Source organism: Priestia sp. ABM2_011, assembly GCF_056158845.1.
Genome location: NZ_JBSWUB010000001.1, coordinates 3854923 through 3969442, shown reverse-complemented (window position 1 = coordinate 3969442; position 114520 = coordinate 3854923). Strand labels below are relative to the sequence as shown.

The window sequence follows — 114520 nt, the reverse complement described above, 5'->3', positions numbered from 1 at the left end:
ATATGGAAAAGCATTTTCAGGTTCTTGAAATGGATGTTCTTTATTAATGTAATCATAAAACATAATTCCGTCTAAATGATCAATCTCGTGCTGAAATACGACAGCAGGAAGGCCTTTCAAACGAATTTTCACTTCTTCGCCTTCAAGCGTTGTGCCTTTTACTGTGATGCGTGCATATCGGGGAACAAATCCTGGGATATCTTGATCGACAGACAAGCAGCCTTCACCGCCTGTAAGGTATGTCTTTTCAACGGAGTGGCTAATGATCTTAGGGTTAAATAATGCATAGCTGTATAGCTTACCTTTTTCATCCGTAACGTGTACCCCAATCATTCGTTTTGATACATTAATTTGAGGAGCGGCAAGTCCGATACCAGATCGCAGTCCATATTTAGCAGCAATTTCAGGGTCTTGGCTGTTTTTCACATATTCTAATAAGCTATGTAAAATCTTTTTGTCTTCTTCAGAAGCAGGTAACGGTACTTCTTTTGCTACTTCTCGCAGCGTTGGGTGTCCGTCTTGGATAATATCGTTCATTGTAATCAACTTTCACATCTCCCTAGGCTATTTTATAGGTATAAAGTGTACCAAATCCGTATAAAAAAGTCATTACCTCGACCTTGACCACATAAATGTTTCTACTAATTATATGTATCAAACATTTGGAAAAACATGCATAAGAAAAAATAAAAGCGGCAGTTAGCCGCTTTTATTGTATAATTACCAGCCGCCACAGCTGCAGCCGATAATAACTAATAAAATGAACAGTACGATTAATAACACGAAACCTTTATTAGAACCGCCGCAGCCATATCCACCATAACCCAACATAATGTAACCTCCCGTAGTTATCAATCCCAAGGTAAAAAGTAATAAACTCCCTTTTTTTCACGATTGGGTTAGTATAATATATTAAAAGGTGGAAAAAGGGTGTAGATAAATTGCTAATTTCCTACAAAAATTGTATAATGACCCATGAATAAGGGAGGATTTACCAAATATGAAATGCGTCGGAAGATATATAGTTATTGGCATTGCTGCTATGTCACTAGCAGGCTGTGCAGAGGGCTCATCGCCTGAACTTGAGGTATATAATGGATTAGAAAAAGTGGTAGCACAAGAAAAGCAATTTGCTGATCAGCAAAAACCGTTAGCTGATTTAGAACAGCAAGAAAATGCGATATACGACCAAATTATTGAGCTAGGGATTAAAGATAAAAAGAAAATAAAAAATAAAGCACAAAAAGCGCAGCAGTTATTAGATGAGCGTGAAAATAAATTACAAAAAGAAGAAAAAAGCATCAGCGCTTCGCAAAAACAGTTTGAAGCGACAGAGCCAAAGATCCAAAAGCTAGAGGACGGCAAAGCAAAAGAAGAGGCGCTTGAACTATCTTCGTTAATGAAGAAGCGTTATAAGGCCTACCAGTCCTTACATGATGCCTATCTTCATTCCATTGAATTAGATCGTCAGCTATATACGCTCTTTGAAAAAGACAATGTGAAATTAGAGAATCTTGAAACACAAATCGCTTCGATCAATGCTACTTATAAAGAAGTTGAAAAGAAAAAAGAAACGTTTAACACACTAACAGCTGACTATAACAAAGCCAAAGAAGATTTTTATAACAAAACGAAGTTAAAGGTGAAAAATAGCGAGGATAAATAAGAAGGCCTGTGAAGTTTACAGGTCTTTTTTTTTGGCTGAAAAGGAAGGTTTTCTGAAATAAAGAAAGAGTTTCGACACGATTCAAGTAAAAATTACAAAAGGTTATTGTTTTAAAAAATCGTTTATTTGTGGCAAGATAGGAGATGTGCAGACGTAAAAAAAGAGAAGGTTATTATAAAACATATAATACAGTTTGTATCTGTGTAATAGTACAGCATGTCTTTTTTATGTGTTTTATTTCACAAACTAAAAAAGCGTAATTTCTTGATGTAAATGCATTGACGAACTGTTTTAGTGTATTGTAAACTAGGTAGCGTAGTAAGTGTTGTATTAATCATTTTTGCAAAATAATTAATACAGTTTAACGAAACGCTCGTTTCGCTTAAACTTTCCTTTTACGTAAATGTTTGCACAGAATTCGCTGGGGAATACATAGAAATGTTAAGGATTAGCGAATTCAAAAAGCTACTCGACAAAATATGACTTTTACTTGTCCATTTGGGACATTCTAAAAGCGTGTATGTTTGTTTGATTAGTAAAATGAATTTATACGGCTTAAATGAAAGGAAGAGGTGACTTAGATGGCTGCTAAAACTAAAAAGGCTATTATTGATGTATCAAAGCAACTTGATAAAATCGCTGAGCAGTACCAAACGTTCCAAATTCTTAATGAAGAGGGCGAAGTAGTAAATAAATCAGCGTTGCCAGATTTATCTGACGAAAAATTAAAAGAGTTAATGACTCGCATGGTATACACTCGTATTCTTGATCAACGTTCAATTTCATTGAACCGTCAAGGTCGTTTAGGTTTCTATGCACCAACTGCTGGGCAAGAAGCTTCTCAAATCGCTTCACATTTCGCATTAGAAAAAGAAGACTTCATTTTACCTGGGTACCGTGATGTGCCTCAGTTAATTTGGCATGGTCTTCCACTATATCAAGCGTTCTTATTCTCTCGTGGTCATTTCCACGGTAACCAAGCGCCAGAAGGTGTAGATGTACTTTCTCCACAAATCATCATCGGTGCACAAATCGTGCAAACTGCTGGTGTGGCACTAGGTCTTAAAAAGCGTGGTAAAAAAGCAGTAGCGATCACTTATACAGGTGACGGCGGAGCTTCACAAGGTGACTTCTACGAAGGTATGAACTTCGCAGGTGCATTCAAAGCTCCAGCAATCTTTGTTGTACAAAACAACCGCTTTGCAATTTCAACACCAGTTGAAAAGCAATCTGCAGCACGTACAATCGCTCAAAAAGCAGCGGCTGTTGGTATCCCAGGCGTTCAAGTAGACGGTATGGATGCACTAGCAGTATACGTTGCAGTAAGCGAAGCTCGTGAGCGTGCAGTAAACGGTGAAGGTCCAACTTTAATTGAAACATTAACTTACCGTTATGGTCCACATACAATGGCTGGTGACGATCCAACTCGTTATCGTACAGCTGAGCTTGACACTGAGTGGGAAAAGAAAGATCCACTTGTTCGCTTCCGTAAATTCTTAGAAGCTAAAGGCATCTGGAATGAAGAAGAAGAAAACAAAGTAATCGAGCAAGCTAAAGAAGATATCAAACAAGCTATTAAGAAGGCTGACGATTATCCAAAACAAAAAGTTACAGATTTAATGGAAATCATGTACGAAACTATGCCTTCAAACTTACAAGAGCAATATGAAATCTACAAAGAGAAGGAGTCGAAGTAAGCCATGGCGCAAATGACAATGATTCAAGCGATTACTGATGCGTTACGCACAGAAATGAAAAACGACGAAAACGTATTAGTTTTTGGTGAAGACGTTGGCGTAAACGGTGGAGTATTCCGTGCGACTGAAGGTCTTCAACAAGAATTCGGCGAAGATCGCGTATTCGATACGCCATTAGCTGAATCTGGTATCGGTGGTCTTGCTGTGGGTCTATCGACTCAAGGTTTCCGTCCGGTTCCTGAAATTCAATTCTTTGGTTTCGTATACGAAGTACTTGATTCTGTATCAGGTCAAGCTGCACGTATGCGCTACCGTTCTGGCGGTCGCTGGAATGCACCAATCACATTCCGTTCACCATTTGGTGGAGGCGTTCATACACCAGAACTTCACGCTGATAGCTTAGAAGGTATCGTAGCATCTCAACCTGGTCTAAAAGTTGTAATTCCTTCAACTCCATACGATGCAAAAGGTCTTTTAATTTCATCAATCCGTGATAACGATCCGGTTGTATACTTAGAGCACATGAAGCTTTACCGTTCATTCCGTCAAGAAGTACCTGAAGAATCATACACTATTGACTTAGGTACAGCTGATGTGAAACGTGAAGGTACAGACGTAACGCTTATCGCTTACGGTGCAATGGTACACTCATCATTAAAAGCAGCTGAAGAACTAGAAAAAGAAGGTATCTCTGCTGAAGTAGTGGACTTACGTACAGTTCAACCTTTAGATATCGATACAATTCTTGCATCAGTTGAAAAAACTGGTCGCGTAGTAGTAGTTCAAGAAGCTCAAAAACAAGCTGGTATCGCAGCTAACGTTGTAGCTGAAATTAACGATCGTGCAATCTTAAGCTTAGAAGCACCAGTATTACGTGTAACAGCACCGGATACTGTGTTCCCATTCTCTCAAGCTGAGGGCGTATGGTTACCAGACCACAAAGACATCGTTGAAACAGCTAAGAAAGTACTTGAATTTTAATTAGCATTTTACTGTGATAGAAATCAGCTTTGTGCTGATTTCTGTCTTAGATAAAATAAACACTAACAAATTGAACGCAACTAACTAGGAGGGTGAAGACACGTGGCATTTGAATTTAAACTGCCGGATATCGGTGAAGGTATCCACGAAGGTGAAATTGTAAAATGGTTCGTAAAAGCTGGAGATGAAATTGATGAGGATGATGTACTAGCAGAAGTACAAAATGACAAAGCTGTTGTTGAAATCCCATCTCCTGTAAAAGGTAAAGTATTAGAAGTAAAAGTTGACGAAGGTACAGTAGCTACTGTAGGACAAGTTATCGTTACTTTTGATGCTCCTGGATACGAAGACTTAAAATTCAAAGGTGACGATCATGATGATGCACCAGCAGAAGAAGCTAAAGAAGAAGCTTCAACTGAAGAAGTGACTGAAGAAGCAACAGCTCCTGCAGCACAAGCTGATGTTGATCCTAACCGTAAAGTAATTGCTATGCCTTCAGTGCGCAAATATGCTCGTGAAAAAGGTATAGACATTAAAGCTGTTCCTGGTTCAGGTAAAAACGGACGTATTGTTAAAGATGACATCGATAGCTTCTTATCTGGTGGCTCTACAGCTACAGCAACTGCTGAAGCTCCAGCTAAAGAGGAAACTGCTTCAGCTGAACCAAAAGCAGCAGCAGCACAAGCTATTCCTGAAGGCGATCTACCAGAAACTCGCGAGAAAATGAGCGGTATCCGTCGTGCAATCGCAAAAGCTATGGTTAACTCTAAACACACTGCTCCACACGTAACATTAATGGATGAAATCGATGTAACAGCTCTTGTTGCTCATCGTAAAAAATTCAAAACAGTTGCAGCAGATCAAGGTATTAAATTAACATTCTTACCTTACGTGGTAAAAGCGTTAACTTCAGCACTTAAGAAGTTCCCAGCTCTTAACACTTCAATCGATGATTCTACAGATGAAGTAATTCAAAAACATTACTACAACATCGGTATCGCTGCTGACACTGAAAAAGGTCTTTTAGTACCAGTTGTGAAAAATGCTGATCGTAAATCTGTATTCGAAATTTCGGATCAAATTAACGACCTTGCTGGAAAAGCACGTGATGGTAAATTAGCTCCTGCTGAAATGAAAGGCGCTTCTTGTACAATCACAAATATCGGTTCTGCTGGTGGACAATGGTTTACTCCAGTTATCAACCACCCAGAAGTTGCAATTCTAGGTATCGGACGTATCGCTGAAAAACCAGTTGTACGCGACGGTGAAATTGTAATTGCTCCAGTATTAGCATTATCACTAAGCTTTGACCACCGTATTATCGATGGCGCAACAGCTCAAAACGCTCTTAACCAAATCAAGCGTTTATTAAATGATCCAGAATTATTATTAATGGAGGCGTAATAAATGGTAGTAGGAGATTTCCCAATCGAAACTGATACTCTTGTCATTGGTGCTGGCCCTGGTGGCTACGTTGCAGCAATTCGTGCAGCTCAATTAGGTCAAAAAGTTACAATCGTAGAAAAAGGTAATCTTGGAGGCGTATGCTTAAACGTTGGTTGTATTCCTTCAAAAGCATTAATCGCTGCAGGTCACCGTTTTGAACATGCTAAACATTCTGAAGACATGGGGATTATCGCTGAGAACGTAACAGTTGATTTCTCTAAAGTTCAAGAATTCAAAAACGGCGTTGTAAACAAACTTACTGGCGGTGTTGAAGGCCTTCTTAAAGGTAACAAAGTTGACATCGTAAAAGGTGAAGCTTACTTCGTTGACAGCGAAACTGTACGTGTAATGGATGAAAATTCAGCACAAACGTACAAATTCAAAAATGCAATCCTTGCAACTGGTTCTCGTCCAATCGAGATCCCTGGATTCAAATTCTCTGAGCGCGTAATCAACTCTACAGGTGCATTAGCGCTTAAAGAAGTTCCTAAAAAATTAGTTGTAATCGGCGGAGGTTACATCGGTACTGAGCTTGGTACTGCTTTTGCTAACTTCGGTACAGAAGTTACATTTGTAGAAGCTGCTGATGAAATTTTAGCTGGTTTTGAAAAACAAATGAGCTCTCTTGTTAAACGTAACCTTAAGAAAAAAGGAAACGTTGAAATCTATACAAAAGCAATGGCTAAAGGTGTTGAAGAAACTGCTGATGGCGTACAAGTTACGTTTGAAGTAGGCGGAGAGTCAAAAGTAATCGATGCTGACTACGTATTAGTTACTGTAGGTCGCCGTCCTAACACTGATGAGCTTGGTCTTGAGCAAGTTGGCGTTAAAATGACTGACCGTGGTCTTATCGAAATCGATAACCAAACTCGTACATCTGTAAGCAACATCTTTGCAATTGGTGATATCGTAACTGGACCACCACTTGCACACAAAGCTTCTTACGAAGGTAAAATCGCAGCTGAAGTAATCGCTGGCGAACCTGCTGAAATTGACTACTTAGGAATTCCAGCAGTTGTATTCTCTGAGCCTGAGCTTGCATCTGTAGGTTATACTGAAGCACAAGCAAAAGAAGAAGGATTAGCTGTTAAAGCTTCTAAATTCCCATTCGCTGCTAACGGACGTGCGCTTGCACTTAACGCTGCAGAAGGCTTCTTGAAGCTTATCACTCGTAAAGAAGACGGAGTAGTTGTTGGTGCTCAAATCGCTGGACCAAGCGCATCTGACATGATTGCTGAGCTTGGTCTTGCTATCGAAGCTGGCGTAACAGCTGAAGATATCGCATTAACAATTCACGCTCACCCAACATTAGGTGAAATCACAATGGAAGCTGCTGAAGTAGCTATTGGAAGCCCAATTCACATTGTAAAATAATGTTTTTAAAAAGCTGATGCGTATGCATCAGCTTTTTTTTTGAAGAAAACGGTTTTCATCAAGTATCAGATGCTTGTCAGACAGTTTTTATTGCTGATGAGTATCTCCTTTAGAAGAAACGTGTAAAAAGCGCTGAGGCAGTCTTAAATGAGCTCTAGATGCATACATATGAAGTGGGACGTGCTTTCCTTATAGGTAGATAAAAAATTGCTTCTTTGGATAACGAATGAAAAGGCGGCGAAGGAGCTATGAAGACATATTTCGTTTGGAGCTTACACATTGTTATTTGGATAGGTTATTCACTGGTTGAATTGCTATCAAAACGTGATCAATTGACATCTAAAATTATTTTGTTTTTAGTATTTGCTTATTTAGCTTACGGCATAGCAGAAATGAACGTTAAATCTAAAAGACTGGCGCTTATGATGACGGGCACAACGTCAGCTGTCTGCTTGACGTGTTATCAACTAATTTTATTTTGCACGGCGTAAGAGTGCATAAAAAAAGCGTTAGCTTATATAAGCTAACGCTTTTTTTATCTTACACAGATTTCTTTTCTTTTTTTAATGCGCCTTCTTCTTTAAATGCTTTCATTAATGAGAAGACCGTTAACACCAGCACAATTGAAAATGGAAGTGCTGCTATAATCGCAGCCGTTTGGAGTGCATCCAAGCCACCTGTCCAAAGCAGAATGATTGCTGTTAACGATTGAATTAAGCCCCACGTAAGCTTAATAGAGCCTGAAGGATTTAGATCACCATTTGTTGTCTGCATTCCTAAAACAAATGTAGCTGAGTCAGCTGATGTAATGAAGAATGTAGCAATTAAGCAAATAGCAACAATGGACATGAACGTACCAAATGGAAACTGTTCAAGTACGTAGAATAAAGCAACTTCTGTTCCTTTATTATTGATAACATCCATAACAGGAAGATCCTTGAAAAAGTCTAAGTAGACCCCAGAACCTCCGAATACGGCAAACCATAATCCGCCAAATACGGTCGGAACAGCTAGTACACCAATTAAAAATTCTCGAATGGTTCTACCTCGTGAAATACGAGCAATAAACGTACCAACGAACGGTGCCCAGGCGATCCACCATGCCCAGTAGAAAATTGTCCAATCTTGAACCCAGGTGCTGTTATCAAACGGGCTCAATCGAAAACTCATCGACGGCAAGTTTTGAATGTAGCTGCCAATTGTTGTAACGAATAAGTCCATAATAAAGTTGGTTGGACCTGCAAATAACAAGAATAGCATTAACAGAATAGCTAAAACAATATTAATGTTACTCAAATACTTAATACCTTTGTTCAGACCTGTCTGTGCTGACAGCATGAACAAGAACGTCACGATAATAATAACAATTAATTGAGTCGTGAAATTATTATCAATACTTGGCGACAAGTAAGAGGCTCCACCAGTAATTTGAATAGCGCCCAGTCCTAGAGATGTTGCCACTCCAAAAATAGTTGCAAATACGGCGATGACGTTTATGATCGTTCCAAGAGGTCCATCAACACGTTTTCCTAATAGTGGACGTAAAATATTACTGATTATGAACGGGTAACCTTTTCTAAATTGAAAATATGCAAGGGCCAGTGCAAGAACGGAATAAATAGCCCAAGGATGTAAACCCCAGTGGAAAAACGAATAACGTAGAGCTGCACGAGCTGATTCTGCTGTACCGCCTTCACCAGAAGGTGGAGTATGAAAATGATTGATTGGTTCTGAAACACCCCAGAATACAAGTCCAATCCCCATACCAGCACTAAATAACATAGCAAACCACGAGACATAACCATACTGAGGCTTTTCGTCAGGTTTACCTAGTTTAATGTTTCCGTACTTTGAAAAAATTAAGTACAGCGTAAAAACTAAGAATAATGTAGCTGCTAATAAATAATACCAGCCAAATTTCTCGATGATAAAACTATGTATTGCCGATGTGACAGGTGTAAGCGCTGCGCTTCCTAGCACAGATTCCGGAATAACACCCCATACGATAAATACTGCAGCAATAATAACCGAAATGATAAAAACAGGAGTCAGTTTTTTCATCGATTATCACTCCTTTCCTATTCTATTTTACATAACATAGTTTCTCATATAACCTTTTTAGCTATACATGAAACCACATGGTTATACATTCTAGTAAAGTTTGTATGAAATGTCTACCCTATTAGTAAGAAAAAAAGGCAAGATCTCAAATTCTTATTTTTCGTAATTATTTTAAAGTGCCGAAATAGATATGAAATTAGACATAGTTTTTTCATATAAATAGAGATGATGCTAAGGGGTCAGTTTTTTGAAAACAAATATAACATTTATGAGAAAAATATTTTTAATGTGACATACTAATTAGTTGTTGACATATTTAATGTGACATAATAATATAATATCAAGAGTTGTAAAACGCTTACAAAAAAAGACGGTTAAAGGGGAGTTTACAAAATGGGAACAATCGTATGTCAAACATGTAACTGCACAATTGATCATTTCGAAGATGAGAAAGTGACGCGATTATACTCAACATGTAAAAGCGGAGAATGTCAAAAAGCAGATGAAGATTTAGATTAATTCAATAAAAAAAAGGTGCGGAATTTCGCACCTTTTTTTATTGAATTGCTTTATGTTCTTTAATGACACGAAATGTCTTTAATTCAAAATCTTCCGGACCCTGCACTGGTAAACCTGCCTCTAAGTTTGTTTCAATGTAGGTTAAATTTTCCTCAGTGATGATTTCCCCAGGAATAAAAATAGGAATACCAGGAGGATAGACCATTACAAATTCTGCAATAATACGACCTGCTGACTCATGAAAAGGTACCACTTCGGTTTCAGCGTAAAAAGCATCACGAGGTGTTAAAGCCAATACAGGAATATCAGGTAATAAAATAGCCGGTTTTGCCGTTGTCTCAGAAAGGTTATGGAATTTTGCGGATAACTCACGCAGAGCTGTGACAAGACGTGAAAGATCTTCTTCTGTATCTCCGGGCGTGATAATACATAGAATATTATAAAGGTCAGACATTTCCACTTCGATATTATGAGCTTCACGCATCCATTTTTCTACGTCATAGCCCGTAATTCCTAAATCTGAAACAGAAATAATTAATTTAGTAGGGTCTAAATCATACGTAGCTTTTGTGCCTAAAATTTCTCTGCCTATACATCGGATATGCTCAATTGTATTAATTTCTTTTCGTGCTTTTTCAGCAAGAGAAATTGCACGTTCAGCCAGCTCTTTTCCTTCTGTAGCTAGACGTTTTCGTGCAACATCTAAAGAAGCCAGCAGCAGATAAGAGGTTGATGTTGTTGTCAGCATGCTTAAAATAGACTGTACGCGTTTTGGAGAAATTAAGCCTTCGCGTATGTTTAAAATGGAACTTTGCGTCATAGAACCGCCTAATTTATGCACGCTTGTTGCTGCCATATCTGCACCGGCCTGCATAGCAGACAGAGGCAAATCATCATGGAAGTGAATATGAACGCCGTGAGCTTCATCAACAAGTACAGGCACTTGATACGAGTGGGCAATTTCTACGATTTTACGAAGGTCTCCGGAAATTCCAAAGTAAGTTGGATTGATAACAAGCACTGCTTTTGCTTCAGGGTGCTGCTTTAAGGCTTTTTCTACAGAGTCCGATGTAATACCGTGAGAAATGCCAAGATTTTCGTCAATTTCAGGATGAATAAAAATAGGCGTAGCTCCTGAAAAAACAATCGCACTCATAACAGATTTATGCACGTTTCTAGGAACGATAATTTTATCTCCAGGTCCACATGTCGCCATAACCATTGCCATAATTGCTCCGCTCGTTCCTTGAACAGAGAAAAAAGTATGATCAGCACCAAATGCTTCTGCAGCTAAATCCTGCGCTTGTTTGATAATGCCTTTTGGCTGGTGAAGATCATCAAGGGGACCGATATTAATTAAATCAATGGATAAAGCATCATCGCCAATAAATGAGCGGAATTCAGGATCCATTCCATTTCCTTTTTTATGTCCAGGGATATGGAATTGTGTTGGGTTTTTCTTAGCGTGATTAACTAATCCAGTAAATAATGGAGTTGAAAATTGAGAAGACAACTTTGCTATACACCTCTTTTATCATAAATTGTCAGTCCCTCTAAGCAAAGCTTAGAGGGACTTTGATTGTTTTTTTATCAAATTACAGCATTCAATTTTATATACCAAAAACTAATGGCTGTTGAATTATACATATTAAAATATCAGATCTTTTTTCTACAAAAGAAATTCAACAGAAATTCTACTCCGCAGTTTTCTTGATTTTAACCATTATATAAATGAATGAAACGCGTATGTTTACTACTGTTTGATAATATAAATACAATTTTTAGTTAAAAAAATACAAGTAATTGTAAACTGCTTATTACTTATTATTTTATAGTTCTTTATGTTTTGAAAATCCCCATAAAACAAAAGAATTATAGCACTTATTAACCTATTTGCAAAGATATTTTAAAGAGAAAATAAAAAGAAAAAAAAGGAGAAATTCTTTTGGGTGAAAAGAGAATAAATTTTGTGTACATTATAGATTGTGATAGAGTTAAGAATATAGATATACATAGAATGAAGAAATAAATGGAGTGATGAGAAGTGGAATATCAATACCCTATCTCCCTTGATTGGAGTACAGAAGAAATTATTGATGTAGTGAAGTTTTTTGAAAGCATTGAACGAGCTTATGAAAAAGGTATTGAGCGTGATCACCTAATGGCAGTCTATCGCCGATTTAAAGAAATTGTGCCAAGTAAAGCAGAAGAAAAAACAATCTGTAACGATTTTGAAGACCAAAGCAAATACTCTTCTTATCGAACGATTCAAAAAGCAAAGGCTGCTTCTTCTGGAGATATCATAAAAATGTAAAAAATGAGACTGGGACAAAAGTAGTTTAGCCGAAGTAAAAAACGAATCATTAATCAAATTGTTTGATTAATGATTCGTTTTTTTTGTTACGGTGAACATAGAGTTTATCTGTTTCGTTTCTTCTAGCAGTTGATTGGAAGGCAAGGCGAAGACTCCTGCGGGGAAAGCGGAACAGGCGAGACCCCGCAGGAGCGCAAGCGACGAGGAGGCTCACCGGCCGCCGGCGGAAAGCGAAGCCTTGCAGGGAAATCAACTGCGGTGTCACAAGCGTTTCAGCTTATGTATCCCATTTATTGGTCTTTCGATGAGCTTCCTTTCGTTATGTGTCACCCTCATTTTTTTATATCAATTCGTTAAAATTATGCATATGCTTTTTTAGTTAGTTCATATAATGGAGTTACCGTATGAAATGTTTGTTCAATACGAGCCATCCATTCTTCGCCGCTCATTGCAATCGCTTCTTCTTTTGGAATTGTAATGCCGCATAGGATCTCAGCTTTTTTAACCGTCTCTAGACGTTCAAACAAACTCTCTAAGTCTTCAGAAGATAAGTCGCCCATTTTTTTACTATCAGGTTTTGTATGATCTTTCGACCAAACAAACGAGTCTGGGATATTTTGACGAATCTCCTCCATGTTTTGTTTTAGCAGCTTTCCAAATTGTTCTTTAATAGGTGATTCGTAAATGACGGCAAACCACACAAAGACGTGTGTTTCCCAAAGGCCAATTTGAAAATGAGGGAGCTTTTTATACCCGCGTTTACTGTTAGCAAAGGCTACCCACGTATCTGCTGGCGGGTTAACTGTTCTTCGTGCATGTTTGGCAATATGTACGAACATTTCATCTCCACAAAGTGAAGAAAGAGTAGGAGCAAAATGATTGCTCAATTGTTCGAATTTTGGGCGTATCGTTGTCTTGATGGCTTCCATACGTGCATCAAGCCCCTCGATACGGAATACGTTAAAGTCATCTTGTGAAAATCCTGAGAATGCCATGTGAAACCTCCGTTTTTTTAGTGAATATGTATAGCTGCTGTGCATCTATGCAAGTAAGTATGATTTACGCGAAGATTCTACCACATGAAAAGCATAAACACCAATTAATTCGCATATGCTTGTCAAAACGTGTCTATCATTTTTTTATAGGTAATCACACAATTTAGTTGCATGAGATTAGGTTTCGACATAGACTATATCAATCAAAATATCTGAAAATTTAGTTTTATATAAGTGGGTTCAATAATTTGAGAGGGGTGTTTGAAACATGAAACAAGTGGTGAATATGTATAAGAAGAATGATGGACAAAAAAGATTAGGTGTAATTCGGTTGGAGTTAGATTACGAGTTAGCGACGTTATATGAAGCCATGATGGAGAATAATGAGGAACAAAAACAAAAATGTAAGCGAAAGCTCGAGAAACTTCGTGAAGAAATGATATCTCTTCAGTAGCAGACACGGGAATAAAATAGAACAAATATGGGTAAACTGTAAAAAAGGATTAAACTGAATGAGCAGATTCATAAGTGGTAACAGAGCACGTGGGAGAAGAAGCGGCAGTTCTTCTCCCACGTGCTCTGTTAATTGACATCTTGCAGAGGTTTTTTTAAGCTTAAATAAGAGACGTATTTTTGAGGGGGAATTGAGATGACACAACGCTGGAAAGAAATTGATACATACGTTAAAGAGTGGCTAAAAGAAGCTGGACAAAAAATTCAACAGTCGTTTAGTAAAGAACTTCTCATTCAAACGAAATCGAATCCAAATGATTTAGTAACAAATATGGATAAAGAAATTGAACAGTTTTTTATCTCAAAAATCAATGAAACCTTTCCGGAACATCATATTCTCGGAGAAGAAGGATATGGGGAAGAGCTTGAATCAGAAGAAGGAACGATTTGGATTATCGATCCGATCGACGGTACGATGAACTTTGTTCATCAGCAGCGAAATTTTGCTATTTCCATCGGTATATTCGAAAATGGTGTAGGACAAGCAGGTTATATTTATGATGTTATTCATAATGAGCTGTATCATGCTTTAAAAGGACAGGGCGCGTTTATGAATGACATCCAATTGCCGAAACTTGAACCTGTACCAGTTGAAGAAGCTATTATTAGCTTAAATGCAACGTGGGTGACGGAGAACCGCCGTATTGATCCTTCCGTATTAAGTCCGCTTGTGCGTAAAGTAAGAGGGACCCGTTCATATGGATCCGCAGCTATTGAGCTTGCTTACGTAGCGGCTGGACGCTTGGATGGATACATTACTTTACGTTTGGCTCCATGGGACTTTGCTGCCGGTAAAGTGTTGATTGAAGAAGTTGGAGGAGTCATGACGGATTTAGAAGGGAAGCCGTTAGAGATTCTTGAAAAAAGCAGTGTATTTGTAAGCAAACCAACATTACATGACGAAATCTTTCGTACGTACCTTGAAGGAAAGTGGACTAAATAAAATAGAAGTGAAGACTTACGTGTAGTCAAAGAATTTAGTGATGAAAAAACGTCATGAACCATTTTGATGTTGCAAATGGCCATGACGCTTTCAATCATCGCAAAAAAATTACAGCTGCCCTTTTTCTCGCATTTTTTTCTTAGTCGTAAAGCCAAGACCCATTACAACAATTAAAGCTACGATAGCTAAAATGACCCCGAGAGCGCTTCCTTCTCCGATAAATATGCCAATTGACATAATAGCTGCAGTTGCGATGAATGCATATAAAACGAATACCCACTTAATGTTTCTCATGTTGATTCCTCCCATTTGTAACGGATATTTATAGTGTACAACAAAATCATTCTGCAATTCTAGAGTTAGTGTGATATAATAGCTTAGTTATTACAAGCATAGGAGTGAAATGCGTGAACATTCGTAAAGATTTACGTAATATTGCCATTATTGCCCATGTAGACCATGGGAAAACAACGTTAGTAGATAAATTATTACATCAGTCCGGAACATTCCGTACTAATGAGCATGTTGAAGAACGTGCGATGGATTCAAATGACCTTGAGCGTGAGCGTGGAATTACAATTTTAGCGAAAAACACAGCTATTAATTATAAAGATACGCGTATCAACATTATGGATACGCCAGGACATGCTGACTTCGGTGGAGAAGTTGAGCGTATTATGAAAATGGTAGACGGTGTTCTACTTGTAGTAGACGCATACGAAGGATGTATGCCTCAAACGCGCTTTGTATTGAAAAAAGCATTAGAGCAAAACTTAACGCCGATTGTTGTTGTTAACAAAATTGACCGTGACTTTGCTCGTCCAACTGAAGTAGTTGATGAAGTAATTGACTTATTTATTGAACTAGGTGCAAGTGAGGAACAAATTGAGTTCCCTGTTGTTTATGCTTCAGCAATCAACGGAACGGCTAGCACGAACCCTGAAAAGCAAGATGAGAACATGTCATCTCTATTTGACTCAATCATCGAGCACATTCCAGCACCAGTAGACAACAGCGACGAACCACTTCAATTCCAAGTGGCAATGCTTGACTACAATGACTATCTTGGTCGTATCGGTGTAGGGCGCGTATTCCGCGGAACAATGAAAGTAGGCCAGCAAGTTGCATTAATGAAGCTTGACGGTACGGTAAAACAATTCCGCGTAACAAAATTATTCGGTTTCCTAGGCTTAAAGCGTGTTGAAATCGAAGAAGCAAAGGCAGGAGACCTGATCGCTGTATCAGGAATGGAAGACATCAACGTAGGTGAAACAGTATGTCCGTTTGACCACCAAGATGCACTGCCAATTTTACGTATTGATGAACCTACTTTACAAATGACGTTCTTAGTAAACAATTCACCGTTTGCTGGTCGTGAAGGTAAATTTGTTACATCTCGTAAAATTGAAGAGCGCTTAATGTCTGAACTTGAGACAGATGTAAGTTTACGCGTGGAAAATACTGATTCACCGGATGTATGGGTCGTTTCAGGACGTGGAGAACTTCATTTATCTATTTTAATTGAAAATATGCGTCGTGAAGGATATGAGATTCAAGTATCAAAACCTGAAGTAATCGTTCGTGAAATTGATGGCGTTCGCTGTGAGCCAGTTGAACGTGTGCAAATCGACGTGCCTGAAGAACATACGGGTTCTATTATGGAATCAATGGGTGCTCGTAAAGGTGAAATGGTTGATATGATTAACAACGGCAGCGGTCAAGTTCGTCTGATCTTTATGGTTCCTGCACGTGGTTTAATCGGTTATACAACTGAGTTCTTATCGTTAACTCGTGGATTCGGTATCATTAACCATTCATTTGATAGCTACCAACCAATGCAGCAAGGTCAAGTTGGAGGTCGCCGTCAAGGTGTGCTTGTTTCTATGGAAAGCGGTAAATCATCTACTTATGGAATCCAAGGCGTAGAAGACCGCGGTACAATTTTCGTGGAGCCAGGTACAGAAGTATACGAAGGTATGATCGTAGGAGAACACACTCGTGAAAATGATATCGTTGTTAACATCTGTAAAATGAAGCAAATGACGAATATGCGTTCTGCTAACAAAGATCAAACAACAGGTATGAAAAAACCTCGTATTATGTCTTTAGAGCAATCACTTGAATATTTAAACGAAGATGAATATTGTGAAATCACACCAGAATCTATTCGTCTACGTAAAAAAATTCTTGATAAAAATGAACGTGAAAAAGCAGCGAAAAAGAAAAAATACGCTGACACGAAATAATAAAAAAAGGAAGTCGTTAGCTTTATTTGCTAGCGGCTTGTTTTTTATCAATTATATCAGAATTTTCTATTTTTTGAAAGCGTTTTATAAAGAGATAATTTGGAAAGGAAAAAGGTGGCTTATATCGAATAATGTAAAGTAAGGAATAGGGGGAAGGAAGATGGATGTAAAAGAACACCTTTCATTTTTTGCTGCTTTGTATCAAGTAGATGAACATGCAAAAATAGGAATGTGGCTGTTATACTTTACTATTTTAGGGCTATCTGTTCTTGTGTACAAACTCGGGTTTGCAAAGAAGCTGCCGCTTTTAAAATCTGTGGTTATTTATCTATTTTTAGCTTTTGGATGTACAATTTTAACGTTTTTAGGCATTTTTTTACCTGTAGCTGAAGGGCTTGTGGTTGCAGCGCTTGTATTAATTATTTATAAAATACGGCTGTATCAGGCTAAAAAGCAAAACTCCACGTTGGGTTCATAAAAGACTACATAAAAAGACGCTTGTAGCTACAAGCGTCTTTTTAGTATGATATAGCCGAAGACAAGAGCGGCTGCGAAAATTAAATGGCCAGCTGTCCAATAAAAAATTGCTACTGCATCATCCACCGCAGGCGTAGGCTTAAGCGCAAGCAGCGTCAACGGAAAATACAAAGGAATGGTTGGAAGTGTTAATAAAAAAGAACACAATACGATTTTTCGAATAGACATATTGTTTAATTTACCTACTATGTAAACAAAAACGATCCCAATTGCAACGGCAATGAATAAATGAAAAACAAACTCCACCCATTCAGGCCATTGAATAGGGCCAATGATAGGAATAAAATCAACATTTAATAAAAGGGTATAAACTTGTTTGCCGGTTAGCCATTCTATCCATTTCAAACATAACCCAAGGATAATCCCGCTGAACATGCCAATACTTATTCCTAAACGGAGCACCTTACCAATCCTCCTCTGTCTTTTTCGACTCATATAGTTTAAAGTTACCAGTAGCTATGCGTTCTTTTGTTCGTTTTTCAATCCGTTCAGAACATTCATTGCACATATATGTATGGATAGGACGGTTGCGCAGTCGTTTTGCCACGAGCGTTTCATCCTCAATTGTTTCAATTTTATCGCACATGACACATTGTACTCTCATTTCTATCACCTCAACTTCTCTATACATCATTCTAGCCGAAAATTCTTGTTTTATAAAGTTTTTTTGCGGTGCTATCTCTCAGGAGAAAAGGAACGATAGGAAAACATTCCTAAAGAAGCAGGTAATTTTGCTTGTTAGCTCGAAGATAGTAACTAGTAAGTACATAAACAGTAGGAGGGATGAAAATGGCCAACGAAGTCGAGACTCAATTAGTAGATGCATTATACGATGAGCTACAGACAGAGAGATTTGCAACCATTTCAACTATTGATTTTGAAACAAACGCTCCAAATGTTAGTGCCATTTCGTGGTTAGTAGCTCCGACTAAACAAAAAATTCGATTTGCCGTAGATGTCAAATCGAGGATTGTAGAAAACATTAAACATACGAATAAAGCAGTGGTAAATATTCTTGCTAATGAATCATGCTACTCAATCAGCGGAATAGCTGAGGTAGTGCAGGAAAAGTTAGAAGGAGTAGCTTTAAAGCTGACGCTAATTGAACTAGATATTAATGAAGTAAGAGATGTCATGTTCTATGGCTCTAAGATTTCAGTAAACCCTTCATATGAAAAGACCTATGATCCAGTAGCAGCCGCTAAACTCGATAAGCAAGTAATTGAAGCGATAAAAAAAGCTTAGCAGCGGCCTGCCGCTAAGCGACTTTCTTATTCATTTTTTTGAAGATGATTATTAGATTGTTTTTCCTGCTCATTCTTTAAATTTTGCTCTTGTTTATTATTTAATTTTTGATTGTTTGTATCTGTTGAACTAGGATTTCGGCGGATTTCTTCTGCAAATTCAGGCATCACTCGGTTTACAATGGCTGCTAATTCATCTAAAAATCCTGTAACCGGCCGACCTTTGCGAATTTCATTTCCAATTTGTTTTAGCCGAGCGACCGTATCAGGATCTGCAATAACAACAGAGTTAGCGCCGTACGGATCAGCTTTCAGACCTTCGGCAACTGTATATTTGATTGAACTTACTTCTGAACGATCAATATCTTTGCCGACGTCAATGCCTACGATTGCATACTTGCCGAGCACAATGGCAGTAGCATCATTTACATTCGGAACGCTTGAAGCCAGTTCAACTAAATGCGCTGATATTTCATTAGCAGTACGCTTGTGAGAGCGTTCAGGAGATGAATTTTTGACCTGTACAATTCGATCTGTCTTTTGCCCTTCTTCAACGTCTGCTTGATTATTGTTGCAGCCGGTTAGTGTAATAAAACATAAGCTAATGGATAGAAAAAATTTGTTCATGTGGGAGACTCCTCCTTATGAATGACTCATTTTTTGTAGTAATTTGTATTTAGTTTCTAATAGTTCTTCTATCTTTATACACGTGTTCATATATTTAAAGAAAATGGTCCGTCCATTTAAGGTCACTTCACACATGTGCGTTACATAGTATATAAATGGATGGGTGCCTTGTTTCACTCCTTACAGGAAAAACAATCGGAGTAGGAGGCTGAATTATTGGGAAAAATTTATGTATTAGATACGAATGTTTTATTACAAGATCCGCATTCAATTTTTTCATTTGATGATAACGAAGTAGTGATTCCAGCCGTTGTACTAGAAGAAGTTGATTCGAAAAAAAGAAATATGGATGAAGTCGGACGAAATGCAAGGCAGGTATCCAAACTCATTGATAACTTGAGACAACATGGAAAGTTATATGAGAAAATCCCGTTAGAAAATGGGGGCCATTTGCGAATTGAACTCAATCATCGCTCTTTTCAACAGCTTCAAGAAATCTTTGTGGAAAAAACAAATGATAATCGAATTTTAGCTGTTGCTAAAAATTTATCCCTTGAAGAGGAAACAAAAGAAGATGGACGTGAAGTGATACTAGTGAGTAAAGATGTGTTGGTACGTGTGAAGGCTGACGCAATCGGTTTAAGAGCAGAAGATTTTTTAAGTGATCGAGTAGTGGAATTCAATAGTATTTATACAGGCTTTTCAGAAGTCTATATTGCAAAAGAACTGCTGAGTCAATTTTACGAAAAAGGAGAGCTGCTAACGTCTCAAATTGCAAACCACTCCTTTTTTGCAAATCAATTCTTAGTGATGAAAGATGCATTTGGAGGATCCGGATCAGCCATCGGCATTGTCGATCAAACAACAACGAAAGTAAAAAAACTTTTATTTGAATATGATCATATATGGGGAATTAAACCTCGAAATGTTCAGCAAATTATGGCGTTAGAACTTCTTCTTAGAGACGACGTTCAACTGGTCACGTTAATTGGAAAGGCAGGTACGGGGAAAACGCTGCTTGCTTTAGCTTCAGGACTTATGCAGACGGAAGATCTAGGGTGTTTTAAAAAGCTGCTTGTAGCTCGTCCAATTGTTCCTTTAGGGAAAGATATTGGATTCTTGCCAGGAGAAAAGCAGGAGAAGCTTCGTCCATGGATGCAACCAATTTATGATAACCTAGAGTACTTATTCAACACTAAAAAACCTGGAGAACTGGATGCGATTCTAGCGGGTCTGAGTTCAATAGAAGTGGAAGCCTTGACGTATATAAGAGGCCGAAGCATTCCGGAACAGTTTATTATTATTGATGAAGCACAAAATTTAACGAAGCATGAAATTAAAACAATTTTAACAAGGGTAGGGGAAAAGAGTAAAATTGTGCTTATGGGAGATCCGGCTCAAATTGATCATCCTTATTTAGATGAGTATAACAACGGATTAACGTACGTAGTTGAAAAGTTTAAAGAGCAAAAAGTATCGGGCCACGTTCGGTTAATCAAAGGAGAGCGCTCCGGGCTAGCACAATTAGCAGCTGATATTCTTTAAAAAAAAGTGGGGTCCCTTTTGGAACCCCACTTTTTTTATTATGTAACGATGATTTCTTCCACATATTTAATAGGGTTATTTCGGTTAAATCCGTCCGGTAAATAGACATAGATAGGCCCGTCTTCTCTAAGAGGCTTTCCGTCTTGGCTGAAACCAAAGATTAGTTTTTGCGCTTCTTCTAATGAAAAAGAAATCAGCGCGTCTTTTGTTTTAAATGAAACGTTGGTAGCGTCTTCAGTAGGTGAAGCGTTTGCTAGAAAAGGTGCAAATAAAATCCCAAATGTTCCATTTACTAGCTCCTGTTTTTTGAATTTCTTTTCGGTTTTTAACGTAGGAGGAAAGACGGCTCCTTCTTGAATTTCACGGTCCCAATGCTTAGAAACAGCCTTTGTGTACGCTTCTGTCTCATCTTTTTGCTCTGGTGGATGTTCAAAGAAAACGTCCATATCGAGCTTGCGGTCATCGAAAATCCACACGCTTGGGTCGAGTGTCAGCGTATATTTTACTTTTCCTTTTAACATAATAATTGAATTCATCATAAATGCCCCCTTGCTAAAAGTATAAGCGCTTTCTCCTTATTTGTCACTTTGATGAAAAAATTTAGTTGAGAGTGATTCTCGTATGATATAATGTAAGAGTCAACGAAAGTGCGAAATTTCCTATATCTATGGTAATGGTTTTGAGAAAGTAACAGTATAAAAAAGACGGCCAGCCTCACGGACATGTTTATCCTTGCTTTTTTGGAGCATAGCCTTTAGAATTGAGAGATAGATTAGGTAATCGCTCGCGAACGGAGGGATTGAGTTTGACGCCTGAGACAATGATAGATCATCGTGAAAAAGCGTATGCGTTGTTAAAAGCTGATGCAGATAAGATTTTGCAATTAATTCAAGTTCAAATGGATAACTTAACAATGCCACAATGTCCTCTTTATGAAGAGGTTTTAGATACACAAATGTTTGGTTTATCAAGAGAAATTGATTTTGCAGTTCGTCTTGGTTTAATTGATGAACGTGTTGGAAAAACATTGCTAGACCGCCTCGAGCGTGAACTTTCTGCACTGCATGAAGCGTTTACAAAAAAATAAAAATCACGCGATCGAAACTCAAACTATATACAAACGTAGTTTGAGTTTTTTATTACAGGTGGTTTAAATTTCCTAATTTACTCAAATTTGTACATAAAAGATGAAACGAAACAGAAACACGTCATTTTTAAAGGAAGAGGGTTATGGTAAAAAAAATATTTAGGCATTTTGACTATTCAATTGTAATTCCAGTGCTGCTTCTTTGTGCGGTTGGACTAGTTATGGTTTACAGTTCAAGTATGATTGTAAGTATTACAAGATATCATACGTCAAGTGATTTCTTTTACAACAGACAAAAAATGTGGCTTGCGTTTACGCTTGTATTGTTCATTTTAACAATGCTAACACCTTACAAGCTGTATCCTAAAATACTGCCTTATGCGATTCTGGGCATTTTTGTACTGCTTTTGCTTGTGTTTGTAATGGGGCATACGAGTAACAATGCGCAAAGTTGGCTGCAGCTTGGCGGAGCAAACATGCAGCCGGCTGAGTATGCCAAGCTTGTTGTCATTTTATACTTATCGTATGTTTTGTCTAAAAGGCAAGAGTATATTGACAACATCAAAAAAGCTTTTTTTGGACCTATGGGTCTTGTATTTCTAATATTAGGTTTTGTAGCGATTCAGCCTGACCTTGGAACGGGATCAATTATTTTTGCGATTTCCGTTACCATTATGCTATGTTCGGGAATCTCTAAAAAAACCTTTTTCCGCATGTTAGCACTAGGTATTATTTTGCTTACGGTCATTATTACGATTGGTTTTTTTACAGGTCAGTTTACTGCCAATCGAATCGGCCGTTTTACCGGTGCGTCAGATCCGTTTGCTAATGCTCAAGGAACCGGTTATCAGCTGGTTAATTCATATTTAGCAATAGGTACAGGAGGCTTAAAAGGCCTTGGTTTAGGAGAAAGTGTACAAAAGTATGGTTATCTTCCCGAGCCCCATACCGATTTCATTATGGCCATTATTGCAGAAGAATTAGGATTCTTTGGAGTTATGCTCGTGCTGGGCCTTTTAGGCTTCTTAATTTTCAGGATTTTAATGCTGGCTAAAAAATCTCAGGATCCGTTTGCTAGCATGATTTGTATTGGAGTAGCCAGTATGATAGGTATTCAAACAGGCATTAACCTTGGAGGGCTTACGGGACTCATTCCGATTACCGGCGTCACGCTTCCGTTTATCAGTTACGGAGGGTCTTCGCTGCTAACGCTTATGGTGTCTATGGGAATTATTGTAAATATTTCGTTTTTCGTAAATTATCAAAATAAAAAACAGAAAAATACGGAAAATATTGTGCTACATCCGAACAATACATCAACAACAAGTGATTGATTTTCGTAAAAAAATTGTGTAAAAAAAGCAAAAATTTATTGGAATTTTATTATTTTCCATTGATTTTTGCTTTTCTTTTATCCAATTTTGCTATATATTGAAGTTTATACGAAATTGAGAGGAGATTAGCAACATGAGTTTTGTAACTAAAAAAATCAAAAAAGTATTAGTAGCAAACCGAGGAGAAATTGCGATTCGTGTATTTCGAGCATGTACTGAACTGAATATTCGGACTGTTGCAATTTATTCGAAGGAAGACGCAGGTTCTTATCACCGTTACAAAGCGGATGAAGCCTATTTAGTAGGAGCGGAGAAAAAGCCGATTGATGCTTATTTAGATATAGAAGGCATCATCGACATTGCTAAGTCTCATGATGTAGATGCTATTCACCCTGGCTATGGTTTTTTGTCAGAAAATATCCAATTTGCAAAACGTTGCGAAGAAGAAGGCATTATTTTCATTGGCCCAAAATCCAAGCATCTTGATATGTTTGGCGATAAAGTAAAAGCACGTCATCAGGCTATTCAAGCAGATATTCCCGTTATTCCTGGTACAGATGGTCCTATTGATTCAATTGACGAAGCAAAAGAATTTGCTAATCAGCATGGATATCCTCTAATGATCAAAGCAGCTTTGGGCGGAGGCGGTCGAGGCATGCGTATCGTTCGCGATGCAGACAGCCTGAATGAATCTTATGATCGTGCCAAATCAGAAGCAAAAGCGGCTTTTGGTAATGATGAAGTATACGTCGAGAAACTAGTTGAAAATCCAAAACATATTGAAGTGCAAATTTTAGGTGATGAACAAGGAAATGTTGTGCACCTTTACGAACGCGACTGTTCAGTGCAGCGTCGTCACCAAAAAGTAGTAGAAGTAGCACCAAGTGTTTCTATAGATGAAGACTTACGTCTCCGCATTTGTGAAGCAGCTGTGCAGCTGATGGAAAAAGTGCAGTACATAAATGCTGGTACAGTAGAATTTTTAGTATCAGGAAACGATTTTTATTTTATTGAAGTAAATCCACGTGTTCAAGTAGAGCACACAATTACTGAAATGATTACAGGTATTGATATCGTTCAATCGCAAATTTTAATTGCGGACGGCTACGCACTTCACAGCAAGGAAGTGTCTATTCCTGCACAAGACCAAATTCACGTACATGGATATGCAATTCAATCTCGTGTAACGACAGAAGACCCGTTAAATAACTTTATGCCGGATACGGGTAAGATTATGGCTTATCGTTCTGGCGGCGGTTTTGGCGTACGTTTAGATACGGGAAACAGCTTCCAAGGCGCTGTCATTACGCCGTATTATGATTCACTGTTAGTAAAAGTAACAACATGGGCCTTAACATTCGATCAAGCCGCATCAAAAATGGTACGGAACTTAAAAGAGTTTCGTATTCGTGGAATTAAAACCAATATTCCATTTCTTGAAAATGTAGTAAAGCATGATAAGTTCTTAACAGGCGCTTATGATACATCCTTTATTGATACAACGCCTGAACTTTTTGTCTTCCCTAAGCGAAAAGACCGCGGAACTAAAATGCTTACATACATTGGGAATGTTACGGTAAACGGATTCCCGGGTGTATCGGAAAAGAAAAAGCCAATCTTTACGAAACCGCGTGTTCCTAATGTCGATATAAAACAACCAATTCCAAACGGAACAAAGCAGATTTTAGATGAAAAAGGCGCTGAAGGGCTAGTAAATTGGGTGAAAGAACGCAAGGAAGTGCTATTAACGGATACAACTTTCCGTGATGGCCATCAGTCTCTTTTAGCAACGCGTATTCGTACAAACGACTTAAAACAAGTAGCTAACCCAACTGCACGCTTGCTTCCGGATTTATTTTCTATGGAAATGTGGGGAGGAGCAACGTTTGATGTCGCTTATCGATTCTTAAAAGAAGATCCGTGGGATCGCTTGCTTACTTTACGTCAACAAGCGCCAAACGTTCTTTTCCAAATGCTTCTTCGCGCGTCAAATGCGGTTGGATATAAAAACTATCCTGATAATGTAATCAAGGAATTTGTTGAAAAATCAGCTTATGCAGGTATTGATGTTTTCCGTATCTTTGACAGCTTAAACTGGGTGCAAGGAATGACTCTTGCAATTGACTCTGTTCGTCAAACAGGGAAGATTGCAGAAGCAGCGATGTGTTATACAGGTGATATTTTAGATCCGACGCGCCGTAAGTATGATTTGGATTACTACAAGAACTTAGCAAAAGAGCTTGAGCAGTCTGGAGCACATATCCTGGGCATTAAAGATATGGCGGGTCTTTTAAAACCACAGGCAGCTTATGATTTAGTATCGGCTCTAAAAGAAACGGTTGATATTCCAATTCACCTTCATACGCATGATACAAGCGGAAACGGTGTATACACGTACGCAAAAGCAATTGAAGCAGGTGTAGACATTGTAGACGTAGCCGTAAGCTCAATGGCAGGCTTAACGTCTCAGCCGAGCGCTAACTCTCTTTATTACGCATTAGAAGGTGCGGACCGCAGACCAAATCTGGATATTAAAAATCTAGAAGAGCTTTCTTACTATTGGGAAGACGTGCGAAAATATTACCAAGACTTCGAAAGCGGGATGAATGCTCCTCATACGGAAGTGTACGAGCATGAAATGCCAGGCGGTCAATATAGCAACTTACAGCAACAAGCAAAAGCAGTTGGTTTAGGAAACCGCTGGGATGAAGTAAAAGATATGTATTCACGCGTGAATTTGTTATTTGGTGATATTGTAAAAGTTACGCCATCATCAAAAGTAGTTGGAGACATGGCATTGTTTATGGTTCAAAACAATTTGACAGAAGAAACGCTGTTTGAGCGCGGTGAAACGCTTGACTTCCCGGATTCCGTTATCGAATTGTTTGAAGGGTATTTAGGACAGCCTCACGGGGGATTCCCTAAAGAGCTTCAGCGCATCATTCTAAAAGGCAGAAAACCTATTACAGTTCGTCCTGGAGAACTGTTAGAAGATGTGGACTTCGATGCAGTGAAAGAAAAGCTATTTAAAGACTTAAATCGTCAAGTGACGAGTTTTGACGCCATTGCTTATGCGCTGTATCCAAAAGTATTTATGGATTATCACAAAGCAGTCGAACAATACGGAGACATCTCTGTTCTTGATACACCGACTTTCCTATACGGCATGCGTTTAGGAGAAGAGGCTGAAATTGAGATTGAAAAAGGAAAAACCTTAATCGTTCGCCTTGTATCCATTGGAGAACCGCAGGCAGACGGTACGCGAACAGTATACTTTGAATTAAACGGTCAGCCTCGTGAAGTCGTGATTAAAGACGAAAGTGTCAAAACAACCGTTACGGCAAAACAAAAAGCCGACCAAGGAAATCCGTCCCACATTGGCGCTTCAATGCCTGGAACCGTTATTCGAGTAGTAGTAGAAAAAGGCGATAAAGTCTCGAAAGGTGATCACTTAATGATCACAGAAGCAATGAAAATGGAAACAACCGTGCAAGCACCATTTGACGGCGTGATTAAACAAGTACACGTATCGAATGGAGATGGCATCCAGCCGGGAGATTTATTAATTGAATTAGAAAGCTAATCAAAAAAGGTACGAGCTCAGAGCTCGTACCTTTTTTGATTAATTATGTGTATGACGCGTTGCAAGTAAGGTCAAGTAGCTTAATACACCGAATAGGAAAGAGATAATTAAAGAATGAGCAAGCGCGAGCTCTAGCTGCAGACGTGTGACAACAACAAGCATACCGGAAACCGCCTGAAAAATAACTAGAATGAGAGCAGCTAACCATCCGTAAAAAATATTTTTTTGATGACGATAATATTTAACTGCATGAATAAAGGCAGCTAAAATCCATACAAACGTTAAAACAGCAGCGGATCGATGTCCCATTTGAATCCACTGATTCAAATCAACGGGTAGCCAACCGTTTCCGTTTGAACAAAATGGAACGTCTGGACAGGCTAAGCTAGCTTCTTTATGGCGAACAAGCGCGCCCGTGTACACAACGGCATATGTGTATAAGATAACCCCGTAAATATGTTTTTTCATTTTAGAGCCTAGCTGCATATTAGCTGTGTCGAGCTTTTGATCCACTTCAAAGATGATAAGTGTTAACAGCAGTACAGAAGCAAACGAAATAAGGGAAATACCAAAATGAAGAGCAAGCACCGCATCTGATTGCCCCCACATAACGGCAGCGGCCCCAATTAATGCTTGCAGTACTAGGAAGAAAAAAGAGATAAACGCTAAAGGTCTAACTTCTTTTATATGTCCTAGTGAAATCCACGCCCATACGCATAAAGCGAGTACAAGAAAGCCCGACACGCCAGAAACTAAGCGGTGGCTTAATTCAACAACGGTTTCAAATGTTAAAGGGTCGGGAATGAGCTGTCCGTTACACAGAGGCCAAGAATCTCCGCACCCGTCTGCTGAACCAGTTTTCGTAACAAGAGCACCGCCAAGTAGAATAAGTAACATGGCTATGCTCGTCACAACGGATAAAAACTTTAATCCAAGTCGCACAATAATCACCATCCTAAAAGCAAAGTAAGTAATATAACGAGCTAAACATTTTATCCTAATCTTTTTGTATATTAAACATAAATTTCATTTATTCTCCATAAACTTGATTGAATTTGTTATAATGGTAGAAAGTGTAAGGGTTGTTCATGAGTTTGACTCTGCAGATATGTAAAAGGTACCGTACAGAAAACTATTTTACTTGCAGAAATATCTTTTAACAAGTGACAGGGACATGCATTTAGCTCATGACAAAAAAAATCCATATTTTTTTCATGAATTCTTCACAAAGTAACGGCAAAATATGGTTTAATAAACATGAGAAATAGATAATTCTCTACTATTTTATCGTTTACATGTGAAGCTTTTAAGTAGTTTCGGTGAGAGGAATATGACTTCTTTGTGAACAAAGAGGAGATTTTTGTAAAAATATGTTGAAAACGCCTTCATTTATAGACTCTTTATTTACTAGATAAAAGTCTGTGGATGAGTAAAGGAGGAAGCGCCATGGAAGATTCAAAAATGGTGGAAGATTCAACGCTTTCTGCATCGCCTAACACAGCTCATGTAAGCGAAAATAGTTCCATTTGGTCAGATTTTTTAGCTACGATTAAAATCGGAATAGTCAACTCAAATTTCATCACCACCTTTACTGGTTTTTGGCTAGCTCTTTTCTTCAACGAACAACACTTCTTAGAAAACCTGGATAAAGCATTTTTTACTTTAATAGGTTCTTCACTTATCATCGCCGGTTCATGCAGTTTGAACAATTACATAGATCGTGACATTGACCCTCTAATGGAACGAACAAAGGGACGACCTACAGTGACAGGAAGTTTTACACCTTTGACGGTCCTTGGGATTGGAATCGGTTTGACGTTAACCGGCTTGCTTATGCTACTAGTTGTTTCTTCCGTAGCCGCTCTCATCGGATTAGCAGGAATACTTACATATGTAGTTCTTTACACCATGTGGTCCAAAAGACTATACACAATTAATACAGTAATCGGAAGTATATCAGGCGCTGTCCCGCCATTAATTGGATGGGCCGCTATCGATCCCAATTTACACGTAGTGGCTTGGGTATTATTTTTAATCATGTTTATTTGGCAGCCGCCTCATTTTCTAGCTCTTGCTATGCGAAGATGTGAAGAATATCGAGCAGCGGGAATCCCTATGTTGCCTGTTGTACATGGTTTTGAGCTTACAAAACGACAGATTCTCATTTGGATTGCTTGTTTGTTGCCATTACCTCTTTATTTATACGAATTAGGCATTCCATTTCTAATTTTGGCCACTGTTTTAAACATAGGATGGCTATTTTTAGGATTTGCTCAATACAATAAACAAGAAGACACAAAGTGGGCTAGCATGATGTTTGTCTACTCACTAAACTATTTAACTATTTTATTTGTCTCAATGATTGTCGCAACGCTTTTTGCCTAGATAAAATCTTTCACTGAATGCGACGCTGCACAAGGGGGATTTCTTCTACATGTAGAATTCATTATAGAAGGAATAAGTTTTATGCTCAAGAGGGCATAGATGAAATCACGTCAATGAAAGAGAGGTTGGGGAATGGTATGAAAAAATGGCGATTGAACTTTCGTGTTTTGTCGTTATTTACGCTGCTTGCATTCGTGTTATCGGCCTGTGGAAAACCGTTTTTGTCAACACTTAAGCCTGCAGGTGAGGTAGCTGAAGAACAATATTCGCTTATGCTTCTTAGTACAGCCATCATGGTTTTAGTTATTATTGTGGTCACCATTATCTTTATATTTGTTATTCTGCGCTTTCGCCGTCGTAAAGGCGAAGAAAACGTGATTCCAAAGCAAGTGGAAGGAAGCAGAAAGTTAGAAATTATATGGACAGTGATTCCTATCTTGCTGCTCATTATTTTGACTGTTCCAACGGTCATCTCAACATTTAAGCTAGCGGACGTAAAAGGAATGAAGGACAAAGATGCTGTCGTAGTAAATGTGCGTGCTAACTTGTACTGGTGGGAATTTGAGTATCCTAATCAAAAAATTATTACATCCCAAGATTTAGTTGTTCCAACGGATAAAAAAGTCTACTTTAATATTAAAGCTTCTGACGTCAAGCACTCGTTCTGGATTCCTTCAGTTGGAGGAAAGCTCGATGCTAACACAGAAAATGATAATAAATTCTGGCTAGTGTTTGATTCTAAAAAATCGAAGGAAGCTAACGGGGTTTTCTACGGAAAATGTGCTGAGCTTTGCGGTCCATCTCATTCTCTTATGGACTTTAAAGTACGGGCTGTATCAAGCAATGAATTTGATACGTGGGCAAAAGATTTGAAAAAGGCAAAGCCTGATGTAGAAACAGCATCCGCAAAAGCGGGTCAAGAGGTCTTTAATGAAAGCTGTATCGGATGCCATGCTGTTGATGTCAAAGACAATCGTCCAGAGCAAGCTCGTCAAGCACCAAACTTAGCCGGTTTTTCTGAACGTGAGCGTGTAGCTGGAGTGCTTCCTCACAACAAGGAAAATATCAAAAAATGGTTAAAAAACCCTGAGAAAGTTAAGCCGGGTAATAAGATGAGTGGTACATATCCTGACTTAACTGATGAACAAGTAAATGAGCTAGCAGACTATTTAATGAGTTTAAAAGAAAAATAAACGTCCAGTCGTTTTTAAAAGGGGAGGTTTAGCGATGAGTACACTCAGTCAAAAGAAGGGTGTAGGTGGAACAATTTGGGACTTTATGACAACCGTTGATCATAAAAAAATCGCCATTCTTTATTTAATTGCCGGCGGTATCTTTTTTCTAGTCGGAGGAGTGGAAGCGCTATTTATACGTATTCAGCTGGCTATACCAAGCAATGACTTTGTTAGTGCAGGAACGTATAATGAAATTTTAACAATGCATGGAACAACGATGATTTTCTTAGCTGCCATGCCGCTTCTTTTTGCTATGATGAATGCAGTTGTTCCGCTGCAAATCGGAGCTCGAGATGTAGCATTTCCATTTTTAAATTTGTTAGGTTTTTGGTTGTTTGCCTTTGGGGGACTCTTTTTAAATCTAAGCTGGTTTTTAGGAGGAGCACCTGATGCAGGTTGGACATCATATGCTTCGCTGTCTATTGCATCGCCTGGTCACGGAATTGATTTTTATGCGATAGGTTTGCAGATTTCCGGAGCCGGGACATTGATTTCAGGTATCAACTTTCTCGTAACAATCATTAACATGAGGGCGCCAGGTATGACTTATATGCGTATGCCGCTGTTTACGTGGACGACGTTTGTTGCATCAGCTCTTATTTTGTTTGCGTTTCCAGCACTGACGGTTGGATTGTTTTTAATGATTTTTGACCGCTTGTTCGGTGGAAACTTTTTTGACGCCACAATGGGTGGAAATACGATTATCTGGGAACATCTTTTCTGGATATTCGGTCATCCGGAAGTATATATTTTAATTCTTCCAGCGTTTGGTGTTTTCTCGGAAATTTTACCTACTTTTTCAAGAAAGAGATTATTCGGATACTCGTCGATGGTTTTTGCTACCGTATTAATCGGATTTTTAGGGTTCATGGTGTGGGCTCACCACATGTTTACAACCGGACTTGGTCCGATTGCAAATGCCATTTTTGCTGTCGCTACGATGGCCATCGCCGTTCCAACTGGAATTAAAATTTTCAATTGGCTGTTTACGCTTTGGGGAGGAAGTATTGAGTTTACGTCTCCAATGCTTTACGCTGTCGCCTTTATTCCGTCATTTGTTATCGGGGGAGTAACAGGAGTTATGGCAGCTGTAGCACCTGCAGATTATCAATTTCAAGATTCTTATTTTATCGTTGCTCACTTCCATTACGTTATCGTAGGCGGTGTCGTATACGCTATATTAGCAGGTGTCACATACTGGTGGCCAAAAATGTTTGGCAAGATGTTAGATGAAAAGTTAAGCAAAGCAACGTTCTGGCTCTTTTTGATTGGTTTCCACTTAACGTTCTTTATTCAGCATTTCTTAGGTCTAATGGGGATGCCTCGCCGCGTATGGACGTTCTTGCCTAATCAAGGTCTCGACCTTGGGAATGCAATCAGTTCATCAGGAGCTGCTTTCATGGCGGTTGCTACGCTCATTTTACTTGTTAACATTATAAAAACCACTGCCAAAGGACAAAAGGTAGGAGGAGATCCTTGGGGAGACGGACGTACATTAGAATGGGCTATTTCATCTCCGCCACCAGAGTATAACTTTAAACAAACGCCGCTTGTACGCGGGTTAGATGCATATTGGATTGAAAAAATGGCAGGAAATAAAGAAATGACGCCAGCCGAACCTCTTGGTGATATTCATATGCCAAACTCATCGTTTATTCCATTTATGATATCGCTTGGGATGTTTATTGCAGGGATTGGCTTTTTGTATCGAAATGATCATGCGTGGGGAGATGTTGTAGGGATTATCGGAATGATCGTCATGTTTTTATCGATGTTCTTCCGTTCATGGATTGATGATCACGGCTTTCATATTCACAAAGAAGACTTAGTTGATGATGACAAGGAGGCGAAGATGTAATGGAGACTGAACAAAAGCTAACCGCTGAAACTTTCCCTGCTTCGCCTGAAAAAGCAACGCTTGAAGGGAAAAATAAATTTACCGGCTTTTGGCTCTTTTTAGGCGGGGAGACGGTTTTGTTTGCTTCACTTTTTGCTACTTATTTAGCTTTGCGCAATTCAACGATGTCAGGACCTAAGCCGGAAGAATTGTTTGATATTAAGCTTGTTTTTGCAGCAACCATGATTTTATTAACAAGTTCACTAACAAGCGTATATGCTATGTATCATATGAAAAATTTTGAGTTTAAAAAGATGCAGCTATGGTTAGGCGTTACGTGGCTTTTAGGTTTAGCGTTTTTAGGGCTAGAAATCTATGAGTTCAGGCATTATGTTCATGAAGGGCATACGTTTACAAGCAGCGCATTTGGTTCTTCTTTCTACGCGCTGGTTGGGACACACGGAGCTCACGTAACGTTCGGACTGCTTTGGATTGGTTCTTTGATGATTCGAAATGCGAAGCGGGGGCTAAACTTATATAACGCTCCTAAATATTATGTCGCAAGTTTATACTGGCACTTTATCGATGTTGTGTGGGTCTTTATTTTCACGGTTGTATATTTAATGGGAATGGTGGGATAAGCTGATGACGACAAATCAATCAAACTCAGATAACCCAAGGCTCAATTTAGAATATCGTAAAAAAAGAAACGCAGAAGATATGAAGATGCAAGTTATCTCTTTTGCAATGATGTTGTTTTTAACACTAATTGCTTTTTTTGCGGTTTATCAAGAGTTTAGCGGATGGTACATTATGCCGGTGATTGTGCTCTTGGCGGTTGTTCAAGTCATCTTTCAACTTTATTATTTCATGCATATGAACCACAAAGGACATACCATACCAGCATTTTTCTTGTATTCAGGCGTATTGGTAGCTCTTTTAACCATTTTAGCTTTTGTAACCATTATTTGGTGGTAAAGAAAAGGGCTGGCATGCGCCAGTCCTTTTCATCATCTGTAGAAGGAGGAATAGACGTTGATTAACAATTTGCAGATGTTTGGTTTTGAAGCACTTTGGAGTCCTTACTATTTTTTAACTATTTGTCTGGTGACCGTCTTATATTTTTTCATCGTTGGTAGATGGAGAGGGAATTTTATAGGAGCGGCGGCCGTAGACAGAAAAACAAAAGCGTATTTTGTTATCAGCATGGTTCTTTTGTATATATGTAAAGGAGGACCTGTAGATTTACTAGGGCACTTTATGTTTAGTGCTCATATGACGCAAATGGCAATTGTTTACTTGGTGATTCCCCCGCTTTTTATTTTAGGAATTCCACCGTGGTTAGCTCGTTCTGTTATTTATGTAAGAGGGGTTAAACCTGTTTTTAAATTTTTTACAAAGCCCTTAATTGCTTTACTATTATTCAATGGGTTATTTTCTTTGTATCATATTCCGCTGCTTTTTGATGTTATTAAAACGGATATGACGCTTCACGGAATCGTGAGTGTTGTATTATTTATCGCTGCATTTTGTATGTGGTGGCCACTCATTAATCAGCTAGAAGAAGAACAAACGCTAAGTTCTTTAAAAAAGCTTGGATACATTTTTGCAGATGGCGTACTTCTTACTCCAGCGTGCGCGCTGATTATTTTTGCAAACCATTCTTTGTATGCGACGTATACAGACTCAAGCGCTTGGGTACAAGCTCTTTCCCTTTGTGTACCGCCTTCTATGATTGCAAGTTTAGGGCAGCTTGCTCCTGAGATGTTTAATACGCTGCCACCCGTGGAAGACCAACAGCTAGGCGGCGTTATTATGAAGATCATTCAAGAAATTGTGTATGGAACGGTTTTAGGCTTTATTTTTTTTCAGTGGGCTCGAAAAGAACGAGAGAAAGATACGTACATGCCTGATTTTACTGAACCTCAAGATATAAAACCAAAGGAATTTCCGTCTACTCCTCCTTTGAATTAAAAAAAGCGCAGTCTGATTACTGCGCTTTTTCTAATTCTATAGCTGAACGGTTTCAAGCTGTGATTTGATTTGTGTTAATATCTTTTCACACTGTTCTACAAGGGATGGCGGGAAATATTCTCCGTCTCCATATTCTACACCGTGAGGATAATAATGTTTGCCTAATAGAGGTGTCATAAGGTGAATAACAGCATGCCTGCCCCCTACATCGCCTGAAATAGCATGTCCTTGGACTCGCAAATAGAAGGTATCTCGCTGAAACTCGAATTTTCGATCGTACGTGACGCGTTCATAATCCCATTGTCCGGCGCGGACCAGGCCAAATTGATGCATAATCTCATCTAATAAATCTAAATCTACCTTTAATGAATCAAACTTTGCATATTCAAATTTCATATGAACTCCCTCCCAAAACAGATATACCCCAACTAAATCATAAGCTGAATGGATAAAACTTGCAATATCTAATAAGGAAAAATGTAAACGTTATCTATTTTTATTTAAACGTTTTAAATGCGAAAGTTTACTAAAAAGTTGGTCACACTATAAAGCGAACACACTATGTAAAGGAGGATAAAACAATGAAAACTGTACAAGAGGTAATGACAGCTGATACGGAAACATGCACCACGCTCGATAACGTATATGAAGTGGCAGTGAAAATGAAGGAATGGAATGTAGGCGCAATTCCAATTGTCGATAGAGATCAGTTAGTAGGAATGATTACAGATCGAGACTTAGTTATAAAAGGCATCGCAGAAAAGAAGCCAAATTCAAGTAAAGTAACGGATGTTATGAGTGAAGAGCTTATAACTATTACAGCGGAAGCCTCTGTAGAAGAAGCTTCTAAGCTTATGGCTCAACATCAAATCCGTCGTCTTCCTGTTGTGGAAAATCAAAAGCTAGTCGGGATTGTTTCGCTAGGTGATTTATCAACGTTTCGCTATGCAAATGAACGTGCAGGAGAAGCGCTCTCAGACATTTCAGAACATACGCATTAAAAAGCGAAAGCCAACTGTTTGCAGGATATTCGTAAATAGTTGGCTTTTTCTTTTGTTTCCTTCATACCGATAGCTATTTTTTTTTGAATGCATGTATAATAGAGATAAAAATAAGTTAAACAGGTAAAGAAAACAGGTGTAAGGAGAGGAAGAAAAGCTGAAAAAAGTTATTTTTATTCTCGTATTAATAGTGGCATTTGTATACGCGGAGGATTATTTACCTCAGCTAGAAAAATATCTAACGGGTCAAAATATTGAGCAAAACCAAACGGATTCCAAAAGTCAGCCCACCCAAGAAGTGGCTTCTTATGAAAAACAAAGTGAAAATATGATGAGGCTCATTGGAGATCATTCAGAACAGTTAATTGGAATGCTTGGAGAGCCGGATCGTATTGATTCTTCTGCATATGGCTATGACTGGTGGATTTACAAAAAGAATCGTCAAACGTATGCGCAGGTAGGAGTAGAAAATAATCAAGTCGTATCCGTATACGTCATTGGTTCAAAAACAAATACAGATCCTTTTGAGATTGGTGAGAAGCGAGAAGAAGTGGAAAAAAGAGTTTCACTTTCATCCGAACTCACGCTTCAAAAAGACGGAAATGAATACCGATTTCGTCTGAGTGAAGAGGATATGAAAATGCGCCCAATTATTAAATATGGAGATGTATACGTCCAACTATATTTTGATCAGTTCCTTAATACAATCTCAAGTATTCGAATTATGGATATGGACACGCTATTAAAACAGCGTCCGTACGAAATTGTTTATCGCGGCGAGCTTCCAACAGCTCCGTCATTGACAGCAGAGGAGTGGAAAAGTGTCCAAGAAGGAGAAGAGCAGCAAATTATCGATATTACAAATGTAATTCGAGACCGTTTTCAGCTGTCACCTTTAGCTTGGGACGAAGCCACTGCGGGAGTAGCTTATTTACACAGCAAAGAAATGAGTGACTTAAACTATTTCTCTCACGTTTCACCAGCACAAGGTGATTTAGGCAACCGTCTGCAAAAAGGTGATGTAGTATACCGTATCGCGGGCGAAAATATTGCCTCGAATTATCAGGATGGAATCGCTGCGGTTGAAGGGTGGCTTAATAGTGAGGGACATCGTAAGGCTTTACTCAATAAAGAGTTTACGCGTCTTGGTGTAGGTGTATATGAGAAGTATTATACGCAAAACTTTATCACTCCGATGAATGAATAGTAAGATTAAAACTTCCTTTTGAAAATAGGTCTACTCTTGTCCACTTTCTCATAAGTTTTAGTAGAGGTTAGAGGAGGGACGAGAATGAAAGGAAGAATAGTAGGAATATTGCTCGTACTTTTCTTTGCATATACGACTACTGTACATGCAGCTGAAGGGCAGTGGGAAAAGCTTGATAACTTATCTGATCAAACGCTATCGCTTGTAGAGCAAAAGGAGTATAAAGCAGCCCAACATTTGTTCAGAAATTTTTCGAATGAATTTACCAGTCTCAATACAGCTTCTTTGGGCGTATCGGCCGAAGATATACGTATTTTAACTCTTTGTTATGAACAGGTAGAAAGGTCTCTTTTATCTTCTGATTCCAGTGATGAAGAACGTCTTCAAAAAGCTACTCAATTTCGATTATTAGTCGATGCGCTGCACAGCAAGCATCAGCCTATGTGGACTGAACTCGAAGGCAGTATGCTAGCAACATTTAAAGAGATGCGAAATGAAGCAGTAAAAGGAGAACAGGCGGCTTATGAAGCGCAGCTTAAGCAATTTTTAAAGGAATATGATATGATCTTACCGAGCGCGCAGGTAGACGTGTCGTCTTCCTACGTACAGCGTGTGAGCGCAGACGTTCACTTTTTACAAAGTGAAGGAACGCTAAGTGAGATTAACGATGACCAGTTCAACCAAATGGAACAAAATTTAAAAGATTTTTTTGAACAAGTAAAAGAAAATCGTACGGACCCGTCTTTTATTTGGGTTACAATCACCACCGGAAGTATTATTATTGCTACACTTTTTTATGTAGGAGCGCGAAAGTATTTCGCTGACCAGAAAAGAAAGTCAGCCAGAGGGCGTAATGATTGACGTAAAAGCGCAGAATTGTCTAAAATAAAAGAGTAGTCAAACACATAATGAAAGGTGTGGGTAAATGAGCTTTTTGATTTATTTTCTCATTATTATCCTTGTGCCAATTTGGGCACAGTTTAAGGTGAGAAGTGCTTACAAAAAATATTCACAAGTAAGCAACTCATCAGGAATGACAGGCGCAGAAGTAGCAAGAAAAATTTTGGATGAAAACGGATTGTACAACGTTCACGTAGAGCCTGTAGGCGGATTTTTATCCGATCACTACGATCCTCGCTCAAAAGTCATTCGTTTGTCAGAAGACAACTATTACGGAACGTCTGTCGCAGGCGCTGCCGTTGCGGCTCACGAAGTGGGACACGCGATTCAAGACAAAGAAAACTATTCGTTTTTACGCCTTCGCCACTCGCTTGTGCCGGTGGCAAGCCTTGGATCAAACGCTTCTTGGATTTTAATTATGATTGGAATTATCGCGTCGATTAAGCCGTTGCTATTGTTAGGTATTATCTTCATGGCAGCAGCGGTCGTATTCCAAGTTGTAACACTGCCTGTTGAATTTAACGCTTCAAGCCGAGCGATGACGCAAATCGTCTCAGTCGGAGCGATTCGAAATGATGAAGAGCGCGAGACGCGCAAAGTGCTTAACGCAGCGGCTTTAACATACGTAGCAGCCGCAGCAGTAGCAGTTCTTGAGTTGGTTCGTTTAATCATGATTTATACAGGAATGAATAACGACGACTAATAAAAAAATACCGCATTAGCGGTATTTTTTTATCTTTCAAGCGGTTTTTTATTTTCATCAAGGGTAAATCCTTCACCTAAGACATCATGAACATCCGTAACTGCAACGAAGGCGTGTGGATCTACAGAAGTAATAACTTGCTTTAAACGGAAAATTTCATTTTTACTAACAACGCAGTATAGCACGTTGGTATCTTGCTTAGAAAAAGAACCCTGTCCTTTTAAAATCGTCACGCCTCGATCCATTTCTTTCATAATTTTATCCGATATGGCTTCGTTATGATTCGAAATGATGGTTGCGCCTTTGGCCGCATACGCACCGTCTTGCATAAAGTCAATAACCCGTGCAGCGACAAAGACTGCAACAAGTGTGTACATAGCTTCTCGGTAGGATAAATAAATGAGAGACGCACTAATTACAATAAAGTCAAAAAGAAACATCGTTTTCCCCATATTCCACCCGATATATTTTTGAACAACACGGGCAATGATATCGACTCCTCCTGTTGTTCCTCCAAACCTGAAAATAATGCCAAGACCCACTCCAATAAAAACACCGGCAAAAAGAGCTGCTAGAGTCATATCATGGCGCAGGGGCATATTCACCGGAAAGCGCTGGAATATCCATAAAAATAGCGATAAGCTAACAACTCCGAGCATGGTATAAATAAATGCTGTTCTCCCTAATAGTTTCCACCCTACAAAAAACAAAGGAATATTTAACACTAAGTTAGAATAAGAGGGATCAATGTTAAATAAGAAAAATAAAAGCAGGGTAATGCCTGTGAATCCACCTTCAGCTAAATTGTTTTGCATGTTAAAATTAACAAGTCCAAACGCAAATATAGCAGAACCAAGCAGTATAAAAATAATATTTTTTAATCTGAGACCTTTCATACTTACAAACCTCCTATGACCGTTTTTGCACTACCTTATCATAAAGGAATATATTTCATTTCGTAAATAACTATCGAAAAGATTTTTGAAAATAGTAAAAAGTGATGATGTTTCTTCTAGTGCTATGTATTAGTAGTATCCTCAATTCGTAAAATATAGACAGATTTTTGAGAATTAAGGGAAACGTGAGGATTATTGTGAAAGAGCATCTGACAAAGGCGTGGTAAGAAGAAGTAATTACACTAAATAATTTGAAGTAAAGATGTTATAATAGTAAGCTGAGTGTACTTCTAAAAGAGGTGAAATAAAAAGATGTCAAAAAAAACGATGGAGCAAATGCAGCAAGAAGTTGATGCATATATTAGCCAATTTAAAGAAGGATATTTTAGTCCTCTTGCTATGCTTGCGAGAATGTCGGAAGAAGTGGGCGAATTATCGCGCGAAATTAACCACTATTATGGTGAAAAGCCGAAGAAAACGACTGAAGCAGAACGTACGGTCGAAGAAGAAATGGGCGACATTTTATTTGTATTAATTTGCTTTGCAAATTCATTAAATATTGATTTACAAGAAGCGCATGATCGCGTTATGAATAAATTTAATACGCGTGACAAAGATCGCTGGACGAAAAAAGAAGACTAAGGAGAGAAAAAGAATGGACAAAATTCGAATTGTACTTGCAGGACCAAGAGGTCGTATGGGAAAAGAAGCTGTATTATTAATAGAAGAAACAGAGCATTTTGAATTAGTAGCAGCGGTGGATCGTATCAATGAAGGAAAATACATAAGTGATATTGAAGGAATGCCAAATGTACAAGCGCCGATCTACACGGATATTGAAAAATGTTTTCAAGACGTTAAGGCAGATGTTTTAGTTGATTTGACAACACCTGAAATTGGACGCGTTCATACTAAAACAGCTTTAACATATGGAGTACGACCTGTTGTAGGAACAACTGGCTTTTCAGAAGAAGATTTAAAAGAATTAAAGCAGCTTGCTGAAGAGAAGGAGCTTGGCTGTATTATTGCACCTAATTTTGCGATTGGCGCTATTTTAATGATGAAGTTTTCACAAATGGCAGCTAAATACTTTGATGATGTAGAAATCATTGAAATGCATCATGATCAAAAGTTAGATGCACCATCAGGAACAGGCTTAAAAACAGCGGAGCTGATCAGTGAAGTTCGTGAAGCAAAAAAACAGGGCCACCCTGAGGAAAAAGAATTACTAGAGGGCGCACGCGGTGCAGATTATGAAGGAATCCGCCTACATAGCGTACGTTTGCCAGGACTGATTGCTCACCAAGAAGTGATGTTCGGAGGATTTGGACAAACGTTAAAAATTCGTCATGATTCATACAACCGCGCTTCTTTTATGTCAGGTGTGAAGCTAGCTGTTGACACAGTTATGAACGTAGACACACTTGTATATGGGTTAGAAAATATTATTGACTAAGGAGCGAGAAAAATGAAAATCGCCTTAATTGCACATGATAAAAAGAAAAATGATATGGTACAATTCACAACAGCCTATCAAGCGATTTTACAGGAACATTCGCTGTTCGCAACAGGAACAACAGGAACGCGTATTTCAGAAGCAACAGGTTTGCAGGTTCACCGCTTTCAATCAGGACCGCTTGGAGGAGATCAGGAGATAGGAGCTTTAATTGCTCAAAATGAAATGGATATGGTTATTTTTTTCCGCGATCCGTTAACAGCTCAGCCTCATGAACCTGATATTTCAGCTCTGATGCGTCTATGTGACGTCTATGCGGTTCCTCTTGCAACGAATATGGGAACAGCAGAGATTTTAATTCATGGACTTGAACGAGGCGATTTGCATTGGCGTTCAATTATAAAAAAATAGGGTGAAGATAATGAAAGAAACAATAGATATCCTTGCCTTTGGTGCTCATGCCGATGATGTAGAAATCGGCATGGGTGGAACCATTGCAAGAATGAGTGAACAAGGTTTGAAGGTAGTTATTTGCGATTTGACGCAAGCTGAACTTTCTTCAAACGGAACGGTTGAAATTCGAAAACAAGAAGCGTCTAAAGCAGCTGAAGTCTTAGGTGTTCATGAGCGAATTCATCTGCATTTGCCAGACAGAGGTTTGTTTTTAAAGCCAGAATATATAGCTGAAATTGCATCAGTCATTCGCACGTATCAACCAAGGATTATATTTGCTCCTTATTTTGAAGATCGTCATCCTGATCATGGAAATTGTGCAAAGCTTGTAGAAGAGGCCATGTTTTCCGCTGGCGTTAAAAATTATATAGATGATAAGAAGCAAAAAGCTCATCGTGCGGAGTCTCTATATTTCTATATGATAAATGGATTTCATAAGCCAGATTTTATCGTAGATGTATCAAGCACGTTTCAAAAGAAAGTAGCTAGTCTAGAGGCTTATGAAAGTCAATTTATAAAAACAGCAGATACGTTTGATACGCCGCTCGTAAACGGATATATTGAAACGGTAGAGAGCAGAGAGCGGTTATTTGGCAAAGAAGTCGGGATAGCTTACGGTGAAGGTTTTTTATCTAAAAAACCGATTTTGATGTACGACGATTTAGTAGGTGGAAAATAAATGAAGTTAAAAATTGGTATTACATGTTATGCTTCCGTTGGAGGTTCAGGAGTGGTAGCAACGGAGCTAGGGAAGCTGCTGGCTGAAAAGGGGCACGAAATTCATTTTATTTCCTCTAGCATGCCTTTTAGATTGACGAAAGTATATCCAAATATTTATTTTCACGAAGTAGATGTAAATCAATACTCCGTCTTTAAATACCCTCCGTATGATCTCGCTTTATCCAGTAAAATGGCTGAAGTGGCTAAAAGAGAAAAGCTTGATATTATTCATACGCACTATGCAATCCCCCATGCCGTTTGCGGGATTTTAGCTAAACAAATGGTAGAGCACGAAGTGAAAATTGTGACGACTCTTCATGGAACAGATATTACGGTTCTAGGAGAGGATCCATCGTTAAAAGACTTAATTAAATTTGGAATTGAGAAATCAGATGCAGTGACGGCTGTATCTCAGTCACTTGTTGATCAAACTCACCATTTAATTAGTCCAGATAAAGAAATTGAAACGATGTATAATTTTATTGATGAACGAGTTTATCATAAAAAAGAAGTTCAGTATTTAAAAGCGGAGTATGGCATATTAGAAAATGAAAAAGTCGTTATTCATATTTCAAACTTTCGTCAAGTCAAACGAGTTACAGATATAGTCAAAACATTTGCTATTATTAATGAAAAGCTTCAGTCTAAGCTGCTGCTTGTAGGAGACGGCCCTGAAATGACGGTTGTGTCTCAATTGGTAAAAGAGCTAAATCTTCAAGATTCTGTGTTATTTCTTGGGAAACAAGAAAATGTAGCAGAATTATATTCGATTAGCGATTTAAAACTGTTATTATCTGAAAAAGAAAGCTTTGGGCTTGTACTTTTAGAAGCTATGGCTTGTGGTGTTCCATGCATCGGAACAAATATAGGCGGAATTCCCGAAGTAATTGAACACGAAAAAACAGGATATATTTGCGAAGTTGGAGACGTCGAAGAGGCAGCGAGCAAAGCAATTCAGCTACTTGAAAATGAACAGCTGCATCACCAAATGAGGGAAGCGTCTCTAAGCGCAGTTAATCATAAATTTCATTCAACAGAGATTGTGAGTCAATATGAAAAACTTTATTATAAATTGGTACAGGGTTGAAGAATGGAGGACGTTATGAAAGAACCGTTCATTCATCCGCTTTATATTATTGAAAAACTGGAGACAGCCGGTTACGAAGCGTATTTTGTTGGAGGAGCGGTCCGGGATCTCATTTTAAATCGGACGATTGGAGATATTGATATCGCTACGTCAGCTAGGCCGGAACAAGTGATGGAACTCTTTCCTAAGACGATTCATGTAGGAATCGAGCATGGTACGGTTGTCGTTGTTCATGAGAACGAGACCTATGAGGTGACCACTTTTCGCTCTGAGGGAGAATATGATGATTTTCGTCGTCCCTCGTCCGTTACGTTTATTTCGTCTCTGATAGAAGATTTGCAGCGTCGCGATTTTACAATTAATGCAATGGCTATGAATGCAAAAGGAGAAATTATTGATCCATTTAATGGAAGGGAAGATTTACGAAACCAGTTAATTCGTACTGTCGGAAATGCTAAAGAACGCTTTCATGAAGATGCTCTTCGTATGATGAGAGCCGTTCGCTTTGTCAGTCAGCTGGCGTTTTCGCTGTCTGATCAAACTAAAAGAGCCATTCAGCAATACGGTGAACTACTGAGGCATGTTTCTATTGAACGCATTACAGTTGAATTCGAAAAAATGCTGAGCGGAAAGCGGCCGTCTTTAGCATTAGCACTTGTAGCAGATACGGAGCTGTATCGCTACTTGCCCGAATTGAATGTAGATCCGCAAAAATTCCGATCTGTTTGTGCACATGATTGGATGATGCTTCAGCGAGTATCGGAGTCATGGACACTTCTTGTACATCTGCTCGACATTCAAGACAAGCAGGCATTTTTTAAAAGCTGGAAATTATCTAATAAGCAAATTAAAGATATTCAGCTTCAGTCTATTGGTCTTCGGGACGTTTTGGAAAATGGATGGTCAAAACGCATCATGTATACAATTGGAGAGCAGGCCAGCGTGAGCGTGAATCGTATTTTACAACTTCTTCGAAGCAATGAGTATATGAATGAACATGAGCTTCTTTACATCTATAGCGAGCTGCCTATTCATTCTTTAAAAGATTTAGATATAAATGGTCAAGATCTTTTAGTGTGGACAGGTAAAAAGGGTGGTCCATGGGTGTCTCAACTATTAAAAGAAATTGAGGAGAAAGTTCTATACAATGAGTTAATGAACACGAAATCTTCAATAAGAAAGTGGGTGCAGTCTTGCAGTCAGATATAAGAAGAACGCTGCTTGAAATGTTTACGAACGCAGATGGGGACTATGTGTCCGGCCAAAAGATCAGCGATTTATTAGGATGTTCAAGAACAGCTGTATGGAAGCATATCGAAGAGCTGCGAAAAGACGGCTATGAACTTGAAGCTGTTCGTAAAAAAGGCTATCGCATTGTTGGGAAGCCGAACAAAGTAAGCAGCAACGAGCTTTTATTAGGGCTTCAGACAACAAAAATCGGCCAGTATATTCACTATAAGGAAAGCGTGCATTCTACTCAAAAAATTGCTCATCGAATTGCTCAAGAAGGAGCAAAAGAAGGAACGGTCGTAGTTGCTGAAGAGCAAACGGCAGGAAGAGGAAGACTTGATAGAGCGTGGTACTCCCCAAAATATACTGGTGCCTGGATGAGTATTATACTGCGTCCTTCTATCCCTCCGCAGCAGGCTCCTCAGCTGACTTTACTATCAGCAGTCGCTGTTGTACAGGCCATTCAAGAAGTGACGAACCTTTCTCCAGACATTAAATGGCCGAATGATGTTTTATTAAATGGGAAGAAGCTAGTTGGGATTTTAACGGAAATGCAGGCTGATTTTGACCGAATTCATTCGGTCATCATTGGAATCGGCATCAATGTGAATCAGCAGGAAACGGATTTTAATGAACAAATCAAACACATTGCCACATCTTTACGTATTGAAAAAGGTGAAGAAATTAATCGTGCCGCTTTGATGCAAGCGTTTTTCTTGAAGTTAGAAACCCTTTATGAAGAATACTTAAAAAATGGCTTTGGTTTAATTAAAGTTCTTTGGGAAACGTATGCAATCAGTATTGGAAAGCGAATTATAGCACGGACGATGACAGCCAACATTGAAGGCTTCGCAAAAGGTATAACAGATGAAGGCGTTTTATTGATTGAAGACGATGAAGGTGTTATACACCGAATTCATTCTGCAGATATTGAGCTCTCTACTAAAAAATAGTAGAAAAATAAAGAAATTTTTATTATAATACGAGTATCAAGGTAGTATCGAAAGAACTTCACTTGATACTCGTTTGTTTATTTTTAATATGACAATAAATCTGCCTTGATCCATTAAGGACTAGGACAGAGGGATGACGCGTAGGTAAGCACATTAGGTAAAGTGTGCTTTTTATAGATGAAGTCTGTCAAAGTCCTTCTTCCTTTTATAGGTAGAAGGGCTTTTTTGTGTGCAGACGTGCGCTCATCTCCTCTGAGAAGGAGGAGAAAGTTAGTGAAAACAAAATTAGATTTTTTACGTATGAAACAAAACAATGAACCAATTGTGATGCTGACTGCGTACGATTATCCGTCAGCTAAGTACGCTGAAGAAGCAGGCGTAGACATGATTTTAGTAGGCGACTCTCTAGGAATGGTCGTTTTAGGATATGACTCTACGATTCCTGTAACGGTAGATGATATGATTCATCATACAAAAGCGGTTAAAAGAGGGGCTAGTGATACATTTATCGTCACCGACATGCCGTTTATGTCCTATCACGTGTCGAAAGAAGACACGATGAAAAATGCTGCTCGCATTATGCAGGAAAGCGGAGCTCATGCTTTAAAAGTAGAAGGTGCAAACGATGTTCTCTATACAATTTCAGAATTGACGCAAGCTGGTATTCCGGCTGTTGCACATCTCGGGTTAACACCTCAGTCTGTCGGTGTTCTGGGCGGTTATAAAGTGCAAGGGAAAGAAGCGAAAGAAGCCAAACAGCTAATCCAAGACGCAATCAAGTGTGAGCAGGCGGGAGCTATTGCTGTTGTATTAGAGTGTGTTCCTAAACAAGTAGCAAAGCAAGTAGCTGAACGCTTAAGCATTCCAACAATCGGAATCGGAGCAGGAGCTGAGACGGATGGTCAAGTACTTGTATACCACGATGTATTAACGTACGGCGTAGAGCGTGTGCCCAAATTTGTTCAGTCATTTGCGAACATAAATGAGCCTATTTTACAAGGGCTTTCTCAGTATGTAAGTGAAGTGAAAAAAAGAGAGTTTCCGAAAGAAGCACATACTTTTTCAATGAAAGAAGAGCAGTTAACGGCACTGTACGGAGGGAAATAAGATGAAAGTCATTACAACAATTAAAGACATGCAGCAGGAGATGAAAAAAGAAAAGCAGCTTGGACGTTCAATTGGATTTGTCCCGACGATGGGCTATTTGCATGAAGGCCATGCTACTCTGCTTGGAGCAGCTCGCACAGAAAATGAAGTAGTGGCGCTAAGTATTTTTGTGAACCCGACTCAATTTGGACCAAATGAAGATTTTGATACGTATCCAAGAGATTTTGAGCGCGATGAGCGCGTGGCAAAAGAAGCTAACGTCGACTATTTATTTTATCCTTCAGTAGAGGAAATGTATAAGTCAAGCCGTTCAGTTGCTATAACCGTGAGAGATCGTGTAGACGTATTGTGTGGACAGAAGCGCCCTGGTCATTTTGACGGAGTAGCCACGGTACTAACAAAGCTTTTTCACATTGTAACCCCAGATCGTGCATACTTTGGTAAAAAAGATGCGCAGCAAGTTGCTGTAGTAGATGGTTTAATTGAAGATTTTAATTTCCCGGTGGAGCTTAGAGCAGTAGATACGGTGAGAGAAGCAGATGGATTAGCTAAAAGTTCTCGTAACGTATATTTAACAGATAAAGAAAGAGAAGAGGCACCTGTTTTGTTTAAGAGTTTACAAAGCGCTCTGCAGCTTCTTGAAGGCGGAGAGAAGCAAGTAGAAATCATTAAAGGGACCATTCGAAAAGAAATTGAGCAACATACGAGCGGTAAAGTGGATTATATCGAGGTTTATACGTATCCAGAGCTAAAACCAATTAAGAAAGCCGCTGGAAAAATCATTATCGCTTTAGCTGTTCAATTCTCTAAAGCTCGTTTAATTGATAATGTAATTGTAGACGTACAGGGGGATAACTAAATGTTTCGCACGATGATGAACGCTAAAATACACAGAGCTCATGTCACTGAAGCCAACTTAAATTATGTTGGCAGCATCACCATTGATGAAGATATTATCGACGCAGTAGGAATCGCAGCAAACGAAAAAGTCCAAATTGTAAACAATAATAACGGAGCTCGCTTGGAAACGTACGTGATTCCCGGCGAACGAGGGAGCGGCGTAGTTTGTTTAAATGGAGCTGCTGCAAGACTCGTGCAGCCTGGAGATATCGTCATCATTATCTCTTATGCGCTCGTAGCAAATGAAGAAGTAGCTCACCATCATCCAACCGTAGCGATTATGAATGAGCAGAATAAAATCCAACAATTGCTTAAACAAGAACCAGCTGGTACAATTCTATAAGAACAGTCCCCCTTTATGAGGGGGATTTTTATTTGAATACATACGCTAGTAAGTGAACGGTATAAACCTCTATACACACTAAAGTAAAACTTCTATGTATGAAAGCCTCTCTGTTTTTCACGAGAAGGAGTTGCGCTTTTAAAGCATATAGAGCAGGCTTTCACTTTATACTATAAAAAGACAGACTTGCGAGGTGTTGACCGTGAATAAACGCTTTGTTGTGGTAGATCTTGAAACGACGGGACATTCTCCAAAACAAGGAGATAAAATGATTCAATTTGCTGCTGTCATAGTAGAAGACGGCAAAATTGTTGAACGTTTTTCTAGTTTTTTAAATCCTGGTATGGATATTCCGCCTTTTATTACACAACTAACTAACATTCAAAATGATATGGTGAAAGATGCGCCTTTATTTGAAGAAATTTCACCTAAAATTATAGAATTGCTAGATGATGCTTATTTTGTTGCACATAATGTGGCATTTGATTTAACTTTTTTACAAGAAGAACTCTATCAGTGCGGGATGGAGACGCTTTATAATTCAACCGTAGATACCGTCGAACTGGCCCGGATTCTGCTGCCTACAGTTGATGGGTACAAACTTAGTCAATTAGCTGAGTATTTACATATTGAACATGAAAACCCTCATCAAGCAGATAGTGATGCAGAAGTAACGGCACGTATTTTACTTTTACTAATTGAAAAATTAAAGAAGCTCCCTTTAACAACCTTGAAGCAGCTATACGCGCTAAGCTTACACTTTAAAAGTGAAATTGGAGAACTGATTCAACAAGTTATAGATGATAAAAGTTATGCCGAGGATGATTCTTATGAATTTATACACGGCATTGCGCTAAACAAATATCAGCCGCATTCAGCTAATGAAAAGCAGCACTCTCATACTTACGAAATATTTGAAACTGAAAAGCAAAAGCTGTTCCATCAGGCTCTGCCATTGTTTGAAGAACGAAAAGGGCAGTGGGAGATGATGAACTTTGTACAAGAGTGCTTTGCAGGCAACGAGCATGCTTTAATTGAAGCGGGGACCGGTATTGGTAAAACCTACGCTTATTTAGTTCCTGCCGTGTTTTATGCTTCTGTTCATCACCACCCAGTCATCATCTCAACTAACACGGTAACGCTTCAGCAGCAAATCGTCGAAAAAGATGTGCCCATTTTAGAAAAGATTGTTCCGTTTCCTGTCACAGCAGCTGTTTTAAAAGGAAGAGAACATTACATTAGTATAAGAAAATTCATTCAGCTCTTAAAAGAACGAAATAATAATTACGATGCGATCCTCACAAAAGCGAAGCTGCTTATTTGGCTGACCGAAACGGAAACGGGCGACAGCGATGAAATAAACCTGCCTTCTGGGGGTAAACTTTTTTGGGAACAGCTAAATGAAAGCAATCCGTCTCCAAGTGACTTTAAGCATCCTTGGAAGCTTTATTCTTTTTATGAACGAGCGCAGAACAGAGCGCAAAATGCCCATATAGTAGTGACAAATCATCGCTTGCTGTTGATGGATGTGATGAGTAATCATGAGCTGCTACCTGATTATGAACAAATTATTATTGACGAGGCTCATCACTTAGAAGACATTGCCGGAGAAGAACTGGGAGAGCGCTTAGATTATTTTGCGGTTCATGCGCTATTAAACCGAATCGGAACCATTCAAGACAAAGGGCTGTTAAAAAAAGTTCACCATACGCTTGTAAAATATAGCATCGAGCTTAACACTGAATTTCTTCAAAATCTGTTTGTGCAGCTTCATTCGGAGTGCGATGACTTATTTCGTTTGATTCATTCTTTTGTTCAAAAAAGAACAGGCAATCAGCAGGGCGAGATTGGAAGGAGCAGCTATCGGTATAAAGTGGAAAAAGAGCATGGGCATTACTGGACGGCTATTCAAGAAGCAGCGTCGCGCATTCGTTTTTTAATTCACGATCTTTTTACATGGAATGATGGGGCAAGACATTCCTTTGACGATCTATATGACAAAGCCACAAAAAATGAACAGTCATCTCTTCATGAATTTCAAACGGCTGTTAAAGGATTTGAGCATATATCTCAGCAAATAGAAAAGCTTTTGTTCAAACAGCAGAGCAATTACGTAACGTGGTTTGAAATTGAACCAAAAGGAGCAGCAAATGCTACGTATATCTATAGTCAGCCTACTTCCATTGCCGATACGCTGGCTGATGAATTTTTCGCTAAGAAACAAAGCGTTATTTTAACATCGGCTACATTGACGGTGAATGGAACATTTGATTATTTAATTCAAGAGCTAGGGTTATATGACTTTCAGCCTGCTCAACTCATTCTTCCTTCCGAGTTTGATTACGAGAAGCAAGCTAGAGTCTATATTCCTCAGGATATGCCTGCTGTTAACGAAGTATCATTATATGAGTATAGCGCTATGATGGCAGAAAGTATTCTTGACGTAGCCAAAGTAACAAATGGCCGTATGCTGGTGCTTTTTACTTCATATGACATGTTGAAAGCTACATATGGTTATTTGAAAGAGTTAAACGATCTTGAAGAGTTTGTCCTGCTTGGTCAAGGAGTCACAACTAGAAATCGCAATAGACTGTTAAAAGACTTCAGTCAATTTGAGCATTCCATTCTTTTGGGTACAAACAGTCTGTGGGAAGGAATTGATTTGCCAGGAGATTTATTATCATGTCTCGTAATAGTCAGACTTCCTTTTTCATCTCCAAATCAACCTCTGTTGACAGCTAAATTTGAGCAGATGAAAAAAGAAGGGAAAAGTCCCTTTATGAATTATTCACTTCCTCAAGCCGTTATCCGTTTTAAACAAGGATTTGGACGGTTGATTCGTTCAAAAAGTGACCGGGGAGCTATATTTATTTTTGATAATCGTATTACGCGAACAGCATATGGATACCATTTCCTTCACTCGCTTCCAAAAGTCCAGGTTGTTCAAAAAACGTTTTCAAATATCTTACTGGACTACAAAGAATGGTGGAATGAAAAGACTTGAGCATAGCTTAAGTCTTTTTTTATGCATACTGTTTCTTCACTTGAGAGACGATAGTAATATACTATGATAAGCAAATGAGGACAGTGTATGATTAAAATATTGCTAAGTGCTGTACTGTTTTTTAGTTTTATGACCTGTTCGGTTTCAGCAGCCGTCATTAAAAACGTAGATTTTGGTTTGCAAGCTGATGAAGTAGTGATCACCTTTCTGCCTCTTTCAGATGGAGAAGCAAGTCTGATTCAAGACGGAAGCGGTGAGGCGATTTTAGTAAATACCGGGAGTGCATCTTCCTATCCCGAGCTAAACAAGTGGCTGCAGCGATATAAAGTAAAAAAAATCAACCAATTAATAATTACGAAACAGCAAAAGTACTATGATTCAAATGTTCAGCGAGCTGTGAAGGATTATCATATAAAGCGTATTATTGTGCCGGCTCAGTACCAGGCGGAATTTCAAACAGAGAAGTGGAAAGAAAATGATTTATTTCAGTTAACGGATAATATACACGTTGATGTCTTGCATGCATCGAAGCAAAAAACAGCGGCTATGGATCTATTATTCACGATTGGAGAGCACCGAGTTCTATATGCCATGAGCGGCTCAGATGAAGTAGAGGAAAAGTTTTTACGCATTCCCCTTACTCATGTAGATATATTGAAAATTCCTAATTTTGGAGAGGGAACGTTTTTTTCGAATACATTTTTGAAGCAATTAGATATACAGCTTGCCGTTTCGTTTACGAAACCAGGGCGTTCCTATTCCCCTCGACTGCTTTCAAATTTAACAGCTGAATGGATTGAATTATATGACGTAAGAGAGGGGAGCGCTTACTCTATTAAAATGTCGCTAAAATCCTATGATGTGATGAAATTTTCTGCAAAATAAACAAATTTCCTTTTGCAAAAAGAGGTAAATTCCTTATAATATTATATATGTTTACTTATTTATTCGGTTTTTACGCAAAACGTACGGGCTGGATTGATGAGTGAAAAAGATGACGATGGTTTTTGATACCTGTTATAATACGGATATCGTCATTTTTGCGTCGTGATAGACGAGCTAGGAGGTTTACAATGGAAAGCAGGATTGAAGTATTATCAACTGTCCGCGTGGAAAATTCCTCGGATTTATATAAAATTGTTGATAGTTTGAATCGCACGTTGAAAAAGCAAGATTTGATGTTCGGATTAGCGTTAGATGAAGAAGATCAAAGCAAAGCTGTATTTACAATTTATCGTACATAAGTAGGGATTTTATGAAAAAGTTAATTATTGTAGCGGTAGCTGCTGTGCTTTTAATTATCGGAGGCATTTCTTTTAGCATTTATCACTCGTCTGTGAAGGATGTTCAGTCTGCTGAGGAAAAAGCAGCATCCCAAGCAAAAAAAGAATTTAATTTGAAATCTGTCACAAGCACCCAGCCATATTTCGGCAATCATGCATTTTATGTAGTAGAAGGTACAAACCGAAGCAATCAAAAGGTAATTGCTTGGGTGCCTAAAAGCAAAAAACAAACAGCTGTTTTAAAGAAAGCAAGCAGCGGGATCACAAAAGAGAAAGCCATTTCCATTGTGAAAAATGATAAAAATCCGCAGGAAATTAAGTCGGTGCGCCTAGGCATTGAAAATAAAAAGCCGCTGTGGGAAGTAACATATGTGGATAAAGATAAGAAACATTTAACATACTATTATCTTGATTTCTCTAGCGGTGAATTTATAAAACGATACAGTTTATCTCAATCATAAATCGTTTATACCATATGAAATGTCATATGTGTCATAATATAAGATTTCAGCGCTTTATGAAAATGAAGCCAATTTTTTATCTATAATCAGCCTGAGGCTGATTATAGCTTTAGTTCATAGGGGGAGATTTTAGTGAAGTTAGCAAAACGTGTATCAGCATTAACGCCATCATCAACATTAGCGATTACAGCAAAAGCGAAAGAATTGAAAGCGGCTGGTCATGATGTGATTGGACTTGGAGCAGGGGAACCTGATTTTAATACGCCGCAGCACATTTTAGAAGCGGCTGTTACAGCAATGAATGATGGTCAGACAAAATATACGCCAGCAGGCGGTCTTGCACCATTAAAAGAAGCGGTAATTGAAAAATTCAAACGCGATCAAGGCCTGACGTATTCACCTTCTGAAATTATTGTTTGTACAGGTGCTAAGCACGCACTGTATACGTTATTTCAAGTTCTGTTAGACGAAGGTGACGAAGTAATTATCCCAACTCCTTACTGGGTAAGTTATCCTGAGCAAGTAAAGTTAGCAGAAGGTACACCAGTATTCGTTGAAGGTTCTGAAAATAACGAATTTAAAATCACGCCTGAACAATTAGAAGCGGCTATTACTGCTAAAACTAAAGCTGTTATTATCAATTCACCAAGCAACCCAACGGGTATGATTTACACAAGAGAAGAGCTTCAAGCTTTAGGAGAAGTTTGCTTGAAGCACGATATTTTTATCGTATCAGATGAAATTTATGAAAAGCTTGTGTATGGTCAAAATGAACATGTATCGATTGCACAGCTTTCACCAGCGTTAAAAGAAAAAACAATTATCATTAACGGTGTTTCTAAGTCACATTCCATGACGGGCTGGCGCATTGGATATGCAGCTGGTGATGCTACAGTTATTAAAGCGATGACAAACCTAGCGAGTCACAGCACGTCAAATCCAACATCTATTGCTCAATATGCAACAATCGCTGCTTATAACGGCACTCAGGAGCCGGTGGAAATGATGCGACAAGCTTTTGAAGAGCGTCTAAACGTGATTCATGAAAAGCTGATTAACATTCCAGGGTTCTCATGCTTAAAACCACAGGGTGCTTTCTACTTATTCCCTAATGCAATTGAAGCTGCAAAGTTAACTGGCTTTGATACAGTTGATGCATGGGTAGAAGCTATTTTAGAAGAAGAGAAGGTAGCGCTAGTGCCTGGATCAGGATTCGGTTCACCTGAAAACGTACGTCTTTCTTATGCTACATCACTAGATCTGCTAGAAAAGGCATTGGAACGAATTCAATCATTCATGACTCGTCATATGAAATAAAAAAGATTATATTTAAAAACAAAAGAGCCTTTTAGCACAAATCACACGTGTTAGAAGGCTCTTTTTGTTTGTTACTTGTTATTATGTTTGTCGAAATGTATAATAGGATGGCATACATAATTACGAAATGTAAGTTTTTTGGAGGGATATTAATCGTGAAAATTACGATTTCAGAAGCAAGCAAGCATGTAGGAAAAGAAGTAACAATTGGTGCTTGGTTAGCGAATAAACGTTCAAGTGGTAAAATTGCCTTTTTACAGCTGCGCGATGGATCAGGATTCATGCAAGGGGTAGTTGTAAAAGCTGAAGTAGAAGAAGAAACTTTTAAATTAGCTAAATCTATGACGCAAGAATCATCACTATATGTAACAGGTGTGGTACGCGAAGATGAGCGCTCACCGTTTGGCTATGAGTTAACAGTTACAAGCCTTGAAGTTATTCATGAAGCTGTTGATTACCCAATTACGCCAAAAGAACATGGAACAGAGTTCTTAATGGATAACCGTCATTTATGGCTGCGTTCTAAACGTCAACATGCTGTTATGAAGGTTCGTAACGAAATCATTCGTGCAACGTATGAATTCTTTAACGAAAACGGGTTTACAAAAGTAGATCCTCCAATCCTAACAGGAAGTGCTCCTGAAGGAACAACAGAATTATTCCACACGAAATATTTTGACGAAGATGCATATCTTTCTCAAAGTGGACAGCTTTATATGGAAGCAGCGGCAATGGCGCTTGGAAAAGTATTTTCATTCGGTCCAACGTTCCGCGCTGAAAAATCTAAAACACGCCGTCATTTAATTGAGTTTTGGATGATTGAACCAGAGATGGCTTTCTACCAATTCGAAGATAACTTGAAAGTACAGGAAGAGTATGTGTCTCATGTCGTACAGTCTGTTTTAACAAACTGTAAGTTAGAGTTAAATGTACTAGGCCGTGATACATCTAAGTTAGAACAAATTAAAGCGCCATTCCCTCGTATTTCGTACGATGAGGCTCTTAAATTCTTACATGAAAAAGGATTTACAGACATTCAGTGGGGAGATGACTTTGGAGCACCGCATGAAACGGCTATCGCAGAAAGCTATGACAAGCCGGTATTCATTACACACTATCCAACGTCATTAAAACCATTTTATATGCAGCCAGATCCAACAAATGAAGACGTAGTATTATGTGCAGACTTAATCGCACCAGAAGGCTACGGAGAAATCATTGGAGGCTCTGAACGTATTCATGATCAAGAGCTTTTAGCTCAGCGTGTAGAAGAGCACAAATTAGATACAGAAACATACAAGTGGTATTTAGAGCTTCGTAAGTATGGCTCAGTTCCACATTCAGGATTTGGTTTAGGCCTTGAGCGTACAGTAGCATGGATTAGCGGCGTAGAACACGTTCGTGAAACGATTCCATTCCCACGCTTATTAAACCGTTTATACCCGTAAGGAAGTGAAAAAGTATTCTGACTCCTGTAGTCAGGATACTTTTTTAGCTTTTTTTTATGAATCATAAAAAGAAAAGAAAAACGAGGTTTTTACTTATATCACAAGGAAACAACGGCAAACATAGAAGAGAGTCTAACTTAAAAGGGAGTTGCAATTCTCGAAAAAATAAGTTAGTGTAATATTCTTGGAAGGAAGTCATCGTTCGTATATATTTTATATGTGCAGAGCAATGGTACGGTTTCAGCGGAAAGTTTTACATAGAAGCTTTTTTAGCTTCGAATAATTATTACTTTGACTATAAACTTCATGATATACTAACTACTGAGGTGTTCGGATATGAAAAAAGAAACGTTAATTGAATGGTTTGAACAAGGCACAGTTTCAATTCCGAAGCTGCTGTTTAATCACTATAGCGATTTGGGAATGAACGAAACGGAATTCATGACGTTAATGCATATTTATGTTTCCATTGAAGGCGGTGAAGGTTTCCCGACACCTAACGAATTGGCGGCAAAAATGAGTATTTCAAGTGCTGTGTGTATGGATACGCTGCGAGCATTAATTCAGCGCGGCTTTTTATCTATTGAGCAAGATCAACAGCAAAACGCCCTTATTTGTGAACGTTATTCATTAAAACCGCTTTGGGAAAAGCTTATTCATCATATGATGCAAGAAACAAGAGAAGTAGAAAAAAGCGAAGAAGAACAAGAAGAGCTTAATTTATATACAATGTTTGAAAAAGAGTTTGGCAGAGCATTGTCTCCGTTTGAATGCGAAACGCTAGCGATGTGGATTGATCAAGATCATCATGATCCCATTATTATTAAAGCGGCACTAAGAGAGTCGGTGATGTCTGGAAAATTAAACTTCCGGTATATTGATCGTATTTTATTTGAATGGAAGAAAAATGGCATTCAGACCATTGATCAAGCCCGCAAGCATAGCCAAAAATTTCGTCAAAATCAACAGCCCAAAAAACTATCTTCTGTTAACCCTTCTCAGTCTACATCAGCCATTCCTTTTTTTAACTGGCTAGAGCAATGACAGGATAAAAAGCTGCTTCAAGATCTAAGTAATTGAATCTTGAAGCAGCTTTTTTAAAAGAGTATGGACAAAAGTAGCATTTGACAGGAACCCTATTGTAAAATAGGAGGGAACTATCTGTAAGAAGAAGGAGAACTAGTATGTTAACGTTAAAACAAATCAGACAGTGCCTAGATGCTATGGCAGAAATGTTTCCTGACGCCCACTGTGAGTTGAATCATCGGAATCCCTTTGATTTAGTCATTGCTGTGGCGCTATCTGCTCAGTGCACAGATGCTTTAGTCAACCGCGTAACAGCGGATTTATTCAAGAAATATCAAACGCCTGAAGACTATTTAGCCGTTTCGTTAGAAGAGCTGCAGCAAGATATTAGATCAATTGGCTTATATAGAAATAAAGCTAAAAACATTCAAAAGCTCTGCCGTATGCTCATTGATGAATACGGAGGAGAAGTTCCGAAAGATCGTGATGAGCTGACCAATCTTCCGGGAGTAGGGCGTAAGACGGCTAATGTTGTTGTATCCGTAGCTTTTGGAGTACCGTCAATAGCCGTAGACACGCATGTAGAACGTGTAAGTAAACGCCTTGGGATTTGCAGGTGGAAAGATTCAGTTTTAGAAGTAGAAAAAACGCTGATGAGAAAAATTCCGAAAGATGAATGGTCCGTTACGCATCATCGACTTATCTTTTTTGGACGCTATCACTGTAAAGCACAGTCTCCTCAATGTCATGTCTGCCCGCTTCTTGATCTTTGCCGAGAAGGAAAGAAACGAATGAAAGGAAAAGAGAAGAAGACAGATGTTACCGATTGAAGTGCCGTCACATTTCATATGCGAACCATTTTATTCAAAAGAAGATCGGGTTCTTGAATTAGATACAAAAAATGGAAGAAATTATTTTGCTTATGATATTTTATACGATGTACATAAAGAAACGAAAACACCTTGGAGGGATGTTCAAAAGAACATACGGCCATTTTTTGAAAAGTGGGAAACTCAAAGGGAAGAACTGCATACGCTTTTTTCTCAGCGGAAAGCAAAAGAAGCAGCGCCTTGTATGAAACAAGCTGCTGCTATGTATATTAGTTTACTGTTTTGGATTAATGGACAGCCCGTTCGGCGTTTAAATCAGCTGCAAGAAGACATAGCGGACCTAATCTATAAGCCTATTAACTGTGCTGAGAGGCTTCTATTTTTGCTGCAGCGAGTTTCTTCTTATCAAGCGTATATTCAGCTGACAGAATTATTTAATGAGTTGCGTAAGCAGTATGCAAAAATGCTTATTCTTCACAAGAAATAAAGCCCCTACACGTGTAGGGGCTTTTTACTGCTGCGTTAATTTTCAGTTGTTGGCTCTTGCTGCGGTGTAGCAGGTGTTGACGGCGTCGATGGTGTAGCAGGAGTTTGTGGTGTTTGACTTCCTGAGTCACTTCCACCGTTGTCTGCTGGAGGAGGAGTTGTGCCTCCGTTATTATTGTTGTTGTTGCTGCTATTACCATCGTTAGCATTGCCGCTATCGTTATTGTTATTATCGGTATTTCCGCTATTGTTACCGCCGCTATTGCTGCCATTATTGCTGTTTTGATTATCATCCGGCTGAGTAGATGAATCGTCACCTTGATCAGAGCCGTTGTTTTGATCAGTGTTGCTATTGTCTTCATTTTGATTATCGTCCGTTGTTCCGTCATCTTCAGGCTTAGTAGAATTATCTTCGGTAGCTTGATCTGATGAATCAGGAACTTTTACAGAAGAACTAGCGCTTTGGCCCGTATTTGTTGTTACGGTGAAACTATACGTTGAGCCTGGTGCTGGATTGGAAATTGTTTTTCCACCGGCTCCTGCGCCAGATGCGAGTTGTTCAGAACCGTTAGGAGAAGACATTGTGACTGTAAAGGTCGTATCACTGGCTGCGTTTGACGCTGACCAGTTAACTGAAATTGCTCCTCCGCTATACGAAGCAGTAATTTTTGGCTTCACATCTTTATTGTCTTTTTTCTCTTTTTTGTCCTCTTTTTTATCTTCTTTCTTTTCTTCTTTTTCTTTCTTCACAAACGTTTGAGATACTTTTGTCGGTGCAGTACCGCGCACAAAGTATTCTTTTGTAATTAAGCTAGAAGGAGTAGAGCCGCTTGGGCGTTTTAAGTCTTTGCCCGTTGGTTTTTCCACGGAACGTTCAACTACGCTGTCCGGCTGCTTGAAACTTCCTTTAGGTTTGCCTTCAGAAATATGAGTAATAACATGCTTAAAGATATTTTTTGCCATGCCTGTTTCATTAGGACTTAAAATATAGCCGTCTTTAGCAGTTTCATAGCCTGTCCATACGGAAATCGTATAGTTTGGCGTAAATCCATTAAACCAAACGTCTTTTTCACCAGCGTCTGGAATGTTGTATCGTTTTTTCTCGTCAGCACTAAAGTTCGAAGTTCCTGTTTTACCCGCAATTTCTAATCCTGGTGTACGAACAGCACGAGCTGTACCATAGGATTCGTTTACAACAGATTTCATCATGTCCGTCATCATAAACGCCGTGTAATCTTGCATTGCGCGTTTTGGTTTTGGCGTTAAATCAATTTCTGTTCCATCAGGGAATTTTACCTTTGTCACTGTATGCGGTGCATTGTACATACCTTCATTTGCAAAAGCACTATAGGCTCCAGCCATTTGCAGAGGTGTAACACCTGTACGGAAGCCTCCGATAGAATAAGATTCAGAATAAGCTTCGCCGTCTTCTTCATCTAATTTTAGCCCAAGGCCCGTAGCGAACTCTTTTGCTTTGTCAGCACCGGTTGCTTGAAACGCTTTTAAAGCAGGGATGTTCAGTGAGCGTCCTAAAGCTTCACGCGCTGAAACCCACCCTTTATAGTTGCGTCCAAAATTTCGGATTGGCGTGCCGTTTGAATAATGATATTCTTCATCTTTTATCGGTTGTCCAGTAGACCACTTTAAGTTCTCAATCGCTGGACCGTAATCTAAGATCGGCTTAATTGTTGAGCCGGGCTGGCGTCTCATATTTGTTGCAAAGTTCAAGCCGCCTGACACACGGTTACGTCCGCCTCCAATTGCTTGAATACCGCCTGTTTCATTATCTACAACGACAAGACCTGCTTGGAATTTATCGTTCGGGAAGTTGACTACTTTGTTATTCATCACATCATCCACATAGTCCTGAGCATTCGTGTCAAGCGTTGTATAAATTTCTAAGCCCGCAGAAAATGGATCCGCGTCTGTTTTCTTTTTTACTTCCTCGATTACTTGATCAATAAATACATCGTACTTAGATGTTGATTCAGTTTGTTTAGCTAAGTGAGCCTGTACATCTACTTGTTTTGCTTTGTCGGCCTCGGCTTGTGTAATGAAGCCGTTTTTAGCCATTAAGTTTAATACTGTGTTACGGCGTTTAGTAGCATTCTCTGGGTTTGTAACTGGGTTATAAGTAGTTGGCGCTTTTGGTAAGCCTGCCAACATAGCAGCTTCATCAAGAGTTAAATCTTTTACGCTTTTAACTCCGTAAAATTTCTCAGCTGCTCGTTCAATACCGTATACTTCACCTGATGCGAAATATATTTTGTTTAAATACATTTCAAGAATTTGTTGCTTCGAATATTTGCGCTCAAGCTGGTAAGCTAACCACATTTCTTGTACTTTACGTTTAACCGTCTTCTTTGGTGATAAGAACGAATTCTTAACCACTTGCTGAGTAATCGTACTACCGCCCTCAGCACCGAAGCCGTTTTTAAAGTTCGCCATTAATGCTCCGCCAATACGGTAAAAGTCGACGCCGTGATGTTTATAAAAACGAACGTCTTCCGTAGCGATAAATGCGTTTTTGACGACTTGAGGGATTTCATCGTATTGCACATATGTACGTTTTTGAGCTCCAATTTCTTTTACAACTGTTTTTCCATCGTTTGCATATACTTTAGATGAAAAAGAGTTTTTTAATACCGAGTCATCAACTTTTGGAGCATCGCTTATCATAGCAAAAAAAGTTCCCACTCCGGCAATGAGCCCGATGATTCCTATCAGTAAAACTGCGGCAACAATTTTACGAAATAGGCCTCCTTTTTTCTTCTTTTTCGGTTTTCCTTGAGATTTACCTTCTGGTTTGTTGTCATTCATAGCTCTTCGTCGTTCTTCACGAGAGCGATAATTATCTGACATAAAAACTCCTACCTTTCAACGCATTGTAAGAGAATGATTTCCGTAAACATATATATCATACTCTTAAAAGTATAATTTATCTATAGTTTTTATGTAATCGATTCTCGGATGGTAACCAAGTTCGATGAAATGTCCTTTTTTTTCAATATCTGCCTTAGGGATTGATTTTCGTCCATCTTTTTTCATGGCATCCCAATAAGGAAAAAGGAACTGTGCTTCGAACAAGTATATTTCTTGTAAAGTAGAGAACATTAATATAACGAAACAAACCCCGTTTTGTTTCACAATTTGCTTCATATGTTCAATTTGATGTTCATGAAAATTACGCAGAGGAAATGAGGTTTTATTTCTCGTTTCTTTTGCTTCAAAGTCAAGGTGTTTTCCTTTATAGATTCCATTATAGTCTGTAGTAGAAGCCTGCTTAAAATAAGCTTCTTTGATAACAGCGGCACTTCTCTTCGGATAGTCTACTTTTACAATTTGAACAGGGGTTGGTTTTTTGTGAACAATGGCTATTCCTTTTGAAACATAGTATTCGTTTGTTTCGTTTAAATCGTCCTCCAGCGTCATACCACGATTGCTATAGCTAGCTTCTAGCTTTTTAGGGGAAGGACTGCTGGTATTCAATGGCTTATAGGCCTTTCCGTTAGGATAGCGAATCATAACCATCACTCCTTTAGTGTAAATCTATTAAACAAACAAATTCTATTATACCAAATCCTACAAATAAAAATAGATGAAAGAAGATGAAGAGATGTCACTCAATAGTTCGGAACAAGCGCTGTTGACGGCGATTAATAAAACAACAGACAAGCTGAATATTGATAATATATCAAGAACCCAAGCTTATGCAACTTTTTATCATAGATATCCTGAAGTAAAGTGGGCATTTCTCGCAAGTATGGTATCGCGCAACGCAGGGTGGAATATGTGTGATTTGCAAGGAGAACCAATGAAAAAAGCGTTATCAAAGCAAACGCGCGATTTATTATTTTTGACGTATGAAAGAGCAAATTGGCTTATTTTTAAAGATGCCTTCCCGCAATTACTATTGTATGCTGTTTCGCGTAAAAAACATGTCTCTTACGTTCATTTACTTCCCTATTTAAATGTTTCATCTTTTATCGAAGAAAAGTGGAGGCAATTTATGCAGAAACCTTCTGAACTGCAGCTTATTCATGCGTTAATTGTAAATGAGCAGCACGTTATTCAAAAGCCCGTTATTGAACAGCCTTTTTATCAAGATAGAGTATTTAAAAGTATGCTGTTTTTTTTTCAAGATATATTCCACTTTAGTTCCGTCCTTTTTCCTACTACAAAAGGGGAGCTATACGGTTGTTCTGTTCATGATTTTACAAAAGTAAATAATCGGATTGATTTGGGGAAGAAATTAGCGGCTTTATTATTTCATGAAAAGTATTATCCCTTGTTTTATGAATTTTCTTTGAAAACAAAGCATACGGGTTCGAGATACGATTATGAGCAGTATTTTGTGGATGAAACCAGTTGCTATACACCTGCACTTCGAAAGGTGTATCCGGCTATTAGACATCATGAAAAAAAGAGAGAAGAGTGGTTTTTAACAAAAAAACAGGAACAAAAGCTCATGAAAAAGCCGCCTTTTCCAAAGAAAGTTCATTTTACAAAGTGGTATCTTCAAAAGCAAAAGCAGCTGCATATATTAATGAAAGTAGCGCAAGTAGTTAATGTAAATAAAAACGGTCACAAGTGACCGTTTTGTTCTTAAGTAGAAGGCTGGTTAGGACCGTTTAACTTTTTAGGATCACCGTAGGTTTTTGTTTCAGGCTTATTTTTAGGCTGTGATTTTTGCTGTTTGTTGGCCATATCTAGGCACCTCCTATCATGTTGTAATGAACGTTCAGCAGCAGAATGTATCCACTTAGCTGAAATGTCTATACTAGTGTTTTCAATATGTTCTCTTTCGATTCACCATAAATGAAAATGTCGAAAACATCTTTCTTTGACGAATAGAAACTAGTTTTGTCATGTGTGAAGGGACAATGAATAAAAAAGAGAATACGTTATGCAAAGGAAAATTTGGAGGGATGGCGATGAAACAAAGTATGGTTAAAACAAGCGAAATGATGACTTTATTAGATAGCTTACTAGAGCAAGTAGATCTAGTGGATAAAACGATGTCTACATCTATAAATGAAGCATTTACACATTGTGAAGAAACATATATGGAACAAGTTCATCGCATTGACCAATCGCTGCAAGAAATTGAAGTAACTGTGTATGAAAGCATGCCTTCCGAAACAGAATGGAGTAGAAGACGAAGAGAAATGGTTCTTCATACAGTATAAAGATTGTTTATGTTACAATAGTCATCGTAGAGGTGACGAATAACGATGAATGAAGATGTGAAAAAAAGTACGGAGATCATGTTTCAATATAATGAAGTAGCTGTAGAACGATTAGCGTCTATTCAACAGGAAGAAAATTATGAAGTGAAATTTTTTGAAGAAGTAAAGCCTTATGGAGACATTTTCTTCAAAGAACTTGATGAATGGGCTAGTCTCGTAACGGAATGGCTGAAGAAAGAGCGACCAAAATATATTCATGTTAATCAAGTAGAGACGTTAAAAGAAAATTTACAAAACGTTGTACTACAGTCATTTTATCCCGAGACGCGAGAAAAGCGATTTAAAAAGATGTATCACTCAAATAAGTATGTGCTCGAGTCGATATTGAATAATTAATCCCGGCCTTCCGTTGAGACTTATAAGGTGGGGATTTTCTATGTATGCCTAAAGAGAAAACTCTTTAGGCATTTTATCATGATCAATAAAAAGTTAATCAAAATCTTTTTGTGATTGGATAGAAACAGCTGGGTGATTTTGTGAAGCAACTGTATCGATATGATAATCAACTTTTTCGGTATGTTTAGAAGCAACGGCGTTATTTGTTTTATTTACTGCACTTTGTCCTTGTTTTTTATGATCAAAATGTTTTCCACGACTCATGAAATAAACCTCCTTTATTGAATACTACGTTAAAGCCTTTATAGTATAAACAAGTCAAAAAAGAAGTATGTGTCCACTTTATAGGAAACAAAGAAACCACCGATTTCTCAGTGGTAGTAAAAAAATTAATCATCTTGTGCACTAAAATCAGGCTTAGTAGCTCCAATTTGTTCGAGTTCACGTACAGCGGCTTTGTAATTCATAGGAGTTAAAAAACCTTTTAAATACTGCTGCTGAGCAAAATCGAGTAATTCATTACTTGACTGCGGCTCATATTGTTTCACCGCAATAAAAGCTTCTTGAAGTTCGTTCACATACATGTAAATTCCCTCCTAATCCCCATTTGTGCCACTACGTATAGGTAGTATCGCTTGTTCTTATCGTACCATATATTTAAATAATCTCGTTTTTTTGAAAAATTTAAACTTTCGACAGAAACCTACATATTTTTGAATGCGTTCTCCAAAAGTACAAGTAGACGAACGTCACCTCTTATTTCTGCATACATACTATATATTATGTAATATTAAAAAGGAGGTATTGATTTTGCATGTATACAAGTAAGCACTATCCGTATTATGAGCAACATCAACCAGAACGTTTTGATTTAAGTCAGGTACATCCATTTCCACAGTATCACCAGCAGCTATGGACGGAAGCTTATATGCCGCAACATCCGTACGCTCAGCAACAAATGCCTTTTGGCCCTCAGCAAATTCCCTATATGAACGGAATGTACCAGCAGCCCATGTACAACAATGCAGGTGCGCCTTTTAATCCATATCCTAAAGGTCAGCAGCAAAAGCCTCAGCCATCTCAATTTCAGTCATTAATGTCTCAGTTTAAATCGAGTGATGGCAATTACGATATGAACAAAATGATGAATACTGCCGGACAGATGATGGGAGCCATGAACCAATTAACATCCTTAGTAAAAGGGTTTTCCGGGATTTTCAAAGTATAAGGACTAGAAGTTGTTTTCTAGTCCCAGCTTATTATTTTTTCTGTTGATTTTTCAAATAGTTTTCTCCAAGAAGTGCAAATACTTCATTGTAAGTTAGTCCAGACTGCGCATTTAAACGTTTGATTTCTTCGACATCTGTAGTTGATGAAGTTAAAATTCGATGCTTGTTTTTTTTCATAAAAGCTCTCCTTTTCTATGTAAAATGAATAACGCTCCATCTTAGTATATTTCCAAATGTGCACCTTCTATAAGTGGAAAAAAACGCCGAAGACATTCGTAGTTCTTCGGCGTTTTTTTGCAATAAAGATGAGTGTTTAGAGAAATTAAGAGCGGCGAGTAGAACGGCGAGAGCGGCGAGTAGAACGGCGAGAGCGGCGAGTAGAACGACGAGAGCGGCGAGTAGAACGGCGAGAGCGGCGAGTAGAACGACGAGAACGGCGAGTAGAACGGCGAGAGCGGCGAGTAGAACGGCGAGAGCGGCGAGTAGAACGACGAGAGCGGCGAGTAGAACGGCGAGAGCGGCGAGTAGAACGGCGAGAGCGGCGAGTAGAACGACGAGAGCCGCGAGTAGAACGGTGAGAGCGGCGAGTAGAACGACGAGAGCCGCGAGAAGAGCGACGCGTACCGCGGGTAGAACGGCGAGAGCTGCGACGAGAGCTACGAGAAGAGCGACGCGGCTTTGTTAGTGGACCGGCAGTTGGCTCTTGAAACATAAAAGATTTCAGTTCTGTACATTCTAGGGCTTCAGCAGCCTCTTTAATTTTTTCAGCTGTAATATGCAATACAAAAACCTCCTTGTCAATTGGACTAGGTCTTGCATTAATAGAATACGCGATGATGCTTGTCCTTGATATGAGTCAAAAGTGGAGTTTGCGGAAATAGTTGATGCTGCGGGGTATCATGGAGAATTTACCCTTCATATACTTTAATAATTGAAGAAAGGTGGTCGAATCATGAAGCAAAAAGAAATCCCTCAATACGCTCTGTTTGTGAATGTAAAAGATTTAAAGGAAATGCAAAGAGATATTTGGTCAGAAGAAGCGGTTCAGGCAACGATGAAGTTTAACAAAAAACGCTACGATATTGATTTGCTCCTAAGAGGTTCCCATATTCGGAAGATGAAGAAAAAGTCATATTATATTGAATTTTATTCTCCGAAAATATTTCAGCGCGCCAAAGAAATACACCTAAACGCTGAATACAAAGATCCATCGCTTATGCGCAACAAATTGTCCCTCGATTTTTTCTCTTCTTTAGATGTTTTATCTCCCCACTCTCAGTTTGTCACTCTTAAGATTAATGGGAAAAATGAAGGAATATATCTTCAGCTCGAATCGGTAGATGAACTATTTTTGAAAAAAAGAAATTTAGCGGATGGATCCATATTTTATGCAGTGGACGGAGATGCTAATTTTTCTTTGATGAGCGATTTGGATAAAAAGCCAAAAACAACTTTGTTATCTGGATATGAAGATAAAGCAGTGAGAGAAGGAGACGAGGAAAAATTAGAAAAGTTTATATTTAATATTAATACATGGACAAATACGGAATTCGAACAGAATATTGAGAAGTACCTGAACGTCGACCGCTACTTATCTTGGTTAGTCGGTATTATTTGTATGCAGAATTACGACGGTTTTGTCCATAACTATGCGCTCTATCTAAATCATGAAAGCGGGCGCTTTGAACTGATTCCATGGGATTATGATGCAACTTGGGGAAGAGATGTAAATGGAAAAGTAATGGAAGGAGACTATGTCCGTGCACAAGGATTTAATACGCTTACAGCTCGCTTACTGGCGGTGAACAGCATTAAAAAGCGATATGTTCAAAAAATGAACAATGTTCTAAATAATCAATTTACAATAGAATACATGAAACCAATCATTTATCAACTGCATGAGTATATTGCTCCATATGTATTAAAAGATCCTTACGTAAAAGATAACTTGGAGCAATTTTATAAAGAACCCGAATTTATGCTGTCTTTTATAAAAGAACGAACAGCGTATATTCAAAATAACCTTTTGACTCTTTAAAAAGAGATAGATTTATAGGCAATTTATAGGCAACAGTGGATTTTGTTAATAATAGGCAAATGCAGGAAATCAATAGCTGTACATGATACGTATATATACAGTATGAATGACCAATAAGGATAATCAATAAGGAGGAAAAACAATGAGTAACTATTACTACGACCAAAATCAAGATCAAACTCAAAATGCAAATCGTAGTCGCGCTCGCAAAGTTCAACAAGCTGAAAGCACGGGCTACTCTGCCCATTTTAAACCACTAAAAGGGAGAGTAGTGACTGTATATCGCGGGGGGCCTGAATCTAAAACGGGATATTTAATTGACGTTCAATCAGATTATTTAACACTTGCTCTTGAAACAAATCAAAATAACAACCAGCAAAATAATCAGCCGGCTCAGCTTATTCCACAGCAGCAGTATACATTTATTTATTATCAGCTTGCCCATGTTAAAAGCATTACAGAGGATACGAAGTCTAATTCGGCACAAACATTTTCTGGATTTAATAGTGAAGTAGAACTTCACAGAGCTAACACATTTGCAGGTACTCTATTATTAATGAAAGATAAGCAGGTGCAAATAAATCAAGGTGGTCCAGAGAAGAAAGTGGGTAAAATCCTTGACGTATTAGGCTCATTTGAATCTGCGTATGTCGTATTATTAACAGAAGATGACGGCGTCGTTTATATCAATGTAGAGCATATAAAGAGTGTAAGTGAAGTTGTAAGCAAAAATACACCTGTTGTTCCGCAAAATCCATTATTAGTTGAAGAAACACCTGATTATATCAAAGCGAAAAGTTTTAATGAACTGTTTGAAGAGTTTTCACATAGATGGGTAGCTATTAACGGTGGAGGCCCAGAGGCTGTGGAAGGTGTATTAGTTCAAAGCCGCAGTGGAAACTTTACTCTTGTACAAAATAATCAAGTTTTACGTTTACAACCAAGACACGTAAAAACCATTGCCTTAGGATCAAAAGGATCTTTCAAGCAAAATGAAGAAAATTCTGAGCAAAATGGAGATACAAATGAAGAAGATTCTATGCAAGAGTCAACTACAGTAGATAGAACCGGAGGTCGCACGGATGGCCGTACTGGAGACCGTACCGGAAGACGTACAGGAGGTCGCACAGACGATCGCTCGGGAGGACGCCGTACGGGTTCACGCTCTTCAACACCAGGTGAAAAAGTTATTAAAACGAAAAATTATCGTTGGAAAGCATGACGAACTGGAACGTAAAAGGTGCTTATAAAGCACCTTTTCTATCATATAGGAAAAAGGAGGAGAATGAGAATGAGTATGAATCATTATATTGATAAAATTGTTGAAGTCGATATATCAGGGAAAACAACGTTTATAGGAAAACTTGTTGATCTCGGGTTAGATGTAATGGTTTTATATAATGGACATGATTATTTGTATATTCCTCTTTTACACATACATCGCTTGCGAGAGGTTTCAGAAGAAGATTATACACCTTTACGAACCATAGAAGAGAACTTAATAGAAGAAAGTCAGCGGATTTCTTATCGTAATATTTTACAGCAGGCAAAAGGAAAATTTATTGAAATTTATGTAACAGGAGGAAAATCATTGCATGGCTATATTACAAGCGTGCTGAATGATTATCTTGTGTTTTATTCTCCAGTATATAAAAATGTCTTTGTTTCTTTACATCATTTGAAATGGCTTACCCCTTATAGTAATGAGTTAACCCCTTATTCTTTAAGTGACAAAGAGCTCCCAGTAAGGCCTGCCTCTGCACCTTTTGTCAGAAACTTTGAAGAGCAGCTTAAAAAATATGAAAATCAACTGGTCGTATTAGATTTAGGGGATCAATCAGAAAAAATTGGCGTACTTAAAGAAGTTTCTAATAATATTGTTGAACTAATTACGGCAAATGGAGAAAGTATGTACTGGAAGTTAGCTCACGTAAAATCTGTGCACTTGCCTTAGAAAAAGAGACCTTGGTGTCGTCTCTTTTTTTATGTGCTTATCAGGACAAGTATATTGAATAAACAAATGAGATGATTTAAATTTTTTAGAAAATTATGTTGACAATAAAGAAAATCTTTATTAAAGTTAGTAACAACAAACGTTAACCACCAACAATTATATAGAACTCTTATCAAGAGTGGCGGAGGGACTGGCCCTGCGATGCCCGGCAACCATCAAATGAAACATTCATTTGAACGGTGCTAATTCCTGTGGAACATCAGTATTGTTCTAACAGATGAGAGAAATCGTGTATAAACGAACACTCTTCCATCTGTGAAGAGTGTTTTTTATTTTGAGTTAAGGAGAGAAATAGATGAAAATTGAAACTTTATTAGTTCGTTCAGGAGTAGGTCGTGACCCTTCAACAGGTTCTATTACAACACCCATTTACCAAGCATCAACATTTGCTCATCCTGCTTTAGGGCAAAGTACGGGATTTGACTATGCACGTACGGCAAACCCTACTCGTACAGCATTGGAAGAAGCAATTGCTGCTTTAGAAAAAGGCGAAGTAGGAGTAGCATTCGCTTCAGGAATGGCGGGTGTAATGGCAGTTTTAGCACTATTTAAAAACGGAGATCATTTAATTGTATCAGAGGATTTATACGGAGGAACGTACCGAGTACTAAATGAAATCTTTTCAGAGCAAGGAATTACTGTTTCGTACGTCAACACAGCCCATCTCGAGCAAGTAAAAGATGCGCTTCGTCCCAACACGAAAGCTCTATTTATTGAAACACCTACAAATCCAATGATGCACGTGACTGATTTGCCAGAAGCAATTGCGTTAGCTAAACAGCATGATTTGCTTACTATCGTTGACAATACATTCATGTCCCCTTACTATCAGCGTCCTTTAGAGCTCGGAGCAGATATTGTGATACATAGTGCAAGCAAATACATTGGGGGTCATAATGATGTAGTTGCTGGTCTTGTAGTCGCTCGATGTAGTAGCTTAGGAGAGAAAATTCGTTTTTATCAAAATGCAGCTGGGGCAATCTTAGGTCCACAGGATAGCTGGCTGTTATTGCGCGGTATTAAGACGCTAGCGCTTCGTATGGAAAAACATAACGAAAACGCACTGAAAATTGCAAATTGGCTTACTGCTCATGATTCCGTGGAAAAAGTGTATTACCCTGGTCTTGAAACACATCCGGGCTATGAAATCATGAAGAAACAAGCAACTGGATTTGGAGGCATGATTTCTTTTGCTGTCTCACACCCTAACATCGTGTCAGTACTTTTAGAAAATGTTAAAGTTATTACATTTGCAGAAAGCTTAGGAGGCGTGGAAAGTTTAATGACATTCCCAGCTCGTCAAACACACGCTGATATTCCGGAGGAAATTCGAAATCGTGTCGGAGTAACAAACTGTTTACTTCGATTATCAGTTGGAATTGAGCACGCAGATGATTTAATTAAAGATTTGAAGGAGGCATTTGATGCATACCAACAATAATAAACATAGATTTGGTACGAACTTAATTCATGCAAATACAGGAATTGACGGTCATTTTGGAGCGGTTAACGTACCTATTTATCAGGTATCTACATTTAATCAAGAAGATGAGACGAACAACGGCCGCTATGACTATTCTCGTTCAGGAAACCCAACGCGTGAGGCTTTAGAAAACACTATTGCTCAGCTAGAAAATGGATACGCTGGTTTTGCTTTTTCATCAGGTATGGCTGCTATTTCATCGGTGTTATCTATTTTTGAATCAGGAGATGAAATTTTAGTTTCACACGATACGTACGGCGGGACATATCGTGTATTAACACGACTATTTTCAAAGTTTGGTATCAAAACAACTTTTGTTGATACAACGAAGGTTGAGAAAGTAGAAGAAGCTATCACAAAAGATACGAAGGCTATTTATATCGAAAGCCCTTCAAATCCATTTTTACAGGTAACGGATATTAAAGCAGTAGCAAGTTTGGCGAAGGAGCACAATCTCCTTACAATTGTGGATAACACGTTTTTAACACCTTATCTACAGCAGCCGATTGACCTTGGTGTAAATATTGTCATTCATAGTGCTACAAAATATATCAGCGGCCACAGTGACGTCATTGGCGGTTTAGTTGTAGTAAGCGATGAAAAGCTAGCGGAAGAAGTAAAGTTTGTACAAAATGCTTTTGGTGCTATCTTGGGGCCACAGGATTGTTTTTTACTGCTTCGAGGCATTAAGACATTAAAAGTTCGTTTAGATCAGCAGTTAAAAACAGCGCTGCAGTTTGCAAAGTGGCTTGAAGAACAATCTCTAGTGAGCCGTGTATACTACCCAGGCTTAAAAAGTCATCCGGACCACAAACTCATTTCAGAACAAGCAAATGGATACGGAGCTATGATTTCTTTCCAAGTGCAGGATGAAGAAGTAGCACGACATATTTTACAAGGAGTCAAATTAGCTTCAATTGGAGTTAGTCTAGGTGCAGTTGAATCCATTCTCACGCATCCTGCAACAATGTCTCATGCAAGTATCCCAAAAGAAGTACGTGAAGAAAAAGGAATTACTGATTCACTTCTTCGCCTTTCAGTAGGGCTAGAGGAATTCGAGGATTTGAAGCAAGACTTTAACGCTGTTTTTCAAAGCTTAGAAGAAAAAGCGTTAATTAAATAAAAAAAGGACTTCCATTAAGGAAGTCCTTTTTTTGTTATATACAGCTATCTAAAAGGTTTGTGTATAGGGACGTAAGCGCAACTTTTTCATCAGAGGAAAGACTGCTGTTTAGAATTCTTTTTATGCCAAGATGATATTTTACATACGGTGTTTGCCGAACGCGTGGATGAGTCATTTCATCTTTTAAATCTTTCAGAATGGCTTCGTGAAGCTGATCTTCACTTGTCAGGGCTTGTTTAGAAGCGAAAGAACGGTTCAACCATAGGGTCTGATAAGCTGCTAGTAAATGTTCAGAAGTCATTGTGCAAAGAGCTCCTTTAGATTAGTTTCTTCATTATAATAATCTATAGTTTATCATAAGTATTAATACGTGTACGTAACTTTTACAGAAGCGGATACAGTCAAGGACTGAGCTTGGATAGGGGGAGAGGCTGCTAATAACTTAGGCGAGGAGCCAGATGACTGATAGACGGGGCCTTCTTCGATTAAAATGGGGATTTGGTTAATAGGGAGCTGCAGCGTGTTGGCAATGGTAAAGGCCTTTTCTTTAGCGTTAAGCAAAGCTTTACTTATCGCTTCTTGTTCATATTTATCATCATTTGTAACGTGAAATTGAAGATCTTGCGCTACGTTGGCTCCGCTTGAAAACGTAGCGTTATAAACATCGCCAGCTTGTTTTACATCTTGTACTCTTACTCTAAACAAATGCTGTACTTCGTATCCTGTAAGAGTCGATTTTCCATCGCTGTAATCATATTTAGGATTTATAGTGAATGAAGCTGTTTCAATTTGCTGGTCATTGATTCCAAGTTTTTGTATCTCTTGCAGCAGAGTATTTGAAACAGCTGAATTTTCTTTTAAGGCTTCTTGAACGTCTCGGTTTTCCGTGCGCGTTCCAATCGTCATGGAAATTTCATTTGGAATGGCTGAAGCACTTCCTTCACCAGTTACTTTAATTTCTCTATTTTGTGTATCTGCGCGCAGTGGCTGTGTAGGTTCATAAGGGAAATAAGAATGTTGCATGTAAAAACCCTCCTTAATCCGTCTTTAGTACATATATATGACTGCAGGGCTTGCATTAAAAGCAAAAAGTACACAAGTCGTAACTTGTGTACTTTTTTTACTATTTTGTATGCTGTTCTAATACGCTTTCCATGTTTCTAAATTGATCTTCTACAGCTTCTGAAGGCTTTTTTGTTAACAGACTTACTACAATAACAGCCAGCAAGCTTAAGAAAAATCCAGGAATCATTTCGTAAAGGGCATCTTTCAATGGAGTATTTACCCAAATTAATACTGTAGCTGCACCTACAATCATTCCTGCAAGGGCTCCCCATCTAGTCATACGCTTCCAGTAAAGACTTAGTAAAATGGCCGGGCCAAATGCAGAACCAAATCCAGCCCATGCGTATCCGACAAGTCCTAAAATCGTATCACTAGGCTTTAAAGAAAGCAAAATACCAATAATTGCAACACCTAAAACCGCAGCTCTTCCGACTGTTACAAGCTCTTTGTCAGAGGCTTTACGTCGGAAAAATGTTTTATAAAAATCTTCTGTAACAGAGCTTGCCGTTACAAGCAGCTGAGAAGAAATAGTACTCATAATCGCTGCCAATAAAGCTGCATATAAAAATCCAGTAATTAATGGATTAAATAAAACATCAGCAAATTTAATAAAGATTGTTTCAGGATCCCCAAGTTTCATCCCAGTTTGATCCACATAAGCAATTCCAACAAGACCCGTTAACATAGCGCCAATGATTGATAGGATCATCCAGCTCATACCGATACGACGGGCAGGCTTTAATTCTTTAATAGAAGAGATTGCCATAAAGCGAACGATAATATGAGGTTGACCAAAATAGCCAAGTCCCCAGGCTAAAAAAGAAATAATCCCTACTACGGTTGTACCTTTAAATAAATCAAGGTAAGTTGGATCGATATTTTTTACAATATCCATTGTTGTTCCAACGCCGCCTAAGTCAGTAAAGGCTACAATAGGCACTAAAACAAGGGCAATGAACATAATAACGCCTTGCACAAAATCTGTTAAACTAACGGCTAAGAAACCGCCGAACAGAGTATAGGCAATAACGACAGCAGCCGTTACAAATAGTCCTATTTGGTAATTTAAACCAAATGCCGATTCGAACAATCTTCCGCCTGATACCATACCAGCTGAAGTGTAAAGAGTGAAGAAAATAAAGATAACAATCGCTGATACTGTTCGAAGAACCTTGGCATGGTCCCCAAAGCGATTTTCAAAAAAGTCCGGAATTGTAATGGAGTCATTCGCTACTTCCGTATAAGTGCGAAGACGCGGAGCGAGGATTAAATAATTTAAATAAGCACCAATAGATAAACCTACTGCAAGCCATAAACTTGAAAGACCTGTCACGTACATGGATCCAGGAAGGCCCATTAACATCCATCCGCTCATATCTGAAGCACCTGCTGAAAGCGCAGTAACAGCCGGACCTAGTCCGCGTCCGCCTAGCATGTAACCCGATACGTCTTGAGTTGTTTTTGTGTAGGCATACCATCCTATTCCGAGCATTCCTACAAAATAAATGCCCAGTGAAATATAAACACCAATATCCACCAAATCTCCCCTTTATGCATTTTTTATGCATGAAACGAGCACTGCTCGCCATGCAAACATCTTATGGTTTCTAAAACTAACAAACTTTTCCCTTACTATCAACCCACAAAACCGTAAAATACATGAGGCGAAAATCCCCTATCCCTCTATAATAAAGAAATGAAAACGTTTTCAAAATAAAATAAAATAAAAATATTCAGAAACTTATAAGTGCATTTTTTATGCAATATTTTATGCAATGGGTAAAATAAAAAGAGCATTTTATAAAATGCTCTTTTGACATTCATGTATATTAGCGTGAATTTGGAAACACGCGGCGAACAACTTCTGAAAACTCGTCAAACAGTCCAGAGACTGGTTTACCCGTTTGAAGCTTGTCTACATATCCATTCATACGGTTTACAAAGTCGGGGTTTGTTGATACAAACACTCGATGAACACTGCCGTCGGCTTTTCGTACTTCGTGTGCGATCTTATGCTCCATATCTTTTGTGAGATTGCCTTCTTTGTTATCGTCTAATACAGCTGCTACATAAGCTGTATGGTCGGTTACGATTACGTTAGCATCTTTTACATTTTTTAACGCTACGATACGATCAGCTGCCACATCGGCTACTCTCATTCCGCCGGACTGATTGTACTGTTCTTTCTCATTACGCTGTACGTCTTGCGTATTATTTACGTCATTCATTTTCGTTTTATTGTTTCCATTTTCATATGTGACGTTGCGGACTGTATTATCGTCAATGACGCCATCTTTACCTTGATCTGCTGTGCTGCAGCCGAATAAAGAAAGGGTCGTCATGCAGCCTACAACAAACAAAAACGATTTCTTCATGATAGTATCACTCCTTATAAGTTTTAACCTTTCTTATAATTTGTTAAAAACGTGTGAAGCATACATGAAAAATATAAAAAAGCCTATACTATCGAAAAAGGAGGAATATGTATGAGTGAAATCCGACAAAGCATATTTGTGCTTCATACAAAAGAAGAAAACCATGAAGAAACAACAACGTTTGCGTTAACTTCAGAAGAAGCTAAGCTATTATTTGAAACTCTGCAAAATAAACGAAAAGAAATTATCGACGCCCATATTGATAACATGTTGACGTAAGGAAGGTAAATATCTTGTAAAACAGATGAGCCATATGTTAAAGGTGGCCAAATATTTGCATTCTACATATAGGTATAGTATAATGTAAACGCAACCAAATATAATTAATACTATGTTTTGACCATATACTCGAATTAGATTTAGTGAAAATTCACTTGTTATAAAGGAGATCTACTTCGCGTAGGTCTCTTTTATAATATGTGAATTTTTTATTTACGGTATAAATGTAAATATAGAGTAACATATTAAAATTTTTACATTTTTTGGAGGTTTTTTTACATGGCTACTACAGGTACAGTAAAATGGTTTAACAGTGAAAAAGGCTTCGGTTTTATCGAAGTACCAGGCGAAAATGATGTATTTGTTCATTTTTCAGCTATCCAATCTGAAGGCTTCAAAACATTAGAAGAAGGCCAAAAAGTTGAATTTGAAATCGTTGAAGGCCAACGTGGACCTCAAGCGGAGAATGTTGTAAAATTATAATTCAACGCTACATATGAAAGCTGCCGATCGGCAGCTTTTTTTGTGCGAATTTGTTTTATTTGTATGATTAAGAAAATAGATTAAAGTAGGGGAGAAGGGAAGGCGTGAGTTCATTTCATTGCTGTGCCACATGTCAACATTTTCAAAGCATTAAATTGGATAAGGGAATGAAGTATCAATGCAAGAGACTAGGCTATGAAACTCGTCCTGCTTATCAGTTTACATGCTGGGAACCAAAAGAAGTAGTTAAAAAGCTAATGGAAAAACGAAATCAAAAAGATATTGATACATAACGAAATCGATCCCATCTAAAGACGAACAAATGGAATGGATTCTCTAGTATGAATTGCTTGTTACATAGCTGTTGGTTTCCGTGCAAGACTGCGCTTTCCGCGGGCGGGCGCTGAGCCTTGCCCTCCAATCAACAGCTATAAGCACCTACATACATGAAACCTAAGTTCACCATCACTACGAAAAAATCCGAACGAGTTGGATTCTCCATCAGGAATCTCAATTCATCGTTCGGATTTTTACTAAACTACTTTTGTTCCAGCCGCTTTTAATTATTCCTCTTTATCTGTCCCTTCCTCTGAAGGTAAATGCTTCCCGCAAAACTCTTTGACAGCTGCTTCTTCCTCTTCTTCTAGGTCGAAGTCTAATACTTTATTTGTTGAAACTTCGTAGAAATGAGTCTGGGCAATAGAAGTGTTATCTTCGCCTTTAATATATACTACGCGTAGTGCTAGGTCGCTGCCGGTATATAATTCATCCTCTTCTTCTACCTCAATGTATAAATGAAATTCATAGCGTTCACCTAGAAGGAGACCAAATGGATCCTGCAATTGTTCAGCTGTATATTCTTTAATTGTAAACATATGTACGTCCTTTCCATATATCAGTAAAATACTTGCATCATCTATTATAGTTTTTCTTTGCAAAGAAAGAAAGTGCATGCGTAATTCATGCACGGATTTATTCCTTGGTCATTCTATTTAGCGAATCTACTTGATGCGATGGCGCAAGGACTTCGATGATTTACTTAAAGATGGAAGAAACGCGCGTATGTTTTTGCTTATACATGGCAGCATCTGCTTTTTGAATTAATGTATCTAGGTTGGTGTCGTCTGAAGGCGCACATATAATAAACCCGTAACTCGCAGACAGTGCATATGGCTTCTTACATTCTTTCTTTTTATCTTCTAGCTGATTATTAATATTTTGCCATAGCTCGTGTACGTATTCTTCCGTTTGTTCAGGAGCAATTAATAAAAACTCATCACCTCCGTAGCGAAAGAGCGTATCATCCTTGCTAATATAACCACTAATTGATTCTGCTATTGTTTTAATAAGCCAGTCGCCTTCTCTATGACCGTATTGATCATTTACTAGTTTTAAGGAATTAATATCGATAAAACATAATACAAAAGATGTATCATTGGTTTTAGCTCTCAGCAGTTCCAGCTGCAGTTTTTCCATTCCGCTTCTTCGATTTAAAATTCCGGTTAGCATATCAGTTGAAGCGTGCAAGCTCAATTCATGCTCAACCGCTTTCAAATCGGTTATATCGGTAATACCTGCGAGTATGCAGCTTTCGCTTCTATACTCTAGTAATTCATAATTGATCATAACCCACTTAGAGTCTCCATGTTCACGTGCTTCTAGGATGTAGTTTTTTACATGCTTTTTTTGTTGAAGACGTTTTAAAATCTCCTCTCGATCTTCATCAGTAGGGTAGATTATAAATCCGTCTAGTTGATCAAGATCTTGAGAAGCAAGATTGTAAAAATGAATAGCTTTATTGTTAATGAGCAGCACTTTGTGGTCGGATAATCTCGTTAATAGTAAAGGATAGGGATTAATTTTGAACAGCGTAAAAAAATTATGTTCGCTTTCTTTTAGCTTTAAATGATTCATATATTCTTTGTGACGGTATGTATAGAGAATATATGAGATAAGCAAAGCGATAGCAACTGCTGCAGTTGTATTGATCTGCTTTGAAATAAGAGAAAAAGAATCCGGTACATATCGTGATAAGCCATATAGTAAAAAAAGATGGTTAGGAATAAAAATAATGCACAGATGTTTTAATTTCATAGGACATAAAACAGCTGTGGAAATCAAAAGCATCATATAGACGTCTACGCGACCTGTGAAAAGCTGGCTGTTAATAGTAGAAAGTGCTGCAGCAAATACGTAATAAAATATATAGCCATATACCATGGTGCTTAAGTAGTTAGCAAATCGCTCTTTTCTTTTACTAAAATAATAGAAGAATAAATAAAGAGAAGAGAGAGCGAAACTAGTGAAATGAATACCAATTAGTGTATGTCTAAACTGAGATGTCCCCGCATGTTGAAGTAAAGAAAACCCTATATAAATATAAAGAGGGTAGGAAATGACAAGAGCAAGTGAAACTAGCTTGACTCTTTGTTGAAGCATTTCTGTATTCGTTTTATCGAACATTTTATCTTCATTAACTTCTCTTCCTGAAGGGAAACGAAATTTCTTCAGAAAGGAGAAAGGTAAAAGCGAAAGAAGAAATGACATGACCATCATCTCCATATCTTTTTTTAGGTATTTTAGCATGTTTGTATAAGAAAAGACATGAATTTTTTAGATGAAAATGTCTGCTTTTCCATCAAGAAAAAGCACTAAGAGTTATAGGAGTAAAGGTGAGACCAAAGGGCCCCACCTTTTTTTATTGAAGTTTATTTGATTCAGCATGCCGTACAAACATGGTTTCATCTTCTACTAAGCCGCAAGCTCCGCACTGAATGCGTTTTTGGGGTCCGTTATAAGCAGCGTGAAAGGCATCGAGCGTATCGTTTGTGTATTCTTCTACGACGTCTCCGCTTCTTGGGTCCATTTTTACAGGTTTTGCATTTTGTTCAATGATATTAAAGCGCGTTCGATTTGTTTTGCAGCTGGGGCAAAGATAAGGGCTTCCCATTTTTAACATCTCCTTGAAAAATTTACTGTATTAATACCATGTCCGAATCCACCAAAAACATACAAAAACTTATGGTTTTCTATCGAACGTTCATTCGTTAAAATAGAAGCAGGTGATGAAAATGAGAATACGAAAAAACTTACAAGAAGTAATAGATATCTTGCAAACGAATCCATCGTATCAGCAAAATATTGTTCATTGGCATACAATCGAAGAGAAAGAAGCTAAAACTGCGCCATTTCCAGCTTCTTTGCATACGAAACTGCGGGAAGCACTTGAAAAACGAGGAATTGGTTCGCTTTATACGCATCAAAAAACAGCGTTTGATTTGGCGACAGCTAAGAAGAATGTTGTGGCCGTTACGCCAACAGCCTCGGGGAAAACACTGTGCTACAACTTGCCGGTACTGCAAAGTATTATGGAGAACGATCAAGCTAGAGCTCTTTATTTGTTTCCAACAAAAGCGCTTGCCCAAGATCAAAAAAGTGAATTAAATGAAATCATTGAAGAAATGGAAGTGCCAATCAATAGCTATACGTATGATGGAGATACTCCGGCAAATATCCGCCAAAAGGTGAGAAAAGCAGGGCATATCGTTATTACGAATCCGGATATGCTTCATTCAGCTATTTTACCTCATCATACAAAATGGGTATCACTGTTTGAGAATCTGAAATACATTGTGATTGATGAACTTCATACGTACCGCGGTGTTTTTGGAAGCCACGTAGCCAACGTTATACGCCGGTTAAAACGAATTTGTCGCTACTATGGAAGCGATCCTATCTTTATTTGTACATCAGCGACCATCGCTAATCCAAAAGAACTCGCTGAACATTTAACGGGAGCTCATGTTACGTTAGTAGATAACAACGGAGCGCCTAGCGGCCGCAAACATTTTATTTTTTATAACCCGCCTATTGTGAATAAACCGTTAAACATTAGAAGAAGTGCTACGCTTGAAGTGCGAAATATTGCAGGAGAGTTTTTGAAAAATAAAATTCAAACGATTGTATTTGCACGAAGCCGAGTACGAGTGGAAATTATTTTAACGTATCTGCAGGAGCTCGTAAAAAACCAGCTTCAACATAAGTCTATTCAAGGGTATCGAGGAGGATATTTGCCGAAGCAGCGACGCGAAATAGAAAGAGGACTTCGAGAGGGAAGTATTTACGGGGTAGTCAGTACGAATGCTTTAGAGCTAGGAGTGGATATCGGGCAGCTGCAGGTGTGTGTAATGACAGGTTATCCAGGCACGGTTGCAAGCGCTTGGCAGCAAGCAGGACGAGCAGGAAGACGTCATGGAGAAGCCGTCATTGTGATGGTCGCAAGTTCAAGTCCGCTTGATCAGTATATGATTCAGCATCCGGATTACTTTTTTAGCAGAAATCCAGAAACAGCTCGAATTAATCCTGATAATCTTGTTATTTTAGTCGATCATTTAAAATGTGCGTCCTATGAGCTGCCGTTTAAGCAGGGAGAAACATTTGATGGGGTAGAAATTGAAGACGTGCTGGAGTTTTTGCAAGAAGAACGAGTGATTCATTTTAGCGGAGATAAATGGTACTGGATGAATGATTCCTTTCCAGCTCATAATATCAGTCTGCGCTCTGCATCCCAAGAAAATGTTGTCATCATTGATCAATCGGACGTTGCAAATGTGAAAGTAATTGGAGAAATGGATCGCTTTAGTGCTATGACGCTTCTTCATGATGAGGCGATTTACTTGCATCAAGGCATTCAGTATCAAGTAGAATACTTGGACTGGGATGAGAAAAAAGCGTATGTTCGTGAAGTCGATGTAGATTATTTTACCGATGCAAACTTGGCGGTTAACTTGAAGGTTCTAGAAGCTGATAAAGAACGACTGGAAGGGACATATTCAATCAGTTATGGCGATGTAATGGTCAGCGCCATGGCGACAATATTTAAAAAAATAAAGTTTGAGACGCATGAAAACATAGGGTCAGGTCCCATTTCACTTCCGGAAGAAGAGCTTCATACAAATGCCGTGTGGCTAAGCTTTGAAAAAGAACAGTTTCACGAATCTGAAGAACGATTGGAACAAGCACTTATTTCCGTGGCAAATGCCATTCAGTCAATTGCACCGCTTATGGTGATGTGCGATCCTTCTGATTTACATGTAGTGCCTCAGATAAAAGCGGTGCACAATGAACAGCCCACTATCTTCTTATATGACCGATACCCGGGAGGCATTGGCCTAAGCGATAAAGTATACGAACAAATGAATGATGTGCTAAGTCAAACTAATCAATTAATTGTAAATTGTTCTTGCGAAAGCGGCTGTCCGTCCTGTATTGGTATGGAAGCACAGGGAGAACACGCAAAAAGCGATGCGCTCGTACTGCTACAACAACTGCAAAGTAGGTGAACTCGTGTCTTTTAAAAATAAATTAAACCGTATGAAAAAGCATCTTCATGTTACAGAAGCGAAGCCTCCGGTTGAAAGTAACCCCCAGCGATCTAAGGGCGCGTCTATTTCCTATGAGCAGGAATGGAAGGGAAATCATGCTGCGCCTTACTTTGCCGAAGACAGCTACTGTATGATCAGAGAAGTGGTTTACCCGCTCGACTACAAGCATGGACATTATGAATTTAATGAGCTGAAAAAAGTAGTGGAAGTATGGAATCAGTCTACAGTTGCTCATCCGCTTTCATCAAAAGGCCACACATATTCAGATTTGTTTTTCTTTGATACGGAAACGACGGGGCTTAGTACAGGTACGGGAACGACTATCTTTTTGCTAGGATACGCAAGGGTGTTAAAAGATTCCGTCGTTTTTCGTCAGCATATATTAACCGAGCCAAGTGGAGAAGTAGCATTTTATGAAAGTTTTTTAAAAGAAGTAGACTACACGACGCTTGTGACTTATAATGGTAAATCTTTCGATTGGCCTCACGTCAAGACTCGCCATACGCTATTGAGAGATCATTTGCCCAAGCTGCCTAAGTTCGGTCACTTTGATTTACTGCATGCGTCAAGAAGGCTGTGGAAACATAAAATGGGTTCGGTTAAGCTTGCGAATGTCGAAAAAGAAATACTTGGAATTGAACGAGTTGATGATATTCCCGGTTTCTTAGCTCCCATGATTTATTTTGATTTTATTGAAACGAAAAATCCAAGAGGCTTATTCGACATTATGAAACATAATGAACATGATATTTTATCGCTTATTACCTTATACATTCATTTATCAAAACATCTCCTTACTAGTGAGGAGTTTACAGAAAAAGAAACATATGAAGTGGCAAGGTGGTATGAGCAGTTGGGGGAGAACAAGCACGCTTTCTCCCTTTATCAAGGCGTAGCGGAAAAAGAAAAAGAAGAGCATGAAAAAGCTCAGCTAGCGATGGCTTATCATTATAAAAAAGAGAAGAGTTGGAAAGAGGCAGTGGACATGTTTGAACCCTTGGTTCAAACATGTGAAGGTGACGTCGCTATAGAAGCACTGGTTGAGTTAGCTAAAATTTATGAGCATCGTCTCAAAGATGTTCATCAAGCACTTCTATATACTGAGCTAGCCTCGGAGAAGTGGAATCAACTCAGGGGAATGACGAAAAAAACGTCGAAGGAAGCGCTTGAAAAAAGACTTCTTAGATTAAAAAATAAATCAGCTAAAGGATAGGCTTCAGCTGATTTATTTTAAAATATTCAGAATTATTATTCTTTTGTTTTTGTAGACGTTTTATATTGTTCTATTTTTCAGTCATTGATAAAATTAGTCAATGTAAGACTGATTCTTACAGCTTAAAAACAGAACTTTGGTGAGATGGAGAGAGGCCTCATGAAAAATGTGATTTTAGTATCATTTTTCGCATTAATTTGTTTAACAGTAATTGTCTTAAGCAGTTTGAAAAATTCGTATAACTCCTTTATGTAGGTCAAAAATAGGTGTTTGTCTTAGTACATGTACATTACCCTTCACATATTGTAATAGTGTAATAACTAAACAGTGAAAGGGGAAAAAGGATATGTATCCAAGACCAACAAAATGTATGCCACCAATTGTGCATCCAACAAAATGCTGCACACAGTTTACTTCTCAGGAGGTAGTTGTACCTCACATTCATCCAAGTCATAATACATTGGTGAATCATACAAATGTGAAGCACGTGCATTACTTCCCGCAAACACAATCTGTTGTAAATGAAACTTCAAATCAACAGTTTTTTGGCGGTGCGCAGCAATATCCAACTCAAGTAGGTGGAGCAGGCTATCCAGGTCAAATGGGAGGCTACCCAGGTCAAGTAGCAGGTGCTGGTTATCCAGGCCAAGGAGGCTACCCAGGTCAAGTAGGTGGAGCTGGTTTTCCAGGCCAAGGAGGTTACCCAGGTCAAGTAGCAGGCGCTAGTTATCCTGGACACAAAGGTTGCGGCCAAGGAAGCTGTCATACAAAAGGCGCGCATCAAGGACCTAATTCAGGGTATTTTAGATAATGTACGTTAATAGGAGCTGATTACATCAGTTCCTATTCTATTTTGTTACAAAGGAGTTATATAATGAAGGTGCTAACGGTTACTGGTTATAAGCCATTCGAACTTGGAATTTTTAATGAAAAACATCAAGGCATTACATACATAAAAAAAGCGCTCTATAAAAAATTACAGGAATTAGTAGAAGATGGATTAGAATGGGTATTGATTAGTGGCCAGCTAGGAGTAGAGATTTGGGCAGCAGAAGTGGTATTTGATCTGCAGCTCGATTATCCCGAGCTTCAGTTAGCTGTTTTAACACCATTTTTGGAGCAGGAAGAAAAATGGAATGACGTCAATAAAGAATTGTATGAATTCGTCTTAAGTCAAGCAGATTATGTAGATAGCATCACAAAAAAGAAATATGAAAGTCCAGCACAGTTTCGGTTGAAAAATCAATTTTTAGTAGAAAAAAGTGAAGGTATTTGTTTAGTTTACGACGAAGAGCACGAAGGAAGTCCTAAATATATGTTAGAAACGGCTAAAAAGCGTGCTGAACGAGAAGAATACCCTATTATAATGGTGACGTCTCACGACTTACAAGATATCGTGGATGAAGAAAAATTTTCGTCTTTTTAACGCCACTTGACGAAACATTTTAAAAGATAAATTGACATTTGAAGCTATTTTTGAAAAAATGAATTATAATAAAGATAAGGTTTATCGTATTCGAGGTGATAGAGATGTTAGCTGATAAAATTCGTTTAACGGCCAAAGAAATTTTAGAAAAAGAATTTAAAACAGGCATGAGAGGCTATAATCAAGAGGAAGTAGATAAGTATCTAGATTCTGTTATTAAAGATTATGAAGCATTTCATGAAGAAATTGAAGCATTACAAACTGAAAATTTACGCTTAAAAAAGCAAGTAGAAGAGTTATCTAAAAAGCCGCAACAACCTTCGTTTACCCCGCCGCCGGCTCAACAGCAGCAGCAAGCGGGTACGACAAACTTTGATATTTTAAAACGTTTGTCAAACTTAGAAAAACATGTGTTTGGAAGTAAATTATACGAATAACCTAAAAATAGGAGTTGCATTCAACTCCTATTTTTATTATACTAAGGAAAGTCGTTATCAATAACGTTCGGGTAATTGCTGCATCACATATGAGGATGTAGAGGAAAGTCCATGCTCGCACAGACTGCGATGTCTGTAGTGTTCGTGCCTAGCGAAGTCATAAGCTAGGGTAGCTGTTAAAAGCTAACGGCGGGGAAAAAGCCTAAGTCTTTTTAAGATATGGCTTGACTACTCTGAAAGTGCCACAGTGACGAAGTCTTATCAGAAATGATAAGAGTGGAACGAGGTAAACCCCTCGAGCGAGAAACCCAAATAATGGTAGGGGAACTTTCTGGAAGGAACTGAACGGAAGGAAGGACAAAATGGTTACATTTTGTAGATAGATAATTGCCACCGGAGTACGAGGTAGCTAGCCGCTTGCAGTACAATGGTACAAAACATGGCTTACAGAACGTTATTGAAAAGCAATCGACAATAGTTGTTATACACTATATTTTAATCCAACCCAGCTCTTCATATAACGGAAGAGCTTTTTTTATGTCAAAATGACAGCTTATCATAAGCTGTCATTTTTTTTGTACAATCAGGCTGAGCTTGTTGTCAGCCTCAGGTCTTAGGAGAAAATAAAGCTCTAGCTCGTTTTGAAAAAACGTTATCATCCTTAAACTAAGTATATAGAGAAGCGAAAGGAGGAAACAAAATGAAAAAAGTTGGTTTGTTTTTGATTGGAGCGGTAGCTGCTATCGTTCTTCTTGCAAATGCTGGCCCCATGGTAGGACTTGCGCTTGGCTTGGTTATTTTGTACGTAGCATTTAAAGGGTTTGTTAAAGCAGAGACCCCCTTTAAAAAATGGTTCTGGGGGTTTATTGGTGTCGTCGTACTCTTAACAACCGTTTCAAACCTTCCGGCTCTTGCTGGTATCATCGCAGCAGTAGTACTTTACATTGTATATAAAAAGTGGAACAGCAGCAGGCCTATAAAAATGGAAAAAGAAGATCCGTTTAAGCACTTTGAACGTCAGTGGGCTGACTTAAATCAAAAATAATAAAATTTCACTTTATTATCTAAGGAGATGAACAAAATGAGAAACTTATTTACTCGAATGAAAGAAACGATTTCTGCAGACCTTCATCAATTACTTGATCACAAAGAACAAAAAAATCCAATTGCTGCGTTAAATCACTATTTGCGCCAATGCGAGCAGGAGACTGAAAAGGTAAGGCAGCTTGTTGAGCGGCAGCACACGTTAAAAGAGCAGTTTAATCGCGAATACCATCTGGCACTTGACATGATGAAAAAACGTCATGAGCAAGCACAAGTGGCGCAAGCAGCTGAAGAAGTAGAATTACATGAATTTATTGTAAAAGAGCATACTCACTACGAAGAGAGAGCAAAGCGTGTAAAAGAATCTTATGAAGATGCATCCAAGCAGTTAGAAGAGCTTGAACAAAAGTATGAAGAAATGAAGCATAAGGTAAAAGATATGCATATTCGCCGTATGGAACTAATGGGGCGCGAAAATATTGCCCGTGCGCACCATCGTATGAATTCAGTAATGAAAACGGAAGCATCTTATGCGTCCTACAGTCAGTTTGACGAAATGGAAACCTATATTGACCAGCTTGAAAATCAAATTAATACAAATTACTACAGACAAACGGTAGACAGCAAGATTGCTGAATTAGAAAAAAGAGTAAAATCATCGTAAAAAATCAGTGTTTCTGCATAAAACATGGTATTCTAAAAAAGGCGTAGGTTTCTGCGTCTTTTTAAGGTGAGAGAATAGATATCTGCAGCATCCAAAGAACGCTATGTCATCTACGAGGAGAAAGGAGAGGGAGCTGTGCAAAGCGTAAACAAAACAGAATCTCTTATGTTCATTTTTATTTGCAGCTTATTTGTCCTGTTTATTGAAATTATGTTTTTTCACAGCGGCTTGATCTTTTCTGTATTAATTGCCGGTGCGTTCATGTATATTGGGCGAAAAAAAATGAGAAGAAAATTAGGGCGTATGTTATTTTGGATTGGCGTTATTGGGCTTGTGTTGAATATATTTAATACGGTTGCCTTTAAGTTTTTAGTTATTGCTCTTTTCCTGTACTTTTTACTTAGATTTATTCAATTACGAAAGCATCCGGTTGAATTTAGACCAACTGACGAGTTGACACAGCAGCCAAACCAAAGTTTGGTGCAGGTCCGGCCGGTTTTGACAAATAAACTTCTTGGTAGTCAAAGAACCGAAGACTCCGTATACGAATGGGATGATATTAATATTCAAAGCGTATGGGGAGACATTGTGATTGATTTAAGCAATACTGTTCTGCCAAAAGGCGATGCGGTTATCTTTATTCGTCAAGTGTTTGGAAATATTAAAGTGCTCATTCCTTACGAAACAGAAGTATCTGTGAATCATTCTAAACTAGCAGGAAACGTAACGGTTTTTGGCCATCAGCGCGGCTTTTCGTTCAATGAAAATTTGTCTATCAAAACAGAGGAATTTGATCAATCTGCTCATAGGGTGAAGATTGTTACAACTGTTGTGATTGGAGATTTAGAGGTGCAAAGGATATGAGTATTCTTCAACGGCAGTTATTGTGGGGGATTTTCTTAAGTTTTTTTGTATTTGTATCCGTGCTCCTTACCGTGTTTTTTGCATATCCTGTTTTTCAACTTAGCGACTTATGGAAAACGAGCGTATTTGGCATGCCTTTTGTGCTGTTTTCCTTCAGTTTAAGCCTTACGATTGGAAGTGTGATTGGAGGAATCATGGGGTTTATGTGGAGACAGCAGTGGGCATATGTTGAAAACCGATTATATGAAATAGAAAATGGCCACCGGCATATGCCGGCAAATGAACCGCTTATTCAAGAAACGTCTCGAATTATAAGCCGTTTAAACAAAGTAGATCATAAAATGATTCTTCAAGCGCAGCAATCTCAAAAGATGGCAACGGAAAAAGTGGAAAATCAGCAAAAGCAAGTGCAAGAAATTGTTTCTCAAGAACGAAATCGGCTTGCTAGAGAACTGCATGACTCCGTTAGTCAGCAGCTATTTGCCGCTTCGATGCTTATGTCTGCTATTACGGAATCCAATCTTACGCTACAAGACTCTGAAGCTAAGCAATTAAAGATGGTTGAAAAAATGATTAATCAATCACAGCTTGAAATGAGGGCTTTGCTTCTTCATCTTCGTCCTGCAGCATTAAAAGGAAAATCGCTACAGGCTGGAATGAAAGAACTGATGAATGAGCTTGCTCAAAAAGTACCGCTTGAATTAAATTGGAAAATAGAAGGGTTTGAACTTGATAAAGGCATTGAAGACCACTTGTTTAGAATTTTGCAAGAATCCGTATCAAATACGCTGCGTCATGCAAATGCAACAGCTTTAGACGTGCTGCTGATCAAACGTGACTTTTCCATTATTTTACGTATTTTGGATAACGGAGTTGGTTTTGATGTAGAAAAGGAGAAAGTCGGATCGTACGGTCTGCAAAATATGTATGAACGCGCAGTTGAAATTGGAGGCCTATTAAAAATTATTAGTTTGCCCGACAAAGGAACAAAGCTAGAAGTAAAAGTACCGTTAGTAGAAAGAGAGGAGAAGCAAAATGATTAATGTACTGTTAGTAGATGACCATGAAATGGTTCGTATTGGCGTAGGAGCGTATTTGTCGGCTCAAACAGACATTCATGTAATAGCTGAAGCAGCCAATGGCCAACAGGCCGTTGAATTAGGGCTTCAGCTGCGCCCGGATATTATTTTAATGGATTTAGTCATGGAAGAAATGGACGGGATTGAAGCAACAAAACAGCTCATTAAGCAGTGGCCGGAAGCAAAAGTAATTATTGTCACTAGCTTTCTAGATGACGAAAAAGTATATCCCGCTCTAGAGGCAGGGGCAACAAGCTACTTATTAAAAACGTCTAAAGCAGGAGAAATTGCAGCTGCTATTCGCCGTACATATGAGGGGGAATCTGTATTAGAGCCTGAAGTAACCGGTAAAATGATGTCTAAAATGAGAAAGCCGTCTTTACCTCATGAAGAACTCACAGCTCGTGAAATGGAAATTTTACTTTTAATGACACAGGGTAAAACAAATCAAGAGATTGCAGACGAATTATTTATTGCGCTAAAGACGGTAAAAACACATGTGAGCAATTTATTAAGTAAGCTGGATGTGCAGGACCGAACTCAAGCCGTCATTTATGCCTTTAAACACAAATTAGCGCAGTGAGAATCGTTATTCAAAAGAGAATAACGATTTTTTTTGTGAAAAACCTATTTTTTTGCATGTATTCATTATAAAATAGCGATATGCGTAAAGGCGAACGCTTACGTAAAAGCACTATTTTGAGGGGTTGAGCACATGGAAAAGAAATGGTGGAAAGAAGCTGTTGCGTATCAAATCTATCCGCGAAGCTTCATGGATTCAAACGGCGACGGAATTGGTGACATTCAAGGGGTTATTTCAAAATTAGACTATTTATCTGATCTTGGAATTGATGTCATTTGGATTTGCCCGATTTATCAGTCTCCTAACGACGATAATGGCTACGATATCAGTGATTATAAAGATATTATGAAAGATTTTGGAACAATGGAAGACTTTGATGAGCTGTTAGATGAAGTTCACCATCGCGGAATGAAGCTGATTATGGATTTAGTTATTAACCATACTTCAGATGAACATCCTTGGTTTTTAGAATCTAGGTCTGCTAAAGAGAATCCATATCGTGATTATTATATCTGGCACGAAGGTAAAGATGGAAAAGAGCCAAACAACTGGGAATCTATTTTTAGCGGATCAGCTTGGGAGTTCGACGAAAAGACAAAAGAATATTACATGCACGTATTTTCTAAAAAACAGCCCGATTTAAACTGGGAAAACGAAAAAGTACGTCATGAGCTTTATGAAATGGTTAACTGGTGGTTAGATAAAGGAATTGACGGCTTTCGTGTAGATGCTATTTCGCATATTAAGAAAGTGGCCGGCTTCCCAGATCTGCCGAACCCTGAAAAGCTAGATTATGTGCCATCGTTTGAAGGGCATATGAATCGACCGGGAATTCAAGAACATTTAAAAGAGCTAAAAGAAAAAACGTTTGCCAAATACGATATTATGACGGTTGGAGAGGCAAATGGTGTAACATCGGACAGCGCAGATGAGTGGGTAGCTGAAGATGGCGGAAACTTCAATATGATTTTTCAGTTCGAGCATATGGGACTGTGGGATAAAGGAGAAGAAAAACCGCTTGATTTAATCGAGTTAAAAACAATTTTAACTAATTGGCAAAATGGTTTAGAAAAAATTAACGGCTGGAACGCTTTATATTTAGAAAATCATGACCAAATTCGTTCTGTAAATAAATTCGGCAGCACAGCTTACCGAGTGGAAAGTGCAAAGTGCTTAGCTGCACTATACTTTTTAATGAAAGGAACACCGTTTATTTATCAAGGACAAGAACTTGGAATGACCAATGTTAAATTTGATTCTATTGATGATTATGATGATGTTGGGATGATTAACTACTACCGTATTCAGCGTGAAAAAGGCGATTCACATGACGAGATTATGAAAGTTATTTGGGAAACAGGCCGCGATAACTCAAGGACGCCAATGCAGTGGAATACAGAAAAAAATGCAGGATTTTCTACCGGAAACCCTTGGATGAAAGTGAACCCAAATTACGTAGACATTAACGTAGAAGAGCAGAAAAGTGATAAGAATTCGGTACTGAATTTTTACAAACAGCTCATTAAAATTAGAAAACAGCATGATGTGCTGGTGTATGGAACTTATAAGCTGTTGGCAGAAGAAGATTCCGCTATTTACGCGTATACGCGAACATTAGAAGGTAAAACCGCTGTTGTTATTTGTAATATGTCACCGAATAATCAAACGTTCGAGTTTCCTTCAGAGAGCTCATTTACAAACATAGAAGTGCTGATTCATAATTATCCGTTGGATAAAAACGAAACGCTTGAACAATGTACGCTGCACCCATATGAAACACGTGTATACTTACTTTCATAAACAAGTTGAGCAACCGATTGCGCAATTTTAAAATGGAAAGCTTTTAAAAACAAATCTATATGCGACATATGTAAAGAAACTGCTGGCTCTACCAAGAGCGAGCAGTTTCTGCATTTTGATAAAAAGACGGAGAAAGCTTTGACTACGGCGCATGTATATGGTACTTTTACACTTAGTGTAGATAATTAGAAACAAAATGAGGTTGAAAAATGGCGAAATATAAAATTATTGCAACAGCAGCAATGGGAATTGAAGCACTAGTCGCTAAAGAAGTGCGTGCTTTAGGATATGAATGTGAAGTAGATAATGGCAAGGTTATCTTTGAAGGAGACGAGCTTGCAATTGCTCGATGCAATTTATGGCTTCGTACAGCAGATCGAATTAAAGTACAGGTTGGACAGTTCAAAGCTCGTACGTTTGATGAGCTTTTTGAACAAACAAAAGCATTAAATTGGGGAGATTATTTGCCCGTAGATGCACAGTTTCCTGTATCGGGAAAATCAGTTAAATCTAAATTGTTCAGCGTATCAGATTGTCAAAGCATTGTAAAAAAAGCAATTGTTGACAGCATGAAAAAACATTATAACAAAACAACAGGCTGGCTCGAAGAAACGGGGTCAACGTTTAAAATTGAAGTAGCGTTATTAAAAGATGTTGCTACATTAACAATTGACGCAAGCGGTGCAGGACTTCATAAGCGCGGTTACCGCGTAGGACAAGGGGAAGCTCCTTTAAAAGAAACGCTGGCAGCTGCTTTAATTATGCTAACGCCGTGGAATGCGAATCGTCCGTTTGTCGATGTTTTCTGCGGTTCTGGTACAATTGCTATCGAAGCAGCGCTTATCGGTCAAAATATTGCACCAGGATTTAATCGTGACTTCTTATCAGAAGAGTGGCCGTGGATGTCAGCAAGCATTTGGGACAAAGCGCGCGAAGAAGCAGAAGACTTAGCGAACTACGACCAAGTGCTAGATATTGCTGGTCATGATATTGACCATCGTATGGTAAAAGTAGCGGAGCAAAATGCATTTGAAGCTGGACTTGGAGATTTAATTCAATTTAAGCAAATGCAAGTGCGCGATTTTACGACGCCGAAAGAATATGGAATCATTATTGGTAACCCTCCGTACGGCGAACGTTTAAGCGATCGTCCTTCTGTTGAAAAAATGTACGCTGAAATGGGCGAAGCGTTTTCTAAGCTTGATACGTGGTCGATTTATATGCTTACATCTCATGAACAGTTTGAACAGTACTACGGTAAAAAAGCGACGAAAAAACGCAAATTATTTAACGGATTTATTAAAACAGACTACTATCAGTACTGGGGACCTCGTCCTCCACGCAACGACTGATTTAATGCGTTTTTGAGAGAAAAAAATAATCGGTACAGCATTGTACTACTACCTGTGCCACATAACCATGTTACTTTCCTAAGGGAAGGGAGCATGGTTTTTTTGTTATGCAGTTAAAGTACAGTATTAGAGAATTTATTGAGGATCGTAAATTTAAAAATTTATCAAATTACACAATTAAGATGTATGAAACTAATTTAAAAATTTTTTATGAGCATTGCCTTCAACATGAAATTATTAACATTAACGATATAACCCAATCTACAATAAAGAAATTCTTTCTCGTGATGAAAGAGGAACATCATAATAACGTTGGCACTCTAAATAATAAAATTCGTAATCTTAAAGCATTTTTCAATTATTTAATTGAAGAAGAGATGTTAGATGAGAAGAGAAATCCTATGAAAAAGATTAAGCAGTTAAAGCAAGAGGTTAAGATAGAAGTTCCAACTGATGCCCAAGTTAAACAAATCATTAAGTATTTTGAACGTCAAGCATATCGTAATGGCTCTTTCTTAGGTAATCGAAACAGAATGATGATTATCTTTCTTATTTCTACTGGCGTACGTAGAGGGGAAATAGTCAACATGAAATGGTCAGATATTGATTTTCAAAACAATACGATAAAAGTGTTTGGGAAGAAACGTCAAATAGCATCCATTCCTATGACAATTAAATTAAGAAAGGAACTGGCTGAATGGAGAATACTATGTGAACACCAATTTAAAGAAGTTGGTGAGTATGTATTTTGTAGTCGAAGTAATAAACAGATTACAGATGAAGCCGTAAGTACACTATTTAAGCGTGTAAGGCGTGATATGGGGAGTTCAATAGGAAAGATACATTGTCATTCATTTCGTCATTATTTCGCTTCTAAAGCCATTCAGAACGGTTTGGACATGAGTTCTCTACAGAAAATTCTAAGGCACGAGTCACCTAAAGTTACACAGCAATATGTGAATTTATGGGGAACTGCTATTCATGAGCAAAATGAAAAGTTTAATCCATTAAATAACCTAGATATCTAAGGAGGAATTTATTATGAAATTATCATCAATTAACCAAAAGAAACTAAAAGAGATTACGGATCACCACAATAAAAAACTTCACATGCCAGAAGAGGGATTTACAGAAGAACAAATGTTGAATTTTTGTGTTAACTTAGCACATCAAATTTTTGTTACTGAAGAATTTAATCTACAATCCAAAAAATAAATTTAAACACAAAAATGGGGAGTAGGATGCTCGCAACATCTTACTCCCCGATATGGCATAGCAAATACACCATACAACTAGATAAATTAAGTATAGGATACCTATAGAAAAAATTCAAGGGTTCTATACTTGTATTTGTTATGCCCTCAAATATACTTGCTGGGGGTATAAAGATGAAAACGGGGAAAATTGAACAATTTAAGAAGTTGAGCCAGTTTCAGAGTTTAAAGGACTTTAATAACCACGTAGAACAGCACCTTCTTGAATTAAAAGCCGAATTAACTAAATCAGAACGTATTGCTATCAAAGTAATTATTCGTCATGCTGCTAAAGTTTATGGAGTTGCTAATGCTTCACTTAAGAAATTCGTTATTGCTTCACAGAAATATGACGGTGTAGGTGTAAGTAGAAGTACGTTTAAAAGAGCCATTAAGAAAGCAATTTCTCATGGTTTATTTGTCGTTTATGAAACTGAAAGAGATAATGGTTCACAGTCAACCAACGTGTATGTATTTAATCGTATTGAAATTGTTTCTTTTTCTTCTTCAAATGAACCACGCCCTGAAAATAGAAAAGTGGAACAAAGCCCAGTAGAACAACAAAAAGAAGTTGAGCAATTGAACCTCCTTAAAACTGATAAACAAACTAAAACTAACAAGATTATAGATATACGTAAAGACAACGCTATTAAGGATATTCCACTTGATTATCAAGATTGGTTAAAAACATATGGATACACTGGCAAACAGATTGTTGAATTTTACAAGTGTTTAAGATATACAACTAAATATTTGACCTTCTACAATGAGCAGGAAAAAGTACAACTAGGCATACGTGCGTTTAAGCAAATGGTCATTAACAAAAAGTTGGGGTATAAGGTGAGAAATATGTTTGGCTATTACACGCAGGTTCTTAATAATTTTCTTGATATGGACTACTTAGAACTTGTTAGAGAAGGTTAGGTTCAATGTGAACCAGACCTTGTATTACGTCTATATTGGAATAACGATAGGTGTTCGCCTGTAATGTCCTAATTTTCGCCCGACCATCGCCCACATCTCCGAAAATCATCGCCCAAACGCTCTGGCGACAATCTGGCGACAATAATCATCGCCCACAATATCAGGCGAAGTTTTTGGGAGACCATTAAAAGTGGGAGATTATCTTGTAAGATTTATTTTTCTCTAAAAACTTCTCATAAAAGAATGAGTTTTATTTTGAAGAGAAATTTATAAAAAAATTGATTGGAATTTAAATAAAAAAAGAGCCGAGAAATTAATCTCGACTTCTTGTTGATTTGTACTGATCTACATATTCTTTTAAAACTGTTTCCATAAGGTTGTTAAAACTTCTGTTTTGTTCCTCTGCAATCTCCATTAGTTTTTCTTTAAGTTCCTTGTTCAATCTGAAATTAGTTGCTACTTTGTCCTTACTAATACCCATATTTACTACCTCCATAGATACCTAATAAATTTATGATAACACGCTATCAATGTGTTGACAAGGTGGTAGCATAGTGGTAGTATAAAAATATAGCCAATCAGGACAGGTGGTGAGAAGATGAATCCGTGGGCAGTTAATTATCTAGAAGAAACAGTAGAAGAAAATGTTGTTGAAATGTTAGATCAATATGAAAATTTTCTAGTTGGTAACCAAAATAACGAGTAGGAGGTTTAAAATGGATAACAAGGGATTATTTTATTGCTACGATAAAGATAAGTGTTTTTATCTATTACAAAAGGGATTCAGATATCTTACAAAGGCAAAGCATTATAAGACAAATAGATTATTTACTTTGTGGGAAATCACCGAAGAATTAAATGCAGCAATCAAGAAGTATGATAGTCACTAATTTTTAAATAAAATATACATTTTACGGAGAAATTTAATCATTAATAAATCTATTTAAAAGTGCAATTTTATCTAGATTTATAACTTAATCAATCAGGGGGAAATAAAATGACATACGAAGAATTGGAGAAATACCTTCAATACTCAAGTAAGGAAGATCAAACATATCTACCCAATGAAATATTTAATGAATTAAAAGTAATTAAAAACCCACAGCACAGAGCGTTTGCTTATTCCTATATTTATTTAAACAATTATATTTGGAGATATGCTAAATATGGTCAGATACCTTACAGTAAATTAACACAATCTAGTTTATACGAAATTTTAGGTAAGAAAGGTAATAAGGCATTAAATTATTTAACTAAAAAAGATGGACTGCTTGAAGAAATAAAGTGGTTAGAAACAGTTAAAGATTTTCCAATCATTCATGAGTACAAAAAAGAAGATGATGAATTACAATTTACTTTTGTTTCTGAATGGAAAGAAGATGTTGAACTATGGAATCAAGTTAAGCCACCTAATAAATTTACAGTTAAACGTCCAATACGAAGTTATCACAGGAACATACTTGACCCTGAATGGTCAGAAGATTATGAAGAGAATGGATATGAAGATGGTACGTACTTTGAAATTGAAAATACTCATCAAGTTCCGTTTGAAGTTTTCCTATATTGCATGACGAATCAAAATGTCGGTATTAAAGGATTTTATTTGTACTCATACCTACATAGTAAGACACAGTTATATGGAAATTATGATGTAACAATGATTGGATTATCAGAGCAATTAGAAATACCTGAATCAACAATTGAAGCATGGTTAGATACCATTAGAAAATTTAACATGTTGGAAGTAATACATAATCAGGAACATTTTATCTTGGGATTAAAAAAAGGTGAGAGATTTGCAAATACCTATAAAACAAATACTTACAAACTATTTAGCAACAAACCAATTGAATATAAAAAAATGGGGGTCTTACCACGATCAATTTACTTAGATAAGTTAAAGAAAGAGCAAGAGAAAAAAGAGAAGGAAGAGTTAGAAAAGTACGGTATAACTATTAGTCCTGATCAATTACCATTCTAATTATTCTATAGGTGACAATTTGACGGTACATTAATATAAACAGTTTATAATTTATTATAATGATTATATGATATTAAAATTAATTAGATTATAACTATATTTATATACCGTCATTTTATAACCTATGAAAAATATTTAATCAAATGGAGGAATAGAATGACAAACTTAACAAATCAAATTCACTTATATCAATTAGGAACGGAAGCATTTTACAATAATGAAGAATGGGCTATACATACTAATAAAATGGAAGCACATAAGAAAGTAAAGGAATTAAAAAAGCAACTAGCACAGTCAAAAAGTAAAATTAATAAATTACGAGAAGATGGTATGCATCTTGAAGCAAAAGTATTATTAGAATCATGTAAAAAAATTAGAAAAGAAAAGAAAGTTATCACTAAGGATATTGAATCGTATGGTGAGCAAATTAAAAAACTCCTTATCAATAACAAAGGGAGTTACCGTAAATTACGTAAAGATGATGTGCTTAAAGATTCAAATGTAGTGAGTATGTTTGAAAGTGTTCTATCTCGTGCAATTGGAGCAGAAACAAATAAATTAACTACTGACATCATCATCGTAGAATGTTTTTATGAAGAAGTATTAGAGGATATTCTTGTACAAGGTTTTGAATGGTCATCTGAACACTGGATTCTTTTTTCTGCAAGCGCAGGACAGACACGCCAAAAACGATGTGTAATGATTAAGGAAAGCAAATGGAAGGATATTGAGAAGGAGTTAATGTGTGGGCTTACTGTTGATGATATCAATGCTAAAGGTTCTATGAATATCTCAAAACTACTTGCCTACAAAGCATTAGCCAATTCTGCAACATCTGTATGGGAAGATTTCAAGATTGAAGAATGTATTGTTGTAGATGATATGGAAGTTAAGATTCATGGTGATGTGGACTATATTAATACAGATACATATACAATTGAACGCAAAGAAAACTATCCAGTACCAATTGAAGTAACAGATGGTTGTGGCATGATTCTTCCACAGTTAAGTGATAAGAATTTTATGTTTAGAGCGCCATTTTTCAAAGGGTTATTAGCAAGTTTCGACTTTCTTAATGAAGAGTTTATGATAGATGGAAAGTTAATTGTGAAAGATATCTATGGTAAAGAGCATGATCTTGTTGCAGAAGGCATAAAAATCGTGTTCACCAAGTCACAATTCAAACTTCATTCATTCTTCGATAGTTGGGAAGATTATGTACAGAAGTTCAATGCGAACCACTGTACAGCAGGTAAATTGAATGAAGAAGAAGACATAGAAGAACAAGATAATAAACGACTTAATTATCAAATGCTACAATCCTTGCACTCTTTGACTAACAGTGAATTAGAAACAATTGCAAATGAAACAATTAAGGAAATCTCTCGCATCGGTAAAGATACAGATGTAATGTTAAATATTCTAGGTGCGAATGACCCTAAAACCCCCTTACAACGTGCATTAGCAATCTATCCAGAATTACTCCAAGACGCTTATACATATCAGCAAATCAAAGAAAAGAAGAAGTACCTTGTGAAAGACGCTAGAGCAGGAAAACTTAAAGTTGAAAGTTCATATACATTTGTTATTCCAGATTTGTATGCATTCTGTAATTGGTTGTTTAAGAATGAAGTAAAAGGACTACTTAATAACGGAGAAGTATTCTGCAAGCAGTATGATAATCAAGAACTGGACTTATTAAGGAGCCCCCATTTATACATTGAACATTCAATAAAACGGAATGTAATTGATGATGAAAAGAAGAAATGGTTCACTACGAATGGAATTTATACAAGTGCAAAAGATTTATATTCTCTATTGATAATGTGTGATTGGGATGGAGATAAGTTACTTGTGGTAGCAGATGATACAGTTATCAACGCAGCAAAAAGACAAATTGAGCAAGATAATGTTGTACCGTTGTACTATGAAATGGCTAAGGCAAGACCTGCTAAAATTACTAATCAATCAATCTGTGATACGTTAATGATTGCATACCAAGCCAACATAGGATTGATCTCAAACCTCATTTCTAAGATATGGAATAGTGAAAAGCCAGACATTGAATTAATTAAACTGCTAGTAATGGAATCAAACCATGAAATTGATTTCGCTAAGACGCTCCACAAGCCAACTAGACCGCCACATATTGATGAAAAAATTAAGAAATATGAAAATGAGCGTCTACCATACTTCTTCAAATATGCAAAGAATAAGAAACGTGTAATGGCTAAAAATAACAGTGTAGTCAATCGTTTAAGCGATATTATTCAAAATAAAAGAATCCATTTTGAAGAGTTGGATATGAAGAAATTTGACGCAAAGTTTCTTATTGCTGATACAAGTAATCGTATTGACAGCAAACTTGCTCAACAGGTTATTGAAAAGTACAATCAACTCAACAAAGATAAATTTAAAAGTATCAAGAAATCAAAAGATATTATTGAAAACAGACAAATTCCAGCGTATGTAAATAAACAAATTAGAGAAGAATTAATTAAAGTTGGTAAGGGTGCTACATATGTAACTGATATTCTTGTTAAATACTTGTATTGGAATGAGAATGCTTATAAATCAACTTTATGGAATTGTTTTGGCTATGAGATTGTTAACAACCTAAAAAAAACTAAGCAATGTTTAGATTGCGAAGGACGATATAAACCAACTAAACAACGTCAGGTTAGATGTGATAAATGTCAAACAAAACATGCCAAAGAGTTAGCCAAAGAACGTAAACGTAAGCAAAGAGAGAAAGAAAGAATGTCACGTTGAGATAATCCTCTACAGACCTTGATGTTAAAGGGTTTGTAGGGGTTATTTGTTGTTTGTTTTAAAGGTGCTTAGAAAGTCAATGTTTGTCTATGTTTTATAGTGGTAGCACCAGAGAGTTAATGGTGTATATGGAAGTAGAGAACTATTTACACGAGAAATCTATTTCCACCTTCAATTTTTTTGTTGTCATTTTTATATTCCTCACATACCTCCTGATTTGTGACGATAAATGTATTCATTTTTGAATACACCCTTCTGATTGGAGTAGGTTGCACCCCTACTCTACCTTCCTTTTTTATAAGTCATATTTATGACCTTAAATAAATTTATTGGAGTTGATAGCATGGAATTTTTGTCAACTATACCTCCAGATTTAGCAGCCATTCCATTTTTGTTAGTAATGTTTGGTTGGTTATTGAAGTATACGATAACTAGAGCAGATAAACGTGAAGATAAATTAATGGAGCAGATTGAGAAACAAAGTGCTCAAATGGATAGAATTGTTGATTCATTAGAGAGTTTAGAAGAACAAGTAAGACAATTGAAAGGGGTTAAGTAATGGACATTAGTACACAGGGTTATGATAATTTACGCTCATACATCCAAACAAACTGGAAATACCTCGAATTACAATCCTCTACAGGCACTCCAATTTTACGTATTACAACTACAGACAGCAGAGTAACTATTACCAATGCAAACGGAAAAATCACTTATACATTAGTTCTAAAAGGTTCTGACAGTGGTGTTACAGTTGGAATTACAGAAGTAGGTAAAAGTGCTATTTTCAATGTTGCAAGTGGTGGAACTGCCTTCTCTACAGAATCATTTACATCATTTACATTTGCAGGTACACAAGATGAACTAACTGTAACACATGAATTACAAGTTCCAAAGGTGAACTAATATGTTAGGGCTAGGTACAGTTGAAAGTCCTTATATCATTGAGAATATACAGGATTTGCAGAATGTACAGAATGATTTAGCAGCCAACTATGAATTAAAAGGCGATATTGACGCAACAGGATTTAATTTCACTCCCATTGGTGGAACGTCTTTAGTTGCAGATCAATCCTTTACAGGAACTTTTAATGGTAAAGGTTACAAAATTATAAATCTTAAAATCAACAAGACGATTAACTATATAGCGTTATTTTCTTATTTGAATGGTGCTATTGTTAAGAATGTAGGGCTAGAGAACGTAGATATAACAGGTGGAATGTACACTGGTGCATTGGCTAGTTATGTTGGCTCAGGTTCAACAATTCAACAATGTTATGCAACAGGGAAAGTAACTTCAACGGTATATATTGTTGGTGGTTTAATCGGTGGTACTCAATCCTCATTAGTGGAAGATTGTTGGACTAATGTAACTGTAAAAGGAACTACAACTAACTCTACATATATGAAGTACACAGGTGGATTTGCAGGGCGTGATTCTACTGGGAGTTCATATAGACAATGTTACTCTTTGGGAACTTCTAAGAATAACACAACGCCAGCCAAAGGGTTCATAGGATATGTTAACTCAAATACAGGTTCAGCAAGAACATATGTCTATGCATGTTTTTACGATAAAACAACAAGTGGATGTACGATAGACGGTGAAAGTGGTATTGGAGCAACAGGATATACGACAAGTCAAATGCAAACTTCTTCATACTTCTATGCTTATGACAAGGAAACTATATGGTTTGCAGAAGATGGCTCTTATCCTGCATTAAGAGTATTTGACCACAATGTTATACAGAAGGTAGCCGTAAAATTACTAAGCACAGTCGAAACCATTCTTGCACAGTCGAGCACAGTTAGAACTAGCCGAAGACAGCCGAGAACATCCTTAAATATCTATGCTTCAAATTACATTGTAAGGAACGTTAAAAGGTTTGGTAATGGTTTTATATCTGAATTGCATTCAATATCTACACAGGAAAATAGAAGTGTTAGAAGCATATATGTAAATATTTCGTCTGATATTAGCCCTATTTATTCTACAATTAAGCGTAAAGCAAAGGTTAAGAGGGTTAATGTATCTAGTGTAGATAAAATCCAAGGAATTATTAATTTTATTAGTAATCAGAAGCCCGTGCAAATTGTAGGAGTTTCTTTCTATAAAAACCATTATTCTAATTATGACTTATGGACAAATAATTCCGTATGTTCATTCAAAGTAAACAGCACAGAAAGTGCTAATAATCTAAACGATACAATATCATATGTAATTGAAAATAGGTCAAGTGTGGAGGTGGTTTAATGGCTTACGGTGGCGATACAGTACGCTTACAAGTTAAATTTAGAGATTTTAATGATTTTGCAGTCAATCCAACAGATATTAAATTAACTACTTATGATATAAACAAAAATCAAATTGATCAGATTAGTATTAATGACACCAACAAAGTAGATGTAGGTGTCTATTTTTATGACTATGTACTTCCAGAAGATGAAACAGAAATCGTTTTTGAGTTCAAAGGTACTCATAATGAAAAACCTATCCTCACAAGGGGAAATATACCGATTAAAATTTAGGAGTGATTTAGATGGAAGAAAATAAACAACAACAGCAACAAGAAAATGTTGAAACAATAGCAAAGGCAGAATATGACGCTATTTTGGCAGAGCGTGATGAACTTCTTCAATATAAACCTAAAGAATTAACAGAAGAAGAAGTAAAGGCACAACAAGATAGAGAAGCATTTGAAAAGGAAAAGTTAGAATTTGCTATTGAAAAAGCAGGTCTAAGTGATTTTGCTGAATTTATTAACGATCAAGAAGAAATTGAAGCATTTCAAGGTCTGGTTAAAAAGATTCAAGATAATGTGAAGAAAGAATTATCGTATAAGCCAGAGAACCATAAGCAAACTGACGAATATTCACAGTATGCACAAAAAGGCGATACAAAAGGCATGATTGGTACAAAACTAGCAAACTTATTTAAGTAACACCTGTCTTTATGGCAGTTAAAATAAAAAAATTATAAAAAAGAATGGAGAAATGAAAACATGTTTAAATCTAGTAACTTCACGAAATTAGAGCAAGTATCATTAGCAAATGAAATCGCAAAGATTGGTGTAATGGAAACTCCTTTAACTTCTATGTTAATGGCAAAGGGTAATGTCGAAAAAGCACTTAGCACGGTCTATACATGGCGTGAGAAAACAATTGACTCTACTAGTGATTTATCAGCAGTTGAGGGTTCAGACGATATCCAATTCTTTGAAACTGCAAGAGCAGAATTAAGCAACATCTTAGAAATCTTTAAGAAAGGCGCACAAATCTCTGGTACAGCAGTGGCAATGAAATCTGGTCAATTCGCTGAAGAAGTTGCAGACCGTTTACTTGAACTTAAAATCAACATGGAAAAGAAATTTATCATTGGTGTAAAAGCAGATGGTTCTACAGCACCTTATAAGCGTCAATTATCAGGTTTACTTGAATTTGCTGACCCTACAAATGCTGTAGAAGCAACAAGCGCAGTCACAGAAGCAGATGTTAAGAAAGTAATGCGTAACCTATGGGAACAAAACTTGGGCGCAGGAAACCATTATGCATTTGTTAATGCTGATATTAAAGAACAAATTGATGAAATCTACAAAGATCGCTACGGTTATAACCACGTAACAACTTCTTTCGGGCTGTTGGTAAACGAAATAAATACTAACTACGGTAAAGTTCAATTCGTCCTCTCTAAACACACTCCTGCTGATAAAATGATTGTATTCAATGACGCTTATCTTGATATTGTCCATCTACGTGAACCACATTTTGAACCACTTGCTAAAACTGGTGATAATGTTAAAGGTCAAGTTATCGCTGAATCTACATTGAAATTTGGCTCTAAGAAAGCATTTGCTGTAGTAACAGTGAAATAACTACATAATTCCAATGAGAAGACATTTGCCTAGTGCGGTGTCTTCTTATTTTTTAACTTTAATCAAAAGGAGCGTGAGGGAGGATGATAACAGAGAGAGAAATATATTTCCTTAAACGTAAAAAAGCAAAGATAACAATGAGTGAGATTGCTAGTGCTATAGGATGTAGCCAAAGTTTGATTTCACGATATGAAAGTGGTCAAAGAGAAATGAACGACAACTTAATCAATCAGTATAAGAAATATATTGATAATAAAACTTAATCAGAAGGATGTGTGCAAAAGTGAATAATGTGTAGTGTCTCCTTGTATGCCTATTATGGGCTTCAAGGAGATTTTTTTATTAATCGACTGTACTTGAATGGAGCAGGGAGCGTACCAATTCGCTTCTATTATGAAAAATAAACTTAAAACCCTGTTTCCAGATTGGTGTGCGGATTATGAAAAGAGCAAATATAGTACCATATTAACAGATGATTTAGATTCATTAATGACTTGTGCGATAGAGAAGCATGTAAAATCAAATGATATTAATTACTTTTATAATTTCAATGAACTGTACGTAGCAGATAGGAGCGATAAGAGGAAGCCAATTGGATGTGACTTGGCCCTTGTTAAAGGGAGATCATGGTGCAATCATGTTGTGCGAATTAAGAAAGATGATACAGTCAACCCCAAAACAGCCAATATAAATGCCCTCTTAAAAGTTTCCAGAGAAAACTACACGAAAAAGTACGCAGGTTCAGCAGCCCTCACAGCATGGTCTTTTTATGACCTTCCTCTTCCCAAAACTAGAGAAGGTCAATTACTGTTAATGTCCATTGATTCAGCATACCTCGGACACTATAGCCCTTATTTTAAATCTACTCACAACGCCTATCTGGATATGATGGGCTTTCCTCAATTAATTGATTTACTCAACAATACAACAGTAAAAGAATTTAAAGATCTAAAACAGAAGTACAATACATACTCCAAAATAAAGTTAGATCCTCATGGGAATTTAACCACACAACTTAACCTCCAAGAAATACAAAAATTGTTCGACTTTGAAATAGCCCTTCCAGAACGACAATTCCAATTAAGAAACAAGTTTGAATATGTAAAAGATGAAAACATCACAAATACGGACTCAAAAGACGGTATTCCTAATTTAATCAGTTTTGCGTTGGTTTACAAGAATACTGCAAGTTACACCAAAATTTAATCAGAATGGGAGATATTTAATCATGAAAGACACTATTAATCAAGTTCAAAAAGGTATGACTAAATTACAAGAGATCATTGAAGATATGACTGAAAGCCGTAAACAATGGAGAGCACAAGAGCAAGCGCAAAATGAGCGTGAAAAAGTATTGCTTAATATGATGAAGGAAGGTAAATTGGTATGAATATTTATGACGCATTGAAACAGGTAGAGGATAAGAAAGCCCAGTATTTTAAATGGAAGCATGATATAGGATTTGACCGTAATGCACCTAAGAAGACAGAAGAAGAGTTTTTGAAAGTTGTTGAACGTAAGACAATGAATGGTTTCATCAAGTGGGAGAAGTCGAATGAATATAAGGCGTTGTTATTGCTTATGTTAGGTACTCAAACAACTAATGACTTACATGAGGTATATCAAGCAGTATTAGAGAAAGCCAAGCAAGGTGAGGATGTGAATAATTTCCTTAAATTACATAAAGAAATTAATGAAAGTGCCAAGGATGCAAATGAGGTATTCAAACCTACGATAAAAGAAGAAGAGACAAAACCTAGTAGAAAATTAATTCTTGATTAAGACATCCTTTGGGGTGTCTTTTTCTTTTTTAGAAAGGGGTAATAGCATGTTTCGCGGACTTAAAAAGATTCTCGGTGACTTTCGGTTATTTTCGAAGAATTTCATTGAGATAATTGATAACGAAAATAATTCAATACCATTCATATTAAATGCAGAACAAGAACAGTTTTTGAATGATAAACAGAAATTTAATATTATCCTAAAGGGGCGTCAAATTGGATTCACAACCTTCTCATTGGCGTACATGCTTTATCTAGCGTGTACTAAGCCCAACACATCATACATAATCGTTACTCACCATAATAACGTTACAAAATCATTGTTCACTAAGTTAAAGAAAATGTATAGATCGTTACCGCATAAAGATTTCGTAGATGAAGGCATTTTTCCAGGCATTGAAATAAACAACAGGGATGAATTGTCATTAGATAATGGGAGTCGTATTGTAGTGGCTACAGCACAAGGGGAAGACAGTTTTCGTGGTAATACATTTCAATTAATTCACTTCTCGGAAATGGCTTTCTATCCAGAGAGTAAGCAAGCAGAAATTATTGGTGCTGCTATACCTGCACTAGCAAAAAATCCAGATTCAGCAATTATTATTGAATCCACAGCCAATGGTTTAAATGAGTATCAAAAAATGTTTACCAAAGCATTTAGAAGTAAGGAATCAGTATGGAAAGCACATTTCTATAGTTGGCTAGCAGAAGCATATCATAAACAATTTAAGCATCAATTTGATGAAGCAGAAGCATGGTATAAATCACATAATGGTGGAAGGCGTTTAAGTAAGAATGAATTAGAGTTAGATGAACTATATCTACATGAACAGCAAGGAGCGTCATTTAAACAGTTAATGTTTAGAAGACATTATATAGAATTAAACTCATTGGATAAGTTCAAACAAGAGTTTCCGAGTAATCCAGAGGAAGCATTCTTGACTACACATCAAAGCATATTTGATATGGGTAAGATTTTAGAGCGTATACAACATGCATTACCTCCTATGTCTACGAAAGAAGCAAAGCAACAAATACCTCTTAAACTTCAAAAACATCTCAATAAAAACCTATTCATTTTTAAGTTACCGAAAGAAAAAATAAGAAATTATGCAGGAATTGACGTTGCAGCAGGAGTTAAGGGTGATAACTCAACATGTGTAATCTTTGATAGTGATGGGCAACAGATGTGCTCATGGTATTCAAATGATATTCCTACATATGAGTTTGCAGAGTTAATGAATGAGTTATGTAGATTCTACAACTATGCGTTCACTTGTGTTGAGCGTAATAGTTATGGATTACCTGTATTGGAGAAAATGCGTAAAGATCATGGCTATATGAATCTATATAGACAACGTTTATTTAATGAGCAAGGTAAACAAAGGTCACAGTTTGGATTCCAAACAACTAATGTATCTAAACCTGTTGCTATCGAAGATTTTAAAGAACAATTTGAATTAGGATTTATCAACCTTGAATGTATTACGTTGTTGGAAGAAATGAAGATATATGAAGACAACGGTGGCAAGATGGGTAATAAGAAAGGTGATGGTCTACATGATGATTTAGTAATTGCTACAGCAATGGCTATTCAAGCAATGAAACGTAATATCTATTATGTAGAAATCTGATAAGGAGTTGAAACAATGAATTTACAGGAATACGCAAACACCTATTATGAAGGCGAACCCAATTGGTTTGTTGAAGAAGTTGAAAAGTATCAGCATCAAGAAAGAATACATAAAGTAAATAATTTAAAAGAGTATCTAAATGGCGACCATAAGATTAACTATCTACCGTCATATAAGTACAATGGTAAAGATATTGAACCAAAGAAGATTATTCTCCAATATGCTAAAACAATCCTCAACTTTCAATCCTCATTTTTATTGAAAAATCCAGTTAGTTTGACAGGTGATAAGAAAGTAGTAGAAGCATTCCAGAAGGTCAATAAGCAAGCAAAGTACAATCGATTAAACAAGAAGATACTTGAAAAGGTTGCTAAGTTTGGTGAGGTGTATGAGTATCTTTATTTAGATGGAGACACAGTTAAATCATATATCATTGATCCAAGTGAAGGATATCCAATCTATAATCATGAGAATACGCTTATTGGCTTCATTGAAGCATATGTACATGACAATATCTCATACTATACGGTTTATTCTAATGAGTATGTGGAGCAATACAATAATGAAGGTGGCGAACATCATTTAGTTAGTCGTAAGGTTAATTTAAGTGGGCTACCTGTTGTATATCGTAATGATAATAATGAATTGAGCGATATTGAAGGACGTTCAGATTTAGAAGATTACATTACTATTTTGGACAATATGGAAGATTTAATTAGTAAGTTTACAGACAGTGTACATAAGTTCCATAATCCTATTCCTGTAGTAATTGGTCAAGATTTGAAAGGTGAAGGCATAGACAAGAATATAGTAGGTGGCGGTGTTCGTCTAGATTTGGACGGTGATTTTAAATTTGTCACAGGGGAAGTTGATACAGAAGCATTTGAATCAGTGTATAAGACCTTACTGCAATCCTTATTAGATGTAAGTAGTACACCTGCTGTATCAATGAATAAGACAGATATATCTAATCTTAGTGAAGTATCTATTAAGTTACTGTATTCATTGGCTGAGTTGAAGGCAGGATTGAATGAATCATTTATGCGTGATGGTATCGAAGAACGTCATGAGAAGATTCGTACTTTGTTGTCTTATGTTGGTGATGTGTTTAGTGATGATGTGTATGAGTCGCTTGATATGGTGTTCCATTATGCTATGCCACAAAATGAAGGGGAAATCATAAATAACCTTAAAACCCTAAGAGAGATAAAAGGTATTAGTCAGGAATCCATGTTGGAACAATCTCCTTATACTGCTAATGCTAAACAGGAACTAAAGCGCCTAAATAGTGAAAAGGATAAAGAAGTAAATACGGTAAATGGTGATGGCAGTAAAGCGGATAATAGCCAGAGTAATAAGGGAGATAATGTGACCAATAAAGATACTGCATAAGTGGTATTGTGATAATTAGGTAAATAAAGGTAGTGGTTAGCGTGTAGGATTTAATAAGAATGCTGATATGATGGGGATTATGTTAGATAGTATTATGTTGTCTTGCACGTTCATGTTACCTAGTAGGATATATTAATAATAAGAAAGAGAGTCACAAGATGAAACTCACTTTTTGAAATTTTTTTTAATAAGTTATCTCTGGCTATTGTTTATGCATTGTTTTATTCATCGTATTCAATCAAATGTATGTAATGTGTAGCAAAGGGTAAAAGTTTGGTGTTAGAGGTAATATACAGTTAGAAATGCTGTTATATCAATACTCGTGAGGTATATTGCATAAATCTTGAGAAGGGTTAGAAATGATGTGTATTAGTGTCAAGGTAATATACTGTACATTGAAACGTTGTAATATCAAGGGTTCAAATAGTATTTTATTAACTATTAGTTTACATAATGCATCTTATCGGAACCAATTGTGGAATGGAATGCATATTCCATTTGGATTATAGAGAGTGTATATGCATCATTATTCATAATGCGATACCCCTTTTTAAAGATAAGTCGCCATAGCATATCCTTTTACACACCCACTGAAAAAATTACCATTTTAGGTATTTTGAAGTAGGGATTTACCTCTTTCTGTCGAATCTTAGTGATTAAGAAAGGGGGGAGAGAAAATGAAACTACAAGTTATTTGTGAAAATTGCGATAAGATAACTGAATTAACGCCTAAAACAGTAGGTAATCATGCTAGTGTAAGGGATTTAGAAAGTAATTTCCGAATCAGTGAAGTCAGATTGGATTATGATAGAAATGTTGACGATATTGATGAAGTAGAAGCAACGGTTGATGAATTAAGAGTTGAATGTGCTAGTTGTGGTAACTACATAGTGCTCAATGACTTTTCAGGAAATGTATACCACTATCACGGATAATATAGAATTAAGGAGTTCTCTTTGTAGTGGGGAACTCCTTAATATTTAACTAAGAAAGGCGTTTGCTATGAAGAAATGTGGGTTTCTTTTTTTTATATGCATTAGTATATTAGTACTCGCATCATGTAGTTCTACAGATGTTACACAATTAAAACAATACACTGTTACGAATACTGTTTCTGCGGAAGATTTCTTAAAGGAAACTCCTGTTGATTTGGATGTATCTGATGTAGAAAATAATGAATCTGCAAATATAGATAAATTATTTAAGATTGAGGGAAATGCTCAAGTAGACGATTATTATAACTACGGATTCTATGATGAAGATAAATATTTTTCAGTCAGCGTTATCCCCTTTGATACAAAAGTAAGTGGCTGGAATGTTTATTTTCAGCGTGATAAGTATCAAGATTTCTACAAAGATTTAAAGGATAATCCAGATATGGAAGTAAAGATAGTCGGGATTATTCCGCATAACATATACGAAGATGGTCAGAAAAATGTTGCTGGCGGTGCTTACGTAGAATATAAAAACTAATTCAAGACATCCTTCATCGGGTGTCTTTTTTATAAGAAAAGGAGTGTTTATATGATTACTAATTTACAACGCTTAGAAATGGAAACGAAAGGCATTAAAATTGAGCAGAATGAATTAATTATCTACCTATTAGAAAATGGAATGCAGCCACATGATGAATACAACGCTACATCATCTACATCTAAACGTAATATCTACAGATCAGCATTATCTATACTAGAAGGTATTGCTAATAACCCTCAAACTATGAAGAACTACACTATTGATGATACCTCTGTATCATATTTCCACAATAATCTAATCACACGTATCCATGACTTAGAACGTAAAATCAGAGTTATGCAAGATGATGATACCAAAGACAGTGGTAACTTCTTCATGCTGTTTAGTAATTAAGGGGTGAGGATATGTTTAATTTATTTGATTTCCAAGATGAAGATTTATCATTTCTTATTAACGAAACAGGTCAATCAGTAATAGTTAATGGTATTGCAGATAAAGTATTAATTACTAATAAGTCGATTGGGGAATTTGAAGAGCGTTATATACATTCACCTGAATTAATTAGCCGAGGTTCACTAATAGAGTGGAATGCTAATAAATATCTGGTAACCAGTGAAGCATTAGAAAAGCGTGGTGGAAAGTATAAAGTTGTTATGAGGAATTGTAATGGTGATATTGAGTTTCCTAAAGTTGAACAAGTATTAATTGGAACTGATCCATACACAGGAAAACCAGTATACAAAGAACAAATAACTGGAATTGAACATGTGTATGCAATTGTAGATAAACGTTCATTAACAGTAACTACAGATCAAGCAGTTAATATAGTGGACAATAGGTTCGTGATAAAGATTCAAGACAACAAATTTAATCGTGAAAAATTTGATATAGATACAGAATTCACTATGTACAGTGATACATGGAAGGTTTCTAATGTTAATTACAATAAGAGTGGACTATTAGAAGTTCATATCATGTCTACAGTAAGTTAAAAATAAACCTCTTTACTTCCTGAAATGTCCATATTATAATGGAAGAAAATATTCGGAAAGTAATATGGATTGTAGGTAATTTTTTTCTCATAAATCCTTTAAAAGCGACGAAAAAACGCAAATTATTTAACGGATTTATTAAAACAGACTACTATCAGTACTGGGGACCTCGTCCTCCACGCAACGATCAATAAATACAAAAAGCCAAGCGGTGTAAAAACAGCTTGGCTTTTTTACGTTATTTCTTTTTTAAACCGCGATAAGCTAGCATTCCAAACATGCCTATCCCGAGCACGACAATTAATAAAATAAACCAGAACGTAGCATTAAGCAGGTATTTATATAGTCCGTCATAATAATCATGCATGTACTCACCCCATTATGTTTTTTTATAGTATGGGCGAGTAGCAGGGCAATATATGTATTCATTTCTTTTCAATAGCAGGCTTAAAACGAGAAATGATTAGCTTATTTCTAACATATTTACGAAAGGGAAATCTCATACTAAAACCTAAGAGGTGATAAAATGAGAAAAAATCGATCAGCACGGGTTTTTGGCGGGATGATGCTTCTTTCATGGTTAACCATCCCTTTTATAGGACGACAGCATATTAAGCGCTATTTATCATCTACTATGTTTATTTCCTTTTTAATTATGGTTGAAAGCTATATTGCTGAAAAAAAGAAGTGGTGGATATTCCCTAATCCTCCTCATCCATATTTAACAGGTGAAGCTGCTTTACTTTTAGGTCCATTTTTAGCAGATTCTTTATGGATTAAAAAGTTCACATATGGCCATTTTGGAAGGTATATGTTATTAAATGCAATCGTAGATACATTTTTTGTTTATCCTTTTCAACGAGCTATGAGCCGTGCAAAGCTTTTTAGGGTAGGCACATTTAAAGAGTACCATTTGCTAGGTATCTTTCTGTTAAAAGCTGCTTTAATGTACGTTTACCAACACCTAATAGTAGAGAAACCGAAACCTCAGCGTGCTTTGAAAAATAATCCTATAGAATAAAGGGGCAGGCAGGGAAGCGTGATTTTCTTGCCTGCTATTTTAATGCCCCAGAGGTCATTCCTGAAATGAAATGCTTTTGCAAAAACACGTACGCAATCAATAATGGAATAGAAGAAAGAACGACTGCTGAAAACAGCATAGGGTAATTGGTTAGAAATTCCCCTTGAAAGTCCAATAATGCAATAGGCAGCGTTTTTACTTCTTTAGATTTTAATAATAGCAAAGGGAATAACAGATCATTCCACACGATCACAAACGAAAAAATTCCTACTGTAGCCATTGAAGGTATGGAGAGTCGAAGAGCGATTTTTGAATATATTTTCCACTCTGACGCCCCGTCCATGCGAGCGGCTTCGAATAGTTCCTTTGGCAAAGTTTTCATAAACCCCGTTATAATAAACACACCGATAGGAAGCAAAAAACTTATGGAGACGATAATGACCCCTGTTAGCGTATTGACCAGTCCAAGCTTATTCATCAGCAAAAAGACAGGAATCATATTGACTTGAGTAGGGACAATCATTCCGCAAACAAAAAAGCCGTATACAATCCATCCAAGCTTTTGAGGTAGCTGAATAATAGCGTAAGCAATCATGCTTGAAAACCATAGAATAAAAAACGTGCTAAAGACGGTAACAATCACGCTGTTTTTAATATAGCCAAAGATGGGTTCATTGACGAGCAGCTGTTTATAATTTTCAATATTCCAGCCTGCTGGTAATCCAATTGGGTTGCTGTAAAGTTCAGGCGTTGTTTTAAAGGTTGTTAATAAAACCAAGCTTAAGGGCAACAGAATGATTAAACCGTATATCCCTAAAATCAGATGTCTGAATGGATTTTGTTTCATAAAAGAATCTCCTTTTACATTTTGGTCAGGCGAAGTACGCGAAATTGAAGAAACGTTAAAAGAGCAATCACAATCATAAATACAACGGAAATGGCAGAGGCATAGCCAAAACGAAAATTAATAAAAGCTTCGTGATAAAGAAGTGTCGAAAGAATTTCAGTTGAGTTGGAGGGACCTCCATTTGTCATTGCAATGATTAAATCAAATGCTTTAAAGCTTTGTATGGTCGTATAAGCCACAACCATTGTCGTAGCTGGAGCTAAAAGAGGCCACGTAATGCGCTTGAATTTTTGCCATCGTGTTGCTCCATCAATACTAGCAGCTTCATATAACTCACTGGGAATAGCTTGAATTCCAGCTACAAAAATAATAAGCATTTGACCAGTATGTGCCCAAAATTGTACAAAAGCCAAGCTATAAATGGCGATATGTCCATTTCCAATCCAAGACTGTGTCCAATGCTCAAGGCCTATTTTACTTAAAAATAGGTTAACTCCTCCAATGTTGGGGTCATACATAAAGTTCCACGTGAACGCAATCGACACGGACGAAATAATCGTCGGTACAAAAAAGAGTGAGCGATAAAATGTATTCCATGCAGAATTTCTATAAAGTAAGAGTGCAAAGCCTAAGCTCAATAACGTTTGAAAGATCAGCACGCCAATTGTGAACTTTAAGTTGTTTGTAAGCGACTGTGTAAAAATAGCATCGTTTGTTAAAATTTCTTTGAAGTTTTGAAACCCTACAAATGAGAACTGAGAAGACAATCCATTCCAATCAGTTGTACTTAAAAATAAAGCAGAAAGCGTTGGCAATGCAAAGAAAACCGTATATATGACAAAACCAGGAAGCAAAAACAACCATAGATGCCTGCTTTTAGAGATATTTTTAAATGAAAAGAGAGGAAAAGAGAACGAAGGGGTTCTCTTTTCTTCCTCTTGAATAGACGTATTAGTTTTTAGCGACACGTTCTACCTCTCCTTGTGCTTTTTCAGCAGCTTTTTTCGCTGACATACCGGATAGTACGTCCTGTACAGATGTTTCAACAGCTTTTGATACGCGCTCATTTAAAATGGTAAATCGAGGTTGGAAGACCGTTTTTTTGTCTTTCCACTTTGCGCTTTCTTTGAGTTCAGGTGAATCATATTTCACGTCTTTGACCGTTAATAACTGGCCAGTAGCATTTGCATACTCAGAAGAAATCTTTGAATCTGCAAGGAAAGTTAAAAATTTCTTAGCAGCTTCTTTGTGTTTTGATTTTTCAGCAACACCTAATAAGAATGTTGTGGTATGAACACCTTCGTATTTGGCTTTATCTTGATCCACTGTAATCGGTGCAAGCAAACCTTGATCAATCTTTGGATTTTGCTGTTTGACTGTAGCCATCATATAAGAACCTTGAGCAAGCATTGCGCCTTTTTCCTGAGCAAAAAGTGCTGCAGCACTTTCTTTTTTCGTACCAAGAGCATCTTTTTGGAAGTAACCTTTATCATTTAATTCTTTAATTTGAGATAGGGTTTTGATAAACCATTCATCAGTTAGCTTGCGCTTGCCCGTTTCTACTTCGTGAAGGGCGTTATTTGTAGGTTCGTTATTCATAATCATTGGGTTAATAAATTGAGAAGGACTTACGTCTCCTGAAAATAAAATCGGCGTGTAACCATTTTTCTTTAATGTTTCAGCTGTTTTTAAAAAGCTATTCCAGTCTTTAGGAACATCTAAATTTAGTTTTTCAAAAATGCCTTTGTTATAGACAGGGATGTTATAGACTAGCTGATAAGGAAGAGCATATTGCGTATTATCCGCTTTACCCGCTTGGATTAGCTTTTCGTCAAATTTGCTGAGTAAGTTTTGGTCGTCCAGCTTTGCAAAACCGTTTGCTTTGCGAATCGTTTCAAATTGACTTCCTGGAAAACTAGCAAATACATCGATGCCTTCTCCAGATAGTAGAGATCCTTGAATTTGTGATTGATATGAATCCGAAGGAAAGACGGTCATCTCTACATGAATATTTGGGTTTTTCTTTTCAAATTGCTCAATGATAGAATCAAAGGCTTTCGTATCTTCTCCTCGCCAATGCGTAAAGTTAATGGTTACTTTTTTTGAAGAATCGCTGCTGTCGCCGCTTGTTGAACTGTTTTTGCCGCAGCCGGCGATGATCACGGTGAGCATTGCTAACAGAATTAATAATTTTTTCATTTTAGTTCCCCCATTTATAGAATTCTTTTTAGATAGTTATTGGTCAATTTTGATACGATTGGTAGATGCTTGGTCAAAGAAATGAGCATGATTCATTTGAAAATGAAACGGAAAGTGCTGATGAACTTGAATATGTTCATCCCCAGGGATTTTAGCCACAAAGAGCTGCTCTCCTAAACTGCTGTATAGTATGTACTCTGCTCCTAATAACTCAGACACATCTACCGGTAATGAAATATGAGGAGCATCAGAAAAGGCACGCGTAATATGCTCGGGTCGAATTCCTACAGTAATGAATTGATTATTGTAGCCTTTTTCATGTAACGAATGCATTTGATTTTCTGTCAGTTGAAACTCATGTTCACTGATGTACAGTTTGCTGTTCACTACTTTTCCTGTGAAAAAGTTCATTCCCGGTGAGCCTATAAAACTGGCTACAAACGTATTCTCTGGAGCATTATACACTTGCATAGGTGAACCTATTTGCTGAATTTTTCCGTCTTTCATAACTACGATTCTGCTTGCCATCGTCATGGCTTCTGTTTGATCGTGGGTTACATAAATAATGGTCGTCTGCAGCCTCTGATGAAGCTTACTGATTTCAGCACGCATTTGTACGCGAAGCTTCGCATCAAGGTTAGACAAAGGCTCATCCATTAAAAAAATTTGGGCATTCCGTACAATCGCTCTTCCTAAAGCCACTCGCTGACGCTGACCTCCTGATAATGCTTTTGGCTTGCGTTTTAAATAGGGTTCTAAGTCCAAAATACGAGCCGCTTCACGAACGCGCTCATCAATTTCTTGTTTTGGGACTTTGCGGAGCTGCAAGCCAAATGCCATGTTGTCGTAAACCGTTAAATGAGGGTAAAGCGCGTAGTTTTGAAACACCATTGCAATATCCCGGTCCTTAGAAGGTAAAGCGTTTGCACGATCTCCATTAATAAGCAATTCTCCTTCTGTTATCGATTCAAGGCCGGCGATCATGCGAAGGGTAGTGGATTTGCCGCACCCTGAAGGTCCTACAAATACAATAAATTCTTTGTCTTGAATATGAAGATTAAAATTATCAACTGCAAGACTATCTTTTCCGTATTTTTTATACACATGCTGCAACTGCAGTTCTGCCATTTTTTTCTCCTCTCAGCAGGCTTTTAAAAAATAAAAGCCTCTAATTGCACAGACGGATTGTACGTGTATCTGGCAATTAGAGGCTATCGGTTGACCGGTAAGCCTGTAGTATGTAGTTTTGAGTGATTGAATCTGTAAGTAATTTTAAAATATATTATTCCTATATGTCAAGTGAGGATTAAAATATTTTAATAAGTTCGATTATTTTCTTAAATGAAAGAATCCATTTATTAAGCCAGAGATGCTGGTTTTGAGAATAAAATAAACAGCTGGTGTATAGAATGATAGTATTCACTTTTATAGTAAGCACTACAGAGAGAGGATGTTTATAAATGGATAGAAACACGCAGTTCACTATGATTCGGCAAGCGTTGGAAAACAGCTATCATTTAATGCAGCAGGGAATAGAAGTTAGCGGAGAGACGCTTACTCAGCTGGAACAAGCAAAAGCCGAGTATGAAGCGGCCTTTTTATTGTCTCAGTCCACGGATTCCAAATTCCGCTGTAATTAATTTTTTAATAGCACTTATTCCGTTTGCGTTCTATACACCCAGCTTTTATACAAAAAGGTTCTGTCCTTACAGACAGAACCTTTTTTATGTTCAGCTCTTTTTATTGACATTTTAGATAAAGTAGTCAATAATTAAGTTTTGCTTACATGAGAAATTTACTAGATAAAAAGAAGTGAAGCTAATTTTTATTGATAGATATTTACATAAATAAAGGAGTCAGTATCGATGATGAGAGAGCGGTTGCCTTTTACAATTGAGCGGG

Annotated in this window: 128 protein-coding genes, 1 other RNA gene and 1 riboswitch (2 of these 130 running past the window's edge); of the genes, 96 read left to right on the top strand and 33 right to left on the bottom strand. The window is 37.5% G+C overall.

Annotated elements, in window-relative coordinates:
• Positions 1 to 546: the 5' portion of a peptide deformylase gene (gene def, locus ACXAE4_RS21130; protein WP_028414111.1), read on the bottom strand. Its footprint begins 9 nt before the window's first position; the window shows 546 of its 555 coding nt (coding positions 1-546); it begins with the start codon at positions 544 to 546; its stop codon lies beyond the left edge, outside the window.
• A 174-nt stretch (positions 547 to 720) separates the two neighbouring features.
• Positions 721 to 831: a YjcZ family sporulation protein gene (locus ACXAE4_RS21125; protein WP_016763434.1), complete on the bottom strand. Its 111-nt coding sequence runs from the start codon at positions 829 to 831 to the stop codon at positions 721 to 723.
• A 169-nt stretch (positions 832 to 1000) separates the two neighbouring features.
• Between ACXAE4_RS21125 and ACXAE4_RS21120 the strand changes: the two genes are divergently transcribed.
• The 6 genes from ACXAE4_RS21120 to ACXAE4_RS21095 all read left to right on the top strand — a co-directional run bounded on the left by ACXAE4_RS21120 (position 1001) and on the right by ACXAE4_RS21095 (position 7655).
• Positions 1001 to 1666: a YkyA family protein gene (locus tag ACXAE4_RS21120; RefSeq protein ID WP_028407940.1), complete on the top strand. Its 666-nt coding sequence runs from the start codon at positions 1001 to 1003 to the stop codon at positions 1664 to 1666.
• Positions 1667 to 2247: 581 nt separating this feature from the next.
• Positions 2248 to 3363, top strand: coding sequence for a pyruvate dehydrogenase (acetyl-transferring) E1 component subunit alpha (gene pdhA / locus ACXAE4_RS21115; RefSeq protein ID WP_013056054.1), 1116 nt, complete (start codon positions 2248 to 2250; stop codon positions 3361 to 3363).
• Positions 3364 to 3366: 3 nt separating this feature from the next.
• On the top strand, positions 3367 to 4344 hold the full coding sequence (locus ACXAE4_RS21110) for an alpha-ketoacid dehydrogenase subunit beta (protein WP_013056055.1): 978 nt from the start codon (positions 3367 to 3369) through the stop codon (positions 4342 to 4344).
• A gap of 102 nt (positions 4345 to 4446) precedes the next feature.
• Positions 4447 to 5748 carry a dihydrolipoamide acetyltransferase family protein gene (locus ACXAE4_RS21105; protein ID WP_028414110.1) on the top strand — a complete coding sequence of 434 codons (1302 nt, stop codon included), beginning with the start codon at positions 4447 to 4449 and terminating at the stop codon, positions 5746 to 5748.
• A gap of 3 nt (positions 5749 to 5751) precedes the next feature.
• Positions 5752 to 7164, top strand: coding sequence for a dihydrolipoyl dehydrogenase (gene lpdA / locus ACXAE4_RS21100; protein ID WP_013082295.1), 1413 nt, complete (start codon positions 5752 to 5754; stop codon positions 7162 to 7164).
• Positions 7165 to 7412: 248 nt separating this feature from the next.
• Positions 7413 to 7655: a hypothetical protein gene (locus tag ACXAE4_RS21095; protein WP_028414109.1), complete on the top strand. Its 243-nt coding sequence runs from the start codon at positions 7413 to 7415 to the stop codon at positions 7653 to 7655.
• 49 nt (positions 7656 to 7704) lie between these two features.
• Here ACXAE4_RS21095 and ACXAE4_RS21090 read toward each other — a convergent pair whose 3' ends face one another.
• Positions 7705 to 9225, bottom strand: a complete 1521-nt coding sequence (locus tag ACXAE4_RS21090) for a glycine betaine uptake BCCT transporter (RefSeq protein WP_028414108.1) — start codon at positions 9223 to 9225, stop codon at positions 7705 to 7707.
• A gap of 393 nt (positions 9226 to 9618) precedes the next feature.
• On the opposite strand from ACXAE4_RS21090, the gene ACXAE4_RS21085 reads away from it, so the two are divergent.
• Positions 9619 to 9744 (top strand): GapA-binding peptide SR1P, encoded by a 126-nt coding sequence (locus ACXAE4_RS21085; RefSeq protein ID WP_013056059.1) that lies wholly within the window; start codon positions 9619 to 9621, stop codon positions 9742 to 9744.
• 37 nt (positions 9745 to 9781) lie between these two features.
• Here ACXAE4_RS21085 and ACXAE4_RS21080 read toward each other — a convergent pair whose 3' ends face one another.
• Positions 9782 to 11257 carry an aminotransferase class I/II-fold pyridoxal phosphate-dependent enzyme gene (locus tag ACXAE4_RS21080; RefSeq protein WP_028414107.1) on the bottom strand — a complete coding sequence of 492 codons (1476 nt, stop codon included), beginning with the start codon at positions 11255 to 11257 and terminating at the stop codon, positions 9782 to 9784.
• A 531-nt stretch (positions 11258 to 11788) separates the two neighbouring features.
• Here ACXAE4_RS21080 and ACXAE4_RS21075 point away from each other — a divergent pair.
• Positions 11789 to 12058 (top strand): UPF0223 family protein, encoded by a 270-nt coding sequence (locus ACXAE4_RS21075; RefSeq protein WP_013056061.1) that lies wholly within the window; start codon positions 11789 to 11791, stop codon positions 12056 to 12058.
• Positions 12059 to 12187: 129 nt separating this feature from the next.
• Entirely contained in the window at positions 12188 to 12415 is a 228-nt protein-coding gene (locus ACXAE4_RS21070) for a hypothetical protein (protein WP_154973272.1), read from the top strand.
• A gap of 2 nt (positions 12416 to 12417) precedes the next feature.
• On the opposite strand, the gene ACXAE4_RS21065 is transcribed toward ACXAE4_RS21070, so the two are convergent.
• Positions 12418 to 13053 carry a YktB family protein gene (locus tag ACXAE4_RS21065; RefSeq protein WP_063247549.1) on the bottom strand — a complete coding sequence of 212 codons (636 nt, stop codon included), beginning with the start codon at positions 13051 to 13053 and terminating at the stop codon, positions 12418 to 12420.
• 268 nt (positions 13054 to 13321) lie between these two features.
• On the opposite strand from ACXAE4_RS21065, the gene ACXAE4_RS21060 reads away from it, so the two are divergent.
• Both ACXAE4_RS21060 and ACXAE4_RS21055 read left to right on the top strand, forming a co-directional pair.
• Positions 13322 to 13507, top strand: coding sequence for a hypothetical protein (locus ACXAE4_RS21060; protein WP_013056063.1), 186 nt, complete (start codon positions 13322 to 13324; stop codon positions 13505 to 13507).
• 195 nt (positions 13508 to 13702) lie between these two features.
• On the top strand, positions 13703 to 14509 hold the full coding sequence (locus tag ACXAE4_RS21055; RefSeq protein ID WP_154989282.1) for an inositol monophosphatase family protein: 807 nt from the start codon (positions 13703 to 13705) through the stop codon (positions 14507 to 14509).
• Positions 14510 to 14617: 108 nt separating this feature from the next.
• On the opposite strand, the gene ACXAE4_RS21050 is transcribed toward ACXAE4_RS21055, so the two are convergent.
• Positions 14618 to 14803, bottom strand: coding sequence for a YlaF family protein (locus ACXAE4_RS21050; RefSeq protein WP_028414104.1), 186 nt, complete (start codon positions 14801 to 14803; stop codon positions 14618 to 14620).
• Positions 14804 to 14916: 113 nt separating this feature from the next.
• On the opposite strand from ACXAE4_RS21050, the gene typA reads away from it, so the two are divergent.
• Both typA and ACXAE4_RS21040 read left to right on the top strand, forming a co-directional pair.
• Entirely contained in the window at positions 14917 to 16755 is a 1839-nt protein-coding gene (gene typA / locus ACXAE4_RS21045) for a translational GTPase TypA (protein ID WP_013056066.1), read from the top strand.
• A gap of 160 nt (positions 16756 to 16915) precedes the next feature.
• Positions 16916 to 17233 carry a YlaH-like family protein gene (locus ACXAE4_RS21040; protein ID WP_013056067.1) on the top strand — a complete coding sequence of 106 codons (318 nt, stop codon included), beginning with the start codon at positions 16916 to 16918 and terminating at the stop codon, positions 17231 to 17233.
• 26 nt (positions 17234 to 17259) lie between these two features.
• On the opposite strand, the gene ACXAE4_RS21035 is transcribed toward ACXAE4_RS21040, so the two are convergent.
• Positions 17260 to 17694 (bottom strand): hypothetical protein, encoded by a 435-nt coding sequence (locus ACXAE4_RS21035; RefSeq protein WP_033578411.1) that lies wholly within the window; start codon positions 17692 to 17694, stop codon positions 17260 to 17262.
• A 1-nt stretch (position 17695) separates the two neighbouring features.
• Positions 17696 to 17896, bottom strand: a complete 201-nt coding sequence (locus ACXAE4_RS21030) for a YlaI family protein (RefSeq protein WP_013056069.1) — start codon at positions 17894 to 17896, stop codon at positions 17696 to 17698.
• 185 nt (positions 17897 to 18081) lie between these two features.
• On the opposite strand from ACXAE4_RS21030, the gene ACXAE4_RS21025 reads away from it, so the two are divergent.
• Positions 18082 to 18537 (top strand): pyridoxamine 5'-phosphate oxidase family protein, encoded by a 456-nt coding sequence (locus tag ACXAE4_RS21025; RefSeq protein WP_028414102.1) that lies wholly within the window; start codon positions 18082 to 18084, stop codon positions 18535 to 18537.
• Between the two features lie 26 nt (positions 18538 to 18563).
• On the opposite strand, the gene ACXAE4_RS21020 is transcribed toward ACXAE4_RS21025, so the two are convergent.
• Positions 18564 to 19163 carry a YhcN/YlaJ family sporulation lipoprotein gene (locus ACXAE4_RS21020; RefSeq protein ID WP_013056071.1) on the bottom strand — a complete coding sequence of 200 codons (600 nt, stop codon included), beginning with the start codon at positions 19161 to 19163 and terminating at the stop codon, positions 18564 to 18566.
• Between the two features lie 216 nt (positions 19164 to 19379).
• On the opposite strand from ACXAE4_RS21020, the gene ACXAE4_RS21015 reads away from it, so the two are divergent.
• Positions 19380 to 20708 (top strand): PhoH family protein, encoded by a 1329-nt coding sequence (locus ACXAE4_RS21015; protein ID WP_013056072.1) that lies wholly within the window; start codon positions 19380 to 19382, stop codon positions 20706 to 20708.
• Between the two features lie 38 nt (positions 20709 to 20746).
• On the opposite strand, the gene ACXAE4_RS21010 is transcribed toward ACXAE4_RS21015, so the two are convergent.
• Positions 20747 to 21247: a peptidyl-prolyl cis-trans isomerase gene (locus ACXAE4_RS21010; RefSeq protein ID WP_475236835.1), complete on the bottom strand. Its 501-nt coding sequence runs from the start codon at positions 21245 to 21247 to the stop codon at positions 20747 to 20749.
• A 281-nt stretch (positions 21248 to 21528) separates the two neighbouring features.
• Here ACXAE4_RS21010 and ACXAE4_RS21005 point away from each other — a divergent pair, with 281 nt between their 5' ends.
• The 3 genes from ACXAE4_RS21005 to pyc all read left to right on the top strand — a co-directional run bounded on the left by ACXAE4_RS21005 (position 21529) and on the right by pyc (position 26712).
• On the top strand, positions 21529 to 21795 hold the full coding sequence (locus tag ACXAE4_RS21005; protein ID WP_370506486.1) for an Fpa/YlaN family protein: 267 nt from the start codon (positions 21529 to 21531) through the stop codon (positions 21793 to 21795).
• Between the two features lie 143 nt (positions 21796 to 21938).
• On the top strand, positions 21939 to 23129 hold the full coding sequence (locus tag ACXAE4_RS21000; protein ID WP_028414100.1) for an FtsW/RodA/SpoVE family cell cycle protein: 1191 nt from the start codon (positions 21939 to 21941) through the stop codon (positions 23127 to 23129).
• A 133-nt stretch (positions 23130 to 23262) separates the two neighbouring features.
• The gene (gene pyc, locus ACXAE4_RS20995; protein ID WP_028414099.1) at positions 23263 to 26712 is read left to right on the top strand and encodes a pyruvate carboxylase; all 3450 of its coding nucleotides are present in this window, start codon (positions 23263 to 23265) and stop codon (positions 26710 to 26712) included.
• A gap of 39 nt (positions 26713 to 26751) precedes the next feature.
• Here pyc and ACXAE4_RS20990 read toward each other — a convergent pair whose 3' ends face one another.
• Complete coding sequence (locus ACXAE4_RS20990; RefSeq protein WP_028414098.1) at positions 26752 to 27654, bottom strand: COX15/CtaA family protein; 903 nt, start codon at positions 27652 to 27654, stop codon at positions 26752 to 26754.
• A gap of 504 nt (positions 27655 to 28158) precedes the next feature.
• Between ACXAE4_RS20990 and cyoE the strand changes: the two genes are divergently transcribed.
• From cyoE to ctaG, 6 genes are all read left to right on the top strand, one after another.
• Positions 28159 to 29097, top strand: coding sequence for a heme o synthase (gene cyoE / locus ACXAE4_RS20985; protein WP_028414097.1), 939 nt, complete (start codon positions 28159 to 28161; stop codon positions 29095 to 29097).
• A gap of 137 nt (positions 29098 to 29234) precedes the next feature.
• Complete coding sequence (gene coxB, locus ACXAE4_RS20980; RefSeq protein WP_028414096.1) at positions 29235 to 30290, top strand: cytochrome c oxidase subunit II; 1056 nt, start codon at positions 29235 to 29237, stop codon at positions 30288 to 30290.
• 34 nt (positions 30291 to 30324) lie between these two features.
• Entirely contained in the window at positions 30325 to 32190 is a 1866-nt protein-coding gene (ctaD, locus tag ACXAE4_RS20975) for a cytochrome c oxidase subunit I (protein ID WP_033578414.1), read from the top strand.
• The gene (ctaE, locus tag ACXAE4_RS20970; protein WP_013056081.1) at positions 32190 to 32810 is read left to right on the top strand and encodes a cytochrome c oxidase subunit III; all 621 of its coding nucleotides are present in this window, start codon (positions 32190 to 32192) and stop codon (positions 32808 to 32810) included. The genes ctaD and ctaE overlap by 1 nt, the downstream gene beginning before the upstream one ends.
• 4 nt (positions 32811 to 32814) lie before the next feature.
• Complete coding sequence (gene ctaF, locus ACXAE4_RS20965) at positions 32815 to 33147, top strand: cytochrome c oxidase subunit IVB (RefSeq protein WP_014460982.1); 333 nt, start codon at positions 32815 to 32817, stop codon at positions 33145 to 33147.
• A gap of 57 nt (positions 33148 to 33204) precedes the next feature.
• Positions 33205 to 34143, top strand: a complete 939-nt coding sequence (ctaG, locus tag ACXAE4_RS20960; protein WP_028414094.1) for a cytochrome c oxidase assembly factor CtaG — start codon at positions 33205 to 33207, stop codon at positions 34141 to 34143.
• Between the two features lie 36 nt (positions 34144 to 34179).
• Here the strand turns inward: ctaG and ACXAE4_RS20955 are convergent, their stop codons facing one another.
• Positions 34180 to 34539 (bottom strand): YugN family protein, encoded by a 360-nt coding sequence (locus tag ACXAE4_RS20955; protein ID WP_013056084.1) that lies wholly within the window; start codon positions 34537 to 34539, stop codon positions 34180 to 34182.
• Positions 34540 to 34724: 185 nt separating this feature from the next.
• On the opposite strand from ACXAE4_RS20955, the gene ACXAE4_RS20950 reads away from it, so the two are divergent.
• The 4 genes from ACXAE4_RS20950 (at position 34725) to ACXAE4_RS20935 (ending at position 37954) form a co-directional block, all read left to right on the top strand.
• On the top strand, positions 34725 to 35144 hold the full coding sequence (locus tag ACXAE4_RS20950; RefSeq protein WP_028414093.1) for a CBS domain-containing protein: 420 nt from the start codon (positions 34725 to 34727) through the stop codon (positions 35142 to 35144).
• 190 nt (positions 35145 to 35334) lie between these two features.
• Positions 35335 to 36351, top strand: coding sequence for a CAP domain-containing protein (locus ACXAE4_RS20945; RefSeq protein ID WP_028414092.1), 1017 nt, complete (start codon positions 35335 to 35337; stop codon positions 36349 to 36351).
• An 84-nt stretch (positions 36352 to 36435) separates the two neighbouring features.
• A complete protein-coding gene (locus tag ACXAE4_RS20940) occupies positions 36436 to 37212 on the top strand; it encodes a sporulation protein YpjB (RefSeq protein WP_475236832.1) in 777 nt (258 codons plus the stop codon).
• Positions 37213 to 37276: 64 nt separating this feature from the next.
• Positions 37277 to 37954, top strand: coding sequence for a zinc metallopeptidase (locus tag ACXAE4_RS20935; protein WP_013056088.1), 678 nt, complete (start codon positions 37277 to 37279; stop codon positions 37952 to 37954).
• 29 nt (positions 37955 to 37983) lie between these two features.
• Here the strand turns inward: ACXAE4_RS20935 and ACXAE4_RS20930 are convergent, their stop codons facing one another.
• Positions 37984 to 38850: a YitT family protein gene (locus tag ACXAE4_RS20930; protein ID WP_028414090.1), complete on the bottom strand. Its 867-nt coding sequence runs from the start codon at positions 38848 to 38850 to the stop codon at positions 37984 to 37986.
• 312 nt (positions 38851 to 39162) lie between these two features.
• Here ACXAE4_RS20930 and ACXAE4_RS20925 point away from each other — a divergent pair, with 312 nt between their 5' ends.
• The 19 genes from ACXAE4_RS20925 (at position 39163) to ACXAE4_RS20835 (ending at position 56955) form a co-directional block, all read left to right on the top strand.
• Positions 39163 to 39492: a nucleotide pyrophosphohydrolase gene (locus ACXAE4_RS20925; protein WP_013056090.1), complete on the top strand. Its 330-nt coding sequence runs from the start codon at positions 39163 to 39165 to the stop codon at positions 39490 to 39492.
• Positions 39493 to 39505: 13 nt separating this feature from the next.
• Positions 39506 to 40306: a 4-hydroxy-tetrahydrodipicolinate reductase gene (gene dapB, locus ACXAE4_RS20920; RefSeq protein WP_013056091.1), complete on the top strand. Its 801-nt coding sequence runs from the start codon at positions 39506 to 39508 to the stop codon at positions 40304 to 40306.
• Positions 40307 to 40318: 12 nt separating this feature from the next.
• Positions 40319 to 40717 (top strand): methylglyoxal synthase, encoded by a 399-nt coding sequence (gene mgsA / locus ACXAE4_RS20915; RefSeq protein WP_033578417.1) that lies wholly within the window; start codon positions 40319 to 40321, stop codon positions 40715 to 40717.
• A 10-nt stretch (positions 40718 to 40727) separates the two neighbouring features.
• Positions 40728 to 41438: a bacillithiol biosynthesis deacetylase BshB1 gene (gene bshB1 / locus ACXAE4_RS20910; protein ID WP_028414088.1), complete on the top strand. Its 711-nt coding sequence runs from the start codon at positions 40728 to 40730 to the stop codon at positions 41436 to 41438.
• Positions 41439 to 42566, top strand: coding sequence for an N-acetyl-alpha-D-glucosaminyl L-malate synthase BshA (bshA, locus tag ACXAE4_RS20905; RefSeq protein ID WP_028414087.1), 1128 nt, complete (start codon positions 41439 to 41441; stop codon positions 42564 to 42566).
• A 15-nt stretch (positions 42567 to 42581) separates the two neighbouring features.
• Positions 42582 to 43775, top strand: coding sequence for a CCA tRNA nucleotidyltransferase (locus tag ACXAE4_RS20900; RefSeq protein ID WP_033578418.1), 1194 nt, complete (start codon positions 42582 to 42584; stop codon positions 43773 to 43775).
• The gene (locus ACXAE4_RS20895; RefSeq protein ID WP_289578826.1) at positions 43760 to 44749 is read left to right on the top strand and encodes a biotin--[acetyl-CoA-carboxylase] ligase; all 990 of its coding nucleotides are present in this window, start codon (positions 43760 to 43762) and stop codon (positions 44747 to 44749) included. Before ACXAE4_RS20900 ends, ACXAE4_RS20895 begins: the two co-directional genes overlap by 16 nt.
• A gap of 273 nt (positions 44750 to 45022) precedes the next feature.
• A complete protein-coding gene (panB, locus tag ACXAE4_RS20890) occupies positions 45023 to 45856 on the top strand; it encodes a 3-methyl-2-oxobutanoate hydroxymethyltransferase (protein WP_289578827.1) in 834 nt (277 codons plus the stop codon).
• Between the two features lies 1 nt (position 45857).
• Positions 45858 to 46715 carry a pantoate--beta-alanine ligase gene (panC, locus tag ACXAE4_RS20885; protein WP_033578420.1) on the top strand — a complete coding sequence of 286 codons (858 nt, stop codon included), beginning with the start codon at positions 45858 to 45860 and terminating at the stop codon, positions 46713 to 46715.
• Entirely contained in the window at positions 46716 to 47099 is a 384-nt protein-coding gene (gene panD, locus ACXAE4_RS20880) for an aspartate 1-decarboxylase (protein WP_028407965.1), read from the top strand.
• 202 nt (positions 47100 to 47301) lie between these two features.
• Positions 47302 to 50103: an ATP-dependent DNA helicase DinG gene (gene dinG / locus ACXAE4_RS20875; RefSeq protein ID WP_154989275.1), complete on the top strand. Its 2802-nt coding sequence runs from the start codon at positions 47302 to 47304 to the stop codon at positions 50101 to 50103.
• A gap of 87 nt (positions 50104 to 50190) precedes the next feature.
• Entirely contained in the window at positions 50191 to 50988 is a 798-nt protein-coding gene (locus ACXAE4_RS20870; RefSeq protein ID WP_034266850.1) for a ComEC/Rec2 family competence protein, read from the top strand.
• A gap of 188 nt (positions 50989 to 51176) precedes the next feature.
• Entirely contained in the window at positions 51177 to 51347 is a 171-nt protein-coding gene (locus ACXAE4_RS20865) for a YpmA family protein (protein ID WP_013056102.1), read from the top strand.
• Positions 51348 to 51358: 11 nt separating this feature from the next.
• The gene (locus ACXAE4_RS20860) at positions 51359 to 51847 is read left to right on the top strand and encodes a cell wall elongation regulator TseB-like domain-containing protein (RefSeq protein ID WP_034266853.1); all 489 of its coding nucleotides are present in this window, start codon (positions 51359 to 51361) and stop codon (positions 51845 to 51847) included.
• A 132-nt stretch (positions 51848 to 51979) separates the two neighbouring features.
• Positions 51980 to 53164 (top strand): pyridoxal phosphate-dependent aminotransferase, encoded by a 1185-nt coding sequence (locus ACXAE4_RS20855; RefSeq protein ID WP_013082327.1) that lies wholly within the window; start codon positions 51980 to 51982, stop codon positions 53162 to 53164.
• 155 nt (positions 53165 to 53319) lie between these two features.
• Positions 53320 to 54612 carry an asparagine--tRNA ligase gene (gene asnS / locus ACXAE4_RS20850; RefSeq protein ID WP_045293839.1) on the top strand — a complete coding sequence of 431 codons (1293 nt, stop codon included), beginning with the start codon at positions 53320 to 53322 and terminating at the stop codon, positions 54610 to 54612.
• A gap of 336 nt (positions 54613 to 54948) precedes the next feature.
• Positions 54949 to 55656 carry a DnaD domain-containing protein gene (locus tag ACXAE4_RS20845; protein WP_016763459.1) on the top strand — a complete coding sequence of 236 codons (708 nt, stop codon included), beginning with the start codon at positions 54949 to 54951 and terminating at the stop codon, positions 55654 to 55656.
• Positions 55657 to 55796: 140 nt separating this feature from the next.
• Positions 55797 to 56468 carry an endonuclease III gene (gene nth, locus ACXAE4_RS20840; RefSeq protein ID WP_028414079.1) on the top strand — a complete coding sequence of 224 codons (672 nt, stop codon included), beginning with the start codon at positions 55797 to 55799 and terminating at the stop codon, positions 56466 to 56468.
• Entirely contained in the window at positions 56455 to 56955 is a 501-nt protein-coding gene (locus ACXAE4_RS20835) for a YpoC family protein (protein ID WP_289578828.1), read from the top strand. The genes nth and ACXAE4_RS20835 overlap by 14 nt, the downstream gene beginning before the upstream one ends.
• Before the next feature lie 35 nt (positions 56956 to 56990).
• On the opposite strand, the gene ACXAE4_RS20830 is transcribed toward ACXAE4_RS20835, so the two are convergent.
• Both ACXAE4_RS20830 and recU read right to left on the bottom strand, forming a co-directional pair.
• Positions 56991 to 59816, bottom strand: coding sequence for a PBP1A family penicillin-binding protein (locus ACXAE4_RS20830; protein ID WP_289578829.1), 2826 nt, complete (start codon positions 59814 to 59816; stop codon positions 56991 to 56993).
• A gap of 63 nt (positions 59817 to 59879) precedes the next feature.
• Positions 59880 to 60479: a Holliday junction resolvase RecU gene (gene recU / locus ACXAE4_RS20825; RefSeq protein WP_034266860.1), complete on the bottom strand. Its 600-nt coding sequence runs from the start codon at positions 60477 to 60479 to the stop codon at positions 59880 to 59882.
• A 73-nt stretch (positions 60480 to 60552) separates the two neighbouring features.
• On the opposite strand from recU, the gene ACXAE4_RS20820 reads away from it, so the two are divergent.
• A complete protein-coding gene (locus ACXAE4_RS20820; RefSeq protein WP_475236824.1) occupies positions 60553 to 61548 on the top strand; it encodes a DUF2515 family protein in 996 nt (331 codons plus the stop codon).
• An 11-nt stretch (positions 61549 to 61559) separates the two neighbouring features.
• On the opposite strand, the gene ACXAE4_RS20815 is transcribed toward ACXAE4_RS20820, so the two are convergent.
• Positions 61560 to 61661 carry a hypothetical protein gene (locus ACXAE4_RS20815; RefSeq protein ID WP_016763465.1) on the bottom strand — a complete coding sequence of 34 codons (102 nt, stop codon included), beginning with the start codon at positions 61659 to 61661 and terminating at the stop codon, positions 61560 to 61562.
• A 227-nt stretch (positions 61662 to 61888) separates the two neighbouring features.
• Between ACXAE4_RS20815 and ACXAE4_RS20810 the strand changes: the two genes are divergently transcribed.
• Positions 61889 to 62143, top strand: coding sequence for a hypothetical protein (locus ACXAE4_RS20810; protein WP_034266868.1), 255 nt, complete (start codon positions 61889 to 61891; stop codon positions 62141 to 62143).
• Positions 62144 to 62188: 45 nt separating this feature from the next.
• Positions 62189 to 62539, top strand: a complete 351-nt coding sequence (locus ACXAE4_RS20805; protein WP_013056113.1) for a YppE family protein — start codon at positions 62189 to 62191, stop codon at positions 62537 to 62539.
• Between the two features lie 93 nt (positions 62540 to 62632).
• Here ACXAE4_RS20805 and ACXAE4_RS20800 read toward each other — a convergent pair whose 3' ends face one another.
• On the bottom strand, positions 62633 to 62803 hold the full coding sequence (locus tag ACXAE4_RS20800; protein ID WP_328174715.1) for a hypothetical protein: 171 nt from the start codon (positions 62801 to 62803) through the stop codon (positions 62633 to 62635).
• Positions 62804 to 62928: 125 nt separating this feature from the next.
• Entirely contained in the window at positions 62929 to 63123 is a 195-nt protein-coding gene (locus tag ACXAE4_RS20795; RefSeq protein ID WP_013056115.1) for a YppF family protein, read from the bottom strand.
• Positions 63124 to 63353: 230 nt separating this feature from the next.
• Between ACXAE4_RS20795 and ACXAE4_RS20790 the strand changes: the two genes are divergently transcribed.
• Positions 63354 to 63767, top strand: coding sequence for a YppG family protein (locus tag ACXAE4_RS20790; protein WP_289578831.1), 414 nt, complete (start codon positions 63354 to 63356; stop codon positions 63765 to 63767).
• 31 nt (positions 63768 to 63798) lie between these two features.
• Here the strand turns inward: ACXAE4_RS20790 and ACXAE4_RS20785 are convergent, their stop codons facing one another.
• Together ACXAE4_RS20785 and ACXAE4_RS20780 are read right to left on the bottom strand one after the other, a co-directional pair.
• The gene (locus ACXAE4_RS20785) at positions 63799 to 63945 is read right to left on the bottom strand and encodes a hypothetical protein (protein ID WP_165635688.1); all 147 of its coding nucleotides are present in this window, start codon (positions 63943 to 63945) and stop codon (positions 63799 to 63801) included.
• Between the two features lie 145 nt (positions 63946 to 64090).
• Complete coding sequence (locus ACXAE4_RS20780) at positions 64091 to 64549, bottom strand: CotG/ExsB N-terminal domain-containing protein (RefSeq protein WP_475236819.1); 459 nt, start codon at positions 64547 to 64549, stop codon at positions 64091 to 64093.
• Positions 64550 to 64720: 171 nt separating this feature from the next.
• Here ACXAE4_RS20780 and ACXAE4_RS20775 point away from each other — a divergent pair, with 171 nt between their 5' ends.
• The 5 genes from ACXAE4_RS20775 (at position 64721) to ACXAE4_RS20755 (ending at position 70426) form a co-directional block, all read left to right on the top strand.
• Positions 64721 to 65806 carry a CotH kinase family protein gene (locus ACXAE4_RS20775; RefSeq protein WP_165635690.1) on the top strand — a complete coding sequence of 362 codons (1086 nt, stop codon included), beginning with the start codon at positions 64721 to 64723 and terminating at the stop codon, positions 65804 to 65806.
• Positions 65807 to 65948: 142 nt separating this feature from the next.
• On the top strand, positions 65949 to 67028 hold the full coding sequence (locus tag ACXAE4_RS20770) for a spore coat protein (RefSeq protein ID WP_289578833.1): 1080 nt from the start codon (positions 65949 to 65951) through the stop codon (positions 67026 to 67028).
• Between the two features lie 69 nt (positions 67029 to 67097).
• Entirely contained in the window at positions 67098 to 67760 is a 663-nt protein-coding gene (locus tag ACXAE4_RS20765; RefSeq protein WP_028414069.1) for a hypothetical protein, read from the top strand.
• Positions 67761 to 67926: 166 nt separating this feature from the next.
• A riboswitch (SAM riboswitch) is annotated at positions 67927 to 68044 on the top strand.
• A 71-nt stretch (positions 68045 to 68115) separates the two neighbouring features.
• Positions 68116 to 69261 carry a trans-sulfuration enzyme family protein gene (locus ACXAE4_RS20760; RefSeq protein WP_475236816.1) on the top strand — a complete coding sequence of 382 codons (1146 nt, stop codon included), beginning with the start codon at positions 68116 to 68118 and terminating at the stop codon, positions 69259 to 69261.
• A complete protein-coding gene (locus ACXAE4_RS20755; RefSeq protein WP_048018481.1) occupies positions 69245 to 70426 on the top strand; it encodes a trans-sulfuration enzyme family protein in 1182 nt (393 codons plus the stop codon). The genes ACXAE4_RS20760 and ACXAE4_RS20755 overlap by 17 nt, the downstream gene beginning before the upstream one ends.
• 34 nt (positions 70427 to 70460) lie before the next feature.
• Here ACXAE4_RS20755 and ACXAE4_RS20750 read toward each other — a convergent pair whose 3' ends face one another.
• The 4 genes from ACXAE4_RS20750 to ACXAE4_RS20735 form a co-directional block, all read right to left on the bottom strand.
• On the bottom strand, positions 70461 to 70727 hold the full coding sequence (locus ACXAE4_RS20750) for a hypothetical protein (protein WP_028414066.1): 267 nt from the start codon (positions 70725 to 70727) through the stop codon (positions 70461 to 70463).
• A gap of 62 nt (positions 70728 to 70789) precedes the next feature.
• Positions 70790 to 71449, bottom strand: coding sequence for an SIMPL domain-containing protein (locus ACXAE4_RS20745; RefSeq protein WP_099330771.1), 660 nt, complete (start codon positions 71447 to 71449; stop codon positions 70790 to 70792).
• A gap of 100 nt (positions 71450 to 71549) precedes the next feature.
• Complete coding sequence (gene putP / locus ACXAE4_RS20740; protein WP_028414064.1) at positions 71550 to 73028, bottom strand: sodium/proline symporter PutP; 1479 nt, start codon at positions 73026 to 73028, stop codon at positions 71550 to 71552.
• 292 nt (positions 73029 to 73320) lie between these two features.
• Complete coding sequence (locus ACXAE4_RS20735; RefSeq protein WP_033578433.1) at positions 73321 to 73866, bottom strand: YhcN/YlaJ family sporulation lipoprotein; 546 nt, start codon at positions 73864 to 73866, stop codon at positions 73321 to 73323.
• A 111-nt stretch (positions 73867 to 73977) separates the two neighbouring features.
• Between ACXAE4_RS20735 and ACXAE4_RS20730 the strand changes: the two genes are divergently transcribed.
• The 3 genes from ACXAE4_RS20730 (at position 73978) to ACXAE4_RS20720 (ending at position 74921) form a co-directional block, all read left to right on the top strand.
• Entirely contained in the window at positions 73978 to 74145 is a 168-nt protein-coding gene (locus ACXAE4_RS20730) for a hypothetical protein (RefSeq protein WP_165573336.1), read from the top strand.
• Positions 74146 to 74424: 279 nt separating this feature from the next.
• Positions 74425 to 74628 carry a cold-shock protein gene (locus ACXAE4_RS20725; protein WP_013056130.1) on the top strand — a complete coding sequence of 68 codons (204 nt, stop codon included), beginning with the start codon at positions 74425 to 74427 and terminating at the stop codon, positions 74626 to 74628.
• A gap of 104 nt (positions 74629 to 74732) precedes the next feature.
• Positions 74733 to 74921 carry a hypothetical protein gene (locus tag ACXAE4_RS20720; RefSeq protein WP_028414062.1) on the top strand — a complete coding sequence of 63 codons (189 nt, stop codon included), beginning with the start codon at positions 74733 to 74735 and terminating at the stop codon, positions 74919 to 74921.
• A gap of 270 nt (positions 74922 to 75191) precedes the next feature.
• On the opposite strand, the gene ACXAE4_RS20715 is transcribed toward ACXAE4_RS20720, so the two are convergent.
• The 3 genes from ACXAE4_RS20715 to ACXAE4_RS20705 form a co-directional block, all read right to left on the bottom strand.
• Complete coding sequence (locus ACXAE4_RS20715) at positions 75192 to 75503, bottom strand: DUF6509 family protein (protein ID WP_028414061.1); 312 nt, start codon at positions 75501 to 75503, stop codon at positions 75192 to 75194.
• A 160-nt stretch (positions 75504 to 75663) separates the two neighbouring features.
• The gene (locus ACXAE4_RS20710) at positions 75664 to 77175 is read right to left on the bottom strand and encodes a sensor domain-containing diguanylate cyclase (protein ID WP_098113463.1); all 1512 of its coding nucleotides are present in this window, start codon (positions 77173 to 77175) and stop codon (positions 75664 to 75666) included.
• 151 nt (positions 77176 to 77326) lie between these two features.
• Positions 77327 to 77578, bottom strand: a complete 252-nt coding sequence (locus tag ACXAE4_RS20705) for a hypothetical protein (protein WP_013056134.1) — start codon at positions 77576 to 77578, stop codon at positions 77327 to 77329.
• Between the two features lie 121 nt (positions 77579 to 77699).
• On the opposite strand from ACXAE4_RS20705, the gene ACXAE4_RS20700 reads away from it, so the two are divergent.
• The 16 genes from ACXAE4_RS20700 (at position 77700) to ACXAE4_RS20625 (ending at position 92651) form a co-directional block, all read left to right on the top strand.
• Positions 77700 to 79970 carry a DEAD/DEAH box helicase gene (locus ACXAE4_RS20700; protein ID WP_098113462.1) on the top strand — a complete coding sequence of 757 codons (2271 nt, stop codon included), beginning with the start codon at positions 77700 to 77702 and terminating at the stop codon, positions 79968 to 79970.
• 4 nt (positions 79971 to 79974) lie between these two features.
• On the top strand, positions 79975 to 81225 hold the full coding sequence (locus tag ACXAE4_RS20695) for a ribonuclease H-like domain-containing protein (RefSeq protein WP_098113461.1): 1251 nt from the start codon (positions 79975 to 79977) through the stop codon (positions 81223 to 81225).
• A 346-nt stretch (positions 81226 to 81571) separates the two neighbouring features.
• A complete protein-coding gene (locus tag ACXAE4_RS20690) occupies positions 81572 to 82036 on the top strand; it encodes a spore coat protein (protein ID WP_016763481.1) in 465 nt (154 codons plus the stop codon).
• A 63-nt stretch (positions 82037 to 82099) separates the two neighbouring features.
• Positions 82100 to 82651, top strand: a complete 552-nt coding sequence (locus ACXAE4_RS20685) for an SLOG family protein (protein ID WP_028414057.1) — start codon at positions 82100 to 82102, stop codon at positions 82649 to 82651.
• Between the two features lie 104 nt (positions 82652 to 82755).
• Positions 82756 to 83088 carry a cell division regulator GpsB gene (gpsB, locus tag ACXAE4_RS20680; protein ID WP_013056140.1) on the top strand — a complete coding sequence of 111 codons (333 nt, stop codon included), beginning with the start codon at positions 82756 to 82758 and terminating at the stop codon, positions 83086 to 83088.
• Positions 83089 to 83151: 63 nt separating this feature from the next.
• Positions 83152 to 83540, top strand: an RNA gene (gene rnpB, locus ACXAE4_RS20675) — RNase P RNA component class B.
• A gap of 248 nt (positions 83541 to 83788) precedes the next feature.
• The gene (locus tag ACXAE4_RS20670; protein ID WP_028414056.1) at positions 83789 to 84133 is read left to right on the top strand and encodes a lmo0954 family membrane protein; all 345 of its coding nucleotides are present in this window, start codon (positions 83789 to 83791) and stop codon (positions 84131 to 84133) included.
• Between the two features lie 36 nt (positions 84134 to 84169).
• Entirely contained in the window at positions 84170 to 84796 is a 627-nt protein-coding gene (locus tag ACXAE4_RS20665; RefSeq protein ID WP_289578834.1) for a PspA/IM30 family protein, read from the top strand.
• Positions 84797 to 84931: 135 nt separating this feature from the next.
• The gene (liaF, locus tag ACXAE4_RS20660) at positions 84932 to 85660 is read left to right on the top strand and encodes a cell wall-active antibiotics response protein LiaF (RefSeq protein WP_028414054.1); all 729 of its coding nucleotides are present in this window, start codon (positions 84932 to 84934) and stop codon (positions 85658 to 85660) included.
• Positions 85657 to 86703: a sensor histidine kinase gene (locus ACXAE4_RS20655; RefSeq protein ID WP_028414053.1), complete on the top strand. Its 1047-nt coding sequence runs from the start codon at positions 85657 to 85659 to the stop codon at positions 86701 to 86703. Before liaF ends, ACXAE4_RS20655 begins: the two co-directional genes overlap by 4 nt.
• Entirely contained in the window at positions 86696 to 87322 is a 627-nt protein-coding gene (locus ACXAE4_RS20650; protein WP_028414052.1) for a response regulator, read from the top strand. The genes ACXAE4_RS20655 and ACXAE4_RS20650 overlap by 8 nt, the downstream gene beginning before the upstream one ends.
• A 132-nt stretch (positions 87323 to 87454) precedes the next feature.
• Positions 87455 to 89122, top strand: coding sequence for a glycoside hydrolase family 13 protein (locus ACXAE4_RS20645; RefSeq protein ID WP_028414051.1), 1668 nt, complete (start codon positions 87455 to 87457; stop codon positions 89120 to 89122).
• Positions 89123 to 89331: 209 nt separating this feature from the next.
• Positions 89332 to 90474 (top strand): THUMP domain-containing class I SAM-dependent RNA methyltransferase, encoded by a 1143-nt coding sequence (locus ACXAE4_RS20640; protein WP_155008271.1) that lies wholly within the window; start codon positions 89332 to 89334, stop codon positions 90472 to 90474.
• Positions 90475 to 90581: 107 nt separating this feature from the next.
• Positions 90582 to 91502, top strand: a complete 921-nt coding sequence (locus tag ACXAE4_RS20635; protein WP_475236810.1) for a tyrosine-type recombinase/integrase — start codon at positions 90582 to 90584, stop codon at positions 91500 to 91502.
• Positions 91503 to 91515: 13 nt separating this feature from the next.
• Positions 91516 to 91689, top strand: a complete 174-nt coding sequence (locus tag ACXAE4_RS20630; RefSeq protein WP_214984528.1) for a hypothetical protein — start codon at positions 91516 to 91518, stop codon at positions 91687 to 91689.
• Positions 91690 to 91862: 173 nt separating this feature from the next.
• Positions 91863 to 92651, top strand: a complete 789-nt coding sequence (locus ACXAE4_RS20625) for a hypothetical protein (RefSeq protein WP_475236807.1) — start codon at positions 91863 to 91865, stop codon at positions 92649 to 92651.
• Between the two features lie 313 nt (positions 92652 to 92964).
• Here the strand turns inward: ACXAE4_RS20625 and ACXAE4_RS20620 are convergent, their stop codons facing one another.
• A complete protein-coding gene (locus ACXAE4_RS20620) occupies positions 92965 to 93132 on the bottom strand; it encodes a ribbon-helix-helix protein, CopG family (protein ID WP_323617867.1) in 168 nt (55 codons plus the stop codon).
• A gap of 516 nt (positions 93133 to 93648) precedes the next feature.
• Between ACXAE4_RS20620 and ACXAE4_RS20615 the strand changes: the two genes are divergently transcribed.
• From ACXAE4_RS20615 to ACXAE4_RS20530, 18 genes are all read left to right on the top strand, one after another.
• Positions 93649 to 94632 carry a hypothetical protein gene (locus ACXAE4_RS20615; RefSeq protein ID WP_475236805.1) on the top strand — a complete coding sequence of 328 codons (984 nt, stop codon included), beginning with the start codon at positions 93649 to 93651 and terminating at the stop codon, positions 94630 to 94632.
• A 156-nt stretch (positions 94633 to 94788) separates the two neighbouring features.
• Positions 94789 to 97404 (top strand): hypothetical protein, encoded by a 2616-nt coding sequence (locus ACXAE4_RS20610; protein WP_475236802.1) that lies wholly within the window; start codon positions 94789 to 94791, stop codon positions 97402 to 97404.
• Between the two features lie 343 nt (positions 97405 to 97747).
• Positions 97748 to 97963 (top strand): holin, encoded by a 216-nt coding sequence (locus ACXAE4_RS20605; RefSeq protein ID WP_323617871.1) that lies wholly within the window; start codon positions 97748 to 97750, stop codon positions 97961 to 97963.
• A complete protein-coding gene (locus ACXAE4_RS20600; RefSeq protein WP_475236800.1) occupies positions 97963 to 98310 on the top strand; it encodes a hypothetical protein in 348 nt (115 codons plus the stop codon). The genes ACXAE4_RS20605 and ACXAE4_RS20600 overlap by 1 nt, the downstream gene beginning before the upstream one ends.
• 1 nt (position 98311) lies before the next feature.
• Positions 98312 to 99658, top strand: a complete 1347-nt coding sequence (locus ACXAE4_RS20595) for a ZmpA/ZmpB/ZmpC family metallo-endopeptidase-related protein (RefSeq protein ID WP_475236797.1) — start codon at positions 98312 to 98314, stop codon at positions 99656 to 99658.
• Positions 99658 to 99933, top strand: a complete 276-nt coding sequence (locus ACXAE4_RS20590; protein WP_475236795.1) for a hypothetical protein — start codon at positions 99658 to 99660, stop codon at positions 99931 to 99933. The genes ACXAE4_RS20595 and ACXAE4_RS20590 overlap by 1 nt, the downstream gene beginning before the upstream one ends.
• Positions 99934 to 99944: 11 nt before the next feature.
• Positions 99945 to 100346: a hypothetical protein gene (locus ACXAE4_RS20585; protein ID WP_475236793.1), complete on the top strand. Its 402-nt coding sequence runs from the start codon at positions 99945 to 99947 to the stop codon at positions 100344 to 100346.
• A gap of 60 nt (positions 100347 to 100406) precedes the next feature.
• On the top strand, positions 100407 to 101276 hold the full coding sequence (locus ACXAE4_RS20580) for an SU10 major capsid protein (RefSeq protein ID WP_475236791.1): 870 nt from the start codon (positions 100407 to 100409) through the stop codon (positions 101274 to 101276).
• A gap of 83 nt (positions 101277 to 101359) precedes the next feature.
• Entirely contained in the window at positions 101360 to 101539 is a 180-nt protein-coding gene (locus ACXAE4_RS20575; RefSeq protein WP_475236789.1) for a helix-turn-helix domain-containing protein, read from the top strand.
• Between the two features lie 97 nt (positions 101540 to 101636).
• Positions 101637 to 102482 carry a hypothetical protein gene (locus ACXAE4_RS20570; RefSeq protein ID WP_475236787.1) on the top strand — a complete coding sequence of 282 codons (846 nt, stop codon included), beginning with the start codon at positions 101637 to 101639 and terminating at the stop codon, positions 102480 to 102482.
• 22 nt (positions 102483 to 102504) lie between these two features.
• Positions 102505 to 102666: a hypothetical protein gene (locus tag ACXAE4_RS20565; protein WP_323617879.1), complete on the top strand. Its 162-nt coding sequence runs from the start codon at positions 102505 to 102507 to the stop codon at positions 102664 to 102666.
• On the top strand, positions 102663 to 103058 hold the full coding sequence (locus ACXAE4_RS20560; protein WP_475236784.1) for a hypothetical protein: 396 nt from the start codon (positions 102663 to 102665) through the stop codon (positions 103056 to 103058). The genes ACXAE4_RS20565 and ACXAE4_RS20560 overlap by 4 nt, the downstream gene beginning before the upstream one ends.
• A gap of 46 nt (positions 103059 to 103104) precedes the next feature.
• On the top strand, positions 103105 to 104691 hold the full coding sequence (locus ACXAE4_RS20555; protein ID WP_475236781.1) for a terminase large subunit domain-containing protein: 1587 nt from the start codon (positions 103105 to 103107) through the stop codon (positions 104689 to 104691).
• A 15-nt stretch (positions 104692 to 104706) separates the two neighbouring features.
• Positions 104707 to 106083, top strand: a complete 1377-nt coding sequence (locus ACXAE4_RS20550) for a phage portal protein (protein ID WP_475236779.1) — start codon at positions 104707 to 104709, stop codon at positions 106081 to 106083.
• Between the two features lie 677 nt (positions 106084 to 106760).
• The gene (locus ACXAE4_RS20545) at positions 106761 to 107018 is read left to right on the top strand and encodes a hypothetical protein (RefSeq protein WP_475236777.1); all 258 of its coding nucleotides are present in this window, start codon (positions 106761 to 106763) and stop codon (positions 107016 to 107018) included.
• Positions 107019 to 107085: 67 nt separating this feature from the next.
• Positions 107086 to 107556: a hypothetical protein gene (locus ACXAE4_RS20540; protein ID WP_475236774.1), complete on the top strand. Its 471-nt coding sequence runs from the start codon at positions 107086 to 107088 to the stop codon at positions 107554 to 107556.
• A 51-nt stretch (positions 107557 to 107607) separates the two neighbouring features.
• Complete coding sequence (locus ACXAE4_RS20535; protein ID WP_475236772.1) at positions 107608 to 107952, top strand: hypothetical protein; 345 nt, start codon at positions 107608 to 107610, stop codon at positions 107950 to 107952.
• Between the two features lie 11 nt (positions 107953 to 107963).
• Complete coding sequence (locus ACXAE4_RS20530; RefSeq protein WP_475236770.1) at positions 107964 to 108551, top strand: hypothetical protein; 588 nt, start codon at positions 107964 to 107966, stop codon at positions 108549 to 108551.
• Positions 108552 to 108789: 238 nt separating this feature from the next.
• On the opposite strand, the gene ACXAE4_RS20525 is transcribed toward ACXAE4_RS20530, so the two are convergent.
• Positions 108790 to 108918 carry a hypothetical protein gene (locus tag ACXAE4_RS20525; RefSeq protein ID WP_013056148.1) on the bottom strand — a complete coding sequence of 43 codons (129 nt, stop codon included), beginning with the start codon at positions 108916 to 108918 and terminating at the stop codon, positions 108790 to 108792.
• 159 nt (positions 108919 to 109077) lie between these two features.
• Here ACXAE4_RS20525 and ACXAE4_RS20520 point away from each other — a divergent pair, with 159 nt between their 5' ends.
• Positions 109078 to 109572 (top strand): hypothetical protein, encoded by a 495-nt coding sequence (locus ACXAE4_RS20520; RefSeq protein WP_289578835.1) that lies wholly within the window; start codon positions 109078 to 109080, stop codon positions 109570 to 109572.
• A gap of 34 nt (positions 109573 to 109606) precedes the next feature.
• Here ACXAE4_RS20520 and ACXAE4_RS20515 read toward each other — a convergent pair whose 3' ends face one another.
• The 4 genes from ACXAE4_RS20515 to ACXAE4_RS20500 are packed head-to-tail and all read right to left on the bottom strand — an operon-like array spanning position 109607 to position 113746.
• Positions 109607 to 110419 (bottom strand): carbohydrate ABC transporter permease, encoded by an 813-nt coding sequence (locus ACXAE4_RS20515; protein WP_033578442.1) that lies wholly within the window; start codon positions 110417 to 110419, stop codon positions 109607 to 109609.
• Positions 110420 to 110433: 14 nt separating this feature from the next.
• On the bottom strand, positions 110434 to 111387 hold the full coding sequence (locus ACXAE4_RS20510) for a carbohydrate ABC transporter permease (RefSeq protein WP_028414047.1): 954 nt from the start codon (positions 111385 to 111387) through the stop codon (positions 110434 to 110436).
• Positions 111371 to 112618 carry an ABC transporter substrate-binding protein gene (locus ACXAE4_RS20505; RefSeq protein WP_028414046.1) on the bottom strand — a complete coding sequence of 416 codons (1248 nt, stop codon included), beginning with the start codon at positions 112616 to 112618 and terminating at the stop codon, positions 111371 to 111373. Before ACXAE4_RS20505 ends, ACXAE4_RS20510 begins: the two co-directional genes overlap by 17 nt.
• A gap of 36 nt (positions 112619 to 112654) precedes the next feature.
• On the bottom strand, positions 112655 to 113746 hold the full coding sequence (locus ACXAE4_RS20500) for an ABC transporter ATP-binding protein (protein WP_475236765.1): 1092 nt from the start codon (positions 113744 to 113746) through the stop codon (positions 112655 to 112657).
• Between the two features lie 332 nt (positions 113747 to 114078).
• Between ACXAE4_RS20500 and ACXAE4_RS20495 the strand changes: the two genes are divergently transcribed.
• Positions 114079 to 114258, top strand: a complete 180-nt coding sequence (locus ACXAE4_RS20495; RefSeq protein ID WP_013056154.1) for a hypothetical protein — start codon at positions 114079 to 114081, stop codon at positions 114256 to 114258.
• Between the two features lie 225 nt (positions 114259 to 114483).
• Positions 114484 to 114520 carry the 5' end (the start) of an ATP-dependent DNA helicase gene (locus ACXAE4_RS20490; protein WP_028414044.1) on the top strand. The gene runs 1901 nt beyond the window's last position, so only the first 37 of its 1938 coding nucleotides appear in the window; the start codon lies at positions 114484 to 114486; its stop codon lies off the right edge, out of view.

Bases quoted from the DNA above. Each gene is read 5' to 3' on its own strand.
- bshB1 (WP_028414088.1), top strand. From the start codon at position 40,728: ATGAAAGAAACAATAGATATCCTTGCCTTTGGTGCTCATGCCGATGAT.
- ACXAE4_RS20690 (WP_016763481.1), top strand. From the start codon at position 81,572: ATGTATCCAAGACCAACAAAATGTATGCCACCAATTGTGCATCCAACA.
- ACXAE4_RS20655 (WP_028414053.1), top strand. From the start codon at position 85,657: ATGAGTATTCTTCAACGGCAGTTATTGTGGGGGATTTTCTTAAGTTTT.
- ACXAE4_RS21010 (WP_475236835.1), bottom strand. From the start codon at position 21,247: ATGATGAATTCAATTATTATGTTAAAAGGAAAAGTAAAATATACGCTG.
- ACXAE4_RS20770 (WP_289578833.1), top strand. From the start codon at position 65,949: ATGAGTAACTATTACTACGACCAAAATCAAGATCAAACTCAAAATGCA.
- ACXAE4_RS20565 (WP_323617879.1), top strand. From the start codon at position 102,505: ATGAAAGACACTATTAATCAAGTTCAAAAAGGTATGACTAAATTACAA.
- ACXAE4_RS20800 (WP_328174715.1), bottom strand. From the start codon at position 62,803: ATGAGTCGTGGAAAACATTTTGATCATAAAAAACAAGGACAAAGTGCA.
- ACXAE4_RS20830 (WP_289578829.1), bottom strand. From the start codon at position 59,816: ATGTCAGATAATTATCGCTCTCGTGAAGAACGACGAAGAGCTATGAAT.
- ACXAE4_RS20515 (WP_033578442.1), bottom strand. From the start codon at position 110,419: ATGAAACAAAATCCATTCAGACATCTGATTTTAGGGATATACGGTTTA.
- ACXAE4_RS20500 (WP_475236765.1), bottom strand. From the start codon at position 113,746: ATGGCAGAACTGCAGTTGCAGCATGTGTATAAAAAATACGGAAAAGAT.
- ACXAE4_RS20545 (WP_475236777.1), top strand. From the start codon at position 106,761: ATGAAACTACAAGTTATTTGTGAAAATTGCGATAAGATAACTGAATTA.
- ACXAE4_RS20550 (WP_475236779.1), top strand. From the start codon at position 104,707: ATGAATTTACAGGAATACGCAAACACCTATTATGAAGGCGAACCCAAT.
- ACXAE4_RS20670 (WP_028414056.1), top strand. From the start codon at position 83,789: ATGAAAAAAGTTGGTTTGTTTTTGATTGGAGCGGTAGCTGCTATCGTT.
- ACXAE4_RS20595 (WP_475236797.1), top strand. From the start codon at position 98,312: ATGTTAGGGCTAGGTACAGTTGAAAGTCCTTATATCATTGAGAATATA.
- ACXAE4_RS20495 (WP_013056154.1), top strand. From the start codon at position 114,079: ATGGATAGAAACACGCAGTTCACTATGATTCGGCAAGCGTTGGAAAAC.
- ACXAE4_RS21060 (WP_013056063.1), top strand. From the start codon at position 13,322: ATGAAACAAGTGGTGAATATGTATAAGAAGAATGATGGACAAAAAAGA.
- ACXAE4_RS20625 (WP_475236807.1), top strand. From the start codon at position 91,863: ATGAAAACGGGGAAAATTGAACAATTTAAGAAGTTGAGCCAGTTTCAG.
- ACXAE4_RS20860 (WP_034266853.1), top strand. From the start codon at position 51,359: ATGAAAAAGTTAATTATTGTAGCGGTAGCTGCTGTGCTTTTAATTATC.
- ACXAE4_RS20775 (WP_165635690.1), top strand. From the start codon at position 64,721: ATGAAGCAAAAAGAAATCCCTCAATACGCTCTGTTTGTGAATGTAAAA.
- ACXAE4_RS20525 (WP_013056148.1), bottom strand. From the start codon at position 108,918: ATGCATGATTATTATGACGGACTATATAAATACCTGCTTAATGCTACG.
- ACXAE4_RS20555 (WP_475236781.1), top strand. From the start codon at position 103,105: ATGTTTCGCGGACTTAAAAAGATTCTCGGTGACTTTCGGTTATTTTCG.
- nth (WP_028414079.1), top strand. From the start codon at position 55,797: ATGTTAACGTTAAAACAAATCAGACAGTGCCTAGATGCTATGGCAGAA.
- ACXAE4_RS20835 (WP_289578828.1), top strand. From the start codon at position 56,455: ATGTTACCGATTGAAGTGCCGTCACATTTCATATGCGAACCATTTTAT.
- ACXAE4_RS21020 (WP_013056071.1), bottom strand. From the start codon at position 19,163: ATGAACAAATTTTTTCTATCCATTAGCTTATGTTTTATTACACTAACC.
- ACXAE4_RS20955 (WP_013056084.1), bottom strand. From the start codon at position 34,539: ATGAAATTTGAATATGCAAAGTTTGATTCATTAAAGGTAGATTTAGAT.
- ACXAE4_RS21000 (WP_028414100.1), top strand. From the start codon at position 21,939: ATGGTAAAAAAAATATTTAGGCATTTTGACTATTCAATTGTAATTCCA.
- ACXAE4_RS20635 (WP_475236810.1), top strand. From the start codon at position 90,582: ATGCAGTTAAAGTACAGTATTAGAGAATTTATTGAGGATCGTAAATTT.
- dapB (WP_013056091.1), top strand. From the start codon at position 39,506: ATGGACAAAATTCGAATTGTACTTGCAGGACCAAGAGGTCGTATGGGA.
- ACXAE4_RS20820 (WP_475236824.1), top strand. From the start codon at position 60,553: ATGAAAGAAGATGAAGAGATGTCACTCAATAGTTCGGAACAAGCGCTG.
- ACXAE4_RS20535 (WP_475236772.1), top strand. From the start codon at position 107,608: ATGATTACTAATTTACAACGCTTAGAAATGGAAACGAAAGGCATTAAA.
- ACXAE4_RS20725 (WP_013056130.1), top strand. From the start codon at position 74,425: ATGGCTACTACAGGTACAGTAAAATGGTTTAACAGTGAAAAAGGCTTC.
- ACXAE4_RS20580 (WP_475236791.1), top strand. From the start codon at position 100,407: ATGTTTAAATCTAGTAACTTCACGAAATTAGAGCAAGTATCATTAGCA.
- ACXAE4_RS20785 (WP_165635688.1), bottom strand. From the start codon at position 63,945: ATGAAAAAAAACAAGCATCGAATTTTAACTTCATCAACTACAGATGTC.
- ACXAE4_RS20810 (WP_034266868.1), top strand. From the start codon at position 61,889: ATGAAACAAAGTATGGTTAAAACAAGCGAAATGATGACTTTATTAGAT.
- ACXAE4_RS20870 (WP_034266850.1), top strand. From the start codon at position 50,191: ATGATTAAAATATTGCTAAGTGCTGTACTGTTTTTTAGTTTTATGACC.
- ACXAE4_RS20900 (WP_033578418.1), top strand. From the start codon at position 42,582: ATGAAAGAACCGTTCATTCATCCGCTTTATATTATTGAAAAACTGGAG.
- ACXAE4_RS20705 (WP_013056134.1), bottom strand. From the start codon at position 77,578: ATGGGAAGCCCTTATCTTTGCCCCAGCTGCAAAACAAATCGAACGCGC.
- ACXAE4_RS21085 (WP_013056059.1), top strand. From the start codon at position 9,619: ATGGGAACAATCGTATGTCAAACATGTAACTGCACAATTGATCATTTC.
- gpsB (WP_013056140.1), top strand. From the start codon at position 82,756: ATGTTAGCTGATAAAATTCGTTTAACGGCCAAAGAAATTTTAGAAAAA.
- ACXAE4_RS20925 (WP_013056090.1), top strand. From the start codon at position 39,163: ATGTCAAAAAAAACGATGGAGCAAATGCAGCAAGAAGTTGATGCATAT.
- pyc (WP_028414099.1), top strand. From the start codon at position 23,263: ATGAGTTTTGTAACTAAAAAAATCAAAAAAGTATTAGTAGCAAACCGA.
- ACXAE4_RS20715 (WP_028414061.1), bottom strand. From the start codon at position 75,503: ATGTTTACAATTAAAGAATATACAGCTGAACAATTGCAGGATCCATTT.
- ACXAE4_RS20590 (WP_475236795.1), top strand. From the start codon at position 99,658: ATGGCTTACGGTGGCGATACAGTACGCTTACAAGTTAAATTTAGAGAT.
- cyoE (WP_028414097.1), top strand. From the start codon at position 28,159: ATGGAAGATTCAAAAATGGTGGAAGATTCAACGCTTTCTGCATCGCCT.
- ACXAE4_RS20620 (WP_323617867.1), bottom strand. From the start codon at position 93,132: ATGGGTATTAGTAAGGACAAAGTAGCAACTAATTTCAGATTGAACAAG.
- ACXAE4_RS20540 (WP_475236774.1), top strand. From the start codon at position 107,086: ATGAAGAAATGTGGGTTTCTTTTTTTTATATGCATTAGTATATTAGTA.
- ACXAE4_RS20730 (WP_165573336.1), top strand. From the start codon at position 73,978: ATGAGTGAAATCCGACAAAGCATATTTGTGCTTCATACAAAAGAAGAA.
- ACXAE4_RS20615 (WP_475236805.1), top strand. From the start codon at position 93,649: ATGACATACGAAGAATTGGAGAAATACCTTCAATACTCAAGTAAGGAA.
- ACXAE4_RS20935 (WP_013056088.1), top strand. From the start codon at position 37,277: ATGAGCTTTTTGATTTATTTTCTCATTATTATCCTTGTGCCAATTTGG.
- ACXAE4_RS20685 (WP_028414057.1), top strand. From the start codon at position 82,100: ATGAAGGTGCTAACGGTTACTGGTTATAAGCCATTCGAACTTGGAATT.
- ACXAE4_RS20790 (WP_289578831.1), top strand. From the start codon at position 63,354: ATGTATACAAGTAAGCACTATCCGTATTATGAGCAACATCAACCAGAA.
- ACXAE4_RS20795 (WP_013056115.1), bottom strand. From the start codon at position 63,123: ATGTATGTGAACGAACTTCAAGAAGCTTTTATTGCGGTGAAACAATAT.
- ACXAE4_RS21055 (WP_154989282.1), top strand. From the start codon at position 13,703: ATGACACAACGCTGGAAAGAAATTGATACATACGTTAAAGAGTGGCTA.
- ACXAE4_RS20665 (WP_289578834.1), top strand. From the start codon at position 84,170: ATGAGAAACTTATTTACTCGAATGAAAGAAACGATTTCTGCAGACCTT.
- ACXAE4_RS21125 (WP_016763434.1), bottom strand. From the start codon at position 831: ATGTTGGGTTATGGTGGATATGGCTGCGGCGGTTCTAATAAAGGTTTC.
- ACXAE4_RS20530 (WP_475236770.1), top strand. From the start codon at position 107,964: ATGTTTAATTTATTTGATTTCCAAGATGAAGATTTATCATTTCTTATT.
- ACXAE4_RS20570 (WP_475236787.1), top strand. From the start codon at position 101,637: ATGGAGCAGGGAGCGTACCAATTCGCTTCTATTATGAAAAATAAACTT.
- ACXAE4_RS20645 (WP_028414051.1), top strand. From the start codon at position 87,455: ATGGAAAAGAAATGGTGGAAAGAAGCTGTTGCGTATCAAATCTATCCG.
- lpdA (WP_013082295.1), top strand. From the start codon at position 5,752: ATGGTAGTAGGAGATTTCCCAATCGAAACTGATACTCTTGTCATTGGT.
- ACXAE4_RS20930 (WP_028414090.1), bottom strand. From the start codon at position 38,850: ATGAAAGGTCTCAGATTAAAAAATATTATTTTTATACTGCTTGGTTCT.
- panD (WP_028407965.1), top strand. From the start codon at position 46,716: ATGTTTCGCACGATGATGAACGCTAAAATACACAGAGCTCATGTCACT.
- ACXAE4_RS21120 (WP_028407940.1), top strand. From the start codon at position 1,001: ATGAAATGCGTCGGAAGATATATAGTTATTGGCATTGCTGCTATGTCA.
- bshA (WP_028414087.1), top strand. From the start codon at position 41,439: ATGAAGTTAAAAATTGGTATTACATGTTATGCTTCCGTTGGAGGTTCA.
- ACXAE4_RS20710 (WP_098113463.1), bottom strand. From the start codon at position 77,175: ATGTCATTTCTTCTTTCGCTTTTACCTTTCTCCTTTCTGAAGAAATTT.
- ACXAE4_RS20520 (WP_289578835.1), top strand. From the start codon at position 109,078: ATGAGAAAAAATCGATCAGCACGGGTTTTTGGCGGGATGATGCTTCTT.
- ACXAE4_RS20755 (WP_048018481.1), top strand. From the start codon at position 69,245: ATGCATACCAACAATAATAAACATAGATTTGGTACGAACTTAATTCAT.
- ACXAE4_RS21095 (WP_028414109.1), top strand. From the start codon at position 7,413: ATGAAGACATATTTCGTTTGGAGCTTACACATTGTTATTTGGATAGGT.
- ctaF (WP_014460982.1), top strand. From the start codon at position 32,815: ATGACGACAAATCAATCAAACTCAGATAACCCAAGGCTCAATTTAGAA.
- ACXAE4_RS20750 (WP_028414066.1), bottom strand. From the start codon at position 70,727: ATGACTTCTGAACATTTACTAGCAGCTTATCAGACCCTATGGTTGAAC.
- ACXAE4_RS20700 (WP_098113462.1), top strand. From the start codon at position 77,700: ATGAGAATACGAAAAAACTTACAAGAAGTAATAGATATCTTGCAAACG.
- ACXAE4_RS20650 (WP_028414052.1), top strand. From the start codon at position 86,696: ATGATTAATGTACTGTTAGTAGATGACCATGAAATGGTTCGTATTGGC.
- mgsA (WP_033578417.1), top strand. From the start codon at position 40,319: ATGAAAATCGCCTTAATTGCACATGATAAAAAGAAAAATGATATGGTA.
- ACXAE4_RS20765 (WP_028414069.1), top strand. From the start codon at position 67,098: ATGAGTATGAATCATTATATTGATAAAATTGTTGAAGTCGATATATCA.
- ACXAE4_RS20610 (WP_475236802.1), top strand. From the start codon at position 94,789: ATGACAAACTTAACAAATCAAATTCACTTATATCAATTAGGAACGGAA.
- ACXAE4_RS20845 (WP_016763459.1), top strand. From the start codon at position 54,949: ATGAAAAAAGAAACGTTAATTGAATGGTTTGAACAAGGCACAGTTTCA.
- ACXAE4_RS20745 (WP_099330771.1), bottom strand. From the start codon at position 71,449: ATGCAACATTCTTATTTCCCTTATGAACCTACACAGCCACTGCGCGCA.
- ACXAE4_RS21090 (WP_028414108.1), bottom strand. From the start codon at position 9,225: ATGAAAAAACTGACTCCTGTTTTTATCATTTCGGTTATTATTGCTGCA.
- ACXAE4_RS20760 (WP_475236816.1), top strand. From the start codon at position 68,116: ATGAAAATTGAAACTTTATTAGTTCGTTCAGGAGTAGGTCGTGACCCT.
- ACXAE4_RS20505 (WP_028414046.1), bottom strand. From the start codon at position 112,618: ATGAAAAAATTATTAATTCTGTTAGCAATGCTCACCGTGATCATCGCC.
- ACXAE4_RS20630 (WP_214984528.1), top strand. From the start codon at position 91,516: ATGAAATTATCATCAATTAACCAAAAGAAACTAAAAGAGATTACGGAT.
- ACXAE4_RS20575 (WP_475236789.1), top strand. From the start codon at position 101,360: ATGATAACAGAGAGAGAAATATATTTCCTTAAACGTAAAAAAGCAAAG.
- ACXAE4_RS21040 (WP_013056067.1), top strand. From the start codon at position 16,916: ATGGATGTAAAAGAACACCTTTCATTTTTTGCTGCTTTGTATCAAGTA.
- ACXAE4_RS20640 (WP_155008271.1), top strand. From the start codon at position 89,332: ATGGCGAAATATAAAATTATTGCAACAGCAGCAATGGGAATTGAAGCA.
- ACXAE4_RS20805 (WP_013056113.1), top strand. From the start codon at position 62,189: ATGAATGAAGATGTGAAAAAAAGTACGGAGATCATGTTTCAATATAAT.
- ctaE (WP_013056081.1), top strand. From the start codon at position 32,190: ATGGAGACTGAACAAAAGCTAACCGCTGAAACTTTCCCTGCTTCGCCT.
- ACXAE4_RS20815 (WP_016763465.1), bottom strand. From the start codon at position 61,661: ATGGCCAACAAACAGCAAAAATCACAGCCTAAAAATAAGCCTGAAACA.
- ACXAE4_RS20560 (WP_475236784.1), top strand. From the start codon at position 102,663: ATGAATATTTATGACGCATTGAAACAGGTAGAGGATAAGAAAGCCCAG.
- ACXAE4_RS21005 (WP_370506486.1), top strand. From the start codon at position 21,529: ATGATAGATCATCGTGAAAAAGCGTATGCGTTGTTAAAAGCTGATGCA.
- ACXAE4_RS20605 (WP_323617871.1), top strand. From the start codon at position 97,748: ATGGAATTTTTGTCAACTATACCTCCAGATTTAGCAGCCATTCCATTT.
- ACXAE4_RS21025 (WP_028414102.1), top strand. From the start codon at position 18,082: ATGGCCAACGAAGTCGAGACTCAATTAGTAGATGCATTATACGATGAG.
- ACXAE4_RS20940 (WP_475236832.1), top strand. From the start codon at position 36,436: ATGAAAGGAAGAATAGTAGGAATATTGCTCGTACTTTTCTTTGCATAT.
- pdhA (WP_013056054.1), top strand. From the start codon at position 2,248: ATGGCTGCTAAAACTAAAAAGGCTATTATTGATGTATCAAAGCAACTT.
- ACXAE4_RS20735 (WP_033578433.1), bottom strand. From the start codon at position 73,866: ATGAAGAAATCGTTTTTGTTTGTTGTAGGCTGCATGACGACCCTTTCT.
- ACXAE4_RS21110 (WP_013056055.1), top strand. From the start codon at position 3,367: ATGGCGCAAATGACAATGATTCAAGCGATTACTGATGCGTTACGCACA.
- ACXAE4_RS20950 (WP_028414093.1), top strand. From the start codon at position 34,725: ATGAAAACTGTACAAGAGGTAATGACAGCTGATACGGAAACATGCACC.
- panC (WP_033578420.1), top strand. From the start codon at position 45,858: ATGAAAGTCATTACAACAATTAAAGACATGCAGCAGGAGATGAAAAAA.
- recU (WP_034266860.1), bottom strand. From the start codon at position 60,479: ATGATTCGCTATCCTAACGGAAAGGCCTATAAGCCATTGAATACCAGC.
- ctaD (WP_033578414.1), top strand. From the start codon at position 30,325: ATGAGTACACTCAGTCAAAAGAAGGGTGTAGGTGGAACAATTTGGGAC.
- ACXAE4_RS21065 (WP_063247549.1), bottom strand. From the start codon at position 13,053: ATGGCATTCTCAGGATTTTCACAAGATGACTTTAACGTATTCCGTATC.
- ACXAE4_RS20865 (WP_013056102.1), top strand. From the start codon at position 51,177: ATGGAAAGCAGGATTGAAGTATTATCAACTGTCCGCGTGGAAAATTCC.
- ACXAE4_RS20585 (WP_475236793.1), top strand. From the start codon at position 99,945: ATGGAAGAAAATAAACAACAACAGCAACAAGAAAATGTTGAAACAATA.
- coxB (WP_028414096.1), top strand. From the start codon at position 29,235: ATGAAAAAATGGCGATTGAACTTTCGTGTTTTGTCGTTATTTACGCTG.
- ACXAE4_RS21050 (WP_028414104.1), bottom strand. From the start codon at position 14,803: ATGAGAAACATTAAGTGGGTATTCGTTTTATATGCATTCATCGCAACT.
- ACXAE4_RS21030 (WP_013056069.1), bottom strand. From the start codon at position 17,896: ATGAGAGTACAATGTGTCATGTGCGATAAAATTGAAACAATTGAGGAT.
- ACXAE4_RS20600 (WP_475236800.1), top strand. From the start codon at position 97,963: ATGGACATTAGTACACAGGGTTATGATAATTTACGCTCATACATCCAA.